This window comes from Serratia marcescens subsp. marcescens ATCC 13880, assembly GCF_017299535.1.
Lineage (GTDB): Bacteria > Pseudomonadota > Gammaproteobacteria > Enterobacterales > Enterobacteriaceae > Serratia > Serratia marcescens.
In genome coordinates, this window is the sequence record NZ_CP071238.1 from 3,745,810 (window position 1) to 3,860,241 (window position 114,432).

General features: G+C 60.5%; 105 protein-coding genes and 1 riboswitch (2 of these 106 cut by a window edge). Of the genes, 52 read left to right on the top strand and 53 right to left on the bottom strand.

Annotated elements, in window-relative coordinates; translation table 11 throughout:
- On the bottom strand, positions 1–231 hold the start of the coding sequence (locus J0F90_RS17935; protein WP_004941666.1) for an RrF2 family transcriptional regulator. It extends 309 nt beyond the left edge of the window; the window shows 231 of its 540 coding nt (coding positions 1–231); it begins with the start codon at positions 229–231; its stop codon lies beyond the left edge, outside the window.
- A 339-nt stretch (positions 232–570) separates the two neighbouring features.
- On the opposite strand from J0F90_RS17935, the gene bepA reads away from it, so the two are divergent.
- A complete protein-coding gene (gene bepA, locus J0F90_RS17940; RefSeq protein ID WP_033639667.1) occupies positions 571–2,040 on the top strand; it encodes a beta-barrel assembly-enhancing protease in 1,470 nt (489 codons plus the stop codon).
- 20 nt (positions 2,041–2,060) lie between these two features.
- Entirely contained in the window at positions 2,061–2,414 is a 354-nt protein-coding gene (arsC, locus tag J0F90_RS17945) for an arsenate reductase (glutaredoxin) (protein ID WP_015378717.1), read from the top strand.
- A gap of 48 nt (positions 2,415–2,462) precedes the next feature.
- Here arsC and hda read toward each other — a convergent pair whose 3' ends face one another.
- Positions 2,463–3,164 carry a DnaA inactivator Hda gene (gene hda / locus J0F90_RS17950; RefSeq protein ID WP_025159568.1) on the bottom strand — a complete coding sequence of 234 codons (702 nt, stop codon included), beginning with the start codon at positions 3,162–3,164 and terminating at the stop codon, positions 2,463–2,465.
- Positions 3,165–3,436: 272 nt separating this feature from the next.
- On the opposite strand from hda, the gene J0F90_RS17955 reads away from it, so the two are divergent.
- Positions 3,437–3,952: a hypothetical protein gene (locus tag J0F90_RS17955; RefSeq protein ID WP_016926729.1), complete on the top strand. Its 516-nt coding sequence runs from the start codon at positions 3,437–3,439 to the stop codon at positions 3,950–3,952.
- A gap of 33 nt (positions 3,953–3,985) precedes the next feature.
- The gene (locus J0F90_RS17960) at positions 3,986–4,234 is read left to right on the top strand and encodes a GlsB/YeaQ/YmgE family stress response membrane protein (RefSeq protein ID WP_016926728.1); all 249 of its coding nucleotides are present in this window, start codon (positions 3,986–3,988) and stop codon (positions 4,232–4,234) included.
- Positions 4,235–4,281: 47 nt separating this feature from the next.
- Here J0F90_RS17960 and uraA read toward each other — a convergent pair whose 3' ends face one another.
- Both uraA and upp read right to left on the bottom strand, forming a co-directional pair.
- Entirely contained in the window at positions 4,282–5,571 is a 1,290-nt protein-coding gene (gene uraA / locus J0F90_RS17965) for a uracil permease (protein ID WP_033639666.1), read from the bottom strand.
- A 207-nt stretch (positions 5,572–5,778) separates the two neighbouring features.
- Positions 5,779–6,405: a uracil phosphoribosyltransferase gene (upp, locus tag J0F90_RS17970; RefSeq protein ID WP_004941642.1), complete on the bottom strand. Its 627-nt coding sequence runs from the start codon at positions 6,403–6,405 to the stop codon at positions 5,779–5,781.
- A 255-nt stretch (positions 6,406–6,660) separates the two neighbouring features.
- On the opposite strand from upp, the gene purM reads away from it, so the two are divergent.
- From purM to J0F90_RS17990, 4 genes are all read left to right on the top strand, one after another.
- Entirely contained in the window at positions 6,661–7,698 is a 1,038-nt protein-coding gene (gene purM, locus J0F90_RS17975) for a phosphoribosylformylglycinamidine cyclo-ligase (RefSeq protein ID WP_016926726.1), read from the top strand.
- A complete protein-coding gene (purN, locus tag J0F90_RS17980; RefSeq protein ID WP_021504400.1) occupies positions 7,698–8,336 on the top strand; it encodes a phosphoribosylglycinamide formyltransferase in 639 nt (212 codons plus the stop codon). Before purM ends, purN begins: the two co-directional genes overlap by 1 nt.
- A gap of 113 nt (positions 8,337–8,449) precedes the next feature.
- The gene (speG, locus tag J0F90_RS17985) at positions 8,450–9,001 is read left to right on the top strand and encodes a spermidine N1-acetyltransferase (protein ID WP_028127778.1); all 552 of its coding nucleotides are present in this window, start codon (positions 8,450–8,452) and stop codon (positions 8,999–9,001) included.
- A gap of 204 nt (positions 9,002–9,205) precedes the next feature.
- Complete coding sequence (locus J0F90_RS17990) at positions 9,206–9,421, top strand: hypothetical protein (RefSeq protein WP_033639665.1); 216 nt, start codon at positions 9,206–9,208, stop codon at positions 9,419–9,421.
- Between the two features lie 29 nt (positions 9,422–9,450).
- On the opposite strand, the gene J0F90_RS17995 is transcribed toward J0F90_RS17990, so the two are convergent.
- The 4 genes from J0F90_RS17995 to J0F90_RS18010 all read right to left on the bottom strand — a co-directional run bounded on the left by J0F90_RS17995 (position 9,451) and on the right by J0F90_RS18010 (position 15,159).
- Positions 9,451–10,272: an MFS transporter gene (locus tag J0F90_RS17995; RefSeq protein WP_126186513.1), complete on the bottom strand. Its 822-nt coding sequence runs from the start codon at positions 10,270–10,272 to the stop codon at positions 9,451–9,453.
- A gap of 228 nt (positions 10,273–10,500) precedes the next feature.
- Positions 10,501–11,313 (bottom strand): phosphate ABC transporter ATP-binding protein PstB, encoded by an 813-nt coding sequence (pstB, locus tag J0F90_RS18000; RefSeq protein WP_033639662.1) that lies wholly within the window; start codon positions 11,311–11,313, stop codon positions 10,501–10,503.
- Between the two features lie 28 nt (positions 11,314–11,341).
- Complete coding sequence (gene pstA / locus J0F90_RS18005; RefSeq protein WP_033639661.1) at positions 11,342–12,991, bottom strand: phosphate ABC transporter permease PstA; 1,650 nt, start codon at positions 12,989–12,991, stop codon at positions 11,342–11,344.
- Positions 12,988–15,159, bottom strand: a complete 2,172-nt coding sequence (locus tag J0F90_RS18010; RefSeq protein WP_033639660.1) for an ABC transporter permease subunit — start codon at positions 15,157–15,159, stop codon at positions 12,988–12,990. Before J0F90_RS18010 ends, pstA begins: the two co-directional genes overlap by 4 nt.
- Before the next feature lie 396 nt (positions 15,160–15,555).
- On the opposite strand from J0F90_RS18010, the gene ppk1 reads away from it, so the two are divergent.
- From ppk1 to J0F90_RS18035, 5 genes are all read left to right on the top strand, one after another.
- Entirely contained in the window at positions 15,556–17,619 is a 2,064-nt protein-coding gene (gene ppk1, locus J0F90_RS18015; RefSeq protein ID WP_016926720.1) for a polyphosphate kinase 1, read from the top strand.
- Positions 17,620–17,629: 10 nt separating this feature from the next.
- Complete coding sequence (ppx, locus tag J0F90_RS18020; RefSeq protein WP_016926719.1) at positions 17,630–19,180, top strand: exopolyphosphatase; 1,551 nt, start codon at positions 17,630–17,632, stop codon at positions 19,178–19,180.
- 179 nt (positions 19,181–19,359) lie between these two features.
- Positions 19,360–19,542 carry a YfgG family protein gene (locus J0F90_RS18025; RefSeq protein ID WP_004941600.1) on the top strand — a complete coding sequence of 61 codons (183 nt, stop codon included), beginning with the start codon at positions 19,360–19,362 and terminating at the stop codon, positions 19,540–19,542.
- Positions 19,543–19,645: 103 nt separating this feature from the next.
- Positions 19,646–21,079, top strand: a complete 1,434-nt coding sequence (gene mgtE, locus J0F90_RS18030; protein ID WP_016926718.1) for a magnesium transporter — start codon at positions 19,646–19,648, stop codon at positions 21,077–21,079.
- 276 nt (positions 21,080–21,355) lie between these two features.
- The gene (locus J0F90_RS18035; protein ID WP_033639659.1) at positions 21,356–21,709 is read left to right on the top strand and encodes a DNA-binding protein; all 354 of its coding nucleotides are present in this window, start codon (positions 21,356–21,358) and stop codon (positions 21,707–21,709) included.
- 8 nt (positions 21,710–21,717) lie between these two features.
- Here J0F90_RS18035 and alkA read toward each other — a convergent pair whose 3' ends face one another.
- From alkA to J0F90_RS18050, 3 genes are all read right to left on the bottom strand, one after another.
- Positions 21,718–23,208 (bottom strand): DNA-3-methyladenine glycosylase 2, encoded by a 1,491-nt coding sequence (gene alkA / locus J0F90_RS18040; protein WP_033639658.1) that lies wholly within the window; start codon positions 23,206–23,208, stop codon positions 21,718–21,720.
- Between the two features lie 161 nt (positions 23,209–23,369).
- The gene (locus J0F90_RS18045) at positions 23,370–24,209 is read right to left on the bottom strand and encodes an oxidoreductase (RefSeq protein WP_033639657.1); all 840 of its coding nucleotides are present in this window, start codon (positions 24,207–24,209) and stop codon (positions 23,370–23,372) included.
- 147 nt (positions 24,210–24,356) lie between these two features.
- Positions 24,357–25,367: an AraC family transcriptional regulator gene (locus J0F90_RS18050; RefSeq protein WP_033639656.1), complete on the bottom strand. Its 1,011-nt coding sequence runs from the start codon at positions 25,365–25,367 to the stop codon at positions 24,357–24,359.
- Positions 25,368–25,626: 259 nt separating this feature from the next.
- Between J0F90_RS18050 and yegD the strand changes: the two genes are divergently transcribed.
- A complete protein-coding gene (gene yegD, locus J0F90_RS18055; RefSeq protein ID WP_033639655.1) occupies positions 25,627–26,979 on the top strand; it encodes a molecular chaperone in 1,353 nt (450 codons plus the stop codon).
- A gap of 51 nt (positions 26,980–27,030) precedes the next feature.
- Positions 27,031–27,597: a GNAT family N-acetyltransferase gene (locus J0F90_RS18060; RefSeq protein WP_033639654.1), complete on the top strand. Its 567-nt coding sequence runs from the start codon at positions 27,031–27,033 to the stop codon at positions 27,595–27,597.
- Here J0F90_RS18060 and J0F90_RS18065 read toward each other — a convergent pair.
- Positions 27,594–28,211, bottom strand: a complete 618-nt coding sequence (locus tag J0F90_RS18065; RefSeq protein WP_016926711.1) for a pyridoxamine 5'-phosphate oxidase family protein — start codon at positions 28,209–28,211, stop codon at positions 27,594–27,596. The two genes, J0F90_RS18060 and J0F90_RS18065, sit on opposite strands and share 4 nt — an antisense overlap.
- 61 nt (positions 28,212–28,272) lie before the next feature.
- Positions 28,273–29,226, bottom strand: coding sequence for an aldo/keto reductase (locus J0F90_RS18070; RefSeq protein WP_033632388.1), 954 nt, complete (start codon positions 29,224–29,226; stop codon positions 28,273–28,275).
- A gap of 272 nt (positions 29,227–29,498) precedes the next feature.
- On the opposite strand from J0F90_RS18070, the gene J0F90_RS18075 reads away from it, so the two are divergent.
- The 6 genes from J0F90_RS18075 to baeR are packed head-to-tail and all read left to right on the top strand — an operon-like array spanning position 29,499 to position 40,484.
- Entirely contained in the window at positions 29,499–30,752 is a 1,254-nt protein-coding gene (locus J0F90_RS18075) for an MdtA/MuxA family multidrug efflux RND transporter periplasmic adaptor subunit (RefSeq protein WP_033639653.1), read from the top strand.
- Entirely contained in the window at positions 30,752–33,871 is a 3,120-nt protein-coding gene (locus tag J0F90_RS18080) for an MdtB/MuxB family multidrug efflux RND transporter permease subunit (RefSeq protein ID WP_033639652.1), read from the top strand. Before J0F90_RS18075 ends, J0F90_RS18080 begins: the two co-directional genes overlap by 1 nt.
- Entirely contained in the window at positions 33,868–36,948 is a 3,081-nt protein-coding gene (gene mdtC / locus J0F90_RS18085) for a multidrug efflux RND transporter permease subunit MdtC (RefSeq protein WP_033639651.1), read from the top strand. The genes J0F90_RS18080 and mdtC overlap by 4 nt, the downstream gene beginning before the upstream one ends.
- 10 nt (positions 36,949–36,958) lie before the next feature.
- On the top strand, positions 36,959–38,389 hold the full coding sequence (mdtD, locus tag J0F90_RS18090; RefSeq protein ID WP_033639650.1) for a multidrug transporter subunit MdtD: 1,431 nt from the start codon (positions 36,959–36,961) through the stop codon (positions 38,387–38,389).
- Positions 38,386–39,768 (top strand): envelope stress sensor histidine kinase BaeS, encoded by a 1,383-nt coding sequence (gene baeS, locus J0F90_RS18095; protein WP_016926705.1) that lies wholly within the window; start codon positions 38,386–38,388, stop codon positions 39,766–39,768. The genes mdtD and baeS overlap by 4 nt, the downstream gene beginning before the upstream one ends.
- Complete coding sequence (gene baeR, locus J0F90_RS18100) at positions 39,768–40,484, top strand: envelope stress response regulator BaeR (RefSeq protein ID WP_004941568.1); 717 nt, start codon at positions 39,768–39,770, stop codon at positions 40,482–40,484. The genes baeS and baeR overlap by 1 nt, the downstream gene beginning before the upstream one ends.
- 6 nt (positions 40,485–40,490) lie before the next feature.
- Here the strand turns inward: baeR and J0F90_RS18105 are convergent, their stop codons facing one another.
- Entirely contained in the window at positions 40,491–40,880 is a 390-nt protein-coding gene (locus J0F90_RS18105; protein ID WP_033639649.1) for a type II toxin-antitoxin system VapC family toxin, read from the bottom strand.
- A 3-nt stretch (positions 40,881–40,883) separates the two neighbouring features.
- On the bottom strand, positions 40,884–41,147 hold the full coding sequence (locus tag J0F90_RS18110) for an antitoxin (RefSeq protein ID WP_033639648.1): 264 nt from the start codon (positions 41,145–41,147) through the stop codon (positions 40,884–40,886).
- A 338-nt stretch (positions 41,148–41,485) separates the two neighbouring features.
- Here J0F90_RS18110 and J0F90_RS18115 point away from each other — a divergent pair, with 338 nt between their 5' ends.
- The 17 genes from J0F90_RS18115 to gutQ all read left to right on the top strand — a co-directional run bounded on the left by J0F90_RS18115 (position 41,486) and on the right by gutQ (position 58,598).
- Positions 41,486–41,824, top strand: a complete 339-nt coding sequence (locus J0F90_RS18115) for a YegP family protein (RefSeq protein WP_016926703.1) — start codon at positions 41,486–41,488, stop codon at positions 41,822–41,824.
- 178 nt (positions 41,825–42,002) lie between these two features.
- Complete coding sequence (gene trhP, locus J0F90_RS18120) at positions 42,003–43,355, top strand: prephenate-dependent tRNA uridine(34) hydroxylase TrhP (protein WP_028127781.1); 1,353 nt, start codon at positions 42,003–42,005, stop codon at positions 43,353–43,355.
- 467 nt (positions 43,356–43,822) lie between these two features.
- Entirely contained in the window at positions 43,823–44,728 is a 906-nt protein-coding gene (yegS, locus tag J0F90_RS18125; protein ID WP_016926701.1) for a lipid kinase YegS, read from the top strand.
- A gap of 168 nt (positions 44,729–44,896) precedes the next feature.
- Complete coding sequence (manD, locus tag J0F90_RS18130) at positions 44,897–46,111, top strand: D-mannonate dehydratase ManD (RefSeq protein WP_033639647.1); 1,215 nt, start codon at positions 44,897–44,899, stop codon at positions 46,109–46,111.
- A gap of 5 nt (positions 46,112–46,116) precedes the next feature.
- Complete coding sequence (locus tag J0F90_RS18135; RefSeq protein WP_161781920.1) at positions 46,117–47,133, top strand: Zn-dependent oxidoreductase; 1,017 nt, start codon at positions 46,117–46,119, stop codon at positions 47,131–47,133.
- Positions 47,134–47,224: 91 nt separating this feature from the next.
- Positions 47,225–48,508, top strand: coding sequence for an MFS transporter (locus J0F90_RS18140; protein ID WP_033639645.1), 1,284 nt, complete (start codon positions 47,225–47,227; stop codon positions 48,506–48,508).
- 52 nt (positions 48,509–48,560) lie between these two features.
- Positions 48,561–50,066 carry a mannitol dehydrogenase family protein gene (locus J0F90_RS18145; protein WP_033639644.1) on the top strand — a complete coding sequence of 502 codons (1,506 nt, stop codon included), beginning with the start codon at positions 48,561–48,563 and terminating at the stop codon, positions 50,064–50,066.
- Positions 50,047–51,378 carry an MFS transporter gene (locus tag J0F90_RS18150; protein ID WP_033639643.1) on the top strand — a complete coding sequence of 444 codons (1,332 nt, stop codon included), beginning with the start codon at positions 50,047–50,049 and terminating at the stop codon, positions 51,376–51,378. The genes J0F90_RS18145 and J0F90_RS18150 overlap by 20 nt, the downstream gene beginning before the upstream one ends.
- A 98-nt stretch (positions 51,379–51,476) precedes the next feature.
- Positions 51,477–52,163, top strand: coding sequence for a GntR family transcriptional regulator (locus tag J0F90_RS18155; RefSeq protein WP_016926696.1), 687 nt, complete (start codon positions 51,477–51,479; stop codon positions 52,161–52,163).
- A gap of 205 nt (positions 52,164–52,368) precedes the next feature.
- Entirely contained in the window at positions 52,369–53,418 is a 1,050-nt protein-coding gene (gene fbaB / locus J0F90_RS18160) for a class I fructose-bisphosphate aldolase (protein ID WP_015378749.1), read from the top strand.
- Positions 53,419–53,654: 236 nt separating this feature from the next.
- Complete coding sequence (srlA, locus tag J0F90_RS18165) at positions 53,655–54,203, top strand: PTS glucitol/sorbitol transporter subunit IIC (protein ID WP_004941528.1); 549 nt, start codon at positions 53,655–53,657, stop codon at positions 54,201–54,203.
- A gap of 15 nt (positions 54,204–54,218) precedes the next feature.
- Positions 54,219–55,199: a PTS glucitol/sorbitol transporter subunit IIB gene (gene srlE, locus J0F90_RS18170; protein ID WP_016926695.1), complete on the top strand. Its 981-nt coding sequence runs from the start codon at positions 54,219–54,221 to the stop codon at positions 55,197–55,199.
- Positions 55,200–55,221: 22 nt separating this feature from the next.
- The gene (gene srlB, locus J0F90_RS18175; RefSeq protein WP_033639642.1) at positions 55,222–55,584 is read left to right on the top strand and encodes a PTS glucitol/sorbitol transporter subunit IIA; all 363 of its coding nucleotides are present in this window, start codon (positions 55,222–55,224) and stop codon (positions 55,582–55,584) included.
- A gap of 10 nt (positions 55,585–55,594) precedes the next feature.
- The gene (srlD, locus tag J0F90_RS18180; RefSeq protein WP_033639641.1) at positions 55,595–56,374 is read left to right on the top strand and encodes a sorbitol-6-phosphate dehydrogenase; all 780 of its coding nucleotides are present in this window, start codon (positions 55,595–55,597) and stop codon (positions 56,372–56,374) included.
- 46 nt (positions 56,375–56,420) lie between these two features.
- Positions 56,421–56,777: a transcriptional regulator GutM gene (gutM, locus tag J0F90_RS18185; protein WP_016926693.1), complete on the top strand. Its 357-nt coding sequence runs from the start codon at positions 56,421–56,423 to the stop codon at positions 56,775–56,777.
- Between the two features lie 83 nt (positions 56,778–56,860).
- On the top strand, positions 56,861–57,634 hold the full coding sequence (gene srlR / locus J0F90_RS18190) for a glucitol operon DNA-binding transcriptional repressor SrlR (RefSeq protein ID WP_016926692.1): 774 nt from the start codon (positions 56,861–56,863) through the stop codon (positions 57,632–57,634).
- Entirely contained in the window at positions 57,627–58,598 is a 972-nt protein-coding gene (gene gutQ / locus J0F90_RS18195; protein WP_016926691.1) for an arabinose-5-phosphate isomerase GutQ, read from the top strand. Before srlR ends, gutQ begins: the two co-directional genes overlap by 8 nt.
- Positions 58,599–58,639: 41 nt before the next feature.
- On the opposite strand, the gene J0F90_RS18200 is transcribed toward gutQ, so the two are convergent.
- The 4 genes from J0F90_RS18200 to J0F90_RS18215 form a co-directional block, all read right to left on the bottom strand.
- Complete coding sequence (locus J0F90_RS18200) at positions 58,640–59,098, bottom strand: inhibitor of vertebrate lysozyme family protein (RefSeq protein WP_033639640.1); 459 nt, start codon at positions 59,096–59,098, stop codon at positions 58,640–58,642.
- 84 nt (positions 59,099–59,182) lie between these two features.
- The gene (gene thiD, locus J0F90_RS18205; protein WP_033639638.1) at positions 59,183–59,983 is read right to left on the bottom strand and encodes a bifunctional hydroxymethylpyrimidine kinase/phosphomethylpyrimidine kinase; all 801 of its coding nucleotides are present in this window, start codon (positions 59,981–59,983) and stop codon (positions 59,183–59,185) included.
- Positions 59,983–60,774, bottom strand: a complete 792-nt coding sequence (gene thiM / locus J0F90_RS18210; RefSeq protein WP_033639636.1) for a hydroxyethylthiazole kinase — start codon at positions 60,772–60,774, stop codon at positions 59,983–59,985. Before thiM ends, thiD begins: the two co-directional genes overlap by 1 nt.
- A 35-nt stretch (positions 60,775–60,809) precedes the next feature.
- A riboswitch (TPP riboswitch) is annotated at positions 60,810–60,906 on the bottom strand.
- Positions 60,907–60,997: 91 nt separating this feature from the next.
- Positions 60,998–61,612 carry a TetR/AcrR family transcriptional regulator gene (locus J0F90_RS18215; protein WP_033639635.1) on the bottom strand — a complete coding sequence of 205 codons (615 nt, stop codon included), beginning with the start codon at positions 61,610–61,612 and terminating at the stop codon, positions 60,998–61,000.
- A 217-nt stretch (positions 61,613–61,829) separates the two neighbouring features.
- On the opposite strand from J0F90_RS18215, the gene J0F90_RS18220 reads away from it, so the two are divergent.
- From J0F90_RS18220 to J0F90_RS18235, 4 genes are all read left to right on the top strand, one after another.
- On the top strand, positions 61,830–62,093 hold the full coding sequence (locus J0F90_RS18220; RefSeq protein WP_004941494.1) for a YtcA family lipoprotein: 264 nt from the start codon (positions 61,830–61,832) through the stop codon (positions 62,091–62,093).
- 10 nt (positions 62,094–62,103) lie between these two features.
- Positions 62,104–63,141: a multidrug transporter subunit MdtN gene (mdtN, locus tag J0F90_RS18225; RefSeq protein ID WP_016926685.1), complete on the top strand. Its 1,038-nt coding sequence runs from the start codon at positions 62,104–62,106 to the stop codon at positions 63,139–63,141.
- A 4-nt stretch (positions 63,142–63,145) separates the two neighbouring features.
- Complete coding sequence (locus J0F90_RS18230; protein ID WP_033639634.1) at positions 63,146–65,110, top strand: FUSC family protein; 1,965 nt, start codon at positions 63,146–63,148, stop codon at positions 65,108–65,110.
- 70 nt (positions 65,111–65,180) lie between these two features.
- Entirely contained in the window at positions 65,181–65,606 is a 426-nt protein-coding gene (locus tag J0F90_RS18235; protein WP_016926687.1) for a GNAT family N-acetyltransferase, read from the top strand.
- Here J0F90_RS18235 and J0F90_RS18240 read toward each other — a convergent pair.
- Positions 65,603–66,826, bottom strand: a complete 1,224-nt coding sequence (locus tag J0F90_RS18240; RefSeq protein ID WP_033639633.1) for an MFS transporter — start codon at positions 66,824–66,826, stop codon at positions 65,603–65,605. The genes J0F90_RS18235 and J0F90_RS18240 overlap by 4 nt on opposite strands.
- A gap of 95 nt (positions 66,827–66,921) precedes the next feature.
- Between J0F90_RS18240 and J0F90_RS18245 the strand changes: the two genes are divergently transcribed.
- Together J0F90_RS18245 and rluF are read left to right on the top strand one after the other, a co-directional pair.
- On the top strand, positions 66,922–67,365 hold the full coding sequence (locus J0F90_RS18245) for a winged helix-turn-helix transcriptional regulator (RefSeq protein WP_060445269.1): 444 nt from the start codon (positions 66,922–66,924) through the stop codon (positions 67,363–67,365).
- Between the two features lie 95 nt (positions 67,366–67,460).
- Positions 67,461–68,330: a 23S rRNA pseudouridine(2604) synthase RluF gene (gene rluF, locus J0F90_RS18250; RefSeq protein ID WP_033639631.1), complete on the top strand. Its 870-nt coding sequence runs from the start codon at positions 67,461–67,463 to the stop codon at positions 68,328–68,330.
- Positions 68,331–68,468: 138 nt separating this feature from the next.
- On the opposite strand, the gene J0F90_RS18255 is transcribed toward rluF, so the two are convergent.
- A complete protein-coding gene (locus J0F90_RS18255; RefSeq protein WP_033639630.1) occupies positions 68,469–71,561 on the bottom strand; it encodes an autotransporter outer membrane beta-barrel domain-containing protein in 3,093 nt (1,030 codons plus the stop codon).
- A gap of 195 nt (positions 71,562–71,756) precedes the next feature.
- Positions 71,757–72,071 (bottom strand): putative periplasmic lipoprotein, encoded by a 315-nt coding sequence (locus J0F90_RS18260; protein ID WP_015378764.1) that lies wholly within the window; start codon positions 72,069–72,071, stop codon positions 71,757–71,759.
- 175 nt (positions 72,072–72,246) lie between these two features.
- Between J0F90_RS18260 and J0F90_RS18265 the strand changes: the two genes are divergently transcribed.
- Positions 72,247–72,879 (top strand): response regulator transcription factor, encoded by a 633-nt coding sequence (locus tag J0F90_RS18265; protein WP_016929736.1) that lies wholly within the window; start codon positions 72,247–72,249, stop codon positions 72,877–72,879.
- Positions 72,876–74,657: a hybrid sensor histidine kinase/response regulator gene (locus J0F90_RS18270; RefSeq protein ID WP_033639629.1), complete on the top strand. Its 1,782-nt coding sequence runs from the start codon at positions 72,876–72,878 to the stop codon at positions 74,655–74,657. The genes J0F90_RS18265 and J0F90_RS18270 overlap by 4 nt, the downstream gene beginning before the upstream one ends.
- Before the next feature lie 97 nt (positions 74,658–74,754).
- Here J0F90_RS18270 and J0F90_RS18275 read toward each other — a convergent pair whose 3' ends face one another.
- The 3 genes from J0F90_RS18275 to J0F90_RS18285 all read right to left on the bottom strand — a co-directional run bounded on the left by J0F90_RS18275 (position 74,755) and on the right by J0F90_RS18285 (position 78,493).
- On the bottom strand, positions 74,755–74,949 hold the full coding sequence (locus tag J0F90_RS18275) for a hypothetical protein (RefSeq protein ID WP_126186674.1): 195 nt from the start codon (positions 74,947–74,949) through the stop codon (positions 74,755–74,757).
- Between the two features lie 159 nt (positions 74,950–75,108).
- Positions 75,109–77,223, bottom strand: a complete 2,115-nt coding sequence (locus J0F90_RS18280) for a peptidase domain-containing ABC transporter (RefSeq protein ID WP_033641375.1) — start codon at positions 77,221–77,223, stop codon at positions 75,109–75,111.
- Positions 77,216–78,493: an HlyD family secretion protein gene (locus J0F90_RS18285; RefSeq protein WP_033639628.1), complete on the bottom strand. Its 1,278-nt coding sequence runs from the start codon at positions 78,491–78,493 to the stop codon at positions 77,216–77,218. Before J0F90_RS18285 ends, J0F90_RS18280 begins: the two co-directional genes overlap by 8 nt.
- A 320-nt stretch (positions 78,494–78,813) precedes the next feature.
- Here J0F90_RS18285 and J0F90_RS18290 point away from each other — a divergent pair, with 320 nt between their 5' ends.
- Positions 78,814–79,131, top strand: a complete 318-nt coding sequence (locus J0F90_RS18290; protein ID WP_016929740.1) for a hypothetical protein — start codon at positions 78,814–78,816, stop codon at positions 79,129–79,131.
- A 77-nt stretch (positions 79,132–79,208) separates the two neighbouring features.
- Here the strand turns inward: J0F90_RS18290 and J0F90_RS18295 are convergent, their stop codons facing one another.
- The 4 genes from J0F90_RS18295 to guaB all read right to left on the bottom strand — a co-directional run bounded on the left by J0F90_RS18295 (position 79,209) and on the right by guaB (position 85,996).
- Complete coding sequence (locus tag J0F90_RS18295) at positions 79,209–80,834, bottom strand: cholesterol oxidase substrate-binding domain-containing protein (protein WP_028128327.1); 1,626 nt, start codon at positions 80,832–80,834, stop codon at positions 79,209–79,211.
- A gap of 128 nt (positions 80,835–80,962) precedes the next feature.
- Positions 80,963–81,766, bottom strand: coding sequence for a helix-turn-helix domain-containing protein (locus tag J0F90_RS18300; RefSeq protein ID WP_033641373.1), 804 nt, complete (start codon positions 81,764–81,766; stop codon positions 80,963–80,965).
- Between the two features lie 1,085 nt (positions 81,767–82,851).
- Positions 82,852–84,429 (bottom strand): glutamine-hydrolyzing GMP synthase, encoded by a 1,578-nt coding sequence (guaA, locus tag J0F90_RS18305; RefSeq protein WP_015378768.1) that lies wholly within the window; start codon positions 84,427–84,429, stop codon positions 82,852–82,854.
- 103 nt (positions 84,430–84,532) lie between these two features.
- Positions 84,533–85,996: an IMP dehydrogenase gene (guaB, locus tag J0F90_RS18310; RefSeq protein ID WP_004941460.1), complete on the bottom strand. Its 1,464-nt coding sequence runs from the start codon at positions 85,994–85,996 to the stop codon at positions 84,533–84,535.
- Between the two features lie 170 nt (positions 85,997–86,166).
- Here guaB and xseA point away from each other — a divergent pair, with 170 nt between their 5' ends.
- Positions 86,167–87,543 carry an exodeoxyribonuclease VII large subunit gene (xseA, locus tag J0F90_RS18315; protein ID WP_033641372.1) on the top strand — a complete coding sequence of 459 codons (1,377 nt, stop codon included), beginning with the start codon at positions 86,167–86,169 and terminating at the stop codon, positions 87,541–87,543.
- Between the two features lie 5 nt (positions 87,544–87,548).
- Here xseA and J0F90_RS18320 read toward each other — a convergent pair whose 3' ends face one another.
- Together J0F90_RS18320 and J0F90_RS18325 are read right to left on the bottom strand one after the other, a co-directional pair.
- Entirely contained in the window at positions 87,549–89,915 is a 2,367-nt protein-coding gene (locus tag J0F90_RS18320; RefSeq protein ID WP_033639627.1) for a glycoside hydrolase family 31 protein, read from the bottom strand.
- A gap of 11 nt (positions 89,916–89,926) precedes the next feature.
- On the bottom strand, positions 89,927–91,237 hold the full coding sequence (locus J0F90_RS18325; RefSeq protein ID WP_033639626.1) for an MFS transporter: 1,311 nt from the start codon (positions 91,235–91,237) through the stop codon (positions 89,927–89,929).
- A gap of 359 nt (positions 91,238–91,596) precedes the next feature.
- Between J0F90_RS18325 and J0F90_RS18330 the strand changes: the two genes are divergently transcribed.
- The 3 genes from J0F90_RS18330 to J0F90_RS18340 all read left to right on the top strand — a co-directional run bounded on the left by J0F90_RS18330 (position 91,597) and on the right by J0F90_RS18340 (position 94,109).
- Positions 91,597–92,679 carry a LacI family DNA-binding transcriptional regulator gene (locus tag J0F90_RS18330; protein ID WP_033639625.1) on the top strand — a complete coding sequence of 361 codons (1,083 nt, stop codon included), beginning with the start codon at positions 91,597–91,599 and terminating at the stop codon, positions 92,677–92,679.
- A gap of 63 nt (positions 92,680–92,742) precedes the next feature.
- Positions 92,743–93,768, top strand: coding sequence for a M4 family metallopeptidase (locus tag J0F90_RS18335; RefSeq protein WP_033639624.1), 1,026 nt, complete (start codon positions 92,743–92,745; stop codon positions 93,766–93,768).
- Positions 93,768–94,109 (top strand): protealysin inhibitor emfourin, encoded by a 342-nt coding sequence (locus tag J0F90_RS18340; protein ID WP_016929750.1) that lies wholly within the window; start codon positions 93,768–93,770, stop codon positions 94,107–94,109. Before J0F90_RS18335 ends, J0F90_RS18340 begins: the two co-directional genes overlap by 1 nt.
- A gap of 4 nt (positions 94,110–94,113) precedes the next feature.
- Here J0F90_RS18340 and J0F90_RS18345 read toward each other — a convergent pair whose 3' ends face one another.
- The 22 genes from J0F90_RS18345 to trmJ form a co-directional block, all read right to left on the bottom strand.
- Positions 94,114–94,335 carry a zinc ribbon domain-containing protein gene (locus J0F90_RS18345; RefSeq protein ID WP_028127372.1) on the bottom strand — a complete coding sequence of 74 codons (222 nt, stop codon included), beginning with the start codon at positions 94,333–94,335 and terminating at the stop codon, positions 94,114–94,116.
- Between the two features lie 13 nt (positions 94,336–94,348).
- The gene (locus J0F90_RS18350; RefSeq protein WP_033639623.1) at positions 94,349–95,305 is read right to left on the bottom strand and encodes an AEC family transporter; all 957 of its coding nucleotides are present in this window, start codon (positions 95,303–95,305) and stop codon (positions 94,349–94,351) included.
- Between the two features lie 98 nt (positions 95,306–95,403).
- Positions 95,404–96,894, bottom strand: coding sequence for a ribosome biogenesis GTPase Der (der, locus tag J0F90_RS18355; protein WP_015378774.1), 1,491 nt, complete (start codon positions 96,892–96,894; stop codon positions 95,404–95,406).
- A 255-nt stretch (positions 96,895–97,149) separates the two neighbouring features.
- Positions 97,150–98,331 carry an outer membrane protein assembly factor BamB gene (gene bamB, locus J0F90_RS18360; protein ID WP_004941440.1) on the bottom strand — a complete coding sequence of 394 codons (1,182 nt, stop codon included), beginning with the start codon at positions 98,329–98,331 and terminating at the stop codon, positions 97,150–97,152.
- Positions 98,332–98,342: 11 nt separating this feature from the next.
- Positions 98,343–98,963: a YfgM family protein gene (locus J0F90_RS18365; RefSeq protein ID WP_033635592.1), complete on the bottom strand. Its 621-nt coding sequence runs from the start codon at positions 98,961–98,963 to the stop codon at positions 98,343–98,345.
- 13 nt (positions 98,964–98,976) lie between these two features.
- Complete coding sequence (hisS, locus tag J0F90_RS18370) at positions 98,977–100,251, bottom strand: histidine--tRNA ligase (protein WP_033639622.1); 1,275 nt, start codon at positions 100,249–100,251, stop codon at positions 98,977–98,979.
- A 139-nt stretch (positions 100,252–100,390) separates the two neighbouring features.
- The gene (ispG, locus tag J0F90_RS18375; RefSeq protein WP_016929756.1) at positions 100,391–101,512 is read right to left on the bottom strand and encodes a flavodoxin-dependent (E)-4-hydroxy-3-methylbut-2-enyl-diphosphate synthase; all 1,122 of its coding nucleotides are present in this window, start codon (positions 101,510–101,512) and stop codon (positions 100,391–100,393) included.
- Positions 101,513–101,557: 45 nt separating this feature from the next.
- Positions 101,558–102,529 carry a cytoskeleton protein RodZ gene (gene rodZ / locus J0F90_RS18380; RefSeq protein WP_033639621.1) on the bottom strand — a complete coding sequence of 324 codons (972 nt, stop codon included), beginning with the start codon at positions 102,527–102,529 and terminating at the stop codon, positions 101,558–101,560.
- Complete coding sequence (gene pilW / locus J0F90_RS18385) at positions 102,519–103,268, bottom strand: type IV pilus biogenesis/stability protein PilW (RefSeq protein WP_028127503.1); 750 nt, start codon at positions 103,266–103,268, stop codon at positions 102,519–102,521. The genes rodZ and pilW overlap by 11 nt, the downstream gene beginning before the upstream one ends.
- A gap of 99 nt (positions 103,269–103,367) precedes the next feature.
- Positions 103,368–104,564 (bottom strand): dual-specificity RNA methyltransferase RlmN, encoded by a 1,197-nt coding sequence (rlmN, locus tag J0F90_RS18390; RefSeq protein WP_004941426.1) that lies wholly within the window; start codon positions 104,562–104,564, stop codon positions 103,368–103,370.
- Positions 104,565–104,801: 237 nt separating this feature from the next.
- The gene (ndk, locus tag J0F90_RS18395; RefSeq protein WP_004941424.1) at positions 104,802–105,227 is read right to left on the bottom strand and encodes a nucleoside-diphosphate kinase; all 426 of its coding nucleotides are present in this window, start codon (positions 105,225–105,227) and stop codon (positions 104,802–104,804) included.
- A 161-nt stretch (positions 105,228–105,388) separates the two neighbouring features.
- Positions 105,389–106,219 carry an enhanced serine sensitivity protein SseB gene (gene sseB, locus J0F90_RS18400; RefSeq protein WP_033639620.1) on the bottom strand — a complete coding sequence of 277 codons (831 nt, stop codon included), beginning with the start codon at positions 106,217–106,219 and terminating at the stop codon, positions 105,389–105,391.
- 89 nt (positions 106,220–106,308) lie between these two features.
- Positions 106,309–107,604 carry an aminopeptidase PepB gene (pepB, locus tag J0F90_RS18405; RefSeq protein ID WP_033639619.1) on the bottom strand — a complete coding sequence of 432 codons (1,296 nt, stop codon included), beginning with the start codon at positions 107,602–107,604 and terminating at the stop codon, positions 106,309–106,311.
- An 83-nt stretch (positions 107,605–107,687) separates the two neighbouring features.
- On the bottom strand, positions 107,688–107,888 hold the full coding sequence (iscX, locus tag J0F90_RS18410; RefSeq protein WP_033639618.1) for a Fe-S cluster assembly protein IscX: 201 nt from the start codon (positions 107,886–107,888) through the stop codon (positions 107,688–107,690).
- Positions 107,889–107,920: 32 nt separating this feature from the next.
- Complete coding sequence (fdx, locus tag J0F90_RS18415; RefSeq protein WP_004941417.1) at positions 107,921–108,256, bottom strand: ISC system 2Fe-2S type ferredoxin; 336 nt, start codon at positions 108,254–108,256, stop codon at positions 107,921–107,923.
- A gap of 2 nt (positions 108,257–108,258) precedes the next feature.
- Complete coding sequence (gene hscA / locus J0F90_RS18420) at positions 108,259–110,109, bottom strand: Fe-S protein assembly chaperone HscA (protein WP_033639617.1); 1,851 nt, start codon at positions 110,107–110,109, stop codon at positions 108,259–108,261.
- 32 nt (positions 110,110–110,141) lie between these two features.
- A complete protein-coding gene (hscB, locus tag J0F90_RS18425; protein ID WP_033639616.1) occupies positions 110,142–110,663 on the bottom strand; it encodes a co-chaperone HscB in 522 nt (173 codons plus the stop codon).
- Between the two features lie 62 nt (positions 110,664–110,725).
- Positions 110,726–111,049 (bottom strand): iron-sulfur cluster assembly protein IscA, encoded by a 324-nt coding sequence (gene iscA / locus J0F90_RS18430; protein WP_004941410.1) that lies wholly within the window; start codon positions 111,047–111,049, stop codon positions 110,726–110,728.
- Positions 111,050–111,103: 54 nt separating this feature from the next.
- Positions 111,104–111,490, bottom strand: a complete 387-nt coding sequence (gene iscU, locus J0F90_RS18435) for a Fe-S cluster assembly scaffold IscU (protein WP_004941408.1) — start codon at positions 111,488–111,490, stop codon at positions 111,104–111,106.
- Between the two features lie 24 nt (positions 111,491–111,514).
- The gene (iscS, locus tag J0F90_RS18440; protein ID WP_016929764.1) at positions 111,515–112,729 is read right to left on the bottom strand and encodes a cysteine desulfurase; all 1,215 of its coding nucleotides are present in this window, start codon (positions 112,727–112,729) and stop codon (positions 111,515–111,517) included.
- A gap of 54 nt (positions 112,730–112,783) precedes the next feature.
- On the bottom strand, positions 112,784–113,278 hold the full coding sequence (iscR, locus tag J0F90_RS18445; protein ID WP_004941404.1) for a Fe-S cluster assembly transcriptional regulator IscR: 495 nt from the start codon (positions 113,276–113,278) through the stop codon (positions 112,784–112,786).
- Between the two features lie 193 nt (positions 113,279–113,471).
- Positions 113,472–114,206 carry a tRNA (cytosine(32)/uridine(32)-2'-O)-methyltransferase TrmJ gene (gene trmJ, locus J0F90_RS18450; protein WP_015378781.1) on the bottom strand — a complete coding sequence of 245 codons (735 nt, stop codon included), beginning with the start codon at positions 114,204–114,206 and terminating at the stop codon, positions 113,472–113,474.
- 119 nt (positions 114,207–114,325) lie between these two features.
- Between trmJ and suhB the strand changes: the two genes are divergently transcribed.
- Positions 114,326–114,432: the start of an inositol-1-monophosphatase gene (gene suhB, locus J0F90_RS18455; protein ID WP_004941400.1), read on the top strand. The gene runs 697 nt beyond the window's last position; 107 of the gene's 804 nt are visible here — the first part of the coding sequence; its start codon is at positions 114,326–114,328; its stop codon lies off the right edge, out of view.

Sequence of the window (114,432 nt, forward strand, 5' to 3'; positions counted from 1 at the left end):
CAGAAAACTGATCTCGTCCGCCGGACGGGCCAGCCGGTAACCGCCGCGCACCCCTTCGCTGGCGGCGACGATCCCCGCCTTTTCCAGCTTGGGGAAAATCTTGGCCAGAAAGCTGGGGGAGATGCCTTGCAGCTCGGCGAGTTCGCGGCTGCTGAGCGCGCGCTGGTTGTCGCCGACCAGCCACAGCAGGCAGTGAATACCATATTCAACGCTGGTTGTGATGTACGCCATATGTCCGTTTTCGATCGTCAGTGAATCCTCAATAACGCAGACTATATGAGTCTGCGTTTATCTTGTCAATAAAACACAGACTAACTTTGTCTGCGTTTTATTAAAAATGCATGTCGCCAGCGACAAAAAAGCGCCCTTCAAAATGAAAAATAAAACTTTTTTGCTCGATTCGCGCTCGGCTAACGTTTCCTTGTCGCCTGCGGCTGACTATGATGTGATGGGTGCCGCCGCCGCGGTTTGTGAGCCGCCGCACTTTCGCGCGGATTGCGCCGCGGGAATAAAGAACTCTTGTCTGCTGCTGACGTCTTAGAAATGATTATTTAAGGGAAACGCCTGACTATGACCAACCGGTTGACCAAAACCGCGTTAGCGGTGCTGCTGCTCAGCACGCTGAACGCCGCCGCCCTGGCGCCAGCACAGGCGGAAAGCCAGGACCAGTTGCCGGATATGGGCACCTCCGCCGGCGGCACCCTGAGCATCGGACAAGAACTGGCGATGGGCGATTTCTATGTGCGCCAACTGCGCGCCAGCGCCCCGCTGATCAACGATCCGCTGCTGAGCCAGTACATCAATCAGCTGGGCAACCGGCTGGTGGCCAGCGCCTATTCGGTGCGCACGCCGTTCCATTTCTATCTGGTGCGCAACGACGAGATCAACGCCTTCGCCTTCTTCGGCGGCAACGTGGTGCTGCACTCCGCGCTGTTCCGCGTCAGCGACAACGAAAGCCAGCTGGCTTCGGTGCTGGCGCACGAAATCTCGCACGTCACCCAGCGCCACCTGGCGCGCGCCATGGAAGATCAACAGCGCAACGCCCCGCTGACCTGGGTGGGCGCGCTCGGTTCCATTCTGCTGGCGATGGCCAACCCGACCATGGGCATGGCGGCGCTGAGCGGCACCATGGCCGGCACCCAGCAGGGCATGATCAGCTTTACCCAATCGAATGAACAGGAAGCCGACCGCATCGGCATTCAGGTGCTGCAACGCGCCGGTTTCGATCCGGAAGCCATGCCCGACTTCCTGCAGAAACTCTCGGATCAGTCGCGCTACGCCTCCAAGCCGCCGGAAATGCTGCTGACGCACCCGTTGCCGGACAGCCGCCTCTCAGACGCGCGCAACCGCGCCAACCAGATGCCGAAACACATCGTGCAGTCTTCGCAGGATTACCTGATGGCCAAGGTGCGCGCACTGGGCATGTACAGTTCGGAAGGCTATGGCCTGAACGAAGAGCTGCTCGGCTCGCTCAGCAAGGGCAACGTGCGCGAACAGGCGGCCGCCAAATACGGCCGCGCCATTCTGTTCTATGAAGCGAAAAAATACGACGACGCGCGCAACATCATTCAGCCGATGCTGGCGCAGGATGCGAAAAACGTCTGGCTGATCGACCTGATGACCGACATCGATCTCGGCCAGAAACGCGCGCCGCAGGCGATCGCACGCCTGCAGGCGGCCAACGCCGCCCAGAACAACAACCCGGTGCTGCAGCTCAACCTGGCCAACGCCTATGTCGAAGGCAACCAACCGGCGCAGGCGTCGAAGATCCTGAACCGCTACACCTTTGCCCATCCGGACGATCCGAACGGCTGGGATCTGCTGGCGCAAGCCAGCGCCGCTCAGGGGCTGCGCGATGAAGAGCTGTCGGCCCGCGCCGAAAGCCTGGCGCTGACCGGCCGGCTCGATCAGGCCATCGGCCTGCTCAGCAATGCCAGCTCGCTGCAAAAACTCGGCAGCCTGAAACAGGCGCGTTACGATGCGCGCATCGACCAGCTGCGCCAACTGCAACAGCGCTTCCGCCAATACCAGCGCAGCTGATTCAACAAGGAATGAACGCCATGAAAAACGTCACGATTTACCACAACCCGCGCTGCTCCAAGAGCCGTGAAACCCTGGCGCTGCTGGAACAGCACGGCGTCGATCCGAAGGTGGTGCTGTACCTCGATACGCCCCCTACGGTCGATGAGCTGAAAAAGCTGTTGAAGGAACTGGGCTTCACATCGGCGCGCGATCTGATGCGCAAAAAAGAAGATCTGTATAAGGAATTGAAGCTGGCGGACGACAGCCTGAGCGAAGAGCAACTGCTGGCGGCGATGACGGCGAACCCGAAACTGATCGAACGACCGATCGTGGTGAAAGGCAGCAAGGCGCGCATCGGCCGGCCACCGGAGCAGGTGCTGGAGATTTTGTAAATTCGAATTCGGGCGCGGACTATTGCGCCCTTTCTTTTACGGTAGCGGCTACAGCCCCAGGATCTCTTTAACGAACGGAATGGTGAGCTTGCGTTGGGCAGTGATCGAGGCGCGATCGAGCTGATCGAGAGTCATAAACAGCGTGCGCATCTCGCGATCCAGCCGTTTCAGCAGGAAGCGGCCCACGTCTTCCGGCAGCTCAAAGCCGCGCAGTTTGCCGCGCAGCTGCAGCGCCAGCAGTTTCTCTTCGTCCGACAGCGGCTGCAACTTGTAGATCTGCCCCCAGTCCAGACGCGAAGCCAGATCCGGCAAACGCAGGTTCAGCTGACGCGGCGGGCGATCCCCGGTGATGAACAAACGGGTGCGGCCGGTTTCCAGGATGCGGTTGTAAAGGTTGAAGATCGCCATCTCCCACTCTTCGTCGCCGGCGATGCATTCGATATTATCGATGCAGACCAGCGCCAGCTGCTCCATGCCGTCCAACACTTCAGGCACGAAATAAGCGCGCTTGTCGAGCGGCACATAGCCCACCGCTTCCCCCTTCTGCGAAAGCTCTGCGCAGGCCGCATGCAGCAAATGGCTGCGCCCGCCGCCTTCACGCGACCAGAAATAGATATAGCTGCCATGTTCCTGACGGACGGCGGATTGGATCGCGGCTAATAGGGATGGGTTCTCGCCCGGATAAAAACTGGCGAAAGTTTCATCATCGGGAAGATAAAGTGGCAGTGAAAGCTGTGCCGGCGTATTCAGAGAAGCACCTCAACCAAAACTGGCAGAAAAACGTGGGCAGTTTAACACAGAAAACGGGCGCTGTTGAACCGGCTGGATCTTATGCCGCAATAGTGAACAATGCCTAAGCGCCGCTTGATTGGCTGCGGCCCCCGCCAAGGCAAGAATTATCCGAGTTAATTCCCTAACCCCATGCCTGCGCAGGTTAAATTTGTCATTTAAGCCAAATCTGGCCTAGTATAGGTAGGCTAAACGCAATCACCATCAACAAGGTTTCTGCAAGGATATAGACGATGAAAGTATGGAATAAAGTGCTGTTGGCCTCCTTTATCGGGTTGTTGGTTGCCGGCTGTGATGACTCGTCCAAGGTTGACGCCAACCTGGATAAAGCCAAAGACAGCGCCGAGCAGATGAAAGACGCCGCCCAGAAAAAAGCGGACGATCTGACGGACAAGGCGAAAGCGACGGCGGATGAAATCAAAAAAGAGGCCGCCACTCAGGCGGATCAGCTGAAAGACAAAGCTTCGGCGATTAAAGAAGACGCCGCCAAGCAGGCGGACGCCATCACCAACGACGCCAAGGCCAAGGCCGCCGCGATCAAAGACGACGCAGGCAAACAGAGCCAGCAGTTGGTGGATCAGGCCAAGGCCATCAAAAACGACGCCATCAACGGCGCCAACGATCTGACCGAGCAGGCCAAGGCGAAGACCGAAGCCATCAAAAACAGCGCCGAAAACAAAGCGCAAGAGTTGAAACAAGAAACCGATGCGGCGGTGAACGGCAATACTCAGCCGGCCACCCAGCAGTAAGCTATTCTCAGCCACAAAAGAAAGGAGCAGTAAATGGGGATTATTTCCTGGATTATCTTCGGCCTGATCGCCGGTATTTTGGCTAAGTGGATCATGCCCGGCAAAGACGGCGGCGGCTTTATTCTGACCGTCGTGCTGGGGATCATCGGCGCCGTGGTCGGCGGCTATATCAGCACCTTCTTCGGCTACGGCAAGGTTGACGGCTTCAACTTCGGCAGCTTCGTGGTGGCGGTTATCGGCGCCATCGTGGTGCTGTTCGTGTACCGCAAAATTCGCAGCTAAGGCGAATGCCATAAGTCAAAAGGGCAGCCCTTGGGCTGCCCTTTTCGTTACTTCTGCTCCGCCGGTTCGTCCGGCGCGTCGAGCACCTCTTCTTTCTTCCGGAACAGGCTGATGACCTTGAACAGCAGGCTCAAGCCAATGCCGACGATGGTCGCCAGCGCCATGCCTTTCAGCTCCGCCGCGCCGATATGCACCTTGGCGCCGCTCACGCCGATAATCAGGATCACCGAGGTTAAAATCAGGTTTTGCGCTTTGTTGTAATCCACTTTGGACTCGATCAGCACGCGAATGCCCGAGGCGCCGATCACGCCGTACAGCAGCAGGGAAACGCCGCCCATCACCGGCACCGGCACCGCCTGGATCGCCGCCGCCAGCTTGCCGATGCAGGACAGCAGGATCGCCAGCACCGCCGCGCCGCCGATCACCCAGGTGCTGTAGACCTTGGTGATGGCCATCACGCCGATGTTCTCGCCGTAGGTGGTATTCGGCGTGGAGCCGAAGAAGCCCGAGAATACCGTCGAGATGCCGTTGGCGAACATCGAGCGGTGCAGGCCCGGATCGCGGATCAGGTCTTTCTTCACGATGTTGGCGGTCACCACCAGGTGGCCGACGTGCTCGGCGATCACCACCAGCGCCGCCGGCAGAATGGTGAAGATGGCGAACCACTCAAAGCGCGGGGTGTAAAAGGTCGGCAGTGCGAACCAGTGCGCCTCGCGGATCGGGGTCAAATCCACCACGCCCATAAAGAACGACAGCGCATAGCCCACCAGCACGCCGATCAGGATCGGGATAATCGCCAGGAAGCCGCGGAACAGCACCGAGCCGAGCACCGTGACCGCCAGCGTCACCAGCGAAATGGTGATGGTGGTCGAGTCGGCGCTGGCGCCTTCCGCCGGCAGCAGGCCCGCCATGTTGGCCGCCACGCCCGCCAGCTCCAGGCCGATGACGGCGACGATCGCCCCCATCGCCGCCGGCGGGAACATCACGTCCAGCCAACCGGTGCCGGCCTTTTTCACGATCAGCGCCACCAGGCAGAACAGCACGCCGCACATGATGAAACCGCCCAACGCCACTTCGTAACCGAGCGGCAACAGCAGCAACACCGGCGAGATAAACGCGAAACTGGAACCGAGGTAGGCCGGGATCTTGCCTTTACAGATGAACAGATACAGCAGCGTGCCGATGCCGTTGAACAACAGCACGGTCGCCGGGTTGATCTTGAACAGGATAGGCACCAGCACGGTGGCGCCGAACATGGCGAACAGGTGCTGGAAGCTGAGCGGAATGGTCTGGAGCAGCGGCGGGCGCTCGCTGACGCCGATGGCGCGACGGGTCATGGGTGCTTTTCCTCTGAGTCATTAATCGTTATGCAAGCTGAATTGTCTATGCTCAATGGATTTCAAGTTACAGCCAGGCGGCCAGGGCAATAATCCCCAGAAGCTTATATCAAATAAGTGACTGGGGTTATTGCCTGCAGCCAACAACGCTGTAGCTTGAAAGACGAAGAGCATAAAAAAGCCGACTCGTTAAGTCGGCTCAAATGTTTACTTGGTACCAAATATCTTGTCGCCCGCATCGCCCAGGCCCGGCACGATGTAGCCCTTGTCGTTCAGACACTGATCGATGGAGGCGGTGTACAGTTCAACGTCCGGATGCGCTTTCTCCAGCGCGGCGATGCCTTCCGGCGCCGCAACCAGGACCAGCACCTTGATGCTGTGGCAACCGGCTTTCTTCAGCAGATCGATAGTGGCGATCATCGAACCGCCGGTGGCCAGCATCGGGTCGACGACCAGCGCCATGCGCTCTTCGATGTTGGAAACCAGTTTCTGGAAGTACGGCACCGGCTCCAGGGTTTCTTCGTCGCGGTATACGCCCACCACGCTGATGCGCGCGCTCGGCACGTGCTCCAGCACCCCTTCCATCATGCCCAGGCCTGCGCGCAGGATTGGCACTACGGTAATCTTTTTCCCTTTGATCTGATCCACTTCAACTGGCCCGCACCAGCCTTCGATGGTGACTTTTTCCGTCTCCAGATCGGCGGTCGCTTCATAGGTCAGTAAACTACCCACTTCTGAGGCCAGCTCACGGAAGCGTTTGGTGCTGATGTCATTTTCGCGCATCAGGCCAAGCTTGTGTTTTACCAGCGGGTGTTTCACCTCAACGATCTTCATCATTTTTCTCCTATTAAGGTGGTTGCGGCCAAAAAAATCGCGGGATTATACCTCCTTTTTTTCGCCGCGCCACCCACAATAGCCCGATCGGGATCAACAAAAGTTTGAATATCAGTATAGATGACGAAAAAGCGAAGCCGGTTCACAAGCCGCTCGCAAACGTTTGCCTGCGCTGTTAGAATTGCCGCGCCTTATTCCGGAATCAACATCGGAAGCACAGTTTTCAAACCGCAAACCGTCGTGGGGAATCGCGCAGTGACCGACAAAACCTCTCTCAGCTATAAAGACGCAGGTGTCGATATCGATGCAGGCAACGCATTGGTAGATCGCATCAAAGGTGTAGTTAAACAGACCCGTCGCCCGGAAGTGATGGGCGGTCTGGGCGGGTTTGGCGCCCTGTGTGCGTTGCCGCAGAAATACCGCGAGCCGGTGCTGGTTTCCGGTACCGACGGCGTGGGCACCAAACTGCGTCTGGCGATGGATTTGAAACGCCACGACACCATCGGCATCGATCTGGTGGCGATGTGCGTCAACGATCTGGTGGTTCAGGGCGCCGAGCCGCTGTTCTTCCTCGACTACTACGCGACCGGCAAGCTGGATGTGGACACCGCGGCCAGCGTGATCACCGGCATCGCCGAAGGCTGCAAACAGTCCGGCTGTGCGCTGGTGGGCGGCGAAACCGCTGAAATGCCGGGCATGTACCACGGCGAAGACTACGACGTGGCCGGTTTCTGCGTCGGCGTGGTCGAAAAATCCGAGATCATCGACGGCAGCAAAGTGCAGTCCGGCGATGCGCTGATCGCCCTGGGCGCTTCCGGCCCGCACTCCAACGGCTACTCGCTGGTGCGCAAGATCCTGGAAGTGAGCAACACCGATCCGACCGCCACTCAGCTGGAAGGCAAGCCGCTGGCCGACCACCTGCTGGCGCCGACCAAAATTTACGTGAAGTCCGTGCTGGAGCTGATCGAGAAGGTTGACGTACACGCCATCGCTCACCTCACCGGCGGCGGCTTCTGGGAAAACATTCCGCGCGTGCTGCCGGAAGGCATGCAGGCGGTGATCGACGAAGCCAGCTGGCAGTGGCCGGCGGTGTTCACCTGGCTGCAGCAGGCCGGCAACGTCAGCCGTCATGAAATGTACCGCACCTTCAACTGCGGCGTAGGCATGGTCATCGCCCTGCCGGAAGCCGAAGTGGAAGCGGCCATCGCGCTGCTGACCGCGGCAGGTGAAAAAGCGTGGAAAATCGGTAAACTGACCGCCTCTTCCGACGAACAACAAGTGGTCATCAACTGATGAAAAAGATCGTGGTGTTGGTCTCCGGCCAGGGGAGCAATCTCCAGGCGCTGATTGACGCCTGCCAGCAGGGCCGCATCGCCGCCGAAATCGTGGCGGTGTTCAGCAACAAGGCGCAGGCTTATGGCCTGCAACGCGCCGAAGCGGCGGGCATCGCCGCCCAGGCGCTGGATGCCAAGGCCTACGCCGATCGCACGGCGTTCGACGCCGCATTGGCGGACGCCATCGACCAGCACCAGCCCGATCTGGTGGTGCTGGCCGGCTACATGCGCATCCTCAGCCCGCAGTTCGTGCAGCGTTATGCCGGCCGCATGCTGAACATCCACCCTTCCCTGCTGCCGAAATACCCGGGGCTGCATACCCACCGTCAGGCCATTGACAACGGCGACAGCGAACACGGCACCTCGGTGCACTTCGTGACCGAACAGCTCGACGGCGGCCCGGTGATCTTGCAGGCCAAGGTGCCGATTTTCGCTGACGACGAAGAGGATGACGTAGTTGAACGGGTGCAAACCCAGGAACACACGATCTATCCGCTGGTGGTGAGCTGGTTCGTCGACGGCCGCCTGGCGATGCGCGACGGCGCCGCCTGGCTGGACGGCGAACGCCTGCCTGAGCAGGGTCACGCCGCCGACTGATGCGCGCAGCCTGAACCTTGCCTAAACGGCGCCCGCGCGGCGCCGTTTTTTTTCGCCTTCATCCATTCTGTGAAGTTATACTTTGCACAATTTCACGGCACAGAGGAGCCCACATGTCCAGCACTGCCAGCGTCAGGTTACGCCCATTGGAACGGGACGATCTGTCGTTCGTCCACCAGATGGACAACAACGCCAGCGTCATGCGCTATTGGTTTGAAGAACCCTACGAAGCCTTTGTCGAGCTTTCCGATCTCTACGACAAACACATCCACGATCAGAGCGAGCGCCGCTTTATCATCGAGCACGAAGGCGCCAAGGTCGGCCTGGTAGAGCTGGTGGAGATCGATCACATCCACCGCCGCGCTGAGTTCCAGATCATCATCGATCCCGCCCACCAGGGCAAAGGCTATGCCAGCACCGCCGCCCGCCTGGCGATGGACTACGGTTTCTCGGTGCTGAACCTGTACAAGCTGTACCTGATCGTCGATAAGGAGAACCCGAAGGCGATCCACATCTACAGCAAGCTGGGCTTCAACGTGGAAGGCGAGCTGATCGACGAGTTCTTCGTCAACGGCGAATACCGCACCGTGCTGCGCATGTGCATCTTCCAGCCGCAATATCTGGCGAAGTTCAAAACGCCAAGCGATAAGCCGCTGGTGAAGTGACAATTCGCGAGAAAAAAAAGAGAAAACCCGCACAGGCGGGTTTTTTATTGGAAAATAAGCGACTAGTATTAATGGATACTATTTTATCGTCAGGAAATAATCTGATGAATACGAAAGCAAATAATATTCCTCAAGATAATTAATCGAACAATAATTAATAGTGATAATAATAGTTACCCTCTGCCTCTACAAAGGAAAAATGCCATGACGACCGTCTCAAACCTGCTGCTTTTTATCGGCCTGGCGATGCTCGCCATCGCCGCCGGCCTGAATACCTATAGCGGCCACGCCTCCGCAGATCCCAATAGCACCCCGCTGTTTTCCTCACTCTGGTGGACGCGCTGGTTCCCGCTCTATGCCTCGGGGGCTGCGTTGCTGCTGGTGGGGGGCGTGTTGAAGCTCGCCGATAAAACGCGTTAAGAACCATGTGATGGTATGGCGCTTAGAGGTTAATTATTTTTCTTGCCCAGCCTACGCATCAGCCATCCACGCAGTGGCTTTTCGGCCGGTGACAAATCGTCAACGGTCTCCAAAGCGATATCCGGCACGTTTTCCTGTGCCGCAACATTGCGCGCATGCTGACAATGCGCCTGATACTCCGCTTCGTTTTGATACAGGTGGGGCTGCCACTTCAGCCAGAAAGCCTCAGCATGTCGCAGGGACTCCCATTCATTAATCGACCAGGCCACGACGAAAATCGCCATCAACAGATAGGCAAAGAAGAAGAATACTCCCCACAATGGGCTGTTATCTGTCGCGCTGCCTCCGCTTTCCGACAATGGAAACACGGTGATGTAGAATCCCCACGTGATAGCCAACGCGCTAATGATTAGGAACACAAACAGCGAAACACGCTGGTGTAGCAGCCGGCAGCCATCCAAGGAAAAAACGTCGTTTTTGTTCGAAGTGAGGGAGGTGCGGCGCAAGAAACAGTTCAGCGCAAGATCGCTCAATGCCACTGGCGCGCGGCCCAGATAATCTACCAGTTGGTGCGCCACCCAGACCGGTAAACGGATGCCGATACTTTCATAGAGTGCTTTGGTTCGCAGCGGCACCATTCCATTCTGCGGCCCATCCCGCAACCCCTGAATGCGTGACAGAACAGACTGACGTTTAACATCGCTGACTCGATCAAACTGGTTATTGCGGCGACTGTCGTAATTCTTTGACCCGCGTGAATACCACCATTTTACCACTGAAATAAAAACAGGAGATAATAACGTTAGCGTGGGAATAACAATATCTTTGATATAATTCGTATCAATAGTCATGCATACATGTCCTTATATATAAATTGCAGAGCATTTATTAGGGATAATATAATGAATAATGAAGGATTGGATAAAGCAAACTCACAAGCTGTGAGATTTATGCCAAAAATGTAATCTATATCGTCTCAATGCGTCTGTAAATCCAGATGGAATAAAAAGTCATAGACACGGCATAACAACATCGGAATATCGATGCGACGGAGAACAAAAACCTCCGTCGCTCATCCCTCACCCATACCGCCCGGTAATATAATCCTCGGTGCGGCGCTGGCGCGGCGAGGTGAAAATGGCGTCGGTGTCGTTGTACTCCACCAGCCGGCCCTGATGAATAAAGGCGGTGTAGTCGGAGACGCGCGCCGCCTGCTGCATGTTGTGCGTCACCAGCACCACGCTATAGCGCAGCTTGAGTGCGGAAATCAGCTCTTCGATGGTCAGCGTGGAGATCGGATCCAGCGCCGAGGTCGGCTCGTCGAGCAGCAACACCTCCGGCTCGATGGCGATGGCGCGCGCGATCACCAGGCGCTGCTGCTGGCCGCTGGACAAGCGGAACGCATTTTCGCGCAGCCGGTCCTTCACCTCATGCCACAGCGCGGCGGCGCGCAGCGAACGCTCCACCGCTTCATCCAGCAAGCGCCGGTCGCGCACGCCCTGCAGCCGCAGGCCGTACACCACGTTTTCATAGATCGATTTCGGGAACGGGTTCGGCCGCTGGAACACCATGCCCACCCGCCGCCGCAGCGCCGCCACGTCGATCTGCGCGCCGGAGATCGCCGCGCCGTTCAGCTGTAGATCGCCCTCGATGCGGCAGTTGTCCACCAGATCGTTCATGCGGTTGAAACAGCGCAGCAGCGTCGATTTGCCGCAGCCCGAGGGACCAATCAAAGCCGTCACCCGGTGTTTCGGGATGCGTAACGAGATATCGTGCAGCACCTGTTTGTCGCCATAAAACAGATTCAGGCCGTTGACCGCCAGCGCGGTCTGTTCATCGTCGAGATGCTGGACATCCAGCCGGGGCAAACTGCCTGGCGTCATCAAACCCATTACGCACTCCCCAAAAATAGCGTCATTGTTACTGCGACCATGCTCGGTACCGCTCCCTCAACGAATGGCGGATACCCATCGCCGCCAGATTCAAACTCACCACGATCGTCACCAGCAGGAAGGCGGTGGCGAACACCAGCGGCCGCGCCGCCTCTACGCTCGGGCTCTGGAATGCCATATCGTAGATCTGGAAGCTCAAATGCATGAACTTCCGCTCCAGGTGCAGATACGGGAAAATCTCGTCCACCGGCAGCACCGGCACCGATTTCACGACCCCCACCAACATCAACGGCGCAGTCTCCCCGGCGGCGCGCGCCACCGCCAGGATCAGGCCGGTCATCATCGCCGGCGCCGCCATCGGCAGCACGATGCGCCACAGCGTCTCGGCTCGGCTGGCGCCCAGCGCCATCGAGCCCTGCCGCAGCGAGGTGGGAATGCGCGACAGCCCTTCCTCGGTGGCGACGATCACCACTGGCAGCGTCAGCAGCGCCAGCGTCAGCGCCGCCCACAGCACGCCGGGCGTGCCGAAAGTCGGGTTGGGCAAGGATTCAGGATAGAACAGCTGATCGAGCGTGCCGCCGATCATATAAACGAAGAAGCCGAGGCCGAAGACGCCGTAGACGATCGAGGGCACGCCGGCCAGGTTGACCACCGCGATGCGGATCACCCGCGTCAGCAGATTGTTGCCGGCATACTCGTGCAGATATACCGCCGCGATCACGCCAAACGGCATCACCACGATCGACATCAGGATCACCATCAACACCGTGCCGAAAATGGCCGGGAACACCCCGCCTTCGGTATTCGCTTCGCGCGGGCTGTCGGTGAGGAACTTCTTCACCTGCTCGCCCCAGTGCGCCAGCTTCTCGGCGGTGTTCATGGCGTTCGGGTACCAGGCATCGCGCACCTGACTGAGCGGAATGGTCAACGTCTGCCCGTGCATGTCGCGCAGCAGCAGCGCGTCGCGCTGGCGATCGCGGTTCAGCCCCGCCAGACGTTCGGACAGCAGCTGATACTGCCGCTGCAGCTCCAGCCGTTCGGCCTTGATGGCGTCCTGCGCGCGGGCGTCCAGCTTATCGTCGCGCTGCAGGCGCTTTTCCCGCAGCCGCAGCGCGTCAAACTGCTGATTGATGCGCGCCATGTCGCGGAATTGAATGTCGTGCGCCTGGCGCGAGAGCGCGGCGATTTGCGGCAGCCGCTGCTGCAGCGCCTGCCCCAGATTGCGGCCGGTCAGCGGTTGCCCATCCTCCAGCAGCCCTGCCAGATAGCCGTAGGCGGTGCCGTGGCTATCACGCTCCAGCACCAGCAGGCTGCGCGGCGTGCTTTGGCTGCGGATGTCTCTGGCCAGCAGCGTGCGGAAATCCTGCCCCTCGCGCTCGCGGTTGCCGACCTTAATCAGATAGCGTTCGACGCTCTGCGCCTCGCCCGGCGGCGTGACGCCCGCCTCGGCCAGTTGGCGCCGGGAAATGCTTTGTTGCTGGTACAACTCACCGATCACCGTCACCGGCCCGGCGCCGTTCTGATTCAGTTCGAACTGATAAACCGGGCTCGGCCAGAAATAGCGCATCCCCTGCCCGGCCAGCAGCAACAGAATGCCGATCAGCGCCAGCAGGCTGACGGCCACCGAACCGGCGGTCAGCCATACCCACGGCGACCCGCTCTTCACCCAGCTCTTCATGGCGCCTCCTGATTCGGCGTGTAACGCTTGCGCAACCGCAGGCGCACCGCCTCCGCCAGCGTGTTGAACACGAAGGTGAAGACAAACAGCACCAGCGCAGTCAGGAACAGCACGCGGTAATGGCTGCTGCCAGAGACCGCCTCCGGCATTTCAATGGCGATGTTGGCCGCCAGCGCGCGCAGCCCCTGGAACAGGCTGCCGTCGATAATCGGCGTGTTGCCGGTGGCCATCAGCACGATCATGGTTTCCCCCACCGCGCGGCCAAAGCCGATCATCAGCGCGGAGAAAATGCCGGCGCTGGCGGATGGCAGCACCACCTTGATCACCGTCTGCCACTGGGTGGCGCCCAGCGCCAAAGAACCCTGGCTCAGGGTCGCCGGCACGCTGAACAGCGCGTCCTCCGCCAGCGAGAAGATGATCGGCACCAGCGCGAAGCCCATCGCCACGCCCACCACCAGCGCATTGCGCTGATCATAATTATCCCCCAGCCAGAAATGCAGCGGCTCACCGAACAACGCCACCTCCAGCCGCGGCCCCAGGCTGAGCGCCAGCCACACCGTCAACGCCAGCAGCGGCAACAGCAACAGCAGATCGACGCCCGGCCGGCAGCGCGGCATAAAGCGATGGGTCAACGCCCCGCACAGCAACACCGCCGCCGCCAACAGCAGCGGCAACGCCAGCACCGCCAACAGATACTGCTCGATGATCGGCGCCAGCCAAATGCCGGCCACCAGCCCGATCACCACCGTCGGCAGTGCGCCCATCACTTCGATAGCCGGTTTGATCACCCGCCGCAGCCCCGGCGTCATAAAGTAAGCGGTATAGATGGCGCCGGCCAAGGCCAGCGGGATGGCGAACAGCATCGCGTAAGCCGCCGCCTTAAAGGTGCCGAAGATCACCGGCATCAGGCTGAATTTGGGTTGGTAACTGTCTTCGCCGGAGGTGGACTGCCAGACATAGGCCGGCTGCGGGTAGTTCTCGTACCACACCTTGCCCCACAACGAACGCCAGGTGACGTCCGGATACGGGTTGTCGAGCGCATAGCGCTGCCAGCCCTGCGCGCTCTCCAACAGCAGGCCATCGCCGCGCGGCGCGAACGCCATCTGCCGCACCTCGGCGCCCAAACGGGTATTCAGCAGCGGCTGCGGTTGAATGGCGGAGAACAGCGAGAAGCCGCCATCGGGCCGCAGGGTAGCGAACACCCGGCGGTAAGGCTCAGCCACCGTCAGCTCCTGCCCGGCGGCGCCGTGGTCGAAATGCTGCACCGGAGTCAGGCGCCAGCGCCGATCTTTTTCCACCTCGAACCACTCGCGCAGATTGCCGTCGGCGCCCTTGATCAGCAGCGCGCTGCCGCCGGGCAGCGCCGTCATCTGATACGGCGCATGTTCGCCAAGGGTACGCGTTTCACGCAGCTGCACCTGTGCGCCGTCGATCTGATAACGCGCCAGCCGGTTGCCGGTCAGCAGATAAAGCTGGCGGCCATCCGGCGTCAGCACCAGCTGCTCCCCGTCGTGCTCCAGCGGCCGCTCGCTAAACTGTGGCGGCCGGTCGGGGCTGAAGCGGCCGAACACCAGCCGCCGATCGTCGGTCACTCCGGCCAGCAGATACTGCCCGCGATGCGCATCCGCCAGCGACAGCAGTTTCAGCGGCTTGCGCTGTGGATCCAGCGCCAATGGCTGCTGCCCGAGCGGGAACTGCCACTGCGGCCGGCCATTTTCCGCCGTGGCGAAATCCGCGCGCGCCACCACCAACCGGCCGTCAGCCTGCGCCAACGCAAACAAATCGCGCTCGCCGGCGGCCTGCGCGAGCAGCGTCGGTTTGGCCAACAGCGTCTGCTGCGCCAGCGGCGTCTGGGCCTGGCCGCTCGGCGCTGGCGTCAGGCGATAAAATTGCCCCGAGCCCTGCGCGTCGATGCGATAACCGACGCGCTGCTGCACGTCCATGCCCAGCGCCAGCGCCGGGGCCGATACCGTGAGCGGCAGCGGCTGCGCCTGGCCGAGCGAGGCCGGTTTGAACAACGGCAGCACCGCAAACAGCAGATAAACGAAGATCAGCATCAACGTCATCAGCACCATCAGCCCGCTGGCGGTCACTGCCGCCTGCACGCCGCGGTCGATGCGCCCGCGCATGCGATCTCGGGGATGTTGATTGGCCGTCGTCTGTATCATGTGTCTCGCTGTCGCTGATGTAATCGGGCTTGCGCCGTAAGATAACCGGGCATCTTATGTCAGTTTTATGACGTTTGCATGACAAAGTTACCCACCATAACCCAGGTTTTTTACACTGCAAAAAGACAATATGGCTTTGATATATTGCTGAAAAATGAACGTAAACACGCTTAATATCACCAAGGATAAGTCTGCTAATCGTCATTTCCTGCTGTTCATTTCGCCACCTGGCGCCCCACCTCTGAGAAAATTTATTGCCGCCGAAAAACGCCGCGCGCCAACGCAATGGATATGTTGGACTTTCCTGTCAATCTCTCGCAATAATGATGAAGGACACTAGAGCGGCATCCGGGCGCTGCGTCCCGGATCCTATTCTAAATTTGAACTGGAGTGGCAATGGGTCAGGAAAAGCTCTACATCGAAAAAGAACTAAGCTGGTTATCCTTTAATGAGCGCGTGTTGCAGGAAGCCGCAGATAAGAGCAATCCCCTGATTGAACGTATGCGTTTTCTGGGCATTTACTCCAACAACCTCGACGAGTTCTATAAAGTCCGCTTCGCCGATCTCAAACGGCGCATCCTGATCAGCGAAGAGCAAGGCTCCGCCGGTTCCTCACGCCATCTGCTGAAAAAGATCCAGGCCAAGGTGCTGAAAACCGATCAGGAGTTCGACGGTCTGTACAACGATCTGCTGCTGGAAATGGCGCGCAACCAGATCTTCCTGATCAACGAACGCCAGGTGTCCGAGAACCAGCAAATCTGGCTGCGGCAATATTTCAAACAGCACCTGCGCCAGCACATCACGCCGATCCTGATCAACCACGACACCAACCTGGTGCAGTTCCTGAAAGACGATTACACCTATCTGGCGGTGGAGATTATCCGCGGCGCGCGCACTGACTATGCGCTGCTGGAGATCCCGTCGGACAAGGTGCCGCGCTTCGTCAATCTGCCGCCGGAAGCGCCGCGCCGCCGCAAGCCGATGATCCTGCTCGACAACATCCTGCGCTACTGCCTGGACGATATCTTCAAGGGCTTCTTCGACTACGACGCGCTCAACGCCTATTCGATGAAGATGACCCGTGACGCCGAGTACGATCTGGTGACCGAAATGGAATCCAGCCTGCTGGAACTGATGTCCTCCAGCCTGAAACAGCGCCTCACCGCCGAACCGGTGCGCTTCGTTTATCAGCGCGACATGCCGAACGAAATGGTGGAGCTGCTGCGCGGCAAGCTGGGCATCTCCAACTACGATTCGGTGATCGCCGGCGGCCGCTACCACAACTTTAAAGATTTCATCAGCTTCCCGAACGTCGGCAAAGCCAACCTGGTCAACAAGCCGCTGCCGCGCCTGCGCCACATCTGGTTCGACGGTTTCCGCAACGGCTTCGACGCCATTCGCGAAAAAGACGTGCTGCTCTACTACCCGTACCACACCTTTGAGCACGTGCTGGAGCTGCTGCGCCAGGCGTCGTTCGATCCGAGCGTGCTGGCGATCAAAATCAACATCTACCGCGTGGCGAAAGACTCGCGCATCATCGAATCGATGATCCACGCCGCGCACAACGGCAAGAAAGTCACGGTGGTGGTCGAGCTGCAGGCGCGCTTCGACGAAGAGGCCAACATTCACTGGGCGAAGCGCCTGACCGAGGCCGGCGTACACGTGATCTTCTCCGCGCCGGGGCTGAAAATCCACGCCAAACTGTTCCTGATTTCGCGCCGTGAAGGCGATGAAATTGTGCGCTATGCTCATATCGGCACCGGCAACTTTAACGAAAAAACCGCGCGCATCTACACCGACTATTCGCTGTTGACCGCCGACTCGCGCATCACCAACGAGGTGCGCCGGGTGTTCAACTTTATCGAGAACCCCTACCGGCCGGTCACCTTCGACAACCTGATGGTGTCGCCGCAGAACTCGCGCCTGAAGTTGTATGAGCTGATTGACAACGAAATCGCCAACGCCCAGGCCGGGGAACAGGCCGGCATTATGTTGAAAATAAATAATCTGGTGGATAAAGGGCTGGTAGATCGGTTATATACCGCGTCCGGCGCCGGCGTGAAGATCCGTCTGCTGGTGCGGGGCATGTGTTCCCTGATTCCCAACCTGCCGGGGATCAGCGACAATATTCAGGTGATCAGCATCGTCGATCGCTTTTTGGAACACGATCGGGTTTACGTTTTCGACAACAAAGGTGACAAACGGGTGTATCTGTCCTCCGCCGACTGGATGACCCGCAACATAGATTACCGTATCGAAGTGGCGGTATCGCTGCTGGATCCGGCGCTGAAACAGCGCGTTCTGGACATTCTGGAGATCCTGTTCAGCGATACGGTCAAGGCCCGTTATGTGGATAAAGAACTGAGCAACCAGTACGTGCCGCGCGGCAACCGCCGCAAAGTGCGCGCCCAGGTGGCTATTTACGAGTATTTAAAAGCTCTGGAACAACCAGGACAGTAGGCCAGCAACTATGCCGCTAAAAAACACTGCAACGAACAAACCGCAGGAAATCGCCGCCATCGACCTCGGGTCGAACAGTTTCCACATGGTGATCGCCCGCGTCGTCAACGGCGCCTTACAGGTATTGGGCCGTTTAAAACAGCGGGTGCATCTCGCCGACGGATTGGACAGCAACAACGTACTCAGTGAAGAGGCGATAGAACGCGGCCTGGCCTGCCTGGCGCTGTTTGCCGAACGGCTGCAGGGCTTCCCGGCGGATAACGTCACCATCGTCGGGACCCACACCCTGCGTCAGGCGGTGAACGCTGAAGTGTTCCTCAAGCGCGCCGCCAAAGTGATCCCCTACCCGATCGAAATCATCGCCGGCCAGGAAGAGGCGCGTCTGATCTTCATGGGCGTGGAACACACCCAACCGGAGAAGGGCCGCAAGCTGGTGATCGACATCGGCGGCGGCTCCACCGAGCTGGTGATCGGCGAAGACTTCGAGCCGCTGCTGGCGGAAAGCCGCCGCATGGGCTGCGTCAGCTTCGCCCAGCTGTTCTTCCCGGGCGGCGAGATCAGCAAAAACAACTTCCGCCGCGCGCGGCTGGCGGCGGCGCAGAAGCTGGAAACGCTGGCCTGGCAGTACCGCATTCAGGGCTGGCAGTACGCGCTGGGCGCCTCGGGCACCATCAAGGCCGCCCACGAAGTGCTGGTGGCGATGGGCGAAAAAGACGGTCTCATCACCCTGGATCGTCTGGAAATGCTCGCCGAACAGGTGCTGCAGTTCAAAAGCTTCGGCTCGTTGAGCCTGCCGGGGCTGTCGGAGGATCGCCAATCGGTATTCGTGCCGGGGCTGGCTATCCTGTGCGGCGTATTCGACGCGCTGGCGATCCGCGATCTGCGCCTGTCCGACGGCGCGCTGCGCGAAGGCGTGCTGTATGAAATGGAAGGCCGCTTCCGCCACCAGGACATCCGCAGCCGCACCGCCAAAAGTCTGGCCGATCACTACAACATCGACCGCGAACAGGCCAAGCGGGTGCTGGAAACCACCGAGCTGCTCTACTCGCAGTGGATGGCGCAAAACACCAAGCTGGTGCATCCGCAGCTGGAGGCCCTGCTGAAATGGGCCGCCATGCTGCACGAGGTGGGGCTGAGCATCAACCACAGCGGCATGCACCGCCATTCGGCTTACATTCTGCAAAACTCCAACCTGCCCGGCTTCAACCAGGAACAGCAGCTGCTGCTGGCGGCGCTGGTGCGTTTCCACCGCAAAGCGATCAAGCTGGAAGAGCTGCCGCGCCTCAATCTGTTCAAGAAGAAACACTACCTGCCGCTGATCCAGCTGCTGCGTCTGAGCACCCTGCTCAACAACCAGCGGCAGTCGACCACCACGCCGGAAACGCTGCGCCTGACCACCGACGACAACCACTGGACGCTGCGCTTCCCGGCCGGCTACCTGGCGCAGAACAACCTGGTGCAGCTGGACTTCGAGCGCGAGCAGGCCTACTGGAACGACGTCGTCGGCTGGAAGCTGCTGATCGACGAAGAAGGCTCGCAAGACGAACAGCGCTCCGCCTGATCCCCGCCCCCTGCCAGCCAGGGGGTTTTTCTTTCCGCCCCGCCCCGTCAACCTAAACGAAACCCTAATACGCCGCGCCGCACGCCGGAAAAAAATGGACAACTTTTGTCATCAGCGCCTAAAATCCGGTTACAAATTCTCGAGCGAATAACACAGGATACCGGCATACCGGGTGATATATGCGCAAGAAAACCACCGGACAGATGACGAAGATAGTGTTGTTTATCAGCTTTATCATTTTAGTCGGCCGACTGCTGTACGCCGCCGTGGTGGCGGTGCCTCATCATCAGGAAAAAAAGCAGGCCGCTGCGCAAAACGCCGCCGAAGTCAGCGCCCCGCAACAGGACGCCTCCTCTGAATAACCGCCGCGCCCCGTCCGTTTCATAAAAATGACGCCGGCACTCGCTATGCTCTATCTTTTAATGAGCCTGCGTCAGGAAGGCCGAGCGCCCGTTAAGGAACACCATGTCAGCCGCAACCCATAACGTCAAAAAAGTCGCTGAACACCGCCAGCGCATTCTCACTCTGCTGTTGAACAATAAGGAATTGGTCGACGGCATTCTCGGCCGGCCAGGGGATGAACACGCCCTCAGCCAAAGCGAACTGCTGAACCAGACGGCGGAAATCACCGGCCTGCTGGACGACATGCACGCCGCCGACCTTGCGGACCTGCTGGAGGCGCTGCCGCAGGACGAACGTATGGCGCTGTGGCGGCTGGTGGGCAACAGCAAGCGCGGCCAGACGCTGGTGGAAGTCGCAGAACCGGTCTGGGACAGCCTGATCGAGGAAATGAGCGACAAAGACCTGCTCAAAGCGATCAAAACGCTGGACGTCGACGAACAGGCCTACCTGGCGCAATACCTGCCGCGCAACCTGATGGGCCGGTTGCTGACCTCGCTGGAGCCGGAACAGCGCGCCCAGGTGCGCGAGATGAGCCAGTACGCCAAAGACAGCGTCGGCTGGATGATGGATTTCGAACTGGTGACGGTGCGGCCGGACGTCACGCTCGGCGCGGTGCACCGCTTTTTGCGCATGCGCAAAACCATTCCCGACGCTACCGATAAACTGTTCGTCACCGACCGCAAAAACACCCTGCTGGGCGAACTGCCGCTGACCGCAGTGCTGCTGAACGACCCGGAGATCCCGGTGCGCGAGGTGATGGACAGCGATCCCGCCACCTTCCAGCCCGAAGACAAGGCCGATGAAGCGGCCGGCGCGTTCGAACGTTACGACCTGATCAGCGCCCCGGTGGTTGACGCCAAGGGCAAACTGATGGGCCGCCTGACCATCGAAGAGATCGTCGACGCCGTCAACGAAGAGAGCGACACCAACCTGCGCCGCATGGGCGGTTTGAGCCCGGAAGAAGACGTGTTCGCCCCGGTCAGCAAGGCGGTCAAGACCCGCTGGGCCTGGCTGGCGATCAACCTCTGTACCGCGTTCGTCGCCTCGCGCGTGATCGGCCTGTTCGAACACACCATTTCCCAGTTGGTGGCGCTGGCGGCGCTGATGCCGATCGTCGCCGGTATCGGCGGCAACACCGGCAACCAGACCATCACCATGATCGTGCGCGCGCTGGCGCTGCACCAGATCGAAGTCGGCAACATCTCGCGCCTGATGCTCAGGGAGCTGGGCGTCGCCATCATCAACGGCGTGGTATGGGGCGGCATCATGGGCGTGGTCACCTGGCTGCTTTACGGCGACGCGGCGATGGGCGGCGTAATGACGCTGGCGATGCTGCTCAACCTGCTGCTGGCGGCGCTGATGGGCGTGGTGATCCCGATGACCATGCTCAAACTGGGCCGCGATCCGGCGGTCGGCTCCAGCGTGCTCATCACCGCGCTGACCGATACCGGCGGCTTTTTCATCTTCCTCGGCCTCGCCACTCTGTTCCTGCTGTAATACGCCAAAAGCCGGCCCTGTGCCGGCCCTTTCCACCGGATGACATCGTTGAAAACGTGCCCTGATGATTCGCCAGAATAACAGAGCCCCCGCCGCCATTTGCCGCGTTCAAACCACGCCGTATTCCCTCATCCGTCACATTATGTTAACCAAGACAAGATTAGTGATATAAATAACACCTGAGGCTTAAACGATTAAGTAAGATGAAGCGCCCATGCGAGTATCAGCGTATCCGTTGATTTTCCTCGGCATGTGATGGCTCAGGGATAAGGGACTATGGAAAAGAAATGGTTTTCCGCCAGGGAACTGATGGGTAAGGCGGGCTTGCCTTCAACTCCGCAAGGGGTCAATTTGATGGCCCGGCGTGAAGGCTGGGTCAGCCGCCGCCGCAGCGGCGTACAGGGCAAAGCGCTGGAATACCATATCGATAGCCTGCCGTTCGGCGCGCGCAGCCTGTCGGCCTTGCGCGAGGCCGATCATCCGGACTACGACGTCAAACGTCAGGATCCGATACGGGTCTGGATCGAGTATTACTACCACCTGACGCCGGCCGAGCGGGAAAAGCTGCTGGCGTTCCTGATGCGCGAGGGCATGAGCCGCTTGCTGCAGCTGATCGACGCCCCTCGCTAGCTCTGCGTTCAACTCTCCCCTTCCGGTGCCCAGCCGTCGTTGTGCCACAGATGCAGCGTGGCGTAAGAACGCCACGGGCGCCAACGTTCGGCGTAGCGTTCTATCTGGCGCGGCGTCATGCCGGGAAAACGCTGTTTGATCAGATAATCGCCGGCCAGGAACACGTCCGGCCACGACCAGGCGCGCATCGCGATATAGCTGGCGGTCCAGCTGCCGATGCCCGGCAGCGCGGTCAGCGCCTTGATGCCCCGCTCGATATCCAGCACGTTGTCGAGCTGCAGCCGCCCTTCGCCCAGCGCGCGGGCGATCTCGATCAGCGCCGCCGCGCGCTTCAGCTGCACCCCGAGCGGGCGCAGTTCTTCGGGCTGCAGCCGCGCCACCCGTTCTGCGGTGGGGAAGACATGGGTGATGCCCTCATGCGGCGTCGCCAGGGCTTCCCCCCAGCGTTCGGCCATCCGCCCGGCGAAGGTCGCCGCCATTTTTACGCTGACCAACTGGCCCAGCACCGCCCGCGCCGCCTGCTCGAAACTGTTCACGCAGCCCGGCAGGCGCAGCCCCGGCGCATCGGCCGCCAGCGAGCCCAGCGCCTCATTGATGCGATCCGGCGCGGCGTCCAGATCAAACAGCAGGCGCACCCGGCGCAACACCTCCGTCGTCACCAGACTGAGCGCAGGCGCGATCTCGACCCGAACCCGATTGCGCGCCTCTTCCGGCTGCACGCTGACCCAACCGCAGTGTTCCGTGCCGCCCTGGCTGACGGCGATCGAGCGCAGGTAACGGCGTCCGTCGACCCGTTCCACGCCCTGCACGGCGCGCGCCTGCAAGAAATTCAGCATGCGCTCCCAGTCATAGGGCGGCCGATAGCCCAGGTGAAACACCAGCCCGCTGGCGGCGGCCCGTTCACCGCGCGCGCCGCCGCTGCGCAGCGCTGACGGGATCAGGCGGTAGCGCGCCTTGAACAGCTCGTTGAAACGCCGCAGGCTGCCGAAGCCGGCGGCGAACGCCACCTCGCTGAGCGGCAGATCGGTATCCGCCAGCAGGCGCTTGGCTTGCAGCAGCCGGTGCGACTGCGCGTAATCGATCGGCGAAGCGCCAAACTGTTCGGCGAAGATGCGCCGCAGATGGCGATCGGAAATGCCCAGCCGCGCCGCCAGCGCTTCGCAGCTGTGTTCGGACAGATATCCCTGCTCGATGAGCTGCACCGCCACCTGCGCATAACGGTTGCCCAGATCGATCAGCGCCAGACCGGGCGCCAGCTCCGGCCGGCATTTGAGGCAGGGGCGAAACCCCGCCAGTTCAGCCGCCGCCGCGCTCGGATAAAAGGTGCAATTTTCCCGCTTCGGCGTGCGGGCGCTGCACACCGGACGGCAATAGATACCGGTTGAAGAGACGCCGACGAAAAAGCGTCCGTCGAATTTGCGGTCACGCGCGCGCAGCGCGTCGTACAACGCTTGCTGTTGAGTATTCATGGCAACGCTCGGGGTCGGTTTTTTCGGCATTATGGGGCTCGGCTGGCGCGCTGACGTGCGGAATTCGGACATTAAGTTACGCGCCTTCCCGCCGTCCAGATTAGCGATTGTCTTTAATGATTATGCGTCTTAACAGCGTTCAGACGCACCATTTTTACCGCCACCGACATAAAGCCCCGCAGCCCGACGATTTATTGCCCCTGGCGCGGTACCCCCAATGCCCGACGCATCAGCCCATCGAAGGCGCGATCGGACAACAAGCGCCGCAGAAAAATCAACGGTTTCGCGCCAAACCCCACCGCATAGCGCGTTTTCGGACGATGGGCGGCGATGGCTTTGGCGATCGTATCGGCAATCACGCTCGGCGGCGATTGCCGTTTCTTGCTGGCGTCGCTGACCATGGCGTGGGCGACAGCATGAGCCTGAGCGGCGTACTCGCTCTGGCCGGAAACGCCGATCAGTTTTTCCGCGGCGATATCCGCCCATTCACTCTGGATGCCGCCGGGTTCGATCACCACGACGTCGATGCCGAAAGGTTGCACCTCCATGCGCAGACAGTCGCTGATGGCCTCCAAGGCGAATTTGGTGCCGTGATACCAACCGCCCAGCGGCGTATGTATTTTTCCGCCCATCGACGTAATATTGATGACGGTGCCGGAGCGCTGCGCTCGCATGTGCGGCAAAATCAGCTGCGTCAGCCGAACCGCACCGAACACATTCACATCAAATTGAGCGCGAGCCTCATCCGCAGAAACGTCTTCAATAGCGCCATAGGAGCCGTAACCGGCGTTATTGACCAGCACATCGATACGCCCCGTTTCGGCGATGATGGTCTTTACCGCCTGCGCCATGGAAGCATCGTCGGTGACGTCCAACGGCAAAACGCGAATGCCAGCGGCAACCAGAGCCTGCATGCGCTCAACCCGGCGGGCGGCCGCATAAACGGTGTGCCCGTGCTGCTTTAACGTGACGGCGGTGGCTTCACCAATACCGGACGAGGCGCCGGTCACCAGGATCACTTTGGACTTCATACTGACTGCTCCTTATTAGGATGATTGCGTTGGCGACTGCCTGCGCAGTCTGTATGTTGTCCACTTTAAGCGACGGGCCCTGCCGCAACCATGTCGAACCGCGCCAATCAACTCGCAGAATGCGCCAACGTGAACAGCGCCTCTCGGCTAATTCAGCCGCATCGCCTGGCGAGCCGCTTCCGGCGTTTGCCCTGTCCATTCGTGAAAGGCGCGGAAGAAAGAGTTCGGCTCTTCAAAACCGAGCAAAAAGGCAATCTCTCCGCTGGTAAGGGTCGAATGCTTAAGATAGTGGCGCGCCAATTTTTCCCGGGTGCCATTGCTCAGCGAACGAAAACTCTCGCCCTCATCTTCCAGACGCCGCTGCAGCGTCCGGCGGCTCATGCCCAATCTTGCCGCCACCGCATCGATGCCGGCGGTATTGCTGGGAATCAACTCCAGCAGCACCGCACAAACGCGCTCTCCGGTGGTTGCCGTGGCGCCCAGTTCACTGAGGCGACGACGCAGCTCGGGTTCGAAAACGCGCCACATGCCCTCATTCACTGTCAAAAAGGGACGCAAGGCATCTGCGGAGGAGAAAGTAATGCCCGGCCCTGCCCCAGGCGTTACCGCGCAGCCGAAGAAGGCTGCCAAGGGGCGCGAAAGGGCTGCAGGCGGCAGTTCAGGCAAGGTGATACGGCGCGCTTTTACCGGTTCGCGCGTGGCAAGCTGCGCCAGCCGAACATAAAATGCCAGCTCAGCCACCAGCAAAGACGCCGGTACTGCCTCCTCCGCCAACAGCCAGCGGGGTGAAATCGTCATTTCGCCTTCAGGGCCGATGGCGAGCTCCAGGCTCATCGGCGCCGTAAGTTGCTTGTATTTCGCTAACCGCTGGACAGCTTGCGCCAGATTGGCGCTGCACAGGGCGGCGAATATCGGAGGGTCAAACGATTCCGTTGACATCAGCGCAACGATTTTCAACGGAAACAACGGGTCGCCCGTTCCTTCCTCCATCGCGCGCCAGAAGCGGAAATATTCTTCCGTTGTGATCCCTTCCGCGGTGCGTGACAACAGATCTTCAGGCAATGCAGCCCGGCGTAAAACATCCGTCGGCTGGAGTCCCAGATCTTTCAGCAGGGTTCGCCAGCCGATATTCATGAGAAAGGTAGAGTTGCGCGTCATGGAATCCTCATCGCAGAGTCATAGGGAAAGGCATTCCCCGCTCGGAATACCTGTTGAGTATAAAGAAATGGCGTGCGTCTTGATGGGCGAAGCACGCCATTTTCATAGCCGACTGTGCCATTGCTGCGGCTTGAGCGTTATTCACACTGAGAAAGTTCGCGCACGCTAAATTTTTCGACACTCGCGCATTGGCGCATTGCCCGCCGGCCCCGTCTCGGGTAAAGTCGCCCCCCTTCATTGGCATGGGGACAAAAAAGAGATGTTTATTGGATTCGACTACGGGACAGCCAACTGTTCCGTTGCAGTGATGCGCGACCACGGCCCCGAGCTGTTGACGCTGGAAAACAACGCGCCCTATCTGCCTTCGATGCTGTGCGCGCCGACCCGCGAAGCGGTGAGCGAATGCCTGCACCGCCATTGGCAGATCCCGACCGGCAGCGAAGAAAACCAGCAGCTGCTGCGCCGGGCCATCAGTTACAACCGCGAAGAAGACATTCCGGTCAACGGCGACAGCGTGCTGTTCGGCCTGCAGGCGCTGGCGCACTACATGGAAGATCCGGAAGAGGTGTACTTCGTGCGCTCGCCGAAGTCCTTCCTCGGGGCCAATGGCCTGAAACCGCAGCAGATCGCGCTGTTCGAAGACCTGGTGTGCGCCATGATGTTCCACATCAAACGCCAGGCGGAAAACGTACTGCAGACCGGCATCGATCAGGCGGTGATCGGCCGGCCGATCAACTTCCAGGGCATCGGCGGCGACGAAGCCAACCGGCAGGCGCAGGGCATTTTGCAGCGCGCCGCCGAACGCGCCGGTTTCAAGGACATTGAATTCCAGTTCGAGCCGGTGGCGGCGGGGCTGGACTTCGAAGCGACGCTGAGCGAAGAGCAAACCGTGCTGGTGGTGGACATCGGCGGCGGCACCACCGACTGCTCGGTGCTGCTGATGGGGCCACAGTGGCGCGACCGCGCCGATCGCCAGCAGAGCCTGCTGGGCCACAGCGGCTGCCGGGTCGGCGGTAACGATCTGGACATCATGCTGGCCTTCAAACAGCTGATGCCGCTGTTCGGCCTGGGCGGCGAAACTGCGAAAGGCATCGCCCTGCCGGCGCTGCCTTACTGGAATGCGGTGGCGACCAACGACGTGCCGGCGCAAAACGATTTCTACAGCGCCGCCAACGGCCGCGTGCTGCGCGATCTGATCCTCGACGCGGCGGAGCCGGAAAAGGTCAAGCGCCTGCTGAAAGTGTACCAGCAGCGCCTGAGCTACCGATTGGTGCGGGCGGCCGAAGAGAGTAAGATCGCCCTGTCCGGCCAAACGGCCATTAGCGCGCCGCTCAATTTCGTGCAGGCCGATCTGGCGGAGAACATCAGCCAGGCTCAGCTCGCCGACGCCATCTCGCAGCCGTTGATGCGCATTCAGGAGCAGGTCAGCGCCGCGCTGGCCAGCAGCCAGACCGCGCCGCAGGTGATCTACCTGACCGGCGGCAGCGCGCGCTCACCCCTGCTGCGCGCCGCGCTGCAACAGCAGCTGCCAGGCATTCCGATCGTCGGCGGCAACGACTTCGGCTCGGTCACCGCCGGGCTGGCGCGCTGGGCGCAAACGCTGTTCCGTTGACAGCCCACGGGCGCGGCTCGCCGCGCCCTTGTTCATTGGAGGCTATGCATCATGTCGACCATCCTTACCCTCGACAGCGCCAGGCTGCGGCTGCGCCCCTGGCGTGATGACGATCTGCCGGCCTTTGCCGCGCTCAACGCCGATCCGCAGGTGATGCGCTATTTCCCGGCGCCGATGACGGCCGAGGGAAGCCGCGCGCAGGCCAAACGCATCCGCGCCTTCATGCAACAACACGGCTGGGGGCTGTGGGCGGTGGAAGTGAAAGGCGGCGCGCCCTTTATCGGTTTTGTCGGGCTGGCGCGGCCGGGCGACGACCTGCCTTGCGCCCCCTGCGTGGAGATTGGCTGGCGGCTGGCGGCGGCCCACTGGGGCAACGGCTACGCCGCAGAGGCGGCGCGCGCCGCGCTGGCGTGCGCCTTCGACACGCTGCACTTGCCGGAAGTGGTGTCCTTCACCGCCGAAGATAACCAGCCGTCGCGCCGGGTGATGACGCGCATCGGCATGCGCTTCGACGGCGAAACCTTCCTGCACCCGCGTCTGCCGGCGGGCCATCCGCTGCAACAGCACGTCTTGTACCGGCTGAACCGGCAAACGTGGCGCGAACGCCACGGCGATTAATACAGCGTATCCTTCAGCCGCTGCGGCAGCGCGCTGTCGTACTCCTCACCGTCGAAGCGCGTTTGGCTCACCGCGGCCAAAATATGGCCGGGGCTGGGCAGCGCCGAACGTTCGAGGCGGCTGCCCTCTTCCCACAATCCCGAACGCAAGATCGCCCGGCTGCACTGGAAGAACACCGCCTCCACCCGAATGCGCAGCACCGAACGCGGCAACTGGTTGCGGTGGGCGAAGCGCTGCAGCACCGCCGGCGCCACCACGATCTCCGCCCGCCCGTTAATCCGCAGCGTTTCGCCGATGCCGGGGATCAGCAACAGCAGCGCCACCCGGTTATCGTGCAGGATATTGCGCAGGCTATCGATGCGATTATTGCCGCGCCGGTCCGGCAGCAGCAGGGTTTTCTCGTCTTCGATCTGGATAAAACCGGCCGGATCGCCGCGCGGGGAGACATCCATGCCGTCCGGCCCGACGGTCGAGAGGGCGGCAAACGGCGCCGCCTCGATAAACGGACGGTACGCCGGGTGGATATAGCTGACTTCTTTAAAAACCGAGGGCGCGGCGGGTTTGCCGTAAAGCTGTTCCAGCGCCGCGAGGTCGTTGATGATATCGCCAGACATTGCAGTTTCCTGAATAAGTCATATTGACCCCTTCAGCATAGAGCAAAATCGCCGGCGACTCTTACTCAGCGCTGGCGTGGTTCAGCGTCTGAATGTCGTCCGCATCCAGCGTCAGGCGGGTGGCGCTGACCAACTCATCCAACTGCGGCAACGAGGTGGCGCTGACGATCGGCGCGGTGATGCTCGGGCGCGCAATCAGCCAGGCCAGCGAGACCTGCGCCGGGGAGCTGCCGTGTTTGCCCGCCACCTGATCCAGCGCCGCCAGAATGCGGAAACCGCGCGGGTTCAGGTAGCGTTCGACGATGCGATCGCCGCGCTGGCTTTTGCCCTCGTCCGCTTTGCTGCGGTATTTGCCGGTCAGAAAACCACTGGCCAGCGCGAAGAAATTGATCACCCCGAGCCCGTGGCGCTGCGCCACGCCTTCCAGCTCGGCTTCATACCCTTCGCGCGCATACAGATTGTACTCCGGCTGCAGGGTTTCGTAGCGCGCCAATCCGTTGTTCTCGCTCACCCGCAGCGCTTCTTCCAGGCGATCCGCCTGATAGTTGGAGGCGCCGATCGCCCGCACCTTGCCGGCTTTGATCAGCGCATCGAACGCCGCCAGCGTCTCTTCCAGCGGCGTATCGCGGTCATCGTCGTGCGACTGGTAGAGATCGATATAATCGGTTTGCAGACGGCGCAGCGAATCTTCCACCGCCTGCTGAATATAGCGCGGCGACAGCCCCTGTTTGCCTTCGCCCATCGGTTTGCCCACCTTGGTGGCGATGATCACCTGGTCGCGCTTGCCGCTCTTCTTCAGCCATTCGCCGATGACGGTTTCCGATTCGCCGCCCCGGTTGCCCGGCGCCCAGCTGGAATAGACATCGGCGGTATCGATAAAGTTGAGCTGATTGTCCACCAGCGCATCCAGCAGGCTGAACGAGGTCGCTTGATCCGCCGTCCAGCCGAACACGTTGCCGCCAAAGGTCAACGCCGGCACCTGAATGCCCGAACGGCCCAGTTGTTTCTTGCTCATCACAAAGGCTCCATGGGTTAAATGATTTGCCTGTTAATTATTAGCGCCAAATGCAGAAAATCGTTAAAACGTATTGGCTATAAGCCGGAATAAATCACTTATAAACATAGCACGCGCAAATCACCCACTTATTAAGACAATGCTGACGGTTCCTCCATATTTCCTTCATTTTTATGCCGTCTTCGCTGGCTAAACTAGTATCCTGTAAGGAGTGTCATTTTTGTGGCAATGAGTGCACGCGCCCCTGCCTTTTGGAGAGAATTTTCACCACCATGAATGCAAAACCCCAACGTCGTTCCCTGCTGCTGCGCCTGCTGGCTGCGGCGATTGCGATCATCGTCGCCGTTCTGGCCTGGCGCCATTTCAGCGCCGTTCAACCGACCGCCGGGACGACGCCGGGCGCGCACCAGGCCGCCGGTAAAACGGGAGCGGGCCGCGCGGCGGGCGGAAGACGCGGCGCGCCGATGTCGCCGGTGCAGGCGGCGACAGCCACGCAACAAACCGTGCCGCGCTATCTTTCCGGCTTGGGCACCGCCACCGCCGCCAATACCGTGACCGTCACCAGCCGGGTCGATGGCCAACTGATGGCGATCCACTTTACCGAAGGCCAGCAGGTCAAAGCCGGCGATCTGCTGGCGGAGATCGATCCCCGGCCGTTCCAGGTGCAGCTGACCCAGGCTCAGGGGCAGTTGGCAAAAGATCAGGCCACGCTGGCCAACGCCCGGCGCGATCTGGCGCGCTATCAGCAGTTGGTGAAAACCAATCTGGTTTCCCGTCAGGAGCTGGATACGCAGGCCTCGCTGGTGCAGCAGACCGAAGGCGCGATCAAGGCCGATCAGGGCGCGGTCGACAGCGCCAAACTGCAGATCACCTACAGCCGCATCACTGCGCCAATCGACGGCCGCGTCGGCCTGAAACTGGTCGACGTCGGCAACTATGTCACCAGCGGCAGCGCCACCGGTCTGGTGGTGATCACGCAGACGCACCCGATCGACGTAGTGTTCACGCTGCCTGAAGGCAACATCGCCGATCTGCTCAAGGCGCAAAAAGCCGGGCCGGTGAGCGTCGAAGCCTGGGATCGCACCAACCAGAACAAGCTGACGACCGGTTCGCTGCTGAGCCTGGACAACCAAATTGATACCGCCACCGGCACCATCAAGCTGAAAGCGCGTTTCGCCAACGAAGATGACGCGCTGTTCCCCAACCAGTTCGTCAACGCGCGGCTGCAGGTGGATACCCTGCACGACGCGGTGGTGATCCCGACCGCCGCGCTGCAGATGGGCAACGAGGGCAACTTCGTCTGGACGCTCGGCGAAGACAACAAGGTCAGCAAACATCGGGTCACCGCCGGCGTGCAGGACAGCCGGCAGGTGGTGATCAGCGCCGGCCTCAACGCCGGCGATCGGGTGGTGACCGACGGCATCGATCGCCTGACCGAAGGCATGCAGGTGGAAGTGCTCGCGCCGAGCGAAGCGCCGGCGGCGGCCAACGCCAAGCGCGAACCTGACGTTCAGAGGAAGTCCTGATGCAGGTGATGCCTCCCAACGCCGGCGGCGGTCCGTCCCGCCTGTTTATTCTGCGCCCGGTCGCCACCACTCTGCTGATGGTGGCGATATTGCTGGCGGGGATTATCGGCTATCGCGCGCTGCCGGTGTCCGCCCTGCCGGAGGTGGATTACCCCACCATCCAGGTGGTGACGCTATACCCCGGCGCCAGCCCGGACGTGGTGACCTCCGCCATTACCGCGCCGCTGGAACGCCAGTTCGGCCAGATGTCCGGCCTGAAGCAAATGGCGTCGCAAAGCGCCGGCGGCGCCTCGGTGGTGACGCTGCAGTTCCAGCTGGCGCTGCCGCTCGACGTCGCGGAGCAGGAAGTGCAGGCGGCGATCAACGCCGCCACCAACCTGCTGCCGAACGATCTGCCCTACCCGCCGATCTACAGCAAGGTTAACCCCGCCGATCCGCCGATCCTGACGCTGGCCGTGACCTCCACCGCCATGCCGATGACGCAGGTGGAAGACATGGTGGAAACCCGCGTGGCGCAAAAAATTTCTCAGGTGACCGGCGTCGGCCTGGTGACCCTGGCCGGCGGCCAACGCCCGGCGGTGCGCGTAAAATTGAACGCCGCGGCGGTCGCCGCCTATGGCCTGGACAGTGAAACCATCCGCGCCGCCATCAGCAACGCCAACGTCAACTCGGCGAAAGGCAGCCTTGACGGCCCGACCCGATCGGTCACCCTGTCCGCCAACGACCAAATGAAATCTGCCGATGACTATCGCCAGTTGATCGTCGCCTATCAGAACGGCGCGGCGATCCGCCTGCAGGATATCGCCACCATCGAACAAGGGGCGGAAAACACCCGGCTGGCGGCCTGGGCCAACCAGCAGCAGGCGATCGTGCTGAACATCCAACGCCAGCCCGGCGTCAACGTCATCACCACCGCCGACAGCATCCGCGAAATGCTGCCGACGCTGATTAAAAGCCTGCCCAAGTCGGTCGACGTCAAGGTGCTGACCGATCGCACCACCACCATCCGCGCCTCGGTCAGCGACGTGCAGTTCGAGCTGCTGCTGGCAGTCGCGCTGGTGGTGATGGTGATCTACGTGTTCCTGCGCAACGTGCCGGCGACCATTATCCCCAGCGTGGCGGTGCCACTGTCGCTGGTGGGCACCTTCGCCGCCATGTACTTCCTCGGCTTCTCCATCAACAACCTGACGCTGATGGCGCTGACCATCGCCACCGGCTTCGTGGTGGACGACGCCATCGTGGTGATCGAGAACATCTCGCGCTACATCGAGAAAGGGGAAAAACCGCTCGACGCCGCGCTGAAAGGGGCCGGCGAGATCGGCTTCACCATCATCTCGCTGACCTTCTCGCTGGTGGCGGTGCTGATCCCGCTGCTGTTCATGGGCGACATCGTCGGCCGCCTGTTCCGCGAGTTCGCCGTCACGCTGGCGGTGGCGATTTTGATCTCCGCCGTGGTGTCGCTGACGCTGACGCCGATGATGTGCGCGCGCATGCTCAGCCACGAATCGCTGCGCAAGCAGAACCGTTTTTCCGCCGCCTCCGAACGCTTTTTCGAGCGGGTGATCGCGCGATACGGCCAGTGGCTGAAAACGGTGCTTAACCATCCCTGGCTGACGCTCGGCGTGGCCGTGGGCACCCTGGCGCTGACGGTATTGCTGTATCTGCTGATCCCAAAAGGTTTCTTCCCGGTGCAGGACAACGGCATCATTCAGGGCACGCTGGAAGCGCCGCAGAGCGTCTCGTTCAGCAACATGGCCGAGCGCCAGCAGCAGGTCGCGGCGCAGATCCTCAAGGATCCGGCGGTGGAAAGCCTGACCTCGTTCGTCGGCGTCGACGGCAGCAACGCCACACTCAACAGCGGCCGGCTGCAGATCAACCTGAAGCCGCTGAGCGAACGCAGCGACCGCATTCCGGCGATCATCAGCCGCCTGCAGCAGCAAACGGCGCAGTTTCCCGGCGTGAAGCTGTACCTGCAACCGGTGCAGGATCTGACCATCGATACCCAGGTCAGCCGCACCCAGTACCAGTTCACCCTGCAGGCGATGTCGCTGGACGATCTCAGCCTGTGGGTGCCGCAGCTGATGGATGAGCTGAAACAAACCCCACAGCTGGCGGACGTCACCAGCGACTGGCAGGATCAGGGGCTGGTGGCCTACGTTAACGTCGATCGCGATTCGGCCTCCCGCCTCGGCGTCACCATGAGCGACGTGGACAATGCGCTGTACAACGCGTTCGGCCAGCGCCTGATCTCCACCATCTACACCCAGGCCAACCAATACCGCGTGGTGCTGGAGCACGACGTCAGCGCGACACCGGGGTTGGCGGCGCTCAATGAGATCCGTCTGAGCGGCAACGACGGCGCCGTGGTGCCGCTGAGCGCCATCGCCAAAATCGAAGAGCGCTTCGGCCCGCTGTCGGTCAACCATCTCGACCAGTTCCCGTCGGCCACCGTTTCGTTCAACGTCGCCGACGGCTACTCGCTCGGCGAGGCGGTGGATGCGGTCACCCTGGCGGAAAAAAATCTCAACATGCCAAGGGACATCACCACCCAATTCCAGGGGGCGACCCTGGCCTTCCAGGCGGCGCTCGGCAGCACGCTGTGGCTGATTTTGGCGGCGGTGGTGGCGATGTACATCGTGCTGGGCGTGCTGTATGAAAGCTTCATTCATCCGGTCACCATCCTCTCCACCCTGCCGACCGCCGGGGTCGGCGCGCTGCTCGCGCTGATGATGGCCGGCAGCGAGCTGGACGTGATCGCCATCATCGGCATCATCCTGCTGATCGGCATCGTGAAGAAGAACGCCATCATGATGATCGACTTCGCGCTGGCGGCGGAACGCGAGCAGGGCTTATCGCCGCGCGACGCCATCTATCAGGCCTGCCTGCTGCGTTTCCGGCCGATCCTGATGACCACGCTGGCGGCCCTGCTCGGCGCGCTGCCGCTGATGCTGAGCACCGGCGTCGGCGCGGAGCTGCGGCATCCGCTCGGCGTCTGTATGGTCGGCGGTTTGATCATGAGCCAGATCCTGACGCTGTTCACCACGCCGGTGATCTACCTGCTGTTTGACAAACTGGCGCGCAACACGCATCGCCAGCCGGATACGCAGGAGTTGCCGTGAGATTCTTCGCCCTGTTCATTCACCGGCCGGTGGCCACCACCCTGCTGACGCTGGCCATCGCCATCAGCGGCGCGATCGGCTTTCGCCTGCTGCCGGTGTCGCCACTGCCGCAGGTGGATTTTCCGGTGATTTCGATCAGCGCGTCGCTGCCGGGCGCCTCGCCGGAAACCATGGCGTCTTCGGTGGCGACGCCGCTGGAACGCGCGCTGGGCCGCATCGCCGGGGTTAACGAAATGACGTCGATGAGCTCGCTCGGCAGTACCCGAGTCATTTTGCAGTTCGATCTCGATCGCGACATCAACGGCGCCGCGCGCGACGTGCAGGCGGCGATTAACGCCGCGCAAAGCCTGCTGCCGACCGGCATGCCGAGCCGCCCCAGCTACCGCAAGGTCAACCCTTCCGACGCGCCGATCATGATCCTGACGCTGACCTCGGACACCTACAGCCAGGGGCAGCTTTACGATTTCGCCTCCACCCAGCTGGCGCAGAAGATCAGCCAGACCGAGGGCGTCGGCGACGTTTCCGTCGGCGGCAGCTCGCTGCCGGCGGTGCGGGTGGAGCTGAACCCTTCGGCGCTGTTCAATCAGGGCGTGTCGTTGGACACCGTACGGCAGGCCATCGCCAACGCCAACGTGCGCCGCCCTCAGGGCGCCGTGGAAAACCCGCAGCAGCGCTGGCAGATCCAGGCCAACGACGCGCTGAAAACCGCCGATGCTTATCGTCCGCTGATCATTCATTACAACAACGGCTCGGCGGTGCGTTTAGCCGACGTGGCCGAGGTCAAAGACTCGGTGCAAGACGTGCGCAACGCCGGGATGACCGACGCCAAACCGGCGATCATTCTGGCCATCAGCCGCGCGCCGGACGCCAACATCATCGAAACCGTCGATCGCATTCGCGCCGAGCTGCCCGCCCTGCAGGAGAATATCCCGGCCTCGATTCAACTCAACGTCGCGCAGGATCGTTCGCCGACCATCCGCGCGTCGCTGGCCGAGGTGGAACAGTCGCTGGCGATCGCCATCGGGCTGGTGATCCTGGTGGTGTTCATCTTCCTGCGCTCCGGGCGCGCCACGCTGATCCCGGCGGTCGCCGTACCGGTGTCGCTGATCGGCTCGTTCGCCGCCATGTATCTGTGCGGGTTCAGCCTCAACAACCTGTCGCTGATGGCGCTGACCATCGCCACCGGCTTTGTGGTGGACGACGCCATCGTAGTGCTGGAAAACATTTCCCGCCACGTCGAGGCCGGCATGAAACCGATCAACGCCGCGCTGCTGGGCGCGCGGGAGGTCGGTTTCACCGTGCTGTCGATGAGCGTTTCGCTGGTGGCGGTGTTTATCCCGCTGCTGCTGATGGAAGGCCTGCCCGGCCGGCTATTCCGCGAGTTCGCCGTCACCCTGTCGGTGTCGATCGGGCTGTCGCTGATCGTCTCGCTGACGCTCACGCCGATGATGTGCGCCTACCTGTTGCGCCACCAGCCGCCGCGTTCGCAGCGGCGGGCACGCGGCTTCGGCAAAATGCTGCTGGCGCTGCAGCAGGGCTACGGGCGCTCGCTGAACTGGGTGCTCGGCCACTCGCGCTGGGTGCTGGCGGTGTTCCTCGCCACCGTTGCGCTCAACGTCTGGCTGTATATCAGCATCCCGAAAACCTTCTTCCCGGAACAGGATACCGGGCGTCTGATGGGCTTTATTCAGGCCGACCAAAGCATTTCGTTCCAGGCAATGCGCGGCAAACTGGAAGACTTCATGAAAATCGTGCGCGAAGATCCGGACGTGGAAAACGTCACCGGTTTTACCGGCGGTTCGCGCACCAACAGCGGTTCGATGTTCATCTCACTGAAACCCCTGTCGGTACGCAGCGACGACGCGCAGAAAGTGATCGCCCGCCTGCGCGCCCGCCTGGCCAAAGAACCGGGCGCCAGCCTGTTTTTAATGGCGGTGCAGGATATCCGCGTCGGCGGCCGGCAGGCCAACGCCAGCTACCAATATACGTTGCTGGCGGACGATCTCGCCGCGCTGCGCGAATGGGAGCCGAAGATCCGCACCGCGCTGGCCGCATTGCCCGAGCTGGCGGACGTCAACTCGGATCAGCAGGATAAAGGCTCGGAGATGGATCTGGTCTACGATCGCGAAACCATGGCGCGCCTCGGCATTTCGGTGTCCGACGCCAACAACCTGTTGAACAACGCCTTCGGCCAGCGACAGATTTCGACCATCTACCAACCGCTCAACCAATACAAAGTCGTGATGGAAGTGGCGCCGCCCTACACCCAGGACGTGAGCTCGCTGGACAAAATGTTCATCATCAACAACGAAGGCAAAGCGATACCGCTCTCCTACTTCGCCAGTTGGCGGCCGGCCAACGCGCCGCTGTCGGTCAACCATCAGGGGCTGTCCGCCGCCTCGACCGTCTCCTTTAACCTGCCGGACGGCGGCAGCCTGTCGGACGCCACCGCGGCAATAGAGCGCACCATGACTCAGCTCGGCGTGCCGTCCACGGTGCGCGGCGCTTTCGCCGGCACCGCCCAGGTGTTCCAGGACACCCTGAAGTCGCAGTTGATCCTGATCCTGGCGGCGATCGCCACGGTGTATATCGTGCTCGGCGTGCTGTATGAGAGCTATATCCATCCTCTGACCATCCTTTCCACGCTGCCTTCCGCCGGCGTGGGGGCGCTGCTGGCGCTCGAGCTGTTCGGCGCGCCGTTCAGCCTGATCGCGCTGATCGGCATCATGCTGTTGATCGGCATCGTGAAGAAAAACGCCATCATGATGGTCGACTTCGCGCTCGAAGCGCAGCGCAACGGCGGCATCAGCGCCCGCGAGGCGATTTTCCAGGCCAGCCTGCTGCGTTTCCGGCCGATCATGATGACCACGCTGGCGGCGTTGTTCGGCGCGCTGCCGTTGGTGCTGACCAGCGGCGACGGCGCGGAGCTGCGCCAGCCGCTCGGCATCACCATCGCCGGCGGCCTGGTGATGAGCCAGCTGCTGACGCTGTACACCACCCCGGTGGTCTACCTTTACTTCGACCGGCTGCAGGCGAAGTTCCGCCGCAACAAGCAACTGGCTCCGCTGCCCCATTAATGGCCGACTGATGCTGATGAAACACGCCGCCACGGTACGCTGGCAACTCTGGATAGTGGCATTCGGCTTCTTTATGCAGACGCTGGATACCACTATCGTCAACACCGCCCTGCCCTCAATGGCCGCCAGCCTGGGGGAGAACCCGCTGCACATGCAGTCGGTGATCGTCTCCTATGTGCTGACGGTGGCGGTGACGCTGCCGGCCAGCGGCTGGCTGGCGGACAAAGTCGGCGTACAGCGGGTGTTTTTCAGCGCCATCGTGCTGTTCACCCTCGGCTCCCTCCTCTGCGCCCGTTCGGAAACCCTGAACGAGCTGATCGCCTCGCGCGTGCTTCAGGGCGTCGGCGGCGCGATGATGGTGCCGGTCGGGCGCCTGACGGTGATGAAGATCGTGCCGCGCGAGCAGTACATGGCGGCGATGACCTTCGTGACGCTGCCGGGCCAGATCGGCCCGCTGATGGGGCCGGCGCTGGGCGGTTTCCTGGTGCAATACGCCAGCTGGCACTGGATTTTCCTGATCAATATTCCGGTGGGCATCGTGGGCGCCATCGCCACGCTGCTGCTGATGCCCAACTACCAAATGCAGACCCGCCGCTTCGATCTCAGCGGCTTTATCCTGCTGGCGATCGGCATGGCGTCGCTGACGCTGGCGCTCGACGGCCATAAAGGCATGGGGCTGTCCGGCGGCGCCATCGCCGGCCTGGTGGCGCTGGGCGCAGCGGCGCTGTTGGGGTATGTTTGGCATGCCTACGGCAATAGCCGCGCCCTGTTCTCGCTGCGGCTGCTTCGCACCCCGACCTACAAAATCGGGCTGCTGGCCAGCCTGCTGGGGCGCATCGGCAGCGGCATGCTGCCGTTCATGACGCCGCTGTTCCTGCAGGTGGGCATGGGTTTCACGCCGTTCCACGCCGGGCTGATGATGATCCCGATGATCATCGGCAGCATGGGCATGAAGCGCATCGTGGTGCAGGTAGTCAACCGCTTTGGCTACCGCAACGTGCTGGTGGCCGCCACGCTGCTGCTGGCGCTGGTCAGCCTGAGCTTCCTGCTGACGGCGATGCTCGGCTGGCTGTGGCTGCTGCCGGTGGTGCTGTTCTTCCAGGGGATGATCAACTCACTGCGCTTCTCGGCGATGAACACCCTGACGCTGAAAGATCTGCCCGACCGGCTGGCCAGCAGCGGCAACAGCCTGCTGTCGATGGTCATGCAGCTGTCGATGAGCCTCGGCGTCAGCGTCGCCGGCATCTTGATCGGCAGCTTCGCCCATCACCAGGTGGTGGCCGATAGCCCGGCCATCCACAGCGCATTCATTTACAGCTACTGCTGTATGGCGTTGATTATCGCTCTGCCCGCGCTCGCCTTCGCGCGCGTGCCGGCCGATAGCGCGCCCAACCGCACGCTGACCAAAGAGCCGGGTACCGGCTCAACGAGGTTGCAATGAGGATAGGCATTACCGGAAAACTGTTCCTGGCCATTTTCGCTACCTGCATGCTGGTGTTGATCACCATGCATTGGGGGGTGCGTGTCAGCTTTGAGCGCGGCTTTATCGATTACATCAAGAGCAGCAACGAGCAGCGCATCAACATGCTGAGCGAAGCGCTGGAGGAACAGTACAGCCATCATGGCAACTGGATATTCCTGCGCAACAACGATCAGGTGGTCTACCAAATCATGCGTTCGTTCGAGCAGAATAGCGACAGCAGCCACAATCTGCCGCCCAAGGGGTGGCGCACCCAGTTTTGGGTGGTGGACAGCCAGTTCAATCGGCTGGTCGGGCATTCCGGCCCGTTGCCGAAGGAAGGGCCTCGCCACCCGATCCGCTACAACAACGAGATCGTCGGCTGGGTGCTCACCACCCCGGTCGAGCGCCTGACACGCAATACCGACATCAACTTCGATCGCCAGCAGCGGCGCACCAGCTGGATTATCGTCGCGCTCTCCACCCTGTTGGCGGCGGCGGTGACCTGGCTGCTGTCGCGCGGCATGCTGGCCCCGGTCAAGCGCCTGGTGGCGGGCACCCACCGCCTGGCGGCCGGCGATTTCACCACCCGCGTGGCGGTCAGCAGCCAGGATGAACTGGGCAGGCTGGCGCACGACTTCAATCAGTTGGCCACCTCGCTGGAAAAAAACGAGCAGATGCGTCGCGCCTTTATGGCCGACGTGTCGCACGAGCTGCGCACGCCGCTGGCGGTGCTGCGCGGCGAGCTGGAGGCGCTGCAGGACGGCGTGCGCCAGCCGACGCCGGCGTCGCTCAGCTCGCTGCAGGCCGAGGTATCCACCCTGACCAAACTGGTCGACGATCTGCACCAGCTGTCGCTCTCCGATCTCGGCGCGCTGGCCTATCGCAAGGCCTCGGTGGACTGCGTGCACCTGGTGCAGATCGCCGTCGCCGCCTTCCGCGAACGCTTCCGCGCCAAAGGGCTGGAGATCGTCACCCATCTGCCGGCGCAGGCGCCGCTGTTCGGCGATCCCGATCGCCTGAACCAACTGTTCAATAACCTGCTGGAAAACAGCCTGCGTTACACCGACGCCGGCGGCCGGTTGGAGATCGGCGTCGAGCAACAGCCGGGGCGGCTGCTCCTTTACTGGCAGGACAGCGCGCCGGGCATCAGCGATCAGCAACTGACGCGCATTTTCGAACGTTTCTACCGGGCGGAAGGTTCACGCAACCGCGCCAGCGGCGGTTCCGGGCTGGGGTTGGCGATCTGCCACAACATCGTGGAAGCGCACGACGGGAAAATCCGCGCCGAGCATTCGCCTTTAGGCGGCGTGCGCATTACAGTAGAATTTGCTACCCCGATAAAAAATAAGGCGCCCTGATGGACATTCAGAATCAACCCGTGCAAATCATGATTGTTGAAGATGAGCCCAAGCTGGGCCAGCTGCTGGTGGATTATCTCCAGGCGGCGGGCTACGCCACCCGCTGGCTGACCAACGGCAATGAGGTGGTGCCGACCGTGCACCAGCATCCGCCGGCGCTGATCTTGCTCGACCTGATGTTGCCGGGGGCCGACGGCCTGACGGTGTGCCGCGAGCTGCGCCGCTTCAGCGACGTGCCCATCGTGATGGTGACGGCGAAAATCGAAGAGATTGACCGCCTGTTGGGATTGGAGATCGGTGCCGACGATTACATCTGCAAACCCTACAGCCCGCGCGAAGTGGTGGCGCGGGTGAAAACCATCCTGCGCCGCAGCTATCGGCCGCAGGAGAACGCGCGGGAAGATGACCTGCTGCACATCGATGAACCGCGCTTCCAGGCCAGCTATCAGGGGCAGTTATTGGATCTGACGCCGGCGGAGTTCCGCCTGCTGAAAACGCTGGCCAGCCAGCCGGGCAACGTGTTTTCACGCGAGCAGCTGCTGAACAACCTGTACGACGACTACCGGGTGGTCACCGACCGCACCATCGACAGCCACATCAAAAACCTGCGCCGCAAACTGGAACTGATCGACGGGGAAAAATCCTTCATCCGCTCGGTATACGGCGTGGGCTACCGCTGGGAAGCCGAGCCCTGCCGGCTGATGAATGGGGTTTAGGGGAAATCAGCGCGTCCAGTCTTCAACCGCCAACCCGGGCACCATGGCGAATGCGCGATCGTTGGTCACCAGCGTCGCGCCACGGCTCTGCGCGTGAGCGGCGATCAGTTGATCGATCGCGCCCATGATTTTGCCCTTCCTCTCCATGGTTGCCCGCATTTCACCGTAGCAACGGGCGGCCTCGCTATCCCATGCATAGACCGTCACTGCAGCAAGAAAGGCCTCGACCATGCTTTGCAACGCCTTGTTCCGCCGTTTAGCCACACCGTAAAGCAGTTCCGCCTCCGTGACGCTGGAAATACATACGGCAGAAGGCGGGAGCTTTTCCATGACGTTAAGCACCTGCGGATGCTGCCGAAACAAGTGGCTGACGGTGTTGGTATCAAACATGTACATCGCCTACTCTTCCTCTGAGAACGGATCGCGGTCTGCCATCCCTTGCTGACGATCTTCCGCGCCAAGAAATTCTTGCGGCACCGGCGTTTGGGCGATAATGCTCAGCAGCGGTGCCCAGCTGTCCGGCTTTGCCGGATATTTGGATAAAATCACGTTGCCCTCCCGATCGCGACGGATATAGACACGATCCGTATCAAATTCAAATTCCACCGGTAACCTCACCGCCTGATTTCTGCCGTTTTTAAACAGCTTTGCGATTCTTTCCATCTTGACACCTCCACAGCAGGCATAGGCCAAAGCATATGCCTGTAGCGTGTCGATGCCAAGATATGTCGCTCATTTTTCATCCACATTGACGAAACGGCCAAACAGTAACGCACGATCTCACGGGGTGAAACCCTGTTCCCCATGTTATGCGGCGCACTGCGCAATCGCCGCCCGCTCCCTTAGCTTCCCGTGCGGCGCTGTGCTTCTCGGACGAAAACTCCGCGCCGGCGCAAAAAAACTGCGCATTTTTTCGACTAAGCTGCTGTGAGGTTTAGCCGCCGATTTTCAAGCGATTGGCTACACTTACATCACGAATCGGAACCTACAGGAGAAGAACCATGGCAATCGGTCATTACGAGCTGAAAAAAGCAAAGAACGGACAGTACCACTTCAACCTGAAAGCCAGTAACGGCGAGATCATTCTGGCCAGCGAGATGTATGCCAGCAAAGCCTCGGCGGAGAACGGCATCGCCTCGGTGCAGACCAATTCACCGCACGAAGCGCAGTACGAACTGAAGCACAGCGCCAGCAATCAGCCCTATTTTGTGCTGAAGGCCAAGAACCATCAGGTGATCGGCGTCAGCGAAATGTACAGCTCCGAAAGCGCGGCCAAAAACGGTATCCAGTCGGTGACGAAAAACGGCCCGACCACCGACATCCGCGATTTGAGCGCCTGATCCCCCGTTTCGCCCGCGCGGTGGCCGCCACCGCGCGTTTTCCGTTTGACCGGGATCAATCTCCCTTGAATAAATCCGGTTAACTGCTGATTTCTTGCCGCGCTGCGGCTACAATCCCCCGCTTTTACTGCGCCATCAGGTGGCGTGGTGCTGACCTGAAATCAGACCGAGACACACTATGTTTACACCGGAACTTCTCTCCCCGGCCGGCACGCTGAAAAATATGCGTTACGCCTTCGCCTACGGCGCCGATGCGGTTTACGCCGGCCAGCCGCGCTACAGCCTGCGGGTGCGCAACAACGAGTTCAACCACGAGAATCTGGCGCAGGGCATCAACGAAGCGCATGCGCTGGGCAAAAAATTCTACGTGGTGGTCAACATCGCCCCGCACAACGCCAAGTTGAAGACCTTCCTGCGCGATCTGAAGCCGGTTATCGATATGGGCCCGGATGCGCTGATCATGTCCGATCCTGGCCTGATCATGATGGTGCGCGAAGCCTTCCCGCAGATGGACATCCACCTGTCGGTGCAGGCCAACGCCGTTAACTGGGCGACGGTGAAGTTCTGGAAGCAAATGGGCCTGACCCGCGTGATCCTGTCGCGCGAACTGTCGCTGGAAGAGATCGCCGAGATCCGCGCCGAAGTGCCGGACATGGAGCTGGAAATCTTCGTCCACGGCGCGCTGTGCATGGCCTACTCCGGCCGCTGCCTGCTGTCCGGCTACATCAACAAGCGCGATCCCAATCAGGGCACCTGCACCAATGCCTGCCGCTGGCAGTACAAAGCGGAGGAAGGCAAAGAGGACGACACCGGCAATATCGTGCACCTGCACGAACCGATCCCGGTGCAAACCGTCGAGCCGACGCTGGGCATCGGCGCGCCCACCGACAAGGTGTTCATGCTGTCTGAAGCGCAAAAGCCAGGCGAATATATGAGCGCCTTCGAGGACGAACACGGCACCTATATCATGAACTCCAAGGATCTGCGCGCCATCCAGCACGTGGAGCGTCTAACGCAGCTCGGCGTGCATTCGCTGAAGATCGAAGGGCGCACCAAGTCCTTCTACTACTGCGCCCGCACCGCTCAGGTCTATCGCCGCGCCATCGACGACGCGGCCGCCGGCAAACCGTTCGATCCGACCCTGCTCACCACGCTGGAAGGCCTGGCGCACCGCGGCTATACCGAAGGCTTCCTGCGCCGCCACGTGCACGAAGCGCAGCAGAATTACGACTACGGCTCCTCGCTCTCCGAGCGCCAGCAGTTCGTCGGCGAATTCACCGGCGTGCGCCGTGATGGCTGGGCGGAAGTCGACGTGAAGAATAAGTTCGCGCTCGGCGACAGCGTCGAAATGATGACACCGGGCGGCAACGTGGTGTTCACCCTCGAGAGCATGAAAAATAAGAAAGGCGAATCGATTGAGGTGGCGCCGGGCAACGGCCATATCGTTTATTTGCCGATCCCGCAGGATATCGATCTCAATTATGCGTTGCTGATCCGCAATTTGGCGGAAGAAAATAGCGCCGGGGCATAAAAATGAATCGCCGTCATTCGGCGGCGATTTTTAGCAAATATTAGAATTGGATCACATCAATGTGCGCGCAGCTTGGTTACTATCACGCTGCTTAAAACGAACAACGAAAATATTTGCATAGCAATACTAGGAACCACCTCCTTAGCCGGCCCAATCTCCCTTGGGCTGGCTTTTTCTTTATGGGTGCGCCTATTTTTTTCCACCACGCCTATTTCCATAACTTATTCCCATTATCCGTTTTAATAATAATAATCACGCCGCTTCGATATATAAATAACGCTACAGCGATTAATCCTCGCTTCTTTAACACTTTGCTTATTTCCGCGTAAAATTCAGATAAATTCGCATTGCTTCATATTCACTGAGCGCCGGGAAATAACCGGAATTAGCTGAATATTCTGATGGCCTGGTGGCGGCAGCTGGTTTATCTTGAGGCATTCTTGGTTTTCCGCCGGAGGATATCGGCAATGCCTCAACACTCACATGCGTCCGCCCTGCTTATCATCAACGGCAAAGGCGCCGGTAACGAAGAGCTGCGTCAGGCGGTCAACCGGCTGCGCGAAGAACAGATAACGTTGCACGTGCGCGTCACCTGGGAGCACGGCGATGCCGCGCGCTATGTCGCGGAAGCCGCACAGCTCGGCGTCGGCACCGTCGTCGCCGGCGGCGGTGACGGCACCATTAACGAAGTGGCCGCCGCGCTGGTGCAGCTGCCGGCGCACAACCGGCCGGCGCTGGGCATCCTGCCGCTCGGCACCGCCAACGACTTCGCCATGGCGTGCAATATCCCTCCGTCCCCCGAACTGGCGCTGCAGCTGGCGATCAAGGGCCGTTCAGTGCCGATCGATCTGGCGAAGGTCAACGGCGAGCGCTACTTCATCAACATGGCCACCGGCGGCTTCGGCACCCGCATCACCACCGAAACGCCGGAGAAGCTGAAGGCGGCGCTGGGCGGCGTGTCCTACTTTGTGCACGGCCTGCTGCGCATGGATACGCTGCAGGCCGACCGCTGTGAAATCCGCGGGCCGGACTTCCGCTGGGCCGGCGAGGCGCTGGTGATCGGCATCGGCAACGGCAAACAGGCCGGCGGCGGCCAGGAACTGTGCCCCAGCGCGCTGATCAACGACGGCCTGCTGCAGCTGCGCCTGCTGATCGCCGATGAACTGCTGCCGGCGCTGGTCGCCGCCCTGTTCAACGACGAAGAGAGCAACAGCATCCTCAGCGCGGCGCTGCCGTGGCTCGAGATCGACGCGCCGCATGAGATGACCTTCAACCTCGACGGCGAACCGCTCAAAGGCCGCCATTTCCGCATCGAAGTGTTGCCGCAGGCCATCGAATGCCGCCTGCCGCCTAACTGCGCCCTGCTGGGCTAACCTTGTCGGGCGCAGCCGCTGCGCCCCGCTTCTTCCCCTCCGTTCATCCGCTTCCACTCGCGATCAAATGTGATCCTCTCCGGCAAATTCATTAATTCATACTTGTATGGTAGTTAGTTCATGGCATATTTTCGCGCTATCTCTCCGCAGCTACAGGATGTGAAGGTTATGAAAATCGTCAACGCCGAGGTGTTCGTCACCTGCCCGGGGCGCAACTTTGTCACGCTGAAAATCACCACCGATGACGGCATCATCGGCCTCGGTGACGCCACGCTGAACGGGCGCGAATTGCCGGTGGCCTCTTACCTGAAAGATCACCTCTGCCCGCAGTTGATCGGCCGCGACGCGCAGCGGATCGAAGACCTCTGGCAATTCTTCTACAAAGGCGCTTACTGGCGGCGCGGCCCGGTGACCATGTCCGCCATTTCCGCCGTCGACATGGCGCTGTGGGACATCAAGGCCAAGGCCGCCAATATGCCGCTGTATCAGCTGTTGGGCGGCGCCTCGCGCTCGGGAGTGATGGTGTATTGCCACACCACCGGCCATTCGATCGACGAGGTGCTCGACGACTACGCCAAACATAAAGAGCAAGGCTTCAAGGCGATCCGCGTTCAATGCGGCGTGCCGGGCATGAAAACCACTTACGGCATGGCCAAGGGCAAAGGCCAGGCTTATGAGCCGGCCACCAAGGGCGACTGGCCGGAAGAGCAGCTGTGGTCGACGGAAAAATACCTCGATTTCACCCCCAAACTGTTCGACGCGGTGCGCACCAAGTTCGGTTTCAACGAGCACCTGCTGCACGACATGCACCACCGCCTGACGCCGATCGAAGCGGCGCGCTTCGGTAAAAGCGCCGAGCCGTATCGCCTGTTCTGGATGGAAGATCCGACGCCGGCGGAAAATCAGGCCTGTTTCCGCCTGATCCGCCAGCATACCGTCACGCCGATCGCCGTCGGCGAGGTGTTCAACAGCATCTGGGACTGCAAGCAGCTGATCGAAGAACAGCTGATCGACTACATCCGCACCACCCTGACGCACGCGGGCGGCATTACCGGCATGCGGCGCATCGCCGACTTCGCCTCACTGTATCAGGTGCGCACCGGTTCACACGGCCCTTCCGATCTGTCGCCGATCTGCATGGCGGCGGCGCTGCACTTCGATTTGTGGGTGCCAAACTTCGGCGTGCAGGAATACATGGGCTATTCCGAGCAAATGCTCGAGGTGTTCCCGCACAGCTGGACGTTCGACGACGGCTATATGCATCCGGGCGAAAAGCCGGGCATCGGCATCGAGTTCGATGAGAAGCTGGCGGCCCGTTACCCGTATGAACCGGCCTACCTGCCGGTCGCGCGTCTGGAGGATGGCACCTTATGGAACTGGTAAACACCATGCGCAGCGTCGTGATCGAACAGCCCGGGCGCCTGGCGATCCAGACGCGCGCGCTGCCGCAACCGGCGGCCGGCGAAGTGCGGGTCAAGGTGAAATTCGCCGGCATCTGCGGCTCCGACGTCCATATCTATCACGGCCATAACCCGTTCGCCCGCTACCCGCGGGTGATCGGCCACGAGTTCTTCGGCCTGATCGATGCGCTGGGCGAAGGCGTCGATCCGGCGCGCCTCGGCGAACGCGTCTCGGTAGACCCGGTGGTGAGCTGCGGCCACTGCTATCCCTGTTCGGTCGGCCGCCCCAACGTCTGCACCTCGCTGCAGGTGATCGGCGTGCACTGCGACGGCGGCTTCAGCGACTACGCCTGCGTACCGGCGCGCAATGCCCACCCGGTTCCGCCGGCCATCAGCGATCGCCACGCCGCGATGATCGAACCCTTCAGCATCGCCGCCAACATTACCGCCCATCTGCAACCGCGCCCCGACGACATCGCGCTGATCTACGGCGCCGGGCCGATGGGGCTCACGGTGATCCAGACGCTGAAAGGGGTGTATGGCGTCAAGCAGGTATGGGTCGTCGATCGCATCGCCGAGCGGCTGGACATGGCGCGCGCCAACGGCGCCGACGAAACATTCAACAACGCCGAGGCCGCATTGCCGCAGGCGCTGCAGCAGCGCGGCGTTCAGCCGACGCTGATCGTCGATGCCGCTTGCCACCCCGCCATTTTACCGGAAGCGATCGCGCTGGCTTCGCCGGCGGCGCGCATCGGCATCATGGGCTTTTCCGGCGACGCCTGCACCCTGACCCAGCAGAGCATCACCAGCAAGGAGCTGTCGATCTTCTCTTCGCGCCTGAACAGCGCGCGCTTCCCGCAGGTGATCGCCTGGATGGCGGACGGCAAGCTGGACCCGCAGCGGCTGCTCACCCACTGCGTGCCCGCCGACGACGTCGAACGGGCGATGCAGATGTTCGAGCGGGATCAGCGCACCTGCTGCAAGGTGCTGCTGCAGTTCGAGTAACGCCAAGGCGGCATCGGGGCATGGGGCGGCGCCCGCCGCCCGTGCAAACAACGAAGCATCACGATTAAAACGACACCCAGTGGAGTGCTTTATGTTTAAAAACCTGCGTTGGACCATCGTGTTCCTGCTGTTCATGGTCTACATGATCAACTACCTCGATCGCGTGGCGCTGTCGATCACCGTGCCGATGATCGAACAGGATCTGATGCTGAACGCCGAACAGTTCGGTCTGATCTTCGGCAGCTTCTTCTTCGGCTACGCCATTTTCAACTTCGTCGGCGGGCTGGCGGTCGACCGCTTCGGCCCGACGCTGGTGCTGGGCGTGGCGGTCGGCCTGTGGTCCATCTTCTGCGGCATGACGGCGATCGCCACCGGTTTTTACTCAATGCTGATCCTGCGCGTCCTGTTCGGCATGGCCGAAGGGCCGATCTGCGCCTCGGCCAACAAGATGATTAACGGCTGGTTCCCGAAGAAACAGGCGGCGACCGCCGTGGGCCTGCTCAGCGCCGGTTCGCCGTTGGGCGGCGCGGTGGCCGGGCCGATCGTCGGCTATCTGGCGCTGGCGTTCGGCTGGCGGCCGGCGTTTATGATCATCTGCGCCATCGGCATCGTCTGGATGCTGGTGTGGTTCTTCGTGGTGGCGGATAACCCGGCGAAAAGCCAACGCGTCAGCAACGAAGAACGGGCGCTGATCGCACGGTTGAAACAGGAAAATCTCGGCGAGGAAAGCGCCTTGAGCGACGCTCCGCACGGCCTGGGTTACTACCTGAAGCAGCCGATCATTCTGGTCACCGCCTTCGCCTTCTTCTGCTACATCCTGTTCTTCTTCCTGAGCTGGTTCCCCTCGTATCTGGTGCAGGCGCACAACCTGAACATCAAAGAGATGAGCCTGACCACGATGATCCCGTGGATCGTCGGCTTCGTCGGGCTGGCGCTCGGCGGCTATATTTCCGACAAGATCTTCAACATCACCGGCAAATTGCTGCTGTCACGCAAGATCGTGCTGGTCACCAGCCTGCTGGCGGCGGCGGTGTGCGTGGCGTTGGCGGGCACCGTCAGCAGCGTGGTGCCGGCGGTGATGCTGATGTCGGTGTCGATCTTCTTCCTCTACATTACCGGCGCGCTCTACTGGGCGATCATCCAGGACGTGGTGCATAAATCCCGGGTCGGCGGCGCCAGCGGGTTCATTCATTTGATCGGCAGCGTCTCCGGCATCATCGGGCCGATCGCCACCGGCTACATCGTGCAGAACACCGGCAAATTCGACAGCGCCTTTATGCTGGCGGGCGGCGTCGCCGCGCTGGGCGCGCTGCTGGTGCTGCTGGTGATCAAGGCGCCGCGCGCAACGGCGGGCGTGCAAATCTTAAAACCCTAACGCCAGACGGGGCGGCTTCGCCCCTTTGCTTACCTCTCCAGGGACATTGAACATGAGACTTTCCGACCACAGCGCGCTGCCGGCCGCCGTTATCCGGCCCGGCTACGCACGTGAGCGCGTGAAACCGCGCATGGCGCATATCGGCTTCGGCGCGTTTCACCGCGCGCACCAGGCGATGTACGCCGACAGGCTGGCCAGCGAGCACGGCAGTGACTGGGGCTACTGCGAAATCAGCATGCAGCACGGCCGGCAAAAGATCGCCGATCTACGGCAACAGGACCTGCTGTTCTCGGTGGCGGAGATGGACGACGACGGCTGGCGGGGCCGGGTCATCGGCGTGGTGCGCCAGGCGCTGCACCTGCAAACCGACGGGCTGGCGGCGGTGCTGGCGGCCCTGACGCAGCCCGAGATCGCCATCGTCTCGCTGACCATCAGCGAAAAGGGCTATTGCCACCACCCCGCCAGCGGCCGGCTGATGGCGGAACACCCGGCGATCGCGCATGATATCGCCCACCCGGCACAGCCGCAGTCGGCGCCGGGGCTGCTGCTGGCGGCGCTGCGCCTGCGCCGTGAACGCGGGCTGCCGCCGTTCGCCGTGATGTCCTGCGATAACATGCCGGCCAACGGTCGGGTCACGCGCCAGGTGCTGGTCGAACTGGCGCAGCGGCAGGATCCGGCGCTGGCCGACTGGGTGCGTCAAGAGGTCGCCTTCCCTTCCACCATGGTGGATCGCATCGTGCCGGCGGTAACGCCGGAGGTCCGCCGGCAACTGCGCACCTGGCTGGGCGGCGTCGAGGATGAGGTCGGCGTGGCCTGCGAGCCGTTCAGCCAGTGGGTCATTGAGGACCGATTTCCCCAGGGGCGCCCGGCCTGGGAAAAGGTCGGCGCCGAACTGGTGAGCGACGTGCTGCCGTACGAGGAGATGAAGCTGCGCATGCTGAACGGCAGCCATTCGTTTCTCGCCTACCTCGGCTACCTGGCCGGTTATCAGCACGTCGGCGATTGCATGCAGGATGCGGATTTTGTCCGCGCCGCCCGCCACCTGATGCTGGCGGAACAGGCGCCGACCCTGCAGGTGCCGAACGTCGATTTGGCGCAGTATGCCGACTCGCTGCTGCAGCGTTACCGCAACCGCGCGTTGAAGCACCGCACCGCGCAGATCGCCATGGACGGCACGCAGAAGTTGCCGCAACGGCTGCTGGACGCGATCCGCTGGCATCTGGCGCGCGGCAGCCGCTTCGACTGCCTGGCGCTGGGCGTCGCCGGCTGGATGCGCTACGTCGGCGGCCGCGATGAACAAGGCGAGCCGATCGCCATCAGCGATCCGCTGCGCGAACGCCTCGCCGCGTTGGTCGCCGGCAGCGAGGAAGGCCGGCCCCGCGTCCTGGCGCTGCTGCAACTCGACAGCGTCTTCGGCCGCGATCTGCCCGATTCGCCTGACTTCGTCCACGCCGTCAGCCACGCTTATCACCAACTGCTGAGCCTGGGGGCCAAAGCCGCCGTCGCCGCTCTGCCGCTTACCGACCGGGAGGTTTCCGATGACCGTCACCACGCATAATGCCGTCAATACCGGCAATCAACCGCTGCTGCGGCGCGTCGCCAGCGCTTCGGCCATCGGCACCGCCGCTGAATACTATGATTTCTTCGCCTACGGCACCGCCGCGGTGCTGTTCTTCGGCCAGCTGTTTTTCCCCAGCGCCGATCCGCTGATCAGCACGCTGGCGGCCTTCGCCACCTACGCGGTCGGTTTCCTGGCGCGCCCGCTGGGCGGCATCGTGTTCGGCCACATCGGCGACAAGGTCGGCCGCAAGAAGGCGCTGGTGATCACCATCCTGATCGTCGGCCTCGGCACCTTTTGCATCGGCCTGCTGCCCACCTATGAGCAGATCGGCATCTGGGCGCCGATCGCGTTGATCTTTATCCGCGTGCTGCAGGGCTTCGGCGTCGGCGGCGAACAGGCCGGCGCGGTGCTGATGACCGCCGAATATGCGCCGCCGCCGCGGCGCGGCTTCTACGCCAGCTGGGTGCAGATCGGCGCGCCTGCCGGTTTCTTGCTGCCGTCCGGGCTGTTCGCGCTGCTGACCGCCGTGCTGTCGCCGGCGCAGATGCTGGACTGGGGCTGGCGCATTCCGTTCCTGCTCAGCCTGCTGCTGGTGCTGGTCGGGCTGTTTATTCGCCTGAAGATCGACGAATCGCCGGTGTTTACCCAGATCCGCGCCACCAAAGCGGTGGAGAGCCGGCCGGTGGTGGAAGTGGCCCGCCGCTATCCCGGCCTTATCGCCAAAGGGGTGTGCGCCAAGCTGATCGAAGCCTGCGCCTTCGCCATGTTCACGGTGATCGTGCTGGCCTACGGTAAGGCCAACCACCTCAACGAAAGCATTCTGCTGGAGGCGATGATCGTGGCGGTGCTGCTGGAGATTTTCGCCATTCCGCTGATGGGCCGCCTCTCCGATCGGCTGGGGCGCAAACCGGTTTACATCGCCGGCGCGCTGCTGCAGGTGGTGTGCATCGTGCCGTTCTTTATGGCGATCAACCTCGATAATTTCTGGGTGACGCAGATCGCCATGATCGTGGTGCTGACCTTCGGCCACAGCATGTGCTACGCGCCGCAGGCCTCCTACTTCCCGGAACTGTTCCTCACCCGCGTGCGCTGCAGCGGCATCGCGCTGATCTGGCAGATCGGCTCGCTGATCGGCAGCGGCATTCTCGGGCTGCTGGCGGTGAAGATCCTGCAGGTGACCGGCGGCCATTACTACGGGCTGGCCGGCTACATGATGGTGCTGGGCGTGGTGTCGGCCCTCGGCCTGAGCCTGATGCCGGAAACCGCGCCAGAGCGGCGCAAGCAGGAGTATCAGGATTGGCATCACTGAGTTACCCTGCCCGGCGGGTGGATTTATCCCCCCGCCCTCAACCAATAATCTGCTAGTATGGTGGCATTCGAATTCCAGCCAGATGCCTGATTGTCGCCATGTCTGAAACGTACAGTCTCACCAACAACGTCCCGGTCAACCAGCAGATCTATCGCTTCCTGCGCAAAGATATCGTCGACTGCACCATCCCCCCCGGCACCCTGCTGTCCGAGAAAGAGATCTCCACCCGCTTTTGCGTTTCGCGCCAGCCGGTGCGCGAAGCCTTCATCAAGCTGGCGGAGGCCGGCCTGGTGCAGATCCTGCCGCAGCGCGGCACCTTCGTGATGAAGATTTCCGCCAAGCGCGTGGCCGACGGGCGCTTTATCCGTCAAGCGGTGGAATGCGCCATCGTGCGCCGCGCGGCTGAGCGCGCCACTCCGGCGCAGCTGATGACGCTGGAGCATAACCTGCACCGTCAAGAGCTGGCGGCGCAGAACGGGCAAACGCGCGAATTTTTGGCGCTGGACGACGAGTTCCACCAGCTGCTGACCCAGTTTGCCGACTGCCCGCTGGCGTGGGAGACCATCGAAACCATCAAGGCCACCATGGATCGGGTGCGTTTCCTCAGCCTGAGCGAAGTCTCGCCGCCAGAGAGCCTGATCAAGCAGCACTACCGCATCTATGAAGCGCTGAAAGCGCGCGATGCCGAGGCGGCGGAGCGCGCCATCCACGATCATCTGCAGGAGATGATCTACTCCATCACCCCGATCGCCCTGCAGAACACCGAGTGGTTCGAGATCGAATAATCAACCGCTTAGCAAGCCGGGGGCGATCGCCCCCGCGTATTTGGCCACGCAAATGGCATTTCCTCTCAATCGCATCTATTGTTTGTCCTTGCCGGAGCAAGTTCGGTAGCATCGCTTTACAGCTTCAATCACCGCTTTTTACTGCGCCGGTGGTCAAAAACCCTTGCATTGCCGGTGTATGAAGAAGCTTAATCGGGAGTGAATCATGACTGATATTGTGCAGTTGCTAGGAAAGGAAGCGGAAGATCTGCTGCAACACCGCTGTACCACTATCCCCGCCGAGAATCTCTACCTGCCGGGCGCCGACTTCGTCGACCGCGTAATGATCGATAACAACCGCCCCAACAGCGTGCTGCGTTCGATGCAAACCCTGTTCAACCACGGCCGCCTGGGCGGCACCGGTTATCTGTCCATCCTGCCGGTCGATCAGGGCATCGAGCACTCCGCCGCCGCCTCGTTCGCCGCCAACCCGCTGTATTTCGATCCGAAGAACATCGTCGAGCTGGCGATTGAAGCCGGCTGTAACTGCGTCGCCTCCACCTACGGCGTGCTGGCGTCGGTATCGCGCCGCTACGCGCACAAGATCCCGTTCCTGGTCAAACTCAACCACAACGAAACGCTGAGCTACCCGACCCAGTACGACCAGACCCTGTACGCCAGCGTCGAGCAGGCGTTCAACATGGGCGCGGTGGCGGTCGGCGCCACCATTTACTTCGGCTCCGAGCAGTCGCGCCGCCAGATCGAAGAGATCTCGATCGCCTTCGAGCGCGCGCATGAGCTGGGCATGGTCACGGTGCTGTGGGCCTATCTGCGCAACCCGGCGTTCAACAAGGACGGCGTGGACTACCACTCCAGCGCCGATCTGACCGGCCAGGCCAACCACATCGCCGCCACCATCGGCGCCGACATCGTCAAACAGAAAATGGCGGAAAACAACGGCGGCTACCGCGCAGTGAAATTCGGCTACACCGACGACCGCGTCTACACCAAGCTGACCACCGATCACCCGATCGATCTGGTGCGTTACCAGTTAGCCAACTGCTACATGGGCCGCGCCGGGCTGATCAACTCCGGCGGCGCCGCCGGTGAGAACGATCTGCAGGAATCGGTGCGCACCGCGGTGATCAACAAACGCGCCGGCGGCATGGGCCTGATCCTGGGGCGTAAAGCCTTCAAGAAATCGATGAAAGACGGCGTGGCGCTGATCAACGCCGTGCAAGACGCCTATCTGGACAAGAAGGTCACCATCGCCTGATGTGACGGACCGCCTGTCCCAAAGCCCGGTTCGCCGGGCTTTTTTGTGCCCGTTATCCCGCCTCCCGCGCCGTTCACCTTCTCTTTCTTTCATTTTAAACTTTCAAAATAAAATATTTATCTTTCAAATTGTGATCTATTTAAAACAAATAGCCCAACAAAGTGACTACTGTAAGGCCCATGGCGACAGAGCCGCCGTTCGCTCCAGGCCATATCAGTCCATTACAGGAGAACATAATGATTGAGCTAATCACCCACGGCGCCGAGTGGTTTATCGGCCTGTTTCAGAAAGGCGGTGAAGTGTTTGTCGGCATGGTGACCGGCATTTTGCCCTTGTTGATCAGCCTGTTGGTTATCATGAACGCGCTGATCAAATTTGTTGGCCAGGAACGTATCGAACGATTGGCGCAGCGCTGCGCGGGCAACCCCGTTTCGCGTTATCTGCTGCTGCCGCTGATCGGCACCTTTGTCTTCTGCAACCCGATGACCCTCAGCCTGGGGCGCTTCATGCCGGAAAAATACAAGCCGAGTTACTACGCGGCGGCCTCCTACAGCTGCCACTCGATGAACGGCCTGTTTCCGCACATCAACCCCGGCGAACTGTTCGTTTACCTCGGCATCGCCAGCGGCCTGACCACCCTCGGCCTGCCGCTCGGCCCGTTGGCGGTGAGCTATTTCCTGGTGGGGCTGTTCACCAACTTCTTCCGCGGCTGGGTCACCGATCTCACCACCAGTCTGTTTGAACGCAAGATGGGCATCCGTCTGGATCGCCAGGTGCAACTTTAATTCGTGGAGTGCAGCATGAGTGCTTATATCCGTATTGAAAAAGGCGCCAGCGGCTGGGGCGGCCCCCTGGAGCTGCCGATAGAGCCCGGCAAAAAAGTGGTGTACATCACCGCCGGCACCCGGCCTTCCATCGTCGATCGCCTCAGCGAATTGACCGGCTGGCCCGCCGTCGACGGTTTCAAAGAGGGCGAACCGCCGGCGGAAGAGATCGGCGTGGCGGTGATCGACTGCGGCGGCACCCTGCGCTGCGGCCTGTACCCGAAACGCCGCATTCCGACGGTCAACATCCATGCCACCGGCCAGTCCGGCCCGCTGGCGCAGTTTATCCTCGAAGACATCTATGTCTCCGGCGTGCGTGACCACAACATCAGCCGAATCGACGCGACGGAGAACCCACCCGCCGCCGCGGTTGCAGCGCCGCCCAAGGCGCGCGACTACGACACCAGCAAGAAGATCACCGAGCAAAGCGACGGGCTGCTGGCGAAGGTCGGCATGGGCATGGGATCGGTGGTGGCGGTGTTCTTCCAGGCCGGACGCGACACCATCGACACCGTGCTGAAGACCATTCTGCCGTTTATGGCGTTCGTCTCGGCCTTGATCGGCATCATCATGGCCTCCGGCCTCGGAGACTTTATCGCTCACGGCCTGACGCCGCTCGCCAACAGCCCGATCGGCCTGGTGACGCTGGCGCTGATCTGCTCATTCCCGCTGCTGTCGCCGTTCCTCGGCCCCGGCGCGGTCATCGCCCAGGTGATCGGCGTGCTGGTCGGGGTACAGATCGGCCTCGGCCATATTCCGCCGCAGCTGGCGCTGCCCGCGCTGTTCGCCATCAACGCGCAGGCCGCCTGCGACTTCATTCCGGTCGGCCTGTCGCTGGCGGAAGCCAAACAGGACACCGTGCGGGTCGGCGTGCCTTCAGTGCTGGTCGGCCGCTTCCTGACCGGCGCGCCGACGGTGTTAATCGCCTGGGCCGCCTCGGCCTTCATTTATCAATAATGTGATCCCCAGGGAGACGTTTATGCACACCATTTTTCACACCACCATCACGCAGATCGGCGGCTGCGCCCGCGACGCGTTGCTGGACAACATGCTGATCACCTTCCGTGAAGGCGCCCCGGCGGATATCGAAGAGTTCTGCTTCATCCACCGCCACGGCGCAACCGCCGGCGAGCTGCAGGTCGGCGGCGTGATGGAACTGGCGCAGCAGCGCTACGCCATCACCGCCGTCGGCAGCGTCGCCACGCAGAATCTGCGCGAGCTGGGCCACGTCACCGTGCGCTTCGACGGCGAAGCCGAAGCCGAATTCCCCGGCTCGATCCACGTATCCGGCCCGACGCCGACCGATATCCCGTTGGGCAGCACGCTGTCATTTATCGCATAAGGAGTAGACCATGTCTGAAGTAGCTGTAGTGATTGGCGGCGGCCAAACGTTAGGCGCCTTTTTGTCCCACGGGCTGGCGCATGCCGGTTATCGGGTGGCGGTGGCCGATCTGAACGCCGACAACGCCAATCGGGTGGCACAGCAGATCAACGAAGAGTACGGCACAGGCAGCGCCTGCGGTTTTCAAGCCGACGCCACCGACGAGCAGAGCGTGATCGCGCTGGCGACGGCGGTTGACCGGGCGTTCGGCCAAGCCAACCTGCTGGTGTACAGCGCCGGCATCGCCAAGGCGGCGCCAATCACCGATTTCCCGCTGGGCGACTTCGACCGCTCGCTGCAGGTGAACCTGGTGGGCTATTTCCTCTGCGCCCGCGAGTTCTCGCGCCTGATGATCCGCGACGGCATCGCCGGGCGCATCATTCAGATCAACTCCAAGTCCGGCAAGGTCGGCAGCAAGCACAACTCCGGCTACAGCGCCGCCAAGTTCGGCGGCGTGGGGCTGACGCAGTCGCTGGCGCTCGATCTGGCGGAGTACGGCATCACCGTGCATTCGCTGATGCTCGGCAACCTGCTGAAGTCGCCGATGTTCCAGTCGCTGCTGCCGCAGTACGCGCAAAAACTGGGCATCGCGCCGGACCAGGTGGAGCAGTACTACATCGACAAGGTGCCGCTGAAGCGCGGTTGCGACTATCAGGACGTACTGAACACCCTGCTGTTCTACGCCAGCGACAAGGCCTCTTACTGCACCGGCCAGTCGATCAACATCACCGGCGGCCAGGTGATGTTCTGACGCCATCGACGCCCCCTTCCGCGGAAGGGGGCCTAAGGAGAACCCCATGACACAAGCTTTGATCGCCTTCGCGCTGCTGGCCTGGCTGCTGCAAATCGCCTTCGGCTGGTGGCAACTGCAACGTTTCAACCGCGCCTTCGACGGTTTATGCCGGCTGGGCGCCGTGGGCGTCGGCCGTTCCGGCGGCCGTTTTCGTCCGCGGGTGGTGCTGGCGCTGGCCTTCGACGCCGATCGGCGGGTATGCGGCAGCCTGTTGCTTCGCGGCCTGACCGTCTTCGCCCGGCCTCGCCCGCTGCCTCATTTACACGGATTGCATCAGCGGGATTTGCGCCCGGATGTGATCTTCCCCGAGGATCGCGCATGCCAGTCTGCACTATCGTTAGCGATTGACCCCAAATCGTGATATTTTCACATTAAAAGACATTACCTTTCATAGTGAATTATTCAGCGAGGGGAAATGCCCAACTCTTGTGAACGGGAATCGCGATGAAACCAAAGCAGCGGCAGGCCGCTATCCTTGAATATCTGCAGCGGCATGGCAAAACGGCGGTGGACGCCCTGGCCGAGCATTTCTCCACCACCGGCACCACCATCCGCAAGGATCTCACCCTGCTGGAAGAAGAAGGCGAGGTGATCCGCACCTACGGCGGCGTGGTGCTCAGCCGCGACGACGGCGATCAGCCAATCGACCGTAAAACCCATATCAACACCGAGAAAAAGCGCCGCATCGCCAGCGCCGCCGTGGCGCTGATCGCCGACGGCGACTCGCTGATCTTCGACGCCGGCAGCACGGTGCTGCAGATGGTGCCGCACCTGGCGCAGTTCAATAACATCACGGTGATGACCAACAGCCTGACCATCGTCAACGCGCTGGTGGAACTGGACAACGATCAGACCATCCTGATGCCCGGCGGCACCTACCGCAAAAAATCGGCCTCGTTCCACGGCAGCCTGGCGGAATCGGCGTTTCAGCAATTCAGCTTCGACAAGCTGTTTATCGGCGCGGACGGCGTCGATCTCAACGCAGGCGTCACCACCTTCAACGAAGTGCACAACGTCAGCAAAGCGATGTGCGAAGCCGCCGGCCGCATTATTTTGTTGGTGGACTCCTCGAAATTCGGCCGCAAGAGCCCGAACGTGGTGTGCGAACTCAGCGCCGTCGATACGCTGATCACCGACCGAGACATCAACCCCGATTACCTCGCCGCCCTGCAGGCGAAAGGCATCAATATCATTCTGGTAGGAGACCCCGATGAGTAACGCCAACGCCCTGCTCGCCTTCGCCCGCGAAACGCTGGAGATCGAGTTGACCGAAGCGCAGCGCCTGCTGGCGCGCCTGGATGACAATTTCGTCTGCGCCTGCGAGCTGCTGCTGAATTGCCGCGGCAAAGCGGTGATTTCCGGCATCGGCAAGTCCGGCCATATCGGCAAGAAGATCGCCGCGTCGCTGGCCAGCACCGGCACGCCGTCATTCTTCGTGCATCCGGCGGAGGCGCTGCACGGCGATCTCGGCATGATCGGCGCCGACGACGTGGTGGTGTTCATCTCCTACTCCGGCCGCGCCAAAGAGCTGGATCTGATCCTGCCGCTGCTGGCGGAGAACGGCATTCCGGTGATCGCCGTTACCGGCGGCAAAGAGTCGCCGCTGGCGCAGGCCGCGGCCTGCGTGCTGGATATCGGCGTCGAGCGCGAAGCCTGCCCGATGGGGCTGGCGCCCACCTCCAGCGCGGTCAACACCCTGATGATGGGCGACGCCCTGGCGATGGCGCTGATGCGCCAGCGCGGTTTCAACGCGGAAGACTTCGCCCGATCGCACCCGGGCGGCAGCCTGGGCGCGCGTCTGCTGAACCGCGTGCATCACCTGATGCGCACCGGCGATCGCCTGCCGCGCGTGAGCGAAAGCGCCAACGTGATGGAGGCGATGCTGGAACTGAGCCGCACCGGGCTGGGGTTGGTAGCGGTCTGCGACGCGCAGCAGCGGGTGGTGGGCGTATTTACCGACGGCGATCTGCGCCGCTGGCTGGTGAAGGGCAACAGCCTGCAGGATCCGCTCAGCCCGGCGATCACCCGCCCCGGCTATCGGCTGCCAGAGCAGTGGCGCGCCGGGGAGGCGCTGGAAGCGCTGCACGAACAACACATCAGCGCGGCTCCGGTGGTCGATATGGACGGCGTGCTGGTGGGGGCGCTCAACCTGCACGATCTGCATCAGGCCGGCATCGGCTGATCAACGCCGGGGGGCGCCATCACCAGCGCCCCCCGGTCAGATCATTTCCAATCGGGATTGTTCTCGAACTGCTGCTTCAGCAGCGCTTTCATGTCGTCATTCGGCTTGCCGAGCCACTGGTACTTGGCATACTTCTTCGGATGATCGACGGCTTCCGGCCGATCTTCCACTTCCACCCGCACGCCCCAGGCCTGGGATTTGTCCGCGCTGAACGCCACGATCAAAAAGTTATTGCCGCAGTCGTGGGGCTTGCACAGGTTACCGACCAGATACTCTTTGCCCTTCCAGTTCAGATTCTGCGCCGGCGTAGAGGTGCCGACGCCCTTGCGCGCCCAGCCCGGCATCCGCGCCTGGCCTTTGACCATGTTTTGCCAGCTGGCCTGATACCCCGGCTGCTGAATCAAATCCGATGTGGTGACGATTTGTTGGGCAAAGCTGCCCGCGCTGAAGCTGAGCAGTGCGCCAAAGAGGGCGCAACGCAGCGCCTGGTGTCCCGTCATAGTCCTTCTCCCTAGGTTAAATCAGGTTTCGCCCATAAAACCGGGCCTGAACTAGTCAGACCACGGTTGCGGCAAAAAGTTGACTCACCACCAGGCGTGAAAATGATGCACCGGCCCGATGCCGTGCCCCACTTCCAGCGTATCCGCCTGTTGCAGCGCTTGTTGCAGGTAGCCCTTGGCGGCGGCCACCGTGGCCGCCCAGTCGGCATGGCGCGGACGCAGCGCCGCCAGCGCGGCCGAGAGCGTGCAACCGGTGCCGTGGGTATGGCGGGTGGCGACGCGCGGCGCGGTAAAGCGCTGCTCGCCTTCGGCGGTAAACAGCCAGTCCGGGCTCTCGCTTTCGCTCAGGTGGCCGCCCTTCATCAGCACCGCTCGGCAGCCCATCGCCAGCAGCGCCCGCCCCTGCTCGCGCATCTGCGCTTCATCTTCCGCCGGCGCGCACGCCAGCAGCGCCGCCGCTTCCGGCAGGTTCGGCGTAATGATCGACACCAGCGGCAACAGCTCGCGTCGAATCGACGCCACCGCCTCCGGGGCCAGCAACGGATCGCCGCTTTTCGCCAGCATCACGGTGTCCAGCACCACGAATTCCGGCCGGTAATGGCGCAGCCGTTCGGCCACCGCCTGCACGATATCGGCGTTGGCCAGCATGCCGATCTTGACGCTGTCGATGCGCACGTCGCTAAACACCGAGTCCAGCTGCGCGGCGACAAACGCCGGATCGATGTAATACACCGACTGCACGCCGCGGGTATTCTGCGCCACCAGCGCGGTGATCACCGAGGTGCCGTAGGCGCCAAGCGCCGAGAAGGCCTTCAGATCGGCCTGAATGCCGGCGCCGCCGCTGGGATCGGTGCCGGCGATGGTCAGCGCGTTAATGCGTTTCATCACAGATCCTCCCCGCGCAGCTGATACAGGGCGTCGAGGAACGCCGGCGTAAAGCTGCCCGGCCCGGCGGCCTGCCTGGCCGCGAGGCCGCCGCAGTGGGACATCACCCGGCAGGCGGCCGCCACGTTGTCCAGGCGATCGCCCGGCAGGGCGCAAAACGCCGCCGCCACCGCCGACAGCGCGCAGCCGGTGCCCACCACCCGCGTCATCAGCGGGGAGCCGCCTTCGATCGCCCAATCGCGTTGGCCGTCGGTGACGTAATCCACCGCGCCGGTGACCGCTACTACCGCACCGCTGCGCTGCGCCAGCTCACGCGCGGCGGGCAATGCCGCCAAGGAATCGTCGCCGCTGTCCACGCCGCGGCCGCTGGCCAGCAACCCGCTGAGCGCCATGATTTCCGAGGCGTTGCCGCGTATCGCCGCCGGTTTCTCGTCCAGCAGCTGTTTGGCGAAGGCGGTGCGGTAGGAGAGCGCGCCAACCGCCACCGGATCCAGCGTCCAGGGCTTGCCGGCCTGATTGGCGGCGGCCACCGCCGCGCGCATCGATTCGGCACGCAGCGCGTTGAGGGTGCCGACGTTGATCAGCAGGCCGTCGGCCAACGCGCTGAACTGCGCCGCCTCTTGCGGCTCCACCACCATCGCCGGGGAGGCGCCGAGCGCCAGCAGCACGTTGGCGGTCAGCGATTGCACCACTTCGTTGGTCAGGCAGTGGATCAGCGGAGGCCGCTGTTGGAATTGAGTCAGGCAGGCCGCGGCGCGAGCGCCGGGTAGTGCATCAGGTCGAGCGATCATATTCCTCCCAACCGGCGTTCAAGAAGGCGGCGCCGGTTGGGCGGCCGTGACTTCCCTACGCTGGCATTATCCAGATCAGGTAATACGGGTATTTCTCAGCCTTCACGCAGAAGGGCACCCCGAGTCATGAAAATCAATAGGTTGTGATCAACGTTGCGTTAATCCCTGAGCGGGATCATGCCAGCGGCGGCGCGGACAAACAAGCGAATAAATTCGCTCGCGCCTAAGCGATGTTGCCCTCTTTTCCCGCCAGATACAGGCTCAGCACGCCGGGCAGCTCCGCCAACGTAAATGCCACGCTCTGCGGCGCCGTTTTGAAGATGTGATGCAAGGTGCCGGCCACCAGGCTTTGCAACAGCCGGGTTTGCTGCAGGATCTCCGCCTCGGCGGTCTCGGGGCGGCGCAGCTGCAGCACTCGGGCGATCAGCGCCAGGAAGCTGGACTTTTCGTCCGGCAGGTTCATTTCCCGCATCACCGGCAGGTAGTCGGCGTGCTCGCGCAGGTACTGCGCATAGGGTGAAAACAGCCGCTGGATCACCGCTTCAGCGGAGAGGCGCCGCCACTCGTCGTCGCTGGCCAGCGCCATGTCGCGCACCAGCGCCTCGATCGATTCGGTGTGCCGATCCGCCAGCGCCTTGATCACCGCGTGGCGATCGGGGAAAAAGTGATACATCGAGCCGATGGAGGTTTTGGCGTGTTTGGCCAGCCGCTGCATGCTGAGCGCCGCCAGGCCATCCTGCGCCACGATCGCCGCCGCTGAATCCAGAATGGTTTGTACGCGTTGCCGCCCTCTTTCCTGCTGCGGCTCTCGCCCGGTGATGTGTTCGTCGATTTGCATATTCGTTTCTGCCCGCTGTCATCAACGCATTATACCCATTTGCCGCCGCGAAGGCAGGGTGACACAAAAAACTAGATTAACCCCTCTAGTTTAGAGTAGAGTATTTATTCTAGTTTCCCCTTGCGCAAGCATGGGGGTGACAAACAGTGACCTCACTCACTGAAAAAGAGTCATTTCATTCGGCCCGTCGACCAAGCCAATCGCCAGAGAACGCCCTATGCCCGACAAAAAACTGCTTATCACCTGCCTGACCGCGCTGTTGCTCACCGGGTGCTCGCCGGCACCGTCCATGGTGGTGTTCGGCGCTTCGTTCCCCGACTGGCTGTTTTGCCTGTGCGGCGGCGTGGCGGGCATGGTGGCGATCCACCTGCTGCTGCGCACCCCGGAAAAACGCGCCTGGCTGGCGCCGCAGCTGCTGACGTATCCGGCGCTGACCGCGCTGATCGCCATGCTGACCTGGTTACTGGTTTTCCCCCACTGAGACTGACGCCATGACCCAACCACAAACCTCCAACAAGCGCAGACTGCTGGTGCTTACCATCCTGGCGTTGACGCTCATCGTGGCCGCCGTCGTCGTCTGGCGGGTGGAAAACGCCCCCACTACCGACGATGCCTACGCCTATGCCGACACCATCGACGTAGTGCCGGAGGTGAACGGCCGCATCATCGAGATGCCGATCCGCGACAACCAGGAAGTGCGGCAAGGCGATCTGCTGTTCCGCATCGATCCGCGCCCTTACCAGGACGCGCTGGCGGCCAGCGAAGCGCGCCTGATCACGCTGAATGAACAGATCAAGCTGACGCAGCGTTCGGTCAACGCGCAGCAGTACAACGCCGAATCGATGAACGCCATCGTCAAACGCTCGCAGGCGCTGGTGGCGCAGGCGACCGACACCCTCAACCGCCGGCAGAAGCTGCTCGGCAAGAACTACGTTTCGGCGGAAGAAGTGGAAACCGCCCGCACCTCCCAGCGCTCGGCGCAGGCGGAACTGCAGGCCGCATTGCTGCAGGCGAAACAGGCGGAAGCCGCCGTCAGCGGCGTCGAAGCCCTGGTCGCGCAGCGTGCCGAAGTGCAGGCCGACATCGCCATCGCCAAACTGAACCTGGAGTTCACCGAGGTGAGAGCGCCGTTCGACGGCCGCATCGCCTCCCTGAAAACCACCGTAGGCCAATATGCCTCCAGCGCCAAACCGGTGTTCACGCTGATCGACACCCGCCACTGGTACGTGGTCGCCAACTTCCGCGAAACCGACCTGAAAGGCGTGCATCCCGGCGTGCCGGCCACGCTGTATTTAATGAGCGACGCCGGCCAGACCTTCAGCGGCAAGGTGGAATCGATCAGCTACGGCGTGCAGCCCGACGACGGCGGCACAGTGCTGGGCGGGCTGCCCAACGTGTCGCGCAACATCAACTGGGTGCACGTTTCGCAGCGCTTCCCGGTCAAGATCGCGGTAGAAGCCCCCAACCCGGCGCTGTTCCGCGTGGGCGCTTCGGCGGTGGCCAAGCTGAACCTGCGCCATGAAGAATAAAACGATGTCTCACGGCTGGCTGTCCCAGTTGATCGACGAGCTGCGCCCTTCGGACAGCCGCATCAACCTGGTGATCCGCGCCCTGCTCTCCAGCGCGATCGCCATCGTGATCTCGCAGACGCTGCAGGTGCCGTGGCTGGCGCTGTCGCTGATCGCTGTCTTCTTTATCACGCAGTCCAATATCGTGATCACCCGCGCAATCGGCATCCTGTTTTTCGTCAGCTCCACGCTGGCGATCGGCGCCGCTATCCTGGTGCTGAAATTCACCTACGACTACCCGATGCTGCGCATCCTGCTCTCCAGCGCGCTGTTTTTCCTCAGCGTGTTCCTGATGCGGGTGACCAAGGTTGGGGTGCTGTTCTTCCTGATGGCGCTGGTGGTGATCTACACGCAAAGCTTTGTCGATCTCACTCCGCAGGCGGAAGTGGTGATACGGCTGGTGCTGTGGGTATGGGTGGCGATCAACTACGCCATTCTGCTCACCCTGATCGTCAATACCCTGCTGCTGCCGGCTGAACCGCTGAAACAGCTAAAGGGCCGGATGAACGCGGTGTTGGACGAAACCCGCGCTATGTTGGCCAACGGCGGCGAAACGCGCGATCTGAGCGCCATCTCGCAGCACGCCACCGAGCTGCACAAGCTGCTGCGCTTTTCGGTGATGCGCAGCGATCGCTGCCGCGCCAACGAGCCCGGTTATCTGGCGCTGATCACCCTGGTGTTGCAGCTCAATATTCTGGCCTACCAGCTGCCGCCGGCTTTCGGCGCGGCCGCGCGTCAATTGGCGCAAGAGATAGACGCCGCCTGCCGCGCGCTGCAAACCGCGATCAGCCACGACAGCGCGCTGCGATTTTCCGTCGCGATCGCCGGCAGCGACGATCCGCAGGTGCCGGCGCCGCTCAATGAAATGGCCGGCCTCCTGCAGGTCTACGCCAACCGCAGCGACTACGCCGACGCCCTGCAGGCCGCGCCGCCGCCAAAAGTGCCCTTCTTTACCCCCGATGCCCTGACCAACCCGGTTTACATCCAGTTTTCGTTGAAAACGCTGCTGACCGTGCTGGTCGCCTACGTGTTTTATACCGCCGTCGATTGGTCCGGCATTCATACCATCATGCTGAGCTGCCTGATCGTGGCGCAGCCCAGCCTCGGCGCCACACAGCGGCGGGCGCGGCTGCGTCTCGGCGGCGCGGCGATCGGCAGCCTGCTGGCGCTGATCTCGGTGGTGTGGATCATACCTCACCTCGACAGCCTCGTCGGCTTGCTGCTGCTGACGCTGCCGGTGATCGCCCTCTCCGCCTGGATCGCCGCCGGCTCCGAGAAAATAAGCTATGCCGGGGTACAGATCCTGTTCACCTTTTCCCTGGCGCTGCTGGAAAGCTTCGGCCCGGTCACCGGGCTGACCGAGATCCGCGATCGCCTGATCGGCATCGTGCTGGGGGTAGGGTTCGCCACCTTCATTCACGCCACGCTGTGGCCGGAATACGAAGGGGAGTCACTGCGGCAGCAGGTTGCCAACGTGCTGCGGGAACTGTCGCGCTTCCTCGGCGGCGAGAACACAAACGCCATCGGCATCTGGCAAAAGATCGAGGGCTGCGAAGCGGTGGTGGCCCGGGTGACGCTGGAGCCCACCTGGCAGCTGGCGGACGATAACCATGAAAGCTTCACCCGGCATATCCAACTGATCTTTAACCAGACGCGCAGCCTGTTGCTGACCAGCGAAAAGCTCAACACCTATCTGGCAGGCGGCGGCGCGGCGCTGTCCGCGCAGGAACGCCAGGCGCTGATCGAGGTGCAACGTCAGGGCGGGCGCGTTCTCGCCGAGTATGCGGCGCAGCTTTCCCGCGCGCCGCAAGCGTTGCGGGCGCCCGACTTTCATCCACCGTCGGCCGCCCTGCACGCTGACACCGTGCGCCATCTTGCTCAGGAGCTGAGCGACGGAGTCAATCGCCTGCCCGCCTGGGGCGACGCCTAGCATTTTCCGTTTGTGGCCATGCACGCCCGGCGCCATGCGCTATAGTGAGCACAAACCACCGGGAGATGTCATGCAAATAAGACCTTACCAAGAGGCCGATCGCCCCTTCCTGCGCACGCTGTACCTGGCGTCGCGCAAGGCGGCGTTCGGTTGGCGCAATACCTCAAACTACCAGTTGGAAGATTTCGACCGCGCGACGCTGGGCGAAGCGATTTGGGTGGCGGAAGACGGCGGCGTGCTGCTGGGATTCGTCTCCATCTACCGCGAAGACAACTTCATTCATAACCTGTATGTCGATCCCCATCAGCCGCCGCGCGGCGTCGGCAGTGCGCTGCTGCAAGCGGCGCAAGCCACCTTCACCGCCACCGGCTCGCTGAAATGCCTGGTGAAGAATGAAAAGGCGCTGACGTTCTACCGCAAACACGGTTGGCGTATTATCTCTACCGGCAACGACGGCGAAGAAGATTATTACCTGATGCATTCGCCGGCCCGCTAGCTCTTACCCGCGGCATCCGGCATCCCGCGCAGCGTCAGCCGCCAAAACAGCAGCGCGCTCAGGCTGACGCCTGCCCCCAGCCAGCAGACGCCGCTCCACCCCGCCCAAGCGTACATATGGGTGCCGGCAAAGGCGCCCAGCCCGCTGCCGACGGCGTAAAACAGCATGTAGCAGCCCACCAGCCGGCTATGCGACCGCGGGTGCGCGCGGAAGATCATGCTCTGGTTCAGCACGTGGATCGCCTGGCCCGCCAGATCCAGCAGCACGATGCCCGCCACCAGCCAAACCAGGCCGCTGCCGAGCAAACCGAGCGGCAGCCAGGCCAGTGTCAACAGCAGCAGACACGCGCCGCTGGCCGCCTGCCCCAGCCCGCGATCCGCCAGATGCCCGGCGCGCACCGCCGCCAGCGCGCCCACCGCGCCGACCAGGCCGAACGCTCCCACCGCGGCATGGGTGAAGTTGAACGGCGCCTGGCTCAGCGGCAACACCAGCGAACTCCAAAAGAGGCTGAAAGCGCCGAACATCAGCAGCGCGAGCATGCCGCGAATTTGCAGCGTGCGGTCATGCCGCAACAGGCTCAACATCGAACGCAGCAGCGCGGGATAACTCAGCGTGCTGGGCGCGGTGCGCGGCGCAGGCAGCAGGCGCGACAGGATCGGCAGCAATACCAGCGTCACTCCGGCGGAGAAGAAGTACACCGTGCGCCAGCCGCCAACGTCCGCCAGCGCGCCGGACAAGGTGCGCGCCAGCAGCAACCCCAGCACCACCCCGCCCTGCGCCGCGCCGACCACCCGCCCGCGTTCCTGCGGCGCCGCCAGGGCGGCGGCGAATGCGATCAGCCCCTGCGTCATGGCGGTGCCCAGTAGCCCCACCAGCAACATCCCCGCCAGCAGCCAGGGCGCGCTGTGCGCCCAGCCCACCAGCAGCAGCGCGCCGATCAGCCCCAGCTGTTGCCCCGCCAGCAATCGATGCCGGTTCAACCGATCCCCCAGCGGCACCACCAACAGCAACGCCAGCGCGCAGCCCAACTGAGTCACGGTGATCACCATGCCGACCGCCGCCAGGCTGATGGAAAAATCGCGGGCGATGGCGTCCAGCAGCGGCTGCGCATAGTAAACGTTGGCCACGCTGAAGGCGCTGGCGGCGGCCAACAGCAGCACCAGGGCGGCCGGCAGACGCCCCAGCGCCGCACAGGGAGGATCCAGCAGTTTGTCGCTCATTGCACACCTCAATCTGGTTTCATAATTAAACCAAATGAACTTTAGGTGCAGAGGTTTTATAATGCAACCAGAATATGTCACTGGAGATAAACGCCGTGAAACGTAAAAGCCTGGAAGACGCGCCGTGCCCGGTGGCGCGCACGCTGGATGTGATTGGCGACTGGTGGTCGCTGCTGATCGTGCGCGACGCCTTCGACGGCGTCACCCGCTTCAGCGAATTTCAAAAAGGGCTGGGGATGGCGAAGAACATCCTCGCCACCCGCCTGCGCGCGCTGGTGACGCACGGCGTGCTGGAGATCGTGCCCGCCGCAGACGGCAGCGCCTATCAGGAATATGTGCTGACCGAGAAAGGCCGCGCACTGTTTCCGGTGATCGTCGGCCTGCGCCAGTGGGGGGAAGATCATCTGTTCGCCGAGGGAGAAGCGCACTCAACGCTGGTGGAAAGCGACAGCGGCCGCCCCGTGCCGCGCCTGACGCCGATCGGCAGCGCCGGGCAGACGCTCACCCCGCTGAATACCCGAGTGGTGAAAATACCTTAGCCGCGACAACGCTCGGCAGCGGGCATCCGGCTCCTGCATGATTCGCTTCGCAGCGCCATCCGGGTAATGTATAGTCCGCGTTTTACGGAGATCCCATGCTGACCAACTCATCCATTCGTTTGAACAAATACATTAGCGAGAGCGGCATCTGCTCACGCCGCGACGCCGATCGATACATCGAACAGGGCAACGTTTTCATCAACGGTAAACGCGCCACCGTTGGCGCCCAGGTATTTGCCGGCGATGTCGTGAAGGTTAACGGTCAGCTGATCGAACCGCGCAATGAAGAAGATCTGGTGCTGATCGCGCTGAACAAACCGGTCGGCATCGTCACCACCACCGAAGACGGCGAGCGCGACAACATCGCCGACTTCGTCAACCACAGCAAGCGCATCTTCCCGATCGGCCGCCTGGACAAGGATTCGCAGGGGCTGATCTTTCTGACCAACCACGGTGACCTGGTCAACAAGATCCTGCGGGCCGGCAACAATCACGAGAAAGAGTATCTGGTGACGGTCAACAAGCCGGTGACCGACGAGTTTATTCGCGGCATGGGCGCCGGCGTGCCGATGCTGGGCACGGTGACCAAAAAGTGCAAGGTGAAGAAAGAAGCGCCGTTCGTGTTCCGCATCACGCTGGTGCAGGGGCTGAACCGTCAGATCCGCCGCATGTGCGAACACTTCGGCTACGAGGTCACCAAGCTGGAACGCACGCGCATCATGAACGTCAGCCTGAAAGGGTTGCCGCTGGGCGAGTGGCGCGATCTGACCGATGACGAGCTGATTGAGCTGTTCAAACTGATTGAAGGCTCTTCGTCCGAGGCCAAGCCGGCGAAGAAGGCCCCGGCCAAATCCGCCGCGGCGAAAAAGCCGAGCGCCGGCGGGCCGAAAAGCGCCGACAAAGCCGCTGTGCCGGCCGGCCGCAAGCGCTTTACCCAGCCGGGGCGCAAGAAAAAAGGGCGTTAACCGCCTTCCCCCGCTCAGCCCGCCGTTGCGCGGGCTTTTTTATCGTGAAAGTCAGCCACAGGCCGCCACTGAGCCCTCACCATAAAAAAGGCCCGCATCAAGCGGGCCAGTCGGTACCAGAGAAGTCTAGAGGGAAAATCAGAACGACCAGCGCAAGTTGGCGTTGACCGAATTAACGCGGGTATCGGCGCCGAATTGCCCCTGATAGCCGACATCCAGCGTCGCGGCGCGCGACAGTTTCACGCTCACGCCGATATCGCCCACCATCACGTTGTCATCCACGGCCTGGCCCTGCGTGACGAACGCGTCGCTGCCGGCAAACGCCATGCGCGATGAGGTGTTCTTATCGCCGTAAGCATGCTGCCAGCCGAGCGAGCCGTAGAGGCTGACGTTCTTCGGCAGTTCGGTCACGCCGCGCACCCCGAGCGTGGAGTAGAAGGTATTCATCGTTTCATTGCGCACGCTCAACGCCGCCGCGCCGCCCGACTCCTGGAAGCTGTCGGTATGCAGGCGGATATAGCTCAGGTTGATGAACGGTTCGACGTTCATCTCCGGCTGGCCGAAACGGTAACCCGCTTCGGTGAACGCCAGCAGCGAGTTCGCGTCGTAATCTGACTTCAGCCGATCCGAGAAGCCGCTGAAATCGACGTTGCGCTTGCCTTCAATCTTGTGCCAGGTGTAACCCAGCGCGCCGCGCAGTGAGAACGCATCCTGCTGCCCGGCCGCATACAGACCGAGGTGGTAGTTGTCGGTATCGGCCTTGGAGCGGCGGCTGTCAACGTCGTAGTCGCCGCGGCTGTAACCGAAGTAACCGCCGATGCGCACGTTATGGTCCGCCAGTTTGCGATCAGCCCCCAACAGGAAGCCGGTGGTGTTGCCATCCAGCTTGCCCACGTTGCCGTTGCCGCTGTTTCTGCCCCAGGAACTGAAGGTCTGCCCCCAGACGCCGCTGTTTTGCGCCTGCGCCGGTTGCACCAGCGACATCGCCAACGGCGGTACCGGCAGGCTGTCGTTGTCGAACAGGCGCAGCATGCGCTGGTTCAGCACGTTGAACAGCTGGGTGCTGCCGGCGATCAGGTTAGACTGCATCGACGGATAGACTTCGCCGGACAGCTGATTGAACGCCTCGCGCGCTTCCGGCGCGCTCAGCAGCAGCAGCGAGTTGTACAGCGCCAGCGAAGGGCCGCTCTGCGTCAGCGTCGAGAGCGCGCCGGCGGTATTCCACTGGTTGCCGCTTTCGGCCACCGTTTGGAAAATGCCCGGCTTGCCGCTGCCTGGGTTCTCGCCCCCCGGGTTTTCCCCGCCCGGGTTCTCACCGCCTGGGTTTTCTCCGCCCGGATTTTCACCGCCCGGATTTTCACCGCCCGGGTTTTCTCCGCCCGGGTTTTCTCCGCCCGGGTTTTCCCCGCCCGGATTCTCGCCGCCCGGGTTTTCTCCGCCCGGATTCTCGCCGCCAGGGTTTTCACCCCCCGTGTCTTTCTGCGCGATGGTCAGATCCACGGCGTTGGCGCTGTGGTTCAACGCCACATCGAGGAAGGCAGACTTGGAGACCGCCGCCGCGAACTGGCCTTCAATGCCGCCGTCCGAGGTCAGAATGCGGTAGCTTTGGCCGGTTTTATAGCTGGTTTGCGGATCCAGCGCCGTCACCTGCACTTTGGCCTGATCGCTGATGGTGGTTTTGCCCGCCACCAGCAGTTGATCGCTGCGTCCGTCGCCGGCGATATCGACGTCATAGAAGGATTCGCCGATAAAGTTCAGGTAGCGTTTCAGCGTCAGCGTGCCGATATTGCCGTCGCCGGGCGAGATATGGCCGCCGGACTGGATCTCGGTCTGGCCCAGCGTGCCGTTGCCGCCCAGCGTGCCGCCGGCCTTGATCGAGGCGGCGCTGCTGTAACCCTGCCCGTTATTGACGTCGGAACCCGCCGTCGCGTTGAGGATCAGCGTGCCGCCGTTCTCGGCGCCGAGGGTTTGGATCTCGAAGATGTCGTCTTCTTTCTGGGTGTTAATGTCGCTGGCGATGATGAGCTTGCCGCCGCGCGCGGTGACGTTGGCCTGCAGCTCAGAGAGATCGCCGTTCAGCGTCGTATGCCCGGCGGTGTTGATCACCTCGCCTTCGCCGCTCATCTTGTTGCTGAAGACGTAATTGCCGTCGGTATGGTTAAAGTACACATAGCTGCGGAACAATCCGCCCCGCAGGGCGATCGCCGTCTGGGCATCGATAGTGCCTGCAGCGCCCGCCGCGCCGAGCGTCGGCTCGGTCAACCCGGTGCCGGTATCCATGTTGCCGCGGCTGCCGATAATCAGCGCGCCGCGGTTAGAACCGGAACCGGTCTTGCCCAGCACCACTTCGTTGCCGCCGGCGGAGAATGTCCCGCCGTCCATGACCGCCAACACGCCATTGCCGTAATCGCCGACGTTGACGCTGCTGCCGCTGGTAAACCGTGAGCCGTTGCCGGCGATCGTCAGCTCGGCGGTTTTACGCGCGCCCGAGACGCCCGCCACCTGAATATTACCGACGTTGACCGCAGCGCCGTTCAACACGTCCAGATCGCCGTAAAGCGTGAGCGCGCGGCCGACGTTCCATTGGGAATTGGCCCCCGTGACCGTGGCTTTCGGGCTCAGCGTATCGGTCTCGCCCGGCCCGCTGCCATTGCCGATGCGCGCGTCAAAGGCGGTGTTCAGCACCGCGCCGTCTTCAATCGCCAGCGTGGATCGCGCCCCTAAGTCGGTGCCGACGCTGAGAAAATTGCTGGTGACGCGAGAACCGGCGCCGGTGGCGATCAGGTGGCTGTCGTAGCCGCGGGTGGCGCCGACCACGATCTCTTTCGCGCTGGCCAGCGCGCCGTCTTCAACCCGCAAAGTGCCCCGCCCCAGATTCAGGCCGCCGCGCAGCACGAACTGATCGTTCACCGCGTTCAGCTCGGCGTTCGGCCCGCGGACCGTGACCAGGCTGTCATGAATTTGGCCGTTGAACATCCGGCCGATATTGATGTTATAGGCGCTGATCTTGCCATTCTCGATCAGCAGGTTGCCGCTTTGATTACGGCCGACGTAAACGTCCCCGGTGTAGGCCAATGATTCGGTAATTTTTGAGTCGCCGTCAAAAATGGCATCGTCTGCGCGAGCGATATCGGCAGGCGCCAGCATCAACAACGGCGCGGAAAATAGAGCGAGGTAAAGTTTGGAAAGCGGTGTTCTAACCGCTAAAGGGTGCGATGTCTTGTCATTCACGGGCTATCTCCGTACTCGTTAGCGTGATGTCGCGAAATTTATTGTTATAGGGAACTCAATACACTAGAGGAGGTGTGAGACGTTATTTCGCGCACGCCGGTTTAGTGATCGTCGAAGCAAAAGCTTATTGCCCCCCGGCGCTGACGCTCCGACGATGAAAAACCAGGAAGCGGTAATACCGCCCCCCAAAGCGAATTATTTATGCGTGACCACCGGCGTACAGGTCGGCGCGCTCAGCGACGGCGACGAACCTAAAATTCCCGGCATCATCAGCGACGAGCAATCGAAAATACGGCCTTTTTCCGTGGTGGCGCGATAAGAAAGTTTTTGGCCGCCCAGCGCATCCGGCTGTGCGCCATTGACGTTGGTCACGGTAATTTCGTCCGACGATCCCAGCCCCAGCATTTTGGCGGTTTCCGCCTGCAGTAATGGAATGGCCTGATCGGTTTTCAGGGTGGAACAACCGGCTACCATCATCGTAACGGTTAAAGCGATAAGTGGTTTCTTCATAAATTATCCTTTATAACCAATCAGTTAAAATCACCGATTGGCTTTATGTTTTCTCTTATCCAAATCCTCGAATAATATATTTCCCTTTCCTAAACGAAAAAACCCTCCTAAAGTAGGGAGGGTTGATAATAATTCATCAGACCTATCTGATATTTGAAGGCGAAAGGAGAATCCTTTGGGGCAGGATTATGCGTTGGTCGTTGATGACCATCCATTGGTAGCAAGCGGCATCGCCAATTTTCTCAGCACGCATTGCCGATTCAAACAGGCGCATGTGGTGACCAATGAAGAGAGTTGCTACCGCCATATTAGGGAAAATGGCCCACCGCGTTTACTGGTGATCGATTTTTGGCTCTCTTCCGGTACAGCGTTGAAATTACTCAAAGAAGTAAAACAACGTTATCCGCAGGTGCGGATTTTGGTGGTCAGCGGCGACGAGAATAACGATATATGGCAGAAAGTTAATAATGCCGGCGGGCATGGATTCGTGTTAAAAAACGAGCCACCGGAATTATTCGCCAGGGCGGTTTTTGCGCTGAACAATAATCAGGAATGGTTCCCTGACGGTAATGAAGCCACCGTTAAAAGCCACCATGAACACTTAAATAAATTCAATTTAACGCCGAGGCAAATCGACGTATTAACTATGATGCTGCGCGGCCTGCCAAATAAAAGAATTGCGACGCAACTGTCTATTTCCGAACCCACCGTCAAAGAACATATCAGCAATATATTGAAAAAGATCGGCGTCAACAGCCGGGTGGAAGCCATCACGCTGTTGCACGGCAAACGGGATCCGTCGTCATGAGGTTTTTCCAGCATTTACAAAATGATGGCATCTCCCCGCGCGCGCAGATCCGCCTGCTGGACAACACCTTCATGCGGCTGGTGTTCAGCTTCACCGCCGTGCCTTTCGTCGGCATCCCGTTCGCCATCTGGATTTATTTGCTGGGCGACAAGCTCGGCCCAACCATTACCTGGATCATCGTTTACCTGCTATGCGCCGTGGCGATCCGAATAGGGCATCGGCGCTACCAGCGCGAAGCCAAAGAGAATGATGAAGACGCCGTGCTGCGCCGCTGGCTGCCGCGTATTAATAAGGTGGCCTTTATTCACGGGTTGGGGATCTCATCACTCTATTTAATTACGCCGCAGACCCATAACTTTGACTTTTTCCTGCTGCTCAATATCAGCATCGCCGCGATCGTCGCCGCCAACGCAACGCACCTGACGCCCGTCATCAGCACCTTTACCCGCTTTTTCTTCGCCTCCTGGGGGCTGCTGAACCTCGGCATCATCTGGCGGCTGGAAGACGTGATGTTCATCGTGCTGATGCTGAACTTGTTGTACGGCTTCGCCATTTACCGCCACGCATTAACCTCGCATGCGTTCTTTATTCAGCAGGCGCTGCTCGAAGAGCAAAGCTCGCGCCTGGCGGAGCAGTTCCGCCAGGCTAAAGAAGAGGCGGAACAGGCGCTGTTGGACAAGAACCAGTTCCTGACCACCGCCAGCCACGATCTGCGCCAGCCGGTGCACGCCATGGGCTTTCTGATCGAGGCCATCATCCACAAAAACCGCGACGACAGCCTGACGCCGCAGCTGCTGGATCTGCAGCAGAGCGTGCGTTCGGTGCATTTGATGTTCAATTCGCTGCTCGATCTCAGCAAAATCGAATCCGGCAACGTGCGCACCGCCGCCACCCATGTGGATATCGGCGCCCTGCTCGACTCGGTGGTCACCCTGTTCCGCGAAGAGGCCAACAGCCGCGCCCTGACGCTGCGCACCTGGCGCCCCAGACAGCGTATCAGCGTGATGGGCGATCCGCTGCTGGTGCGGCAATCGCTGATCAACCTGATCCAGAACGCCCTGCGCTACACGCAACGGGGCGGCGTGCTGATCGCCATCCGCCCGCGCGGCGCCGAGTGCCTGGTGGAAGTGTGGGACACCGGCGTGGGCATCGCCGACGAAGAGAAAAGCAAAATCTTCTCCCCTTACTACCGCCCCGAGCTGGCGTGGAAAATCGACAGCGCCGGCCACGGGCTGGGGCTGGCGGTGGTGGCGCGCTGCGCCAAGCTGATGAAGGTGAAGTACGGCATGCACTCCGTCGAAGGCAAAGGATCGCGTTTCTGGATGCGCTTCACGCAATACATCGGCGAAGACAAAGCGCCGGAAACCGCGGCCGCCTACGACAACACCGCCACGCCTACCCGCTATGCGCCACTGCGCGGCGCCTGCCTGGTGGTGGACGATGATCCCTTGGTGACCTCCGCCTGGGAGAGCCTGATGAGCACCTGGGGCATCACCGTGCGCTGCGCAGCCTCCGCCGAGGAAGCCTTCGCCATCGTCGACGACGGTTTTACGCCGTTCGCCGTGCTGTGCGACCAGCGCCTGCGTTCCGGCGAGAGCGGTTTCGACATCCTGAAAGCGCTGTTCGAACGCCTGCCGGACGTGAGCGGCGCGATGGTCAGCGGCGAGTTCAATTCGCAAATATTGCAAGAGGCCGAGCAGGAAGGCTATCTGGTGCTGCGCAAGCCGCTGGAACCGGCCAGGCTGCATGCGCTGCTGACGCAGTGGGGGGCGGGTTAACTGCGTCGATGGCGCACGTTATCCGCCAGCAATAAGGCAGGCTTAATGAATAAAACATTAAGCCTGCCGCATATTACGCTGCGTTATCTAAATACGATTAATCGCATTTAGGCGGTTTTGGTTTGCAGACCGGCGGCTCAGGTTTACATACCGGCGGTTTTGGTGTGCAACCGCCCCAGGCATTATTCCACGCGTTTCCCCAGCTGTTAACAACCTTGCCGATGATAGCCAAACCCAGGCCAATCGTTGCGCCGTTCACCTGCTGAACTTCTGTTGAGTTTAATTCTCTCATTTTTCATCTCCATTCACTAAAAATAATCAATTTAAAAAGACTGCTTTTTATGAACCGTCGGTTCACGCTTTAGGTATAAGACGCTCAATAAATTAACTCAATAACGAAAATCTTAATCAAAGGTGAAATAAATATAAAATTTTATATTTCACCAAACAATTATGTCATTGCATGTACAGATTGCAATGTAATTACCCGATCTGCCGATGCAATCGTCGATGGCCGATGAGCAATGATAACGCGGGTCATTTTCAACGAGGATATGGCTTCGTTCACCCTTTTTTCATTATCCAGATCCAAATGACTGGTCGCTTCGTCCATAAACAGAATACTGGGCCTTCGATATAATGCGCGGGCGATAAGAACCCGCTGTTTTTGCCCGCCGGAAAGGCTACCCCCCAATTCGCCCACCAACGTTTCATATCCCATCGGCATTTTCATAATGTCGTCGTGAATATTGCAATGCTTGGCGCATTCAACGATAAATTCCGTATCGGGATGAGCATCAAAACTGCATATGTTCTCGGCAATTGAACCGGCAAGCAGTTTATCTTCTTGCAATACACACGCGATGCACTCCCGATAATTATTAATGCCGATATCATGAATGTTAATGCCGTTGATAAACAAGCGCCCTTCCGTCGGTTCCAACAGCCCACACATCAGCTTCATCAACGTGGTTTTGCCGACGCCTGAAGGCCCGACGATCGCCACGCTTTCTCCCGCCGCAATCTGCAGGCTGAGCCCGGGGATCACTGGGCGCGAAAGGCTGTCATATTGATAAAGCAGATCGCGCACTTCAAAAGTCACCGCCTCGTTGGGATTGCATATCTTGCGATAGGGCTTCTCTTCCTCTGTCGTAGAAAGCACGATGTCCGCCAGCCTTTCATTATGCAAATTCAGCATTCGCAGCCGAATGACCATATCGATAAGATTTGACGCGCGATCGGAGAATTGCCCCCGATAGGCATTAAAGGCGACAAACATGCCTAATGTCATTTGACTGTCGATCACTAAAGACGCGCCTAACCACAAGATAACGATTTGATCGCAGGCCGCAAGAAACGCATTCACGCCGCCAAAGAACATATCGAGCTTCGTCACCCGAATATTGGCGTTTGCCGTATCGATATTTAAATTTAGCCAGAACTGCGAACGCGTTCCCGCCAACCCCAACGACTTCAGCGTCGCGATGCTGTACAACGTCTCCATAAAATGTGAGCTGGCTTTCGCCGACTTCACCAATTGCTCCTCGGACGCTTGCCGATAATAGCGATAGGTCGAAAGGCGCAGCAGAACATATAAGACCGTAAAGCCGGAGGCTACCCATACCAGCCAGCCGCCGTACATGAACATCATGATAAATACGCCGACCGACATGATGCCATCAATGATGCTGGAAACGATACTGGTGGTAAACGTGGTGCGAATGGCGTCCAGCGAGCCAAAGCGCGATTGAATATCACCCAGCTTGCGCTTTTCAAAATAGGCAAGCGGGAGCTTCATCAAATGATCAAACAGCCCTGATTTCCACTGTATATCGATCAGCGCGCCCATCACGATGGAGATCCACGAGCGAAACATCGAAACACAGGTGCGGAACAAGATAAAAAACAGTAAACCGACGCAAATAATGACCAATAAATTATGGTCGCCGGCCTGGATGACGTGGTCCATCACCAACTGAGTCCCGACGGGCATCAGCAGGTTGACGGCCTCAATGACCAGCGACAGAGCGAAAATTTTTACCAGCGCGCTTTTAAGACCGGTGACATTGTTGAGCAGTTTTCTAAAGTGCAGGCGGTTTTTCTGCACCACAGGCGTGAATTCACTGCTTGGCCATACCTCTAAAGCTATTCCGGTAAAATGCAGGGAAAACTCCTGCAGGCCGATAACCCGGCGGCCAAATGCCGGATCGTGCAGGGTTATCCGTCCACCGCGAATGTTGACCAGGACCACAAAGTGATTCATATCCCAGTGCAATATGCAGGGCCTTTTCACCTGGTGAATCTCATCCAGGCTCAAGGATAAAGCCCGCGTTTTCAAATTGAGATTCTCGGCGATCGCGATCAGCGAGCTCAGGGTGGCGCCGCGGGCCGATATATCAAACTTCTGGCGCATCGACAGCATATCGATGTGCATGCCGTAATAGCCGCACACCATCGCTAAACTGGCCAGCCCGCATTCGGCGGCCTCCGTTTGCAAGACCTGCGGCACTTTTCTTCTGAGCGACAGGTTTAGCTTGCCAACGATATTCTCATAAACTTTATTCACGAAGTGGCCCCGACACACTGTTTTTCATGTCATAAAATGGCGCGAACATCCATTGGTAGATGGGTCTTTTCTCCAGGAAAAGCGTGGCTTGCGCCTTCATGCCGCTTGAAAGGTTCAGCTGCTTTCCCTGATAGCCGAACTGCGTGTTATCGATAGCCACCAGCACTTTGTAGTACGACTCAACCAGTTCAGCCGATTGCCGAGTTGGCGAACTGCTGTAAGTGGACATTTCCTGAATCGATGCGGGAACATAAGCGATGCTTTCGATCACGCCGGGAAACTGACCAAATTTTTCATACGGAAAGGCGTCATAACGAACGTTGATATGATCGCCTCGGCTCACGTAAGGCACGCTGCTGTTGGGCAACCATAAAACCAAATAATAGATGGCATGATTACTGGGGATTAATTGCGCCAGGCTGTCCCCCGTATTGACCATTTGCCCAGGCGTCACGCTGAGCGATTCAACGCGCCCGTCCGCCGGCGCATTGACAATCAATGAGCCGCTGGCGTCCGCTTCGGCCAGCTGCCGCAGGAGGTCATTGCGCTGAAATTGATATTGCGAGATTTGATTATCGAAATCGGACGCTCTTGTCGCGAGATCGCTATTCAGATTAGTTATCTGCAAAGACTCTTGAATGCTTTGGTTATAGAGACTGTGGAACGTGCTCTGCTGCTGATAGTAGAGGTAAACCTGGTTATTCAGCTGATCCCGATTAATGAGCCCCTTACTGCGATACTCATCGTAATTTTTCATGGTTTCGCGCATAAAGTTAACGCCGTTGCGTGAATTTTCGACCATCTGTTTGGACTGGCTGTGCGCCAGTTTATATTGGTCAATCTGCGCTTGCAGATTGACCAAGGTCGTTTTCTTGTTCGCCTCCAATTTGGCGATGATGCTATCGACCTGCGCCAGTTGATTTTCTATCGCCTGCCGCGTGCTTGCGCTGACGGTGCCGGAATCCGTCACCCTGCTGACGTCTATCTGATAAAGATGCTGCCCTTTTTTTACCTGATCGCCCACATTGACAAAGCGTTGTGCAATGAATCCCTGCTGAGTAGCAAATATGTTGACCGATCTTGGCAGCGTCGTGACCTCTCCGCCCACGCTGATACGCCGGGTATAACCGCCATAGGTCACGAAAATGATCAGCACAGAAACGAATGAAAGTGAAATGCCCGCGATGACCCAGGCCGGCAACCCTGCAATTAACAATGCTTTTCCTGCCCATTTAGAACGACTATGCGATAAGGCCTCTTCCCTAAACAAATTCTGACCTCTCCATATATAGCGACACCGTTAATTTTTATCTTATCCATGGCCCAACACGGCGCTTATTTAGATTTAGTCCTTGTTGGCAAAACCCACAAGTAATAATAATCTTAAAAAATCATAAAACTGCTTAAACGTCACAAAAAGTGCGACCCTAATATTAGCGACGGCGTTATGAGTTGCATATTTCAACGCCGACCTCTTTAATCTAAGCGTATTCTCATCAAGCCGTCATTCACAGAGGCCGCGAGAATTAAGTGGCGAAACGCTTTACGTTTCGTTCTTGAGGCATAGGGATAAAGTTGAAAGGATTTACTATGAAAGAGCTAAATACTGCAGAGATCGAAATCGTTTCTGGTGCTGGGATTATTTCCGATACGGCAAGCTTTGTATCAGGATTTGCCGGCGATGTTGTCATTGATACCGTAAAATTGGCCAATGATGCGCTTAATACCCGATTGATCTCTTCCGTAGGCCAAGGGTTCAACGCGATCGGTTTTGGCTTGGGCGCCGTTCATAATGTCGCGGACTCGCTTGGCTATGCGGCATTTAAAAGCGTTGCAGCCGTAGGCTCCCTGCTGGGCGGGGATGCAAGCCGTATCGAATATCATTACGAGAAAGAATGGGGTGCTTGAAAACAAGCGAATCCCTCTGAAAGATTAATGATGCTAACCACCTGCCCAATCAGGTGGTTATTTCAATTACGCACTCACTAACTCTTCTGTTTGAAAACCGCTTTGGTCAATGGAGAGGAGAACACGTTGTGCGGATCATACTTATTCAGCACGTTGCAGGCATGATTCCAACTGTCATTTTTCCCTGCCCCGGCATTAAAGCTGCGCGGAATGTTTTCTTCGAGTACGGTTTTATCCTGCCACGCTGCCTGTGAAGTATAACCCCAGCCTTTACTCCACTCTACGCGAACCGTCGCATAGTCGCCCGCATAGTGGCTAAAAATCCATTTTTCCATTTCACTGTAGAATTTATTGGCATCCGGCGTATCGGGCATGGTCAGAATATCCAACCAGATCGCGACATCCCATTCCGGATGGGATTCAACGGGGCGAATGGCCGAAAGATCGGGAACAATGGCATTGGCCACCGCGCTCTCTTTTGCACTGTCCAACCCGGTGACGCGAATTTCAATTGGGCCATTCATCGGAAATGAATTTTTGCGCTGGTAATCGGCCACCATTTCTTCATATTTTTTCGTGAAATCGTGCAATACATTCTGAATATTGCTCCGTTTCGTGATTATCGCGTAACCATTGGCCGTCACGCGCAGCGTTGTCGGTTTCACATACAACAGCAGATCCTTGCTCCACCCCCACAGATCCGCCGACACGGTGGCCCCTAAACCAATGCTGACCAACTCCATCTGCGCCTTGCCGAGTGTCGGAGTCAGCTCCGGGTGGCCATTATTGATTTTTTTAATGATATCGGAAATTTTAACCGGCAAATTATCCGAGAACGGATAGTTAAATGGACCATTAACCGGTTTTGACACTTTTGGGAAGCTATCTTCTTGCTTCCACACTTTCAGCCATGGTTTTTCCGTGAACGGGAACCAGATGACTTCAACGCGCCCGCACAGATCCAAGAAATGGCTGAAGGTATTTTTTGTCGTGCTCGCAGTGGAAAAAAGATCCGCCGCGGTGACATTAACATAACTTTGGCAGCGTAAACGCCTGTTGCGCGGCACCTGCAGCGTCACTTCGCTGATAAAAGCCCGGCCGACATGCACCAGGAATGCCGAGCTCTCCGCATTATCACGCGTAAACTCCTTTAATTCATACTTCGACCGCGCCTGATCCCAAACGACAGCTTTTAGCGACACCACGCTATTGCTCACGGAACCAAAGCTGGCAAACTCAGCCAGACGCTCATCTTTTGCCGGGATGCAGGTTCCATGGCCGCCGATGGCGAGCACGCCACCTAGGGTCAGATCACCAGGCGCCGGCGTCGCATAAAAGCCGAGTTTCTTTTTTTCTAATTCAGTGAGCAAAGCCTGCATTGTCACCCCCGTTTGCGCGGTGACGTATCCATGCTCTTCCACTTTATTGATTGAGATGTTTTTGAATTTCCTGGTGAGGTCGATCAGCACGACATTGCTGTTATCCTCCCCGTTTGCAATAACGAGCGGTGACCAGTTGTGCTTGATGCCAACCGGACGCACGCAATATTTATTCTCATGCGCCCAGTTAATCACGGCCAAGAGCTCATCCGTATTTTGTGGATAGCAGGTCAGAATATGATTGCCGGAGATTTCTTTTGACCAATTAACAAAGTTGACATACTCATAACCCACAGGGAACGTGTTCAAACTAGAACTAGTCATAACTGACTTCCTTTTAAAATTAAAATCGATAGAGATAAAAACGGCAACAGCCCGAGCGCTAATTAATCACCCTGATACGCACCTCCTTTTCCTTGGGATAACCCCTCTGTTTTACTGCCCGAATAGCATCAAGACTTGCCAATATAAACCAACACCTTGACATTAAGTTCTGCGTATTGAAAATTCTTTTCTTTATGCAATTCAATTAAAAAGCCGTTTCTTATTCGCATGCCAAGCAAAGGAAGATAGGCGTCATAGATGCTGTCAAAAAAAACCAGGTATTCGTTCAACCTGCCGTTAAACTCGAACAACAAATACTGCCCTCTTATCAACGTCAGATTGCGTGTCTCGTAGTACCCTTTGCTGAGCGTTACTTCCCAACCGGATGATGCCAACTTTACCGTGCGCATTGACGTATCGGTGTTTTTCCCTGTGCGGCTGCTGTATTTCTGTCGTTCCTCTCCTCCAGAGCTGGAAGCACTCATCGAATGATAGAGAAAAAACTTATATCCCTTAAGCAGGTATATGTTCTTGGGCATTTCGACAAAATGATATGCTGACGGATTTTGTATTAAAAAAGGAGGGAGGTGCTTGGAAAAGTCCCATTCCTGGCTCGTTCTAAAGTCCTTTGGGCTCTCACCGAAAAAGCGTTGAAAGGCGCGGCTAAAAGCCTGCTGCGAGCTAAAGCCGATAGCAGTAGCCACTTCCAATACTTTTAAATCAGACTGTTTGAGCATGACGGCGGACTTGCTCAGACGCCTATTTCTGATATACGTCGCTATTTTCATTCCCGTATAACGCTGAAACATTCTTTGCAAGTGCCATTTCGAATAACCAGACAAATCCGATAACTTTTCTATCGAGAGATCATGCTGTATATTCATCTCGATCAAATTAACTAGCTCGACCACGATACTATGCTGGTAACTCATAATGACATCCATGCCCTAACAAAACCCACCCCCAGACAACCTGCTCATTGGGCTTTTATCCATTAGAATGAAAAACAAAGCGCTGCCGCAATCATGCAATTAGGATTAGAATGTGAAAAACGATGAACCTTTCATAGTTGATTGACAGAGAGATACTTCTTTTGGGGTAGACGTCCTCCGCGTGACGTTATTGGTATAATTCTTATAAAGCTTTTCCCTAGTGAAGGCTTTTCCTGTCTCTTTCATCTCGACCAATATCCATCCTGAAGTTGTGCAACTAAGCAGTCAAAAGAAAGCATGTCCTGGCATCCATTGATAAATCACTTGCCTCCCTCTCGGCGGTGCATTTTAATACCCTTACATTTAGAGTAGCCTATGTAGATAGCTTAGAAAATATCAAATACCAGATAATTATACAGTTCGCACTTTATGTTACGACGATAATTAAAAGATAAGAAAAATCATATAATTAGAATTTCAACTCCAAGAAATGAATGCTGATAAAACTTAGAATTCGCCCTTGAGAAGCGTTATTAAATACAATGAAACTGCTGATTTCCCCAATAAAAACAGAAGGAAAGATTTATAAAATAAGAAATAGACTAATTCACCATATCCTTCTGATATATTTATTCGTCAGACCAAGTATTTCAGAAAAATCCCATAAAAAGGCTTGCAGAATCCTTTAATTTTCGCAGAGGATTAATTAACTACGCTATAGCCCGATGCCGATGAGTCGACGCGCCTCAATACGGCAATTCATTTTAATGCCGCGGCCCGGCGGGTACGGTGAATAAAGACCCGTTATCCGACGAAGTGCGCGTGGTTGCAGAATACCGTGCTGCGGATAGGCGCAAAACCGAGATGGAAAACGCCGCGTCTCAGGAAATGAGCCGTAAGCAAAGCGCAGGCTGCTCCGTGCGGGCTGTCTTCTCCGTTCGCCCCTCTCTCAACCCAGCCTTCCTTTCGGATCGGAGGCCGTCTACGGCTTAGGGCGCCAAACATCGGGCATAAAAAAACCCGCCGTTAAGCGGGTTTGGTTCTCATGTGTGGTTCACTGACGCCAGCCTACGCCGGACGCGGGATTACTCCCACTCAATCGTCGCCGGCGGCTTGCCGCTGATGTCGTACACCACGCGGGAGATGCCGTCCACTTCGTTGATGATGCGGTTGGAGACGCGGCCGAGGAAGTCATACGGCAGGTGCGCCCAGTGCGCGGTCATGAAGTCGATGGTTTCCACCGCACGCAGGGAGACCACCCAGTCGTATTTGCGGCCGTCGCCCATCACGCCGACCGAACGCACCGGCAGGAACACGGTGAACGCCTGGCTGACTTTGTTGTACAGGTCGGCTTTGTGCAGCTCTTCGATGAAGATGGCGTCGGCGCGGCGCAGCAGATCGCAGTACTCTTTCTTCACTTCGCCCAGCACGCGCACGCCGAGACCTGGGCCCGGGAACGGGTGACGGTACAGCATGTCGTACGGCAGGCCCAGCTCCAGGCCGATCTTGCGCACTTCGTCTTTGAACAGCTCTTTCAGCGGCTCGACCAGGCCCAGCTTCATCTCTTTCGGCAGGCCGCCCACGTTGTGGTGCGACTTGATCACGTGCGCTTTGCCGGTGGCGGAAGCGGCGGATTCGATCACGTCCGGATAGATGGTGCCCTGCGCCAGCCATTTCACCTGCTCTTGCTTGCAGGCTTCTTCGTCGAACACTTCAACGAACACGCGGCCGATGATTTTACGCTTGGCTTCCGGTTCGTCCACGCCCGCCAGTGCGGTCAGGAAGCGGTTTTCCGCCTCGACGTGCACGATGTTCAGGCCGAAGTGGTCGCCGAACATTTCCATCACCTGCTTGGCTTCGTTCAGGCGCAGCAGGCCGTTGTCGACGAACACGCAGGTCAGGCGCTTGCCGATCGCGCGGTGCAGCAGCATCGCGGTGACGGAGGAGTCAACGCCGCCGGACAGGCCGAGGATCACGTGGTCTTCACCCACCTGCTCGCGGATGCGCTCGACCGCATCTTCGATAATGGTGGCCGGCGTCCACAGGGCTTCACACTGGCAGATGTCCAGTACGAAGCGCTCCAGCATGCGCTGGCCCTGACGGGTGTGGGTCACTTCCGGGTGGAACTGCACGCCGTAGAAGCGTTTTTCTTCGTTGGCCATAATGGCGAACGGGCAGGTGTCGGTGCTGGCGACGGTCACGAAGTCGGACGGGATAGCGGTCACTTTGTCGCCGTGGCTCATCCACACGTCCAGCAGCGGTTTGCCGGCCGGGCTGATGGCGTCTTCGATGTCGCGCAGCAGCGCGCTCTCATTGACGATTTCCACCTGCGCGTAGCCGAACTCGCGTTCGTTGGAGCCCTGCACATGGCCGCCCAGCTGCATCGCCATGGTCTGCATGCCGTAGCACACGCCCAGCACCGGCACGCCGGCGTTGAACACGTAGTCAGGGGCGCGCGGGCTGCCGGCTTCGGTGGTGCTTTCCGGGCCGCCGGACAGGATGATGCCGCTTGGGTTGAATTCGCGGATCTGCGCTTCGCTAACGTCCCAGGCCCACAGTTCGCAGTAAACGCCGATTTCGCGCACGCGGCGGGCGACCAGTTGGGTGTATTGCGAACCGAAGTCCAGTATGAGGATGCGATGCTTATGGATATTTTGTGTCATGTGAGGCGAATTCCAGCAACAAGAGAAAAAGAGCGAAAATGTATGTTTTCGGGATGGGGCTTGGCGCCCCACCCCGGCCTCTCACTCAGGAGAGGTTAAGGCATCAGCCCATGCGGTAGTTCGGCGACTCTTTGGTGATGGTCACGTCGTGCACGTGGCTTTCCTGAATGCCGGCGCCGCTGATGCGCACGAACTCCGCCTTGGTGCGCAGATCGTCGATGGTGGCGCAGCCGGTCAGGCCCATGCAGGAGCGCAGGCCGCCCATCTGCTGGTGCACGATGGCTTTCAGCATGCCTTTATAGGCCACGCGGCCTTCGATACCTTCCGGCACCAGTTTGTCGGCGGCGTTATCGGTTTGGAAGTAACGGTCGGAAGAGCCTTTGGACATCGCGCCCAGCGAGCCCATGCCGCGGTAAGATTTGAACGAACGGCCCTGATACAGCTCGATTTCGCCCGGAGACTCTTCGGTGCCCGCCAGCATGGAGCCGACCATCACGCAAGAGGCGCCCGCGGCGATCGCTTTGGCGATATCGCCGGAGAAGCGGATGCCGCCGTCGGCGATAACCGGGATGCCGGTGCCTTCCAGCGCTTCCACCGCGTCAGCGATGGCGGTGATCTGCGGCACGCCCACGCCGGTCACGATACGGGTGGTGCAGATGGAGCCAGGGCCGATACCCACCTTCACCGCGCTCACGCCGGCTTCAGCCAGCGCTTTGGCGCCCGCTGCGGTCGCGACGTTGCCGCCGACGATCTGCAGATCCGGGTATTTGGCGCGGGTTTCGCGGATGCGCTGCAACACGCCTTCGGAGTGGCCGTGCGAGGAGTCGATCAGCAGGACGTCAACGCCCGCCGCCACCAGCGCGTCAACGCGCTCTTCGTTGCCGGCGCCGGCGCCGACCGCCGCGCCCACGCGCAGACGGCCGTGCTCGTCTTTACAGGCGTTCGGCTTACGTTCCGCTTTCTGGAAGTCTTTAACGGTGATCATGCCCAGCAGATGGAAGCTGTCGTCCACCACCAGCGCTTTTTCTACGCGCTTTTCGTGCATCTTCTGCAGCACCACGTCGCGCGCTTCACCTTCTTTCACGGTGACCAGGCGATCTTTCGGCGTCATCACCGCGGTGACCGGCTGGGTCAGATCGGTCACGAAGCGCACGTCGCGGCCGGTGATGATGCCGACCAGCTCGTTGTCTTCGGTAACGACCGGGTAACCGGCGAAGCCGTTGCGCGCGGTCAGCTCTTTCACTTCCTGCAGCGTGGTGGCCGGAGTAACGGTCTGCGGGTCGGTGACTACGCCGCTTTCATGTTTCTTCACGCGGCTGACTTCTTCAGCCTGGCGCTCGATGGACATGTTTTTGTGGATGAAGCCCAGGCCGCCTTCCTGCGCCAGCGCGATGGCCAGGCCGGATTCGGTAACGGTATCCATGGCTGCGGACAGCATAGGGATGTTCAGGCGGATGGTTTTGGTCAGTTGAGTGCCTAGCTCTGCGGTGTTAGGCAGAACCGTGGAGTGGGCTGGAACCAGGAGGACGTCGTCAAACGTCAGAGCTTCTTTAGCGATACGTAGCATGGGCAATATCTCACCAGGGTGGGCTGTGAAAAAGATAAAATATTGCCGCGGCATTATACAGAGCGGAATCGGTTGCCTCCAGCACTTTCTTACAAAAAGTCTTGATTACCTTTTTCAGCCATGTAGTATCGACCAATTAAGTGATTGTTTTGAAATTTGATCTGGGTCACATGTCGCTACCTGTTTCGCCTTCCATTTTTACCGTAAGCCGCCTCAATCAGACGGTTCGCCAACTGCTGGAAAGGGAAATGGGGCAGATTTGGCTCTCCGCCGAGATCTCCAACCTCTCCCAGCCCGCCTCCGGCCACTGGTATTTCACGCTGAAAGACGATCGCGCCCAGGTGCGCTGCGCGATGTTTCGCAACAGCAACCGCCGCGTCACCTTCCGGCCGCAAAACGGCCAGCAGGTCTTGGTGCGCGCCAGCATCACGCTGTATGAACCGCGCGGCGACTACCAGCTGATCGCCGAGAGCATGCAGCCCGCCGGCGACGGCCTGCTGCAGCAACAGTTCGAGCAGTTGAAACAGCGCCTGAGCGCTGAAGGGTTGTTCGATCAGCAGTTCAAGCAGCCGCTGCCCGCGCCGGCCAAACGCGTCGGGGTGATCACCTCCGCCAGCGGCGCGGCGCTGCACGATATTCTGCAGGTGTTACAGCGGCGCGATCCGTCACTGCCGATCGTCATCTACCCCACCTCGGTGCAGGGCGCGGAAGCGCCGATGCAGATCGTGCGCGCCATCGAGGCCGCCAACCGCCGCGATGAATGCGACGTGCTGATCGTCGGCCGCGGCGGCGGTTCGCTGGAAGATCTGTGGAGCTTCAACGACGAACGCGTGGCGCGGGCGATCTTCGCCAGCCGCATTCCGATCGTCAGCGCCGTCGGCCATGAAACCGACGTCACCATCGCCGATTTCGTCGCCGACCTGCGCGCGCCGACCCCTTCCGCCGCCGCCGAACTGGTCAGCCGCAATCAGCTTGAGCTGTTGCGCCAGCTGCAGTCGCAGCAGCAGCAGCTGGAGATGGCGATGGATTACTACCTGGCGCAGCGCCAGCAGCAGTTCACCCGCATTCACCACCGTTTACAACAGCAGCATCCGCATCTGCGCCTGGCGCGCCAGCAGACGCTGCTGTTCAAGCTGCAGCGCCGGATGGAAGACGGCATGCAGCAGCAGCTGCGCCAGGCCGCCCGCCGCAGCGAACGGGCCCAGCAGCGGCTGGCGCAGGTGCAGCCGCAGGGCCGCATTCACCGCTACCAGCAGCGCGTGCAGCAGCAGGAATACCGTCTGCAGCAGGCGATGGAGCGGCAGCTCAACGCCTACCGCCAGCGCTTCGGCGTGGCCTGCAGCCAACTGGAAACCGTCAGCCCGTTGGCGACGCTGGCGCGCGGCTACAGCGTGACGCAAACTCCGCGCGGCGAGCTGCTGAAAACCACCAAGCAGGCGCAGGTCGGCGAACTGCTTAAAACCCGCCTGCAGGATGGCTGGGTGGAAAGCGAGGTGAAAACCATCACCGTCGCCAAAAAGCCGCGCAAGAAGCGCGCGGCCGAGTAACCCTCCTACTCCAGCGTAAAACGCTCGCCCGGTTCGCCGTTCACCCACAGCGCGCGCGTTTCGCCTTCCGGCAGACTGAGTAGCAGCGTGCGCCAGGCCGGGCGGAAACGCCCTTCCGTCGTGATATCCAGCATGATGCGCTGAGGGTCGCAGCGCATTTCCCAGCGCAGCCACAGCGCATCGCCCTGCCGCCAGCCTTCGCTTTCACCGTCGTCCTCAAACAACAGCCCGCTGCTTGCGCCGCAGCCCTTGAGCGGAAACAGCCGCAGCTCGCGCCGATCGTCGGCGGCTACGTCCACATGCGCCAGCCGCTGCGACAGCGGCAGCGCTGCCCCGGCGCGCACCAGCAGCGGCAGACGCTCCAGCGGCGCCGCCAGCGTCACCGTCTGGCCGCCGCCGAACCATTGGCCGCTGTAGAAGCAGTACCAGCCTTCGCCGTTATCCGGCAGATACACCGAACGGCGACGTTGCCCCGGTTTCACCACGCTGGCCACCAGCAGATCGCGGCCGATCAGAAAATCGTCGTTCTCGCCGAAGGTGCGCGCATCCTGTTCGTGATCGAGGAAAGTCGGGCGCAGCATCGGCTCGTCGTCGGCGCAGGCCTGCCACAGCAGAGTGTAGAAATACGGCAGCAGCCGGTAACGCAGGTTGATCGCCTCACGCACCGCCGGGGTGGCGGCCGGGTACATCCAGGGTTCGTTGACCGTAGCATCGTCGTTCCAGGAGTGGATGGTGAAACGCGGGTGCATCACGCCGTTTTGCACCCAGCGCACCAGCAGCTCCGCGTCCGGTTTGTCGCCGGAGAAGCCGCCGACGTCGTGGCCGAGGTTATACAGCCCGGACAGGCTCATGCCCAGCCCCATGCGGATGTTGTAGCGCAGCGTCTGCCAACTGGTGCGGTTGTCGCCGCTCCAGGTCTGCACATAGCGCTGCATGCCGGCGCAGCCGGAGCGCGAGATCAAGTACGGCCGCCGCTGCGGCGCGAAGCGCTGCTGGGCCTCCATCGAGGCGCGCATCATCAGCAATGGCATCACCGGTCGGATATGCTTGATGGCGATCGGCCGCCCGAAGCCGTGGCAGCGCGCTTCGCCGTCCCACACTTCGTACTCGTTGTTGTCGTTCCAGGTGGAATCGATGCCCATCTCCAGCAGCTGCTGCGTGACGCCCTGCTGCCACCAGCGCACCGTCGCCGGATTGGTGAAGTCGAGGTGCGATCCCTCGTCGTCCCAGAAGCTGGAGCGCTCCGGCGCGTCGCTTTGCGAATCGCGGATAAACAGCCCCTGCGCCGCCACCGCCTGATACTGAGGGTGATCCTGCAGCAGGCACGGCTTGATGTTGGCCGCCAGCCTGAGGCCGGCGTCGTGAAACGCCTGGCTGAGCAGCTTGGGCTGCGGTACCTTGTCGTAGTTCCAGTTGAACACGTAGCGCTTGTTGTTGATCGAGGTGTAGCCCGACGACAGCTGGAAAGAGTCGCAGGGAATGGCGTGCTGGCGGCACAGCGCAATGAACTGTTGCAGCTGCTGCTGGGCGTCCGGCGCGTCGGTGTAGTGCATGGTCGAGCCGCTGTAGCCCAGGCTCCACTTCGGCCCGAAGTGGGTGCGGCCGGTCAGGCGCACGAACGCCTTGGTGACGTCCAATACCTTCGGCCCGAGGAACAGGTAGTAATCCAGATCGCCCGCTTCGGCCTGATAGCGGCGATAGGCCGTATGGTAGTTGTCTATCTCGTTGCCCAGATCCAGCCAGCAGCTGCTCAGGTTATCGTAGAACAGGCCAAAGCTCGCCTCCGGCCCACGGGTGATGGTGAACGGAATGTGTTTGTACAGCGGATCGGTGCTGGCCGCGTTGTACCCCATGGCGTCCAGATTGCGCATCTCGAAGCGGCGGCCGGTGCGCTCCAGATCGCCGGTTTTCTCCCCCAGGCCGTAATAGCGCTCATCGGCGAAGCGGCGTTGGTAGTGCGCCACGCCGTCGCCGTGCGCATTGAGCAGGTAGGCGCTGGTTGGCCGATCCGCCGCCAGCGGCCGCCACTCGCCGGCGGCATTGCAATGCTCCCATTCCAACCACAGCGGCTGATGCACCGTCACGCGCAGCAGCGGCGTGCTGACCACCAGCCGACCGCTCTCCTGGCGCAGCTGATAGCCCGGCAGGCTGAAGCCGGCGACGCTGAGCCGTTCGCGCCCTTCCCAAGGCACATCCTCCTGCGGCGCGATGCTCCAGGTGCGATCCAGCGCCAGCTCGCCGTTGCGCTTGATCAACACGCGGAACAAACCGTCTTCCAACACGTACAGACAGAAACGGTGACGTTCATCGACCAGCAGCTCGACATGGTCGGCATGCTGCGCCGCCAGCGTCCAATTTTTCAAGGTTTTCATAAATATCCCACTTAGCTGTGTGAAGGGGTTTTCTTACCGCCGCGCTCGGCGATCAGGGCAATCAGGAACACAGCGCCGATCAGATCGAAGAAGCCCATGGCGATAAACAGCGGGTTGAAGCCAATGGTGTCGGACACCGCGCCGATCAGCAGCGTGAACAGGAAGCTGGCGATCCAGGCGCTGGAGCCGCGCATGCCGTTGACCGTCGCCATCTGGTTTTTATCGAACGACTCCACCACCAGCGCGCTGAGCATGCAGGAGATCACCTGGTGGCCGAAGCCGCCGATCGAGATCAGCGCGATCGCCACATAGGGATTTTGGGTGATCGCGACGAACGCCAGCGACACCATCAGGAAAGCGCCGGTCACCGAGCTGGCGACCACGGAGTTGACGCGGCTGCAGCCGAACCATTTGCGATACAGGGTGGTGAGATAGCCGCTGGCGACGCTGCCGATATCCGCCGCCAGGAACGGCAGCCAGGCGAACATCGCGATCTGTTTCAGATCCATGCCGCGTTCGGTGGCCAGGTACAGCGGCACCCAGAAACTGAATACCGCCCAGGCAGGCTCGGCGAGAAAGGCCGGGATGGCGATGCCGTAAAACCTCTTGTTCTGGCACAGGCTGGCCAGCGAAGTGAAGAACGGCAGCTTCGGCAACACCGGCTCGTTGTCTTCGCGGATCAGATCCAGCTCCTGCTGGCTAAGGTTCGGGTGCTGCTGCGGCGAGTGGTAGAACAGCCACCACAGCACTACCCAGATCAGCGCCAACCCGCCGGAGAACAGGAACGCCCCCTGCCAGCCGAAGGAGACGTGAGCGATGACAATGATCGGCGGCGCCAGCATGGCGCCGATGGAGAAACCGACGCCCGCCCAGCCGGCGGCGATCGGCCGCTCCTTTTTCGGGAACCAGTCGGAGATCGCCTTGGCGTTGGCCGGGGTGGCCGCCGCCTCCGCGCCCCCCATGAAGAAGCGCAGAATGGCCAATTGCAGCCAGCTGCCGGCGCCGGCGTGCAGCATGCATACCACCGCCCAAATGCCGGCGCAGATCAGAAAGCCCATCTTCAGGCCGATAACGTCGATCAGCCAGCCGCAGATCGGCTGGAACACCGTGTAGGCCAGCTGGAACGACGCCACTACCCAGGCATATTGCTCGGTGCTCATGTTCAGGCTGGATTTCAGCTCCGGCGCCAGAATGCCCAGCGAGTTGCGGGTGATGTAGTTGACCGTCACGCCCAGCAAGAACAGCGCCAGCATCCACCAGCGCAGCGATTTGAACTTGCGCCGGCCGCTCTGCGCGACCGCCTGATTGATCTCCACACTCATCGGTTCTCTCCCCGCGGCCGCCGGTTACGGCGACGCGCGTTTTGGTAGGGTACGTTGTGCTATCAAACACGGGACGGTGAAAACGGATCGGCGCCGTATCATTTGCCGACAGACAATCACAACCCCATGATTTATTTTTTGTTTTCTTTTTCGCACACCGTTAAAATTGGACTGACAGGTCGTTAAAATTGGTGTACCAATGCAGACTACTCAGCGATAGCGCACAGCGAAACGGGGTTTTTTGCAAAGATTTTCACTGGCGGGTGAAAAAATAGCCATAATGACCGCTAAATCCGGTCAAGACGCTGAAAATGCGCAGTGAAAATATTCTCATGGACGAATTTGAAGGAGATCACAAAATGAACGGAAAGCTGAAAATCCAGGAGATCGCCCGCCAAACCGGGCTGTCGATCAGCACCGTTTCCCGCGTGCTGGCCGGCAAGGCCAACACCAGCGCCGAGGCGCGCCGCAAGGTGTTGGACTGTGCGCAACAAAATGGCATTCTGCAGGGCATTTCCAGCGGCCGGCTGATGCTGAACAACGTGATGGTGTTCGCGCCGCAACGCGCGTTCGACGTGCGCACCGACATCTTCTACTACAAGGTCATTCAGGGCATTGCCGCCGCGCTGATGGAGCACGAGGTGCGCATCCGCTACTGCGGGCTGGAAGAGCAACACAGCGACGGCGCGCTGTTTCTGGAAAAGATGAGCGATCCGCACACCGAAGCGGCGCTGATCATCGGCATCGACGACGAGCATATCCACACCCTGGCCGCCGATCTGCACAAGCCCTGCGTGCTGATCAACTGCAGCGATCGGCAGATGCGGCTGGACAGCGTCTCGCCGGATCATCAGCTGATCGGCGATTACTCCGCCAGCTACCTGTTCCAGCAAGGGCACAGCCATATTCTCAACCTGCAGTGTCTGCGCCGCCACACCATGGAGCTGCGGCTGGCGGGCATCCGGCAGGCCTACGCCCGGCATCATCTGCCGTTCGACGACGGCCGCCATCTGATCACCACCTCCGGCTTCGGCGGCGAAGAGGCCGAGCAGGCGCTGACCACCTATCTCAACGGCATCCACGGTCACGCCCCGCTGCCAACGGCGATCCTGGCCGGCGGCGACTACATGGCGGTCGGGGCGGTCAAGGCGCTCAACAAGCGGGGCCTGAACGTGCCGGGCGACGTGTCGGTGATGAGCACCGACGGCTTCAACCTGGCGGAAATCCATGACGTGCCGCTGACCTCGGTGCAGGTGCCGCGCGACGAACTGGGTTACGAAGCGATCCAACTGCTGCAGAGGCGCATGCTGCGCGCCGACGCGCCGCCGTGCAATCTGCTGCTGCACGGCCGGCTGGCGGTGCGCGCCTCGGTGCGGCGCATCAGCCCGCACAAGACCGCGCCGGCGGTGAGCACGCATGACCACAGGCTTTATGACGAGTAGGCTACACTTAGGCACAGTGCATTCATTCGATGAGGTAAAATTTTTTGCCTAAGGAGAGCCACTATGCCAGCCCAGCGCATGCGTTCCGTCATTCCTCCCTACATGCTGCGCCGCATCATTGAACACGGCAACGCCCCGCAGCGCGACTGCGCGCTGCACACCCTGAACCACGTGCAAAGCCTGCTCGGCAACAAGCCGCTGCGTTCGCCGACCGAGAAAAACGCCCGAGCCGGCGAAGCGCTCCGCGATATCTACGACGCCCAGAACGGCACCCAACTGCCTGGCAAACCGGTGCGCAAAGAGGGCCAGCCCAGCAACCACGATGTGGCGGTGGACGAAGCCTACGACTACCTCGGCGTCACCTACGATTTCTTCTGGCAGGCCTACCGCCGCAACTCACTGGATAACCAGGGGCTGCCGCTGGTCGGCAGCGTACACTACGGCAAGGAGTACCAGAATGCCTTCTGGAACGGCCAACAAATGGTGTTCGGCGACGGCGACGGCGAGATTTTCAACCGTTTCACCATCGCCATCGACGTGGTCGGCCACGAGCTGGCGCACGGCGTGACCGAGAGTGAAGCCGGGCTGATCTACTACCAGCAGTCCGGGGCGCTCAATGAGTCGCTGTCCGACGTATTCGGCTCGTTGGTCAAGCAGTTCCACCTGCAGCAAACCGCCGATAAAGCCGACTGGCTGATCGGCGCCGGGCTGCTCGCCAAGGGCATTAAAGGCAAAGGGCTGCGCTCGATGTCGGCCCCCGGCACCGCCTACGATGACCCGCTGCTGGGCAAAGATCCGCAGCCCGCCAGCATGAAGGATTACATCCAGACCAAGGAAGACAACGGCGGCGTGCACCTCAACTCCGGCATTCCCAACCGCGCCTTCTACCTGGCGGCGACGGCGCTCGGCGGCTTCGCCTGGGAGAAAGCCGGCTACGTCTGGTATGACACGGTGTGCGACAAAGCGCTGCCGCAAAATGCCGACTTCGCCACCTTCGCCCGCGCCACGGTGAAACATGCGCAAGCGCGTTTCGACCAGAGCGTGGCGGACAAGGTGCAGCAAGCCTGGCATCAGGTGGGGGTGGAATAATGAAACCGCTGCCGACGCTCAATCAGGATACGGTCATTGAGCTGGCGCGCGAGGGAGGCTTCGCCTACATTCCCAAACTGGCGGGCCAGCGCCGCATCGCGCTGGCCGATATCACGCCGGAACAGCGGCAGCGCCTGAATCAGTTGCTGAACCAGACGCTGCCCTATGCGCAGGAAGAAGGCCAGCCCAACTCCCCCGGCTGCGGTGACCAGCGCTACTACCGCGTACAGATCAACTACACCAGCCCCACCCTGAGCACCGAGATCGTGCTGTTAATCCCGGAAAGCAGCGCGCCGCAAGCGCTGGTGGATCTGTGGAAAACCGGCCAGGTGGATGAGTGAGGGCTTACAGAGGCTGATAGCTGAAATTCACCCGTTTTTTGGAGATCAGCCCGTGCCCGTTCTGGCACAGGTAATCCACCGCCCCGCAGGCCTTCAACTCTTGCAGCGGCTGCCCGCACTCCGGGCAGCTCGCCTGCTGCCGATAATCACGCTGACAGGCGGCACAATGGTAGTGACCCGCTACCCAATTCATGGTCTGACGACAGTGCGGACAATGCGCATCCATAACGGCTCCCAGGTTAAATCGCGCCCCATGAGCGCAAGAAATAGATCCCCAACGCGGTGGTGAAGAACGACCCGACGGTGGTGATAGCGATAATGTTAGCCGCCAGCGTGGCGTTGCCGCCCATGGCGCGCGTCATCACATAGCTGCCCGAAGCGGTCGGCGTGGCGGAAAACAGGAAGATGATGCCCAACGCCGCGCCGTGAAACCCGCACAGCCAGCCGGCCAGCGTCATCAGGAACGGCACCAGAAACAGCTTGGCCGCCGACGACAGCGCCGCCACGTTGGACGAGCGGAACATGGCGCGGAAATCCAGGCTGGCGCCGGTGCACAGCAGCGCCAACGGCAGCGACAGCGCGGAGATATAGCTGCCGGTCTGGCGGAGCACGGTCGGGATGCCCAGCCCGGTTTGCGCATACAGCAGCCCGCACACCAGGCCGATGATCAGCGGATTGGTGACGATGCTGCGCAGCAGCGACAGGTGGCTGATTTTCTTGCCCTGCCCGCCCTGCAGGCTGCGCGTGAGGGTGATGACCGACAGTATGTTGAACAGGATCACCGTCACGGTCAGGTACAGCGAGGCGAGCGCAATGCCTTCGCTGCCGTAGGCGGTCATGGCGTAGGCCAGACCGACGATGGCGGTGTTGGCGCGAAAGCCGCCCTGTACGAACACCCCGCGCTCACGCGGTTCTTTCACCAGCCACTTGGCCGCCAGCTCCAAGAGCAGGAAGGTCGCCAGCGTGCCGACTGCGCCGAACAGCACCAGCGGCAGATTGCCAAGCAGCTGCGGATGGTTGGTGGCGATGCTGAAAAACAGCAGGCACGGTAGCGCCAAATTGAACACCAGGCGGGTCGCGCCGTCGACGAAACGGTCATCCATCAGGCGCCAATGGCGCAGCAGGATCCCCAGCAGCATCATCAGCAAATTCGGCACGGTGACGTTAAACGCAAAACTCCAGGTTTCCCAGGACATGGTGTTCCTTCAGGCAGGCGAGGTAATCCTCAGATAATAAAACGATTTCGGGCCAATAAAAAAGGGCGCGGCATCACTGCCGCGCCCCTCATGAGCGATTACTTGCTCTTTTTCAGGTGGCTCATCAGGCGCTTGCGCTTACGCATCTGGGTTGGCGTCAGCAGATTGCGTTTACCGGCGAACGGGTTGTCACCCTCTTTGAACTGGATGCGGATCGGCGTCCCCATCACGTTCAGCGAGCGGCGGAAGTAGTTCATCAGGTAGCGCTTGTACGAATCGGACAGATCGCTGACCTGGTTGCCGTGGATCACCACGATCGGCGGGTTGTAACCGCCGGCGTGGGCGTATTTCAGCTTCACGCGGCGGCCGCGCACCAACGGCGGCTGGTGATCGTCCACCGCCATCTGCATGATTTTGGTCAGCATCGAGGTGTTTACGCGGCGGGTTGCGCACTCGTAGGCTTCCTGTACCGATTCGAACAGGTTGCCGACGCCGCTGCCGTGCAGGGCGGAAATGAAGTGCACGCGCGCGAAGTCGACGAAGCCCAGACGCAGATCGAGCATTTCTTTCACATGCTCGCGATCTTCTTCACTCATGCCGTCCCATTTGTTGACCGCAATCACCAGTGAGCGCCCACTATTGAGGATAAAGCCGAGCAGCGAGAGATCCTGATCGGAGATGCCTTCACGCGCGTCGATCACCAGCAGCACCACGTTGGCGTCTTCAATCGCCTGCAGGGTCTTGATCACCGAGAACTTCTCGACGGTTTCGGTCACCTTGCCGCGTTTGCGCACCCCGGCGGTGTCGATCAGCACGTATTCGCGTTCGTCGCGCACCATTGGAATGTAGATGCTGTCGCGGGTGGTGCCCGGCATGTCATACACCACCACGCGTTCCTCGCCCAGGATGCGGTTAGTGAGCGTAGACTTACCGACGTTCGGGCGGCCGACGATCGCCAGCTTGATCGGCAGATCCTGCGGGTTGAACGCTTCTTCCGGCTCTTCGTCTTCTTCGCCTTCCAGCGTTTCACCGTTTTGCTCAGCCCAGTAAGCGGCGTTGGCCTCTTCCTCGGTCAGCTCGACGTCTTCCGGTTTTTCCGGCACGAACGGCACCAGCACGTGTTCGATCAGTTGGGTCACGCCGCGGCCGTGGGAAGCGGCGATAGCGAACACTTCCCCCAGGCCGAGCGAGTAGAAATCAGCGGTGGCGGTGTCCGGATCCAGGCCGTCGGTCTTGTTGGCCACCAGGAAGGTCGCCTTCTGGCGGCTGCGCAGGTGCTGGGCGATGCCCTGATCCGCCGGCATCAGGCCGGCGCGGGCGTCGACCATGAACAGCACGATGTCCGCTTCTTCGATCGCCAGCAGCGACTGGCCGGCCATGCGCGTTTCGACGCCGTCTTCGGTGCCGTCGATGCCGCCGGTATCGACGATGATGAATTCATTGCCTTCGATTTCAGCACGACCATACTTGCGGTCACGCGTCAGCCCCGGGAAATCCGCCACCAGCGCATCACGCGTATGGGTTAAACGGTTGAACAAGGTGGATTTACCCACATTCGGGCGCCCGACCAGCGCGACGACAGGTATCATTGTTGAAGCCTCATTACTTAATAATCAATGCGTTACTGCACTGTGGATAGACACCAGCGGTGCAGCTTATAAAATACGAAACGGCCCCTGAACATTCAGGAGCCGTTTTCCCCTTCATCTTTCGCGCCACAGCGGCGTTGTCTGCGCACCTTCGCCTCGGTCACTTAGCTCACTAAGCTCCCGAGGACTCATGCGCTTGCCGCCTGGCTGCAACCCGAAATCTTTCGGGCGCAAGAAGGATCACGACGAGCGGCGTTAGCGGGTGAAAGCGTAAACTTTCCCGCCGCGAGCCTGGATGATCAGCTTGTCGCTGGCCACCATCGGCGCAGACAGGAAGCCGGAGCTGTCCACTTCCTGCTGGGCGACAAAACGGCCATCGGTGGTGTTGATCCAGTGCAGATAGCCTTCGGCGTCACCGGTCACCAGATAACCATTATACATCACCGGCGGCGTCAGGTTACGGTGCAGCAGATCGCTCTGCGTCCACACGGTCACGCCGCCTTCGGTGCTGAGCGCCACCACGCGATCGTTCTGGTCGATCAGGTAGATGCGGCCCGCGTCGACGATGAAATCATTCACCGAACCCAGTTCGCGTTTCCAGATGATCTGGCCGGAACGCAGATCCAGCGCCGTCAGGTTGCCGTTGTAACCCAGCGCGTAGACCACGCCGTCAACGATCACCGGCGTGGTGTCCACGTCGTTCAGGCGATCGATTTCGGTCGCGCCGCTCGGCTGAGAAATGCGCTGTTGCCAGATAATCTGGCCCTGCTGCATCAGCACGGCGCTGACGCGGCCGTTGTCACCGCCGACGATGGCGGCGCCAAAGGCGACGGCCGGCGCGGATTCACCGCGCAGCGACAGCGAAGGCATGTCCAGGTTAACTGTCCACTTCACCGCGCCGTCGGCTTCATTCAGCGCCTGCAGCATGCCGTTGGAGGTGTGCACCAACACCATGCCGTCGCTGACAACCGGACGGGAGATCGCTTCGCCGGCCACTTTGGTCTGCCAGGCGATGGCGCCATCGGCGGTGTTCAATGCGTAAACCACCGCTTTTTCGCTGCCGACGTAAACCTTGTCGCCCGCGACCGTCAGGCCGCCCGACAGCAGCGCAGACAGGTTGCTGGAGAAGAAGCCGGTCTTCTCGGAGAGATTGACCTTCCACTTCTCGTTGCCGCTGTCGGCGTCCATCGCTTTCACGATGCCGAAGCGATCGGCGGCGTAAATGGTGCTGTCCTGATAGGCCGGACGCAGGTGGGAGTAATACTCACCGATGCCGTCGCCCACCGAGGTGCTCCACGCCTTGCTCGGCGTAAACTGATTTTCAACTTTCGGCAACGGCGACATGGTAACCACGTCTTCTTCGCTGTTAAACAGCGAGCAACCACTCAGCAAGGCAGCGGAAACCAGTCCGACCAAGAGTGTTTTACGCAATTGCATGGGAATTCCCCTTAGCTGGACAAGTTATTCAATTTCATGCGCAGCAGAACCTGCAGCGCCTGAGAAGCATTGGACTCAATGCCTTTGCTGTAAGCTTCGCGCGCGCCCTTGGCGTCGCCCTTGGCCAGCAATACATCGCCGCGCACATCCTGCATCATCGCCGCCCAGCCTTCGCCTTTCACGCCATCCAGCGTTTTCAGCGCTTCATCCAGCTTTTTCTCCTGCAGCTGGACGCGAGCCAGACGCAGGTCGATCATCGCCAACAGGTTGTCGTCTTTGGTCTGGCCCTGCGCCAGCGCCAGCTGCTGTTCCGCCTTGGCGAAATCATTCTGTTCGACAAAGTGCTTGGCCAACTGCAGCGCGGCCAGTACGCCGTAGCTGTTGCCGTTGGCCTGGACAAATTTCTCCGCGGCAGCCACGTCATCCGGCTTGCCGGCCGCCAGACGATCGCTGGCTTCCTGATAGGATTGCGATGCCGCCATCATGTTGGAGTTTTCATGGCTCTGCCAGTAACGCCAGCCAACCAGGGCACCAATTCCGAGCACCACGCCCACCGCCAGCGCTTTGCCGTTCTCGGCAAAGAACCGACGCAGTGCGTCGACTTGTTCGTTTTCAGTGGTATAGACTTCCACGGTGTCCTTCTCCTTAACCTAACATCAAAGCCAGACGCGCAGCGACTTCGCTTTGCGCCAGCGTTTCTTGTTCACCACTGCGCAGGTCTTTCACCACCACCTGCTGCGCCGCCACTTCGCTCTCACCCAGGATCAGCGCGATGCGCGCGCCCCATTTGTCCGCACGGGTGATCTGCTTCTTGAAGTTGCCGCCGCCGTAATTGGTCATCAGCTTCAGCTGCGGCGCCTCGTCGCGCACCTGTTCAGCCAGCCGCATCGCCGCGCTCTGGGTGCCCGCGCCGGAAGAGATGACGTACACGTCGATAGCCGACGGCGCCTTGAATTCCGGGTTGACCGCCTGTACCAGCAGCACCAGACGCTCAAGGCCCATGGCGAAACCGACCGCCGGGGTGGCACGGCCGCCCAGTTGCTCGACCAGGCCGTCGTAACGGCCGCCCGCGCAGACGGTGCCCTGCGCGCCCAGGCTGGTGGTCACCCACTCAAACACGGTGCGGTTGTAGTAATCCAGACCGCGCACCAGGCGCTCGTTAACGGTATATGGGATACCTGCCTGCGCCAAAAGTTCACACAGACCGGCGAAGTGAGCACGGGATTCTTCATCCAGGTACTCGGACAGGCGCGGCGCGTCGTTCAGCAGCGCCTGCACCTCAGGATTTTTGGAGTCCAGCACGCGCAGCGGGTTGCTGTACATGCGGCGTTTGCAGTCTTCGTCCAGCACCTCGACGTGCTGCTCCAGGAACGCCACCAGCGCGTCGCGGTAGTTGGCGCGCGCCTCCAGCGAACCGATGGAGTTCAGCTCCAGCTTGACGTGCTCGGCGATGCCCAGCGCTTTCCACCAGCGGGCGGTCAGCAGGATCAGCTCGGCGTCGATATCCGGGCCTTGCAGGCCGAACACTTCCGCGCCCAGCTGATGGAACTGGCGATAGCGGCCCTTTTGCGGGCGCTCGTAGCGGAACATCGGGCCGATGTACCACAGACGCTGTTCCTGATTGTACAGCAGACCATGTTCGATGCCGGCGCGCACGCAGCCGGCCGTCCCTTCCGGACGCAGCGTCAGGCTTTCGCCGTTGCGGTCTTCGAAGGTATACATCTCTTTTTCCACGACGTCGGTCACTTCGCCGATCGCGCGTTTGAATAACGGGGTCTGCTCTACAATCGGCAACCGGATTTCGCTGTAACCGTAGCCGCCCAGCACCTGCTTGAGGGTGCCTTCAATACGCTGCCATAATGCCGTTTCTTCCGGCAGGTAGTCGTTCATGCCGCGGATGGCTTGAATGTTCTTTGCCACGTGAGTTCTCTGTCCGTTGTCTGTAAAAATGAACCTGATTATAGGGACTTTGCCGCCCGGTATTCAACGCGGATGCGGTTTTCCGCCCTTCAGGTGCATAAACAAGCGGGCCAACAGGCCCGCCGTGTAGCGATAACGCTTATTTTTCCAGCAGATTGACCGTGATACGGTTGCTTTCGTCCATCATCGCGGCCTTGGCGCGAATCTTCGCTTCCAGCTGGTCGATCATCTGTTCGTTGTCGAAACGCTCTTTCTGGCGCACGCCGTCTTCGTAGAAGCCGCTCTTCTTGTGGCCGCCGGTCACGCCCATGGTGGACACCAGCGCTTCGCCCGGGCCGTTCACCACGCAACCGATGATCGAGACGTCCATCGGCGTGATGATGTCTTCCAGGCGCTGCTCCAGCGCGTTCACCGTGCCGATCACGTCGAACTCCTGACGCGAGCAGGTCGGGCAGGCGATGAAGTTGATGCCGCGCGCGCGGATGCGCAACGACTTCAGGATGTCGAAACCGACCTTCACCTCTTCGACCGGATCCGCCGCCAGCGAGATGCGCAGGGTATCGCCGATGCCTTCAGACAGCAGCATGCCCAGGCCGATGGCCGATTTGACCGACCCGCTGCGCGCGCCGCCGGCTTCGGTGATGCCCAGGTGCAGCGGCTGATCGATGCGCGACGCCAGCAAGCGGTAGGATTGCACCGCCAGGAACACGTCCGACGCCTTGACGCTGACCTTAAACTGGTCGAAGTTGAGGCGATCGAGGATGTCCACATGGCGCATGGCGGATTCCAGCAGCGCTTCCGGCGTAGGTTCGCCGTACTTCTCCTGCAGGTCTTTCTCCAGCGAGCCGCCGTTGACGCCGATGCGAATCGGGATGTTCTTGTCGCGGGCGCAGTCCACCACCGATCGAATGCGCGATTCGTTGCCGATGTTGCCCGGGTTGATGCGCAGGCAGTCTACGCCATATTCGGCAACCTGCAGCGCGATGCGATAATCGAAGTGGATATCGGCGACCAGCGGCACGTTGACCTGCTGCTTGATCAGCTTGAACGCCTCGGCGGCGTCCATGGTAGGAACCGAAACGCGGACGATGTCGACGCCCACGCGCTCCAGCGCTTTGATCTGATTAACCGTTGCTTCAACATCGGTGGTACGGGTGTTGGTCATCGACTGCACGGCAATCGGCGCGCCATCACCAATAGGCACCTTGCCGACGTAAATGCGTGTAGATTTTCGACGGTTGATGGGCGCTTGGTTATGCATTACTTACTCTCCATTGCTGCTCTGACATCACGACCAGCCGCGCGATTACTGCGCGGCGACGGTCAGGCGAGCAACACGGTTTGACTTAACGAACCGGCTTAAATCAACCGGTTTACCCTGATACTGGATCTGAACTGCCGCCGGCGCGCCGATGGTCAGTTTATACGGCGCAGTGCCGGTCAGGTTCAGCTTGCCGCCTTGCTTCTGGGTGCCGCTGAACAGCGTTTTACCGCTCGCGTCGGTCACCTGCAGCCAGCAGTCGGCGGAGAAATCCATCACCAGCGCGTTCGGATCGGCCGCCGGCGCAGCCACGCCCGCATCGGCGGTCGGCAACGGCGCTTGTGCCGCCGGCGCGGTTTCCGGCAGGGTGGTCTGGCTTGGCGACACCACGGCAGGCTGCTGGGCCGCGCTCGGCGCCTGGGCGGTCGCCGCAGGCGCCTGAGCCGCTGCGCCGGTATCAGCCGGCGCGGCGCTGTTGTCGGTCAACGGCACGTTGGTGCCGGCGTCGGCATTGCCGTCGGTCAGCGGCACGGACTGCCCTTCGTTATTCTGTGAAAGCTGTGCCGAGGATTGATCGGCCATGGTGGCGATCTCTTCCTGCTGCGCCTTGTGGTTTTGCCACCACCAGGCGCCGGTCAGGCCGATCACCACGAACACGATAAGCCAGGTGAAGCTCATCAGCCAGCCGTCGCGTTTCTTGCGGCGCTTGCCCAGCGAGAAACTTTGCATCGGCGCCACTTTCGCCATCTTCAACGGCGCCTGCTTGGCCAACATCGGCAGCAGTTCGTCTTCCGGCAGATGCACCAGCTTGGCGTAGGAACGGATGTAGCCGCGCACGAAGGTGGACGCGAGGTCAGCGGACACGCTGTCTTCCTCGATATCGCGCACGGTGGACATTTTGAGACACAGGCGTTCTGCAACGGTCTGTTGGCTCAGCCCGAGTTGCTCACGGGCCTGACGCAGGCGCTGGCCCGTCGTCATGGATACGGTTTTATCTTGGGAGGCTTCAGTATTCATTAGCTAAGAACTGCTGGTACTGTTTGGATTGTGGAAAACTTCGCGCTAGCTGCTTGCCATAGCGTTGAACGCTATCCTGGCGGCCGGCTAACGCGGCGAAACGAATCTGTAACCATAAGCTGCTGGCGCTGGCCGGCAGAACATGCTGATAAACATCCAATAAAAGTTGCGACTGGGCGCGCTTCCCTTCTCCAAATTGCTTTTCGGCCTCCGCCAGCAGCGGAGCGCCTTTGTCCGGATCGACTTTCAGCGCGCGGCTCAACAGCGTGCGCGCTTCATCGTTTTGTCCGGCCTTGAGAAAACAGTAACCTGCGTTTTCCAGGCTGTCGGCGACCTGGCCATAATCGGGCGCCAGCGCCGCAGCGCTAAACTGCTGTTGCGCCGGTACATACTGCCCTAAACCGCAAAGAAACGCACCGTAATTATTCAAGACGGTGCCATTGCCCGGCGCAAGTTTGAGCGCTTGCCGATAACGCTGTTCGGCCGCGGCATTTTCACCGTTCCGCTGCGCGTAGAGCGCCATGCCCAACTGCGTGCGGTAATCCTGCGGGGCCGCGTCCAGCGCCTTTTCCAGGTTCTGGCGCGCGGCGTCCATGTCGCCTTGCTGCAGGTACTCCAGGCCCAGTTGCAACCGCGTCTGGCCCGCCTCAGAGACTTGCGCTTCCTTTTCCGGCGCTGAACCGGAACACCCGGCCAACAGTCCGGCCGCCAGCCACACACCCCACAGTTTCAGCTTCATGCCCGCATTCATTTCCTTATCGGCCGCCAGCTAACGCCCATTAGCGTGAATATTTCACATAACAGGCTGTTAGATAACAAAAAAATGGTGCTATAGGATTCAGACCGCCCGTACGTTGATAGGTTCCCCGGCCATTTTCTTTTTCAGGGTACGCTTGGTACGGTCGATCACTTCACCCGCCAGTTGCCCGCAGGCGGCGTCGATATCGTCACCGCGGGTTTTACGAACAATAGTCGTAAAGCCGTATTCCATCAACACCTTGGAGAAACGATCCACCCGGCTGTTGGAGCTGCGGCCGTACGGAGCGCCCGGGAACGGGTTCCATGGGATCAGGTTGATCTTGCACGGCGTGTCTTTCAGCACTTCCGCCAGCTGATGCGCGTCGTCGGTGCTGTCGTTGATATGATCCAGCATCACATACTCGACGGTGACGCGGCCCTGGTTGGCGTTGGATTTCTCCAGATAGCGACGCACCGCGGACAGGAAGGTCTCGATGTTGTATTTGCGGTTGATCGGCACGATCTCATCGCGGATGGTGTCGTTCGGCGCGTGCAGCGAGATCGCCAGCGCCACGTCGATCATGTCGCCCAGCTTATCCAGCGCCGGCACTACGCCGGAGGTAGACAGGGTCACGCGGCGTTTGGACAGGCCAAAGCCGAAGTCGTCCAGCATGATTTCCATCGCCGGCACCACGTTGTTCAGGTTGAGCAGCGGCTCGCCCATGCCCATCATCACCACGTTGGTGATCGGACGCTGGCCGGTCACCTTCAGCGCACCGATGATCTTCGCCGCGCGCCACACCTGGCCAATGATTTCCGACACGCGCAGGTTGCGGTTGAAGCCCTGCTGCGCCGTCGAACAGAATTTGCACTCCAGCGCGCAACCTACCTGCGAGGAGACGCACAGCGTCGCGCGGTCGGCTTCCGGGATGTACACGGTTTCGACCTGCTGATCGCCGACTTTAATCGCCCACTTGATGGTGCCGTCGGCCGAGCGCTGTTCTTCCGCCACTTCCGGCGCGCGGATTTCCGCCACGCGCTGCAGCTTGCCGCGCAGGACTTTGTTGATGTCGGTCATCTGCTCGAAATCGTCGCAGCAGTAGTGATAAATCCACTTCATCACCTGATCGGCGCGGAACGGTTTCTCGCCCATTTCGGCGAAGAACTCGCGCATTTGCTGGCGGTTCAGATCCAGCAGGTTGATTTTGGCCGCAGCCGGTTGCTCCACGTTAACGGAGGGGGTAGTCAGCGAATTATTTTCAGACACGGTGTGCTCGGACGTGATGGGTTCTAACATAATGATCTCTGGCCTCGTTATTACACGTTATGGCGCTAAAGAATGGACAGTAAGTTGTGCATTTCAGCCCGCGAGATTCGGGTGGCGGCACTAAAAACACGCCCCTGACAAGTCGTCTTATCAGGGGCGCGGCATTGTACAAATTTTAGTAGCGGGTTTCTATGGCTGAAAGGCATTCAGGGCATTTTTATTGTTTCAGCCGGTGAATGCCTGGCTATCAGCTCAGAAACGGCACGATTAACGTGCGCAGATTTCGCTTTCGTTGAAGAAGTAAGCGATTTCACGCTGTGCGGATTCAACGGAGTCGGAACCGTGAACGGCGTTAGCGGTGAAGCTGTCCGCGTAGTCGGCGCGCAGGGTGCCGGCCAGTGCGTTGTCCGGGTTGGTTGCGCCCATGATGTCGCGGTTGCGCTGCACGGCGTTTTCAGATTCCAGAACCTGCACCATGATTGGGCCAGAGGTCATGAACTCAACCAGACCGTCGAAGAATGGGCGGCCTTTGTGCTCAGCGTAGAAGCCTTCAGCTTGTTCGCGAGTCAGACGCAGCATTTTAGCGGCGATGATTTTGAAACCGGCGCGCTCGAAACGCGCGTAGATAGCGCCGATGTCGTTGTTGGCTACAGCGTTTGGTTTAACGATGGAAAAGGTACGTTCTACGGTCATGATGGCCTCTGTATGACTTCCAAAACAGGCCGGTCTGCAATGTTGCCGGCCTTCTCAAGTGGCGCAGATTATATGTGCGCCGTTAACGCTTGCCTACGGGAAAATCAACATTTCATTAAAAAAATATGATCTTCCTGCGGCATTTCCGACCACGCGCCGCGTTACTGGGTCTTGTCGGTGGACGGGATCAAATTGCGCAGCCAGCTGCCCCAGCGGCGCTGATAAAACGGCTGCGTATGGGCGATCAGATAGTGGCTGATGCCGCGCTCTTTCTCCGACACCAGACAGAAATCCACCGGTTCGTCGTTTGGCGCCGTTTCGCTGGCGACGCTGCCGGCCTCGTTGATCAACGCCTCGATCTCCGCCGGTTCTGCATCCACTTCCAGCCCGATCAGCAGATTCGGCTTCTCGTCCGCCGCCTGGTCGTGCATCAGCGCCAGAAACGCGCGGCGCACCGGTTTGCGCTGGCTGAACAGCGTGGTCAGCGCATCCACCATCGCCGACGGGTACTCTTCGGGCTGCCCCAACAGGATTTGGGTTTCTTTGTCGACGTAATGCTCAACCGGTTTGACGACGCCGCCGGTCGCCAGCAGCATCGCCACCTCTTCCGGGTAGAACTCTTTGCCGTACTCCGCCTTCGGGTTGAGGAACAGATCCGCGCCCTGGGTGATTTCGAACAGCACCCGCGCCGGCATGGCGATGAACGGCTGTTCGTCCTCAACGGCCTTCTGCAACGCTTCCAGCGAGGTGAAGAACGGAATGATGCTGCCGCCGTCCTGCTTTTCCCAATGCTGGATATTGACCGGCGTATCCGCGTTCAGCGTGATGTCGCCGTCCTGCTGCACCTGCTCGCTGTCGCCGAGGATCAGCACCGTGGCCTCGAGCAGTTCACGGAAGAACGCCGGACGGTGGGCCGGCTCCGTCACCGCCAGCTTCAGCAGGCGTTCAAGCTCGTTCTCGCTCGGGGCGGCATCGTGATGATGGGAACTCATGGCAAACTCCAGGGATCAAATAGCGAGGCCCAGCATGCTGGGCCCCGAAGATAATGCGCATTCTAGCGCCCGACGCGGCGGGCGTTCAATTATTTGGCTTTGCTCAGCAACAGATTGGCCAGGGTGCGCACGCCCAGCCCGGTCGCGCCGGCCGACCACTGCTCCACCGCGCCTTTGCGGTAAGTGGCGGAACAGTCGATGTGCAGCCAGCCCTGTTGGTAATTCTTGACGAAGTGCGACAGGAAGGCCGCCGCAGTGCTGGCGCCGGCGGTGTAGGCCGGGCCGGCCACGTTGTTCAATTCGGCGAAGTTGGATGGCAGCTGGCTGCGGTGGAACTCGGCCAGCGGCAGACGCCAGAACGGCTCTTGCTCGGCGGCGGCGCTGCTGAGCAGCTCTTGCGCCAGCGCATCGTCGAAGCTGAACAGGGCGTGATAGTCGTTGCCCACCGCGGTTTTGGCCGCGCCGGTCAGGGTCGCGCAGTCGATAATCAGCTGCGGATTCTGCTCAGAAGCGTCGATCAGGCCGTCGGCCAGCACCAGGCGCCCTTCCGCATCGGTGTTCATCACCTCAACGGTTTTGCCGTTGCGATAGCGAATGATATCACCCAGTTTGAAGGCGTTGCCGCTGACCATGTTGTCGGCGCAGCACAGGTACAGCTTCACGCGCTGCTTCAGGCCGCGCGCCGCCGCCAGCGCCAGCGCGCCGGTGATGGTCGCTGCGCCGCCCATGTCAGCCTTCATCGAATCCATAAAGGCGCTCTGTTTCAGGCTATAACCGCCGGTATCGAAGGTGATGCCCTTGCCGACCAGGCATGCGAACACCGGCGCATCCGGGTTGCCGGTCGGGTTGAAGTCCAGCGCCAGCAGCACCGGCGGGCGTTCGGAACCGCGGCCGACGGTGTGGATGCCGGCATAGTTCTGCTCGCGCAGATCTTCGCCCTTGGTGATGCGGTAGCTGACGGCATCGCAGCCGACGTCGCACATCAGATCGACGGCGCGGGTCGCCAATTGCTCCGGCCCCAGCTCTTCCGCCGGCATATTGATGGTGTCGCGCACCCAGTCAACGATCTTCAGGCGCTTATCCAGCTCCTGACGCGCGGCTTCCGGCAGATCGGCCCATTCGACGTTGCGCTGCCCTTTCGGCCCGCGGTAGCCCTGCCAAAACGCCCAGCTGTTTTCCAAATCCCAACCGTCGCCGGCCAGCTTGACGTTTTTGATGCCCTGGCCGTCAATTTTGCGGCCCGCGCGCTGGATCGCGCCCAGCTTGTCGGCGCCGGTCAGATGGATGGTCATCCCTTCGCCGTTGGTGCTCAGCAGCGCTTTCTCGCCCCAGCGGGCGTCGGCAGGTTGTTGCGACAGCATGACCTGCATGAATTCTGTTGTCATAGCCTTCTTACTCCGGATTATTCTTTTATTAATCTTGTCGGATACAAAATAAACGGGCCGCCTATGGCAGCCCGTTACGCTATTTACTCCGCTTCATCTAACCAGACCAGCAGGATCGCTTCCAGTACTTTTTCGTTGGAAGCCTGCGGATCGTCATCGAACTCTTCCAGATCGCAGATCCACTGATGCATGTCGGTAAAACGCACGGTTTTCGGATCGGTGTCCGGGTATTGGTCGTACAGGGCTTCGCCGATTTCACGGCTGTCGGTCCACTTCAGTCCCATTATGATCTCCTGGTTGGCGCCGCGGCTAACAATTAATGCTCACGCGCGTGGTTGACGGTGTAACGCGGCATTTCGACCACCAGATCTTCGTCGGCGACCAGCGCCTGGCAGCTCAGACGGCTTTCAGGCTCCAGCCCCCAGGCTTTGTCCAGCATGTCGTCTTCCAGCTCGCTGCTCTCTTCCAGCGAATCGAAACCTTCACGCACGATGCAGTGGCAGGTGGTGCAGGCGCAGGATTTCTCGCAGGCGTGCTCGATTTCAATGCCGTTGCGCAGCGCAACGTTGAGGATCGACTCCCCTTTTTCGGCTTCCAGAACCGCCCCTTCCGGGCACAGATCTTGATGGGGCAGGAAAACAATTTTAGGCATGGTTAAACCTCATCCACAGAATGGCCAGCCAGCGCGCGGCGAATGGAAGCGTCCATGCGGCGCGCGGCAAAATCTTGCGTTTGTGCATCTAATGTTTTGATGGCGTCTTCGATAGCGGCGGGATCTTCACCCTGCGCCGCCTGCTGCAACGCCTGGGTCGCGGCGGCGATCGCCTGGCTTTCCGCCTCGCTCAGCAGCGCGGCGTCGGTGGCCAGCGCGCCCTGCAGGCTTTCCAGCACCCGCGCGGCTTCCACGCGTTGCTCCGCCAGCTTGCGCGCGCCCACGTCGCTTTGCGCGTTGGCCATCGAATCCTTAATCATGCCGGCGATTTCGCTGTCCGACAGGCCGTACGACGGCTTGACCTGGATCGAGGCTTCCACGCCGGTGGATTTCTCCATCGCGGTGACGCTCAACAGGCCGTCGGCATCCACCTGGAAGGTGACGCGAATATGCGCGCCCCCGGCAGGCAGCGGCGGCAGGCCGCGCAGCGTGAAACGCGCCAGCGAACGGCAATCCTGCACCAGCTCGCGCTCGCCCTGCAGCACGTGGATCATCATTGCGCTCTGGCCGTCTTTAAAGGTGGTGAACTCCTGCGCGCGCGCCACCGGAATGGTGGTGTTGCGCGGGATCACTTTCTCCACCAGGCCACCCATGGTTTCGAGGCCCAGCGACAGCGGGATCACGTCCAGCAGCAGCATGTCGCTGTCCGGCTTGTTGCCCACCAGGATGTCGGCCTGGATCGCGGCGCCGATGGCGACCACTTTATCCGGATCGATCGACGTCAGCGGCGTGCGGCCGAAGAAGGCCCCCACCTGCTCACGCACCAGAGGCACGCGGGTGGAGCCGCCGACCATCACCGCTTCCAGCACCTCGTCGGCGGCGACGCCGGCGTCTTTCAGCGCGCGGCGGCAAGCCATCAGCGTACGTTTCACCAGCGGGGCGATCAGCGCTTCAAACTGGGCGCGGGTCACTTCGCCCTGCCAACCGGCCACCTCAACGCGCACGCTGTCGGCATCGCTTAATGCGATTTTGGCGGCGATGGCGGCATCCAGCAGTTGGCGCTGCACGCCGTGATCGCTGCGATCGGCCACGCCGGCCTGCTCACGCAGCCAGTCGGCCAACAGATGATCGAAATCGTCACCGCCCAGCGCGGAATCGCCGCCGGTGGCCAGCACTTCGAACACGCCGCGGCTGAGGCGCAGAATGGAGATATCAAAGGTGCCGCCGCCCAGATCGTAAACCGCGATCACCCCTTCCTGGCCGGAATCCAGCCCGTAGGCGATCGCCGCAGCGGTCGGTTCGTTCAGCAGGCGCAGGACATGCAGGCCGGCCAGACGCGCCGCGTCTTTGGTGCCCTGGCGCTGCGCGTCGTCGAAGTAAGCGGGAACGGTGATCACGACGCCATCCAGCTCGCCTTCCAGCGCCGCTTGCGCGCGCGCGGACAGAGCCCGCAGGATGTCGGCGGAAACGCCGACCGGGTTAACCGGGCCGGCGGCGGTGACGATCAGCGGCAGGCCGTTGTCGCTGGCTTGGAATTGGTACGGCAGGTTCGGGTAACGTTGCTGCACGTCCGCCAACGAGCGGCCCATCATGCGTTTGATGGAGCTGACGGTATTGGCCGGATCCTGCGCCGCCTGTTGGTGCGCCTCCCAGCCGACGCGCTGCGCGTCCGCCTGATAATGCACCACCGAAGGCAGCAAATGGCGCCCCTGATCGTCGGCCAGCGTTTCCGCTTGCCCGCTGCGCACCGTGGCGACCAGCGAGTTGGTGGTGCCTAAGTCGATGCCGGCGGCCAGACGTCGCTGGTGCGGCGCGGCGCTGAGGCCAGGCTCACTAATTTGTAATAAGGCCATGTTGAAGCTTCCACAATCAGAATCAGAAGGTGTTACTCAAAACCCAGCAGTTTTTCTTCGAGTTGTTCAACCTGTTGCTGGAGTTTGTCCAAAAAGCGCAGCTTGCGCACGGTGTCGGCGGCATCCGCCCACTGTTCACTGTCCAACTGCTGCAGCATCAGCGCGCTGCGCTGCTTGAGGGAGGTGGCCAGCCGCGCGCCGAAATCGGCCAGCAGGCTTTCCGCATCCGGTTTGCGCTCAATGGCGTCAAGCTCTTCACGCAGCTCCAGCTGTTCCATCAGAAACGCGGTGTCGCGCATCGTATGCTGTTCGTTGCCCAGATCGAAGCCGTGCAAAGATAGCATATACTCCGCGCGTTTTAACGGGTGCTTCAGCGCCTGGTAGGCTTCATTGATGGTCGCCGCCTGCTGCAACGCCATCAGGCGTTCGCGCTCCGGCTGGTTGGCGAAACGATCGGGGTGGAATTGGCGCTGCAGATCCTGGAAGCGGGACGCAAGCAGGCTGCCGTCCACGGTGTAGCGAACTGGCAGCCCGAATAAAGTAAAGTAATCCATAGCGTGCTCTGGGCGTTAGCGGATGAAGTTCCCCCGCCGAAACGGGGGAGCACGATGGACTGTCAGACGTTGAAACTCTCGCCGCAGCCGCACTCGCTTGAGACGTTCGGGTTGTTGAACTTGAAGCCTTCGTTCAGGCCTTCCTTAACGAAATCAAGCTCGGTGCCGTCAAGGTAGACCAGGCTCTTGCCGTCGATGATCACCTTGATGCCTTTGTCTTCAAATACGATGTCGTCATCGTTGGCTTCGTCAACAAATTCCAGCACGTACGCCATCCCAGAACAGCCGGAAGTTCGCACTCCCAGACGCAGGCCGAGACCTTTGCCGCGGTTCGTCAAAAACGCCTGAACACGCTGCGCAGCGCTGTCGCTCATGGTAATAGACATCACAACCTCACACTTCACATCAAAGCCCGGCGCGGCCGGGCCGACTCAGACAAATTACTTGGCGCTATGCTTGCTCTTATAGTCGGCAATCGCTGCTTTGATGGCGTCTTCAGCCAGGATCGAGCAGTGAATTTTGACCGGCGGCAATTCCAGCTCTTCGGCGATCTGGGTGTTTTTGATCGCTTCAGCCTGATCGAGCGACTTGCCTTTCATCCATTCGGTCACCAGCGAGCTGGAGGCGATGGCGGAACCGCAGCCGTAAGTTTTAAAGCGCGCGTCTTCGATGATGCCTTCATCGTTAACCTTGATTTGCAGCTTCATGACGTCGCCACAAGCCGGCGCCCCTACCATGCCGCTGCCGACGGTTGGATCTTCGTTGTCGAAAGAACCCACGTTGCGCGGGTTTTCATAATGATCGATTACTTTTTCGCTGTAAGCCATGACCTTGCTCCTGAAACCTGAGAATTAATGATGCGCCCATTCGATGCTGTTGATGTCCACGCCCTGCTTGAACATCTCCCACAGTGGGGACAGATCGCGCAGACGGCCGATGGATTTACGCACCAGTTGAATGGTGTAGTCGATCTCTTCTTCCGTGGTGAAACGCCCCAGGGAGAAACGGATCGAGCTGTGCGCCAATTCATCGCTCATGCCCAGCGCGCGCAGCACGTAGGACGGCTCGAGGCTGGCGGAGGTACAGGCTGAACCGGAAGAAACGGCCAGGTCTTTCAGCGCCATGATCAGCGACTCGCCTTCAACGTAGTTGAAGCTGACGTTCAGGATGTTCGGTGCGCCGTGCTCCAGATCGCCGTTCAGATACACTTCTTCCATATCTTTCACGCCGTTCCACAGACGGTCACGCAGGGTGCGCAGACGCGCCATCTCTTCGGTCATCTCTTCTTTGGCGATGCGATAAGCTTCGCCCATGCCGACGATCTGGTGGACAGGCAGGGTGCCGGAACGCATGCCGCGCTCGTGACCGCCGCCGTGTACCTGCGCTTCGATGCGGATGCGCGGCTTGCGACGCACGTACAGCGCGCCGATGCCTTTCGGGCCATAGATTTTGTGGCCGGAGAACGACATCAGGTCGACTTTCAGCTTGCTCAGATCGATAGGCAGTTTGCCCACGCTCTGGGTGGCGTCAACGTGGTAGATGATACCGCGCGCACGGCACATTTCGCCGATCGCTTCGATGTCCTGCACCACGCCGATTTCGTTGTTGACGTGCATGATGGAGACCAGGATGGTGTCATCGCGCAGCGCCGCTTCGAGATCCTGCAGGCTGATGATGCCGTTGCTCTGCGGCGCCAGGTAGGTGACTTCAAACCCTTCGCGCTCCAGCTGACGGCAGGTGTCGAGCACGGCTTTGTGTTCGGTTTTGCTGGTGATGATGTGCTTGCCTTTTTTCTGGTAGAAATTGGCAGCGCCTTTGATCGCCAGGTTGTCGGATTCGGTCGCCCCGGAGGTGAAGACGATTTCGCGCGGGTCGGCGCCCACCAGTTCGGCGATTTGGTTACGGGCGATGTCTACCGCCTCTTCCGCCTGCCAACCGAAACGGTGGGAACGGGAAGCCGGGTTGCCGAAAGTGCCGTCCAGGGTCAAAAACTGCATCATCTTCTCAGCAACGCGCGGGTCAACCGGCGTCGTTGCTGAGTAATCCAGATAAATCGGTAATTTCATTGCTCTTGTGCTCCGTACATCACTTCCAAAAACTAAAATAATTTCGCCAGCTGCTTATGCGCGCAGATTAACGTTGATAGTTTCTTGCGGACGGCCGTTGGCCGTGCGGCGCGTATCGTTGTTTTGACGATCCGCCACCACCAGCACTTCCTGGTTGTTGACCAGTTCTGCCAGCGTAATGTTGTTCAGGAACCCGCTGATGCGCTCGCTCAGATCGCGCCACAGGGCGTGGGTCAAGCAGCGATCGCCGCCCTGACAGCCTTCTTTGCCCTGGCAACGGGTTGCATCTACCGATTCATCGACGGCAGTGATGACAGCGCCAACGGCGATCTCACCCGCGTCTTTACCCAGCAGATAACCACCGCCCGGGCCACGCACGCTGGCCACCAGGCCATTCTTGCGCAGACGGGAGAATAATTGTTCCAGATAAGAGAGCGAAATACCCTGGCGTTCGGAAATGTCCGCCAGTGGCACCGGCCCTTCCTGGGAATGCAGCGCTACGTCGAGCATAGCGGTTACGGCATAACGGCCTTTGGATGTCAGTCTCATAGCTCAATGGTTACCTGTTGGTCAAATATGGCCGAAAGTCTGACATTCCTGAGTAAAACAGTCAACTATTTAACCCAGTAATTAACTCAAGTATTAGCACGTTTTGAACTTAGCAAGAACAAAGGTATATAAAATACATGTTATAACCTTTGGATAACTAATACTATTGTCACCCACCGTTATGCCACATCAATTAATTACCTTGATGTTTATCCTGTTTCTCGATCGACGTCAGCATGCCGCGCAGGATATTCAGCTCCTGCCCTTCCGGGCGCGCGCGGGTGAACAGCCGACGCAGGCGGTTCATCACCTGGCCCGGATGCGACGGGCGAATGAAACCGGTGCGCTGCAGCGTCTGCTCCAGATGCTGATAGAAACGCTCGAGGTCGTCCACCAGCGGATACGGCGTCTCTTCCAACTGCGGCGCGCCCGCCTGTTGGCGATCGAGGTAAGCCACGCGCACTTCGTACGCCAGGATCTGCACCGCCATCGCCAGGTTCAGCGAGCTGTAGTCCGGGTTGGCCGGAATGGCGACGTGGTAGTGGCACTTTTGCAATTCATCGTTGGTCAGCCCGACGCGTTCGCGGCCGAACACCAGCGCCACCGGCGCGTGCTCGCCCTCGTGCACCGCGCGCACGCCGCATTCGCGCGGCTCCAGCATCGGCCACGGCAAGGTGCGAGAACGTGCGCTGGTGCCCACCACCAGGCTGCAGCCGGCGATGGCGTCATCGAGGGTATCGACGATAGTGGCGTTGCCGATCACGTCGCTGGCGCCGGCGGCCAGGGCGATGGCCTGAGAATCGGGTTTGATCAGCGGATTAACCAGATAAAGGTTGGTTAAACCCATGGTTTTCATGGCTCTGGCGGTCGAGCCCATGTTACCGGTATGTGAAGTCTCTACCAGAACAATGCGGATATTGTGCAGCATACAAACTCTGAGCGTGGCGGAAAATCGCAGCATCTTAACACAGCCGTAGGCAATTTGCCGAACAGCTGCTATACTTCGCGCCGTTTCCTGTTCTTTAACATCCTAGTTGGAAGATACCCATGCATCCGATGCTGACTATCGCCGTGCGCGCTGCGCGCAAGGCCGGTAACCTGATTGCCAAAAACTACGAAACCCCGGACGCTGTAGAAGCGAGCCAGAAAGGGAC

What these genes read in the sequence shown, in the direction of transcription:
- bepA (WP_033639667.1), top strand. Translation starts at nt 571, where the DNA reads ATGACCAACCGGTTGACCAAAACCGCGTTAGCGGTGCTGCTGCTCAGC.
- arsC (WP_015378717.1), top strand. Translation starts at nt 2,061, where the DNA reads ATGAAAAACGTCACGATTTACCACAACCCGCGCTGCTCCAAGAGCCGT.
- J0F90_RS17955 (WP_016926729.1), top strand. Translation starts at nt 3,437, where the DNA reads ATGAAAGTATGGAATAAAGTGCTGTTGGCCTCCTTTATCGGGTTGTTG.
- J0F90_RS17960 (WP_016926728.1), top strand. Translation starts at nt 3,986, where the DNA reads ATGGGGATTATTTCCTGGATTATCTTCGGCCTGATCGCCGGTATTTTG.
- uraA (WP_033639666.1), bottom strand. Translation starts at nt 5,571, where the DNA reads ATGACCCGTCGCGCCATCGGCGTCAGCGAGCGCCCGCCGCTGCTCCAG.
- upp (WP_004941642.1), bottom strand. Translation starts at nt 6,405, where the DNA reads ATGAAGATCGTTGAGGTGAAACACCCGCTGGTAAAACACAAGCTTGGC.
- purN (WP_021504400.1), top strand. Translation starts at nt 7,698, where the DNA reads ATGAAAAAGATCGTGGTGTTGGTCTCCGGCCAGGGGAGCAATCTCCAG.
- speG (WP_028127778.1), top strand. Translation starts at nt 8,450, where the DNA reads ATGTCCAGCACTGCCAGCGTCAGGTTACGCCCATTGGAACGGGACGAT.
- J0F90_RS17990 (WP_033639665.1), top strand. Translation starts at nt 9,206, where the DNA reads ATGACGACCGTCTCAAACCTGCTGCTTTTTATCGGCCTGGCGATGCTC.
- J0F90_RS17995 (WP_126186513.1), bottom strand. Translation starts at nt 10,272, where the DNA reads ATGACTATTGATACGAATTATATCAAAGATATTGTTATTCCCACGCTA.
- pstB (WP_033639662.1), bottom strand. Translation starts at nt 11,313, where the DNA reads ATGGGTTTGATGACGCCAGGCAGTTTGCCCCGGCTGGATGTCCAGCAT.
- pstA (WP_033639661.1), bottom strand. Translation starts at nt 12,991, where the DNA reads ATGAAGAGCTGGGTGAAGAGCGGGTCGCCGTGGGTATGGCTGACCGCC.
- J0F90_RS18010 (WP_033639660.1), bottom strand. Translation starts at nt 15,159, where the DNA reads ATGATACAGACGACGGCCAATCAACATCCCCGAGATCGCATGCGCGGG.
- ppk1 (WP_016926720.1), top strand. Translation starts at nt 15,556, where the DNA reads ATGGGTCAGGAAAAGCTCTACATCGAAAAAGAACTAAGCTGGTTATCC.
- ppx (WP_016926719.1), top strand. Translation starts at nt 17,630, where the DNA reads ATGCCGCTAAAAAACACTGCAACGAACAAACCGCAGGAAATCGCCGCC.
- J0F90_RS18025 (WP_004941600.1), top strand. Translation starts at nt 19,360, where the DNA reads ATGCGCAAGAAAACCACCGGACAGATGACGAAGATAGTGTTGTTTATC.
- mgtE (WP_016926718.1), top strand. Translation starts at nt 19,646, where the DNA reads ATGTCAGCCGCAACCCATAACGTCAAAAAAGTCGCTGAACACCGCCAG.
- J0F90_RS18035 (WP_033639659.1), top strand. Translation starts at nt 21,356, where the DNA reads ATGGAAAAGAAATGGTTTTCCGCCAGGGAACTGATGGGTAAGGCGGGC.
- alkA (WP_033639658.1), bottom strand. Translation starts at nt 23,208, where the DNA reads ATGCCGAAAAAACCGACCCCGAGCGTTGCCATGAATACTCAACAGCAA.
- J0F90_RS18045 (WP_033639657.1), bottom strand. Translation starts at nt 24,209, where the DNA reads ATGAAGTCCAAAGTGATCCTGGTGACCGGCGCCTCGTCCGGTATTGGT.
- J0F90_RS18050 (WP_033639656.1), bottom strand. Translation starts at nt 25,367, where the DNA reads ATGACGCGCAACTCTACCTTTCTCATGAATATCGGCTGGCGAACCCTG.
- yegD (WP_033639655.1), top strand. Translation starts at nt 25,627, where the DNA reads ATGTTTATTGGATTCGACTACGGGACAGCCAACTGTTCCGTTGCAGTG.
- J0F90_RS18060 (WP_033639654.1), top strand. Translation starts at nt 27,031, where the DNA reads ATGTCGACCATCCTTACCCTCGACAGCGCCAGGCTGCGGCTGCGCCCC.
- J0F90_RS18065 (WP_016926711.1), bottom strand. Translation starts at nt 28,211, where the DNA reads ATGTCTGGCGATATCATCAACGACCTCGCGGCGCTGGAACAGCTTTAC.
- J0F90_RS18070 (WP_033632388.1), bottom strand. Translation starts at nt 29,226, where the DNA reads ATGAGCAAGAAACAACTGGGCCGTTCGGGCATTCAGGTGCCGGCGTTG.
- J0F90_RS18075 (WP_033639653.1), top strand. Translation starts at nt 29,499, where the DNA reads ATGAATGCAAAACCCCAACGTCGTTCCCTGCTGCTGCGCCTGCTGGCT.
- J0F90_RS18080 (WP_033639652.1), top strand. Translation starts at nt 30,752, where the DNA reads ATGCAGGTGATGCCTCCCAACGCCGGCGGCGGTCCGTCCCGCCTGTTT.
- mdtD (WP_033639650.1), top strand. Translation starts at nt 36,959, where the DNA reads ATGCTGATGAAACACGCCGCCACGGTACGCTGGCAACTCTGGATAGTG.
- baeS (WP_016926705.1), top strand. Translation starts at nt 38,386, where the DNA reads ATGAGGATAGGCATTACCGGAAAACTGTTCCTGGCCATTTTCGCTACC.
- baeR (WP_004941568.1), top strand. Translation starts at nt 39,768, where the DNA reads ATGGACATTCAGAATCAACCCGTGCAAATCATGATTGTTGAAGATGAG.
- J0F90_RS18105 (WP_033639649.1), bottom strand. Translation starts at nt 40,880, where the DNA reads ATGTACATGTTTGATACCAACACCGTCAGCCACTTGTTTCGGCAGCAT.
- J0F90_RS18110 (WP_033639648.1), bottom strand. Translation starts at nt 41,147, where the DNA reads ATGGAAAGAATCGCAAAGCTGTTTAAAAACGGCAGAAATCAGGCGGTG.
- J0F90_RS18115 (WP_016926703.1), top strand. Translation starts at nt 41,486, where the DNA reads ATGGCAATCGGTCATTACGAGCTGAAAAAAGCAAAGAACGGACAGTAC.
- trhP (WP_028127781.1), top strand. Translation starts at nt 42,003, where the DNA reads ATGTTTACACCGGAACTTCTCTCCCCGGCCGGCACGCTGAAAAATATG.
- yegS (WP_016926701.1), top strand. Translation starts at nt 43,823, where the DNA reads ATGCCTCAACACTCACATGCGTCCGCCCTGCTTATCATCAACGGCAAA.
- manD (WP_033639647.1), top strand. Translation starts at nt 44,897, where the DNA reads ATGAAAATCGTCAACGCCGAGGTGTTCGTCACCTGCCCGGGGCGCAAC.
- J0F90_RS18135 (WP_161781920.1), top strand. Translation starts at nt 46,117, where the DNA reads ATGCGCAGCGTCGTGATCGAACAGCCCGGGCGCCTGGCGATCCAGACG.
- J0F90_RS18140 (WP_033639645.1), top strand. Translation starts at nt 47,225, where the DNA reads ATGTTTAAAAACCTGCGTTGGACCATCGTGTTCCTGCTGTTCATGGTC.
- J0F90_RS18145 (WP_033639644.1), top strand. Translation starts at nt 48,561, where the DNA reads ATGAGACTTTCCGACCACAGCGCGCTGCCGGCCGCCGTTATCCGGCCC.
- J0F90_RS18150 (WP_033639643.1), top strand. Translation starts at nt 50,047, where the DNA reads ATGACCGTCACCACGCATAATGCCGTCAATACCGGCAATCAACCGCTG.
- J0F90_RS18155 (WP_016926696.1), top strand. Translation starts at nt 51,477, where the DNA reads ATGTCTGAAACGTACAGTCTCACCAACAACGTCCCGGTCAACCAGCAG.
- fbaB (WP_015378749.1), top strand. Translation starts at nt 52,369, where the DNA reads ATGACTGATATTGTGCAGTTGCTAGGAAAGGAAGCGGAAGATCTGCTG.
- srlA (WP_004941528.1), top strand. Translation starts at nt 53,655, where the DNA reads ATGATTGAGCTAATCACCCACGGCGCCGAGTGGTTTATCGGCCTGTTT.
- srlE (WP_016926695.1), top strand. Translation starts at nt 54,219, where the DNA reads ATGAGTGCTTATATCCGTATTGAAAAAGGCGCCAGCGGCTGGGGCGGC.
- srlB (WP_033639642.1), top strand. Translation starts at nt 55,222, where the DNA reads ATGCACACCATTTTTCACACCACCATCACGCAGATCGGCGGCTGCGCC.
- srlD (WP_033639641.1), top strand. Translation starts at nt 55,595, where the DNA reads ATGTCTGAAGTAGCTGTAGTGATTGGCGGCGGCCAAACGTTAGGCGCC.
- gutM (WP_016926693.1), top strand. Translation starts at nt 56,421, where the DNA reads ATGACACAAGCTTTGATCGCCTTCGCGCTGCTGGCCTGGCTGCTGCAA.
- srlR (WP_016926692.1), top strand. Translation starts at nt 56,861, where the DNA reads ATGAAACCAAAGCAGCGGCAGGCCGCTATCCTTGAATATCTGCAGCGG.
- gutQ (WP_016926691.1), top strand. Translation starts at nt 57,627, where the DNA reads ATGAGTAACGCCAACGCCCTGCTCGCCTTCGCCCGCGAAACGCTGGAG.
- J0F90_RS18200 (WP_033639640.1), bottom strand. Translation starts at nt 59,098, where the DNA reads ATGACGGGACACCAGGCGCTGCGTTGCGCCCTCTTTGGCGCACTGCTC.
- thiD (WP_033639638.1), bottom strand. Translation starts at nt 59,983, where the DNA reads ATGAAACGCATTAACGCGCTGACCATCGCCGGCACCGATCCCAGCGGC.
- thiM (WP_033639636.1), bottom strand. Translation starts at nt 60,774, where the DNA reads ATGATCGCTCGACCTGATGCACTACCCGGCGCTCGCGCCGCGGCCTGC.
- J0F90_RS18215 (WP_033639635.1), bottom strand. Translation starts at nt 61,612, where the DNA reads ATGCAAATCGACGAACACATCACCGGGCGAGAGCCGCAGCAGGAAAGA.
- J0F90_RS18220 (WP_004941494.1), top strand. Translation starts at nt 61,830, where the DNA reads ATGCCCGACAAAAAACTGCTTATCACCTGCCTGACCGCGCTGTTGCTC.
- mdtN (WP_016926685.1), top strand. Translation starts at nt 62,104, where the DNA reads ATGACCCAACCACAAACCTCCAACAAGCGCAGACTGCTGGTGCTTACC.
- J0F90_RS18230 (WP_033639634.1), top strand. Translation starts at nt 63,146, where the DNA reads ATGTCTCACGGCTGGCTGTCCCAGTTGATCGACGAGCTGCGCCCTTCG.
- J0F90_RS18235 (WP_016926687.1), top strand. Translation starts at nt 65,181, where the DNA reads ATGCAAATAAGACCTTACCAAGAGGCCGATCGCCCCTTCCTGCGCACG.
- J0F90_RS18240 (WP_033639633.1), bottom strand. Translation starts at nt 66,826, where the DNA reads ATGAGCGACAAACTGCTGGATCCTCCCTGTGCGGCGCTGGGGCGTCTG.
- rluF (WP_033639631.1), top strand. Translation starts at nt 67,461, where the DNA reads ATGCTGACCAACTCATCCATTCGTTTGAACAAATACATTAGCGAGAGC.
- J0F90_RS18260 (WP_015378764.1), bottom strand. Translation starts at nt 72,071, where the DNA reads ATGAAGAAACCACTTATCGCTTTAACCGTTACGATGATGGTAGCCGGT.
- J0F90_RS18270 (WP_033639629.1), top strand. Translation starts at nt 72,876, where the DNA reads ATGAGGTTTTTCCAGCATTTACAAAATGATGGCATCTCCCCGCGCGCG.
- J0F90_RS18275 (WP_126186674.1), bottom strand. Translation starts at nt 74,949, where the DNA reads ATGAGAGAATTAAACTCAACAGAAGTTCAGCAGGTGAACGGCGCAACG.
- J0F90_RS18290 (WP_016929740.1), top strand. Translation starts at nt 78,814, where the DNA reads ATGAAAGAGCTAAATACTGCAGAGATCGAAATCGTTTCTGGTGCTGGG.
- J0F90_RS18295 (WP_028128327.1), bottom strand. Translation starts at nt 80,834, where the DNA reads ATGACTAGTTCTAGTTTGAACACGTTCCCTGTGGGTTATGAGTATGTC.
- J0F90_RS18300 (WP_033641373.1), bottom strand. Translation starts at nt 81,766, where the DNA reads ATGAGTTACCAGCATAGTATCGTGGTCGAGCTAGTTAATTTGATCGAG.
- guaA (WP_015378768.1), bottom strand. Translation starts at nt 84,429, where the DNA reads ATGACACAAAATATCCATAAGCATCGCATCCTCATACTGGACTTCGGT.
- guaB (WP_004941460.1), bottom strand. Translation starts at nt 85,996, where the DNA reads ATGCTACGTATCGCTAAAGAAGCTCTGACGTTTGACGACGTCCTCCTG.
- xseA (WP_033641372.1), top strand. Translation starts at nt 86,167, where the DNA reads ATGTCGCTACCTGTTTCGCCTTCCATTTTTACCGTAAGCCGCCTCAAT.
- J0F90_RS18320 (WP_033639627.1), bottom strand. Translation starts at nt 89,915, where the DNA reads ATGAAAACCTTGAAAAATTGGACGCTGGCGGCGCAGCATGCCGACCAT.
- J0F90_RS18325 (WP_033639626.1), bottom strand. Translation starts at nt 91,237, where the DNA reads ATGAGTGTGGAGATCAATCAGGCGGTCGCGCAGAGCGGCCGGCGCAAG.
- J0F90_RS18330 (WP_033639625.1), top strand. Translation starts at nt 91,597, where the DNA reads ATGAACGGAAAGCTGAAAATCCAGGAGATCGCCCGCCAAACCGGGCTG.
- J0F90_RS18335 (WP_033639624.1), top strand. Translation starts at nt 92,743, where the DNA reads ATGCCAGCCCAGCGCATGCGTTCCGTCATTCCTCCCTACATGCTGCGC.
- J0F90_RS18340 (WP_016929750.1), top strand. Translation starts at nt 93,768, where the DNA reads ATGAAACCGCTGCCGACGCTCAATCAGGATACGGTCATTGAGCTGGCG.
- J0F90_RS18345 (WP_028127372.1), bottom strand. Translation starts at nt 94,335, where the DNA reads ATGGATGCGCATTGTCCGCACTGTCGTCAGACCATGAATTGGGTAGCG.
- J0F90_RS18350 (WP_033639623.1), bottom strand. Translation starts at nt 95,305, where the DNA reads ATGTCCTGGGAAACCTGGAGTTTTGCGTTTAACGTCACCGTGCCGAAT.
- der (WP_015378774.1), bottom strand. Translation starts at nt 96,894, where the DNA reads ATGATACCTGTCGTCGCGCTGGTCGGGCGCCCGAATGTGGGTAAATCC.
- bamB (WP_004941440.1), bottom strand. Translation starts at nt 98,331, where the DNA reads ATGCAATTGCGTAAAACACTCTTGGTCGGACTGGTTTCCGCTGCCTTG.
- ispG (WP_016929756.1), bottom strand. Translation starts at nt 101,512, where the DNA reads ATGCATAACCAAGCGCCCATCAACCGTCGAAAATCTACACGCATTTAC.
- rodZ (WP_033639621.1), bottom strand. Translation starts at nt 102,529, where the DNA reads ATGAATACTGAAGCCTCCCAAGATAAAACCGTATCCATGACGACGGGC.
- pilW (WP_028127503.1), bottom strand. Translation starts at nt 103,268, where the DNA reads ATGAAGCTGAAACTGTGGGGTGTGTGGCTGGCGGCCGGACTGTTGGCC.
- rlmN (WP_004941426.1), bottom strand. Translation starts at nt 104,564, where the DNA reads ATGTTAGAACCCATCACGTCCGAGCACACCGTGTCTGAAAATAATTCG.
- ndk (WP_004941424.1), bottom strand. Translation starts at nt 105,227, where the DNA reads ATGACCGTAGAACGTACCTTTTCCATCGTTAAACCAAACGCTGTAGCC.
- sseB (WP_033639620.1), bottom strand. Translation starts at nt 106,219, where the DNA reads ATGAGTTCCCATCATCACGATGCCGCCCCGAGCGAGAACGAGCTTGAA.
- pepB (WP_033639619.1), bottom strand. Translation starts at nt 107,604, where the DNA reads ATGACAACAGAATTCATGCAGGTCATGCTGTCGCAACAACCTGCCGAC.
- iscX (WP_033639618.1), bottom strand. Translation starts at nt 107,888, where the DNA reads ATGGGACTGAAGTGGACCGACAGCCGTGAAATCGGCGAAGCCCTGTAC.
- fdx (WP_004941417.1), bottom strand. Translation starts at nt 108,256, where the DNA reads ATGCCTAAAATTGTTTTCCTGCCCCATCAAGATCTGTGCCCGGAAGGG.
- hscA (WP_033639617.1), bottom strand. Translation starts at nt 110,109, where the DNA reads ATGGCCTTATTACAAATTAGTGAGCCTGGCCTCAGCGCCGCGCCGCAC.
- hscB (WP_033639616.1), bottom strand. Translation starts at nt 110,663, where the DNA reads ATGGATTACTTTACTTTATTCGGGCTGCCAGTTCGCTACACCGTGGAC.
- iscA (WP_004941410.1), bottom strand. Translation starts at nt 111,049, where the DNA reads ATGTCTATTACCATGAGCGACAGCGCTGCGCAGCGTGTTCAGGCGTTT.
- iscU (WP_004941408.1), bottom strand. Translation starts at nt 111,490, where the DNA reads ATGGCTTACAGCGAAAAAGTAATCGATCATTATGAAAACCCGCGCAAC.
- iscS (WP_016929764.1), bottom strand. Translation starts at nt 112,729, where the DNA reads ATGAAATTACCGATTTATCTGGATTACTCAGCAACGACGCCGGTTGAC.
- iscR (WP_004941404.1), bottom strand. Translation starts at nt 113,278, where the DNA reads ATGAGACTGACATCCAAAGGCCGTTATGCCGTAACCGCTATGCTCGAC.
- trmJ (WP_015378781.1), bottom strand. Translation starts at nt 114,206, where the DNA reads ATGCTGCACAATATCCGCATTGTTCTGGTAGAGACTTCACATACCGGT.